Annotated in this window: 72 protein-coding genes, 1 tRNA gene and 1 pseudogene; 44 read left to right on the top strand and 30 right to left on the bottom strand. The window is 63.3% G+C overall.

From position 1 onward, the window contains the following. Positions 1-122: 122 nt before the first annotated feature. The gene (locus AC0L23_RS15405; protein ID WP_018454348.1) at positions 123-1,682 is read right to left on the bottom strand and encodes a glycine betaine ABC transporter substrate-binding protein; all 1,560 of its coding nucleotides are present in this window, start codon (positions 1,680-1,682) and stop codon (positions 123-125) included. After that, entirely contained in the window at positions 1,679-2,461 is a 783-nt protein-coding gene (locus AC0L23_RS15400; RefSeq protein WP_085385125.1) for an ATP-binding cassette domain-containing protein, read from the bottom strand. Before AC0L23_RS15400 ends, AC0L23_RS15405 begins: the two co-directional genes overlap by 4 nt. 134 nt (positions 2,462-2,595) lie before the next feature. Here AC0L23_RS15400 and AC0L23_RS15395 point away from each other — a divergent pair, with 134 nt between their 5' ends. Then, the gene (locus AC0L23_RS15395) at positions 2,596-3,414 is read left to right on the top strand and encodes an ABC transporter ATP-binding protein (RefSeq protein ID WP_085395022.1); all 819 of its coding nucleotides are present in this window, start codon (positions 2,596-2,598) and stop codon (positions 3,412-3,414) included. After that, positions 3,414-4,199, top strand: a complete 786-nt coding sequence (locus AC0L23_RS15390) for an ABC transporter permease (protein ID WP_018454351.1) — start codon at positions 3,414-3,416, stop codon at positions 4,197-4,199. The genes AC0L23_RS15395 and AC0L23_RS15390 overlap by 1 nt, the downstream gene beginning before the upstream one ends. Positions 4,200-4,238: 39 nt before the next feature. Here the strand turns inward: AC0L23_RS15390 and AC0L23_RS15385 are convergent, their stop codons facing one another. After that, a complete protein-coding gene (locus tag AC0L23_RS15385) occupies positions 4,239-4,688 on the bottom strand; it encodes a cupin domain-containing protein (protein ID WP_473357095.1) in 450 nt (149 codons plus the stop codon). Between the two features lie 138 nt (positions 4,689-4,826). Between AC0L23_RS15385 and AC0L23_RS15380 the strand changes: the two genes are divergently transcribed. The 9 genes from AC0L23_RS15380 to AC0L23_RS15340 all read left to right on the top strand — a co-directional run bounded on the left by AC0L23_RS15380 (position 4,827) and on the right by AC0L23_RS15340 (position 15,701). Then, a complete protein-coding gene (locus AC0L23_RS15380) occupies positions 4,827-5,852 on the top strand; it encodes an ABC transporter substrate-binding protein (protein ID WP_018454353.1) in 1,026 nt (341 codons plus the stop codon). Positions 5,853-5,881: 29 nt separating this feature from the next. After that, on the top strand, positions 5,882-6,586 hold the full coding sequence (locus tag AC0L23_RS15375; RefSeq protein ID WP_085385127.1) for a hypothetical protein: 705 nt from the start codon (positions 5,882-5,884) through the stop codon (positions 6,584-6,586). Between the two features lie 94 nt (positions 6,587-6,680). Continuing rightward, positions 6,681-8,003: an ABC transporter substrate-binding protein gene (locus AC0L23_RS15370; RefSeq protein ID WP_085385128.1), complete on the top strand. Its 1,323-nt coding sequence runs from the start codon at positions 6,681-6,683 to the stop codon at positions 8,001-8,003. Between the two features lie 31 nt (positions 8,004-8,034). Continuing rightward, the gene (locus AC0L23_RS15365; RefSeq protein WP_085385129.1) at positions 8,035-8,805 is read left to right on the top strand and encodes an ABC transporter ATP-binding protein; all 771 of its coding nucleotides are present in this window, start codon (positions 8,035-8,037) and stop codon (positions 8,803-8,805) included. After that, entirely contained in the window at positions 8,805-9,509 is a 705-nt protein-coding gene (locus AC0L23_RS15360) for an ABC transporter ATP-binding protein (RefSeq protein ID WP_085385130.1), read from the top strand. Before AC0L23_RS15365 ends, AC0L23_RS15360 begins: the two co-directional genes overlap by 1 nt. A 13-nt stretch (positions 9,510-9,522) precedes the next feature. Beyond that, a complete protein-coding gene (locus AC0L23_RS15355) occupies positions 9,523-10,404 on the top strand; it encodes a branched-chain amino acid ABC transporter permease (protein ID WP_085385131.1) in 882 nt (293 codons plus the stop codon). After that, entirely contained in the window at positions 10,401-11,420 is a 1,020-nt protein-coding gene (locus tag AC0L23_RS15350; RefSeq protein WP_085350250.1) for a branched-chain amino acid ABC transporter permease, read from the top strand. The genes AC0L23_RS15355 and AC0L23_RS15350 overlap by 4 nt, the downstream gene beginning before the upstream one ends. Next, positions 11,380-12,330: a polyphosphate kinase 2 family protein gene (locus tag AC0L23_RS15345; RefSeq protein ID WP_085385132.1), complete on the top strand. Its 951-nt coding sequence runs from the start codon at positions 11,380-11,382 to the stop codon at positions 12,328-12,330. The genes AC0L23_RS15350 and AC0L23_RS15345 overlap by 41 nt, the downstream gene beginning before the upstream one ends. Before the next feature lie 1,049 nt (positions 12,331-13,379). Then, positions 13,380-15,701 carry a mechanosensitive ion channel domain-containing protein gene (locus tag AC0L23_RS15340; RefSeq protein ID WP_085385133.1) on the top strand — a complete coding sequence of 774 codons (2,322 nt, stop codon included), beginning with the start codon at positions 13,380-13,382 and terminating at the stop codon, positions 15,699-15,701. Between the two features lie 334 nt (positions 15,702-16,035). Here AC0L23_RS15340 and AC0L23_RS15335 read toward each other — a convergent pair whose 3' ends face one another. From AC0L23_RS15335 to AC0L23_RS15325, 3 genes are all read right to left on the bottom strand, one after another. Continuing rightward, positions 16,036-16,374 (bottom strand): hypothetical protein, encoded by a 339-nt coding sequence (locus AC0L23_RS15335; RefSeq protein WP_473357094.1) that lies wholly within the window; start codon positions 16,372-16,374, stop codon positions 16,036-16,038. Positions 16,375-16,489: 115 nt separating this feature from the next. Continuing rightward, a complete protein-coding gene (locus AC0L23_RS15330) occupies positions 16,490-16,756 on the bottom strand; it encodes a hypothetical protein (protein WP_473357093.1) in 267 nt (88 codons plus the stop codon). A 106-nt stretch (positions 16,757-16,862) separates the two neighbouring features. Next, positions 16,863-17,837 carry a zinc-dependent alcohol dehydrogenase family protein gene (locus AC0L23_RS15325; RefSeq protein ID WP_158091743.1) on the bottom strand — a complete coding sequence of 325 codons (975 nt, stop codon included), beginning with the start codon at positions 17,835-17,837 and terminating at the stop codon, positions 16,863-16,865. A 126-nt stretch (positions 17,838-17,963) separates the two neighbouring features. Here AC0L23_RS15325 and AC0L23_RS15320 point away from each other — a divergent pair, with 126 nt between their 5' ends. From AC0L23_RS15320 to AC0L23_RS15275, 10 genes are all read left to right on the top strand, one after another. Then, on the top strand, positions 17,964-18,437 hold the full coding sequence (locus AC0L23_RS15320) for a winged helix-turn-helix transcriptional regulator (RefSeq protein WP_018454364.1): 474 nt from the start codon (positions 17,964-17,966) through the stop codon (positions 18,435-18,437). Between the two features lie 385 nt (positions 18,438-18,822). Next, complete coding sequence (locus AC0L23_RS15315) at positions 18,823-19,818, top strand: tripartite tricarboxylate transporter substrate-binding protein (protein ID WP_085350245.1); 996 nt, start codon at positions 18,823-18,825, stop codon at positions 19,816-19,818. A gap of 313 nt (positions 19,819-20,131) precedes the next feature. Continuing rightward, positions 20,132-21,784 (top strand): NAD-dependent malic enzyme, encoded by a 1,653-nt coding sequence (locus AC0L23_RS15310; protein ID WP_085385136.1) that lies wholly within the window; start codon positions 20,132-20,134, stop codon positions 21,782-21,784. 260 nt (positions 21,785-22,044) lie between these two features. Beyond that, positions 22,045-22,437 carry a BlaI/MecI/CopY family transcriptional regulator gene (locus AC0L23_RS15305; protein WP_018457458.1) on the top strand — a complete coding sequence of 131 codons (393 nt, stop codon included), beginning with the start codon at positions 22,045-22,047 and terminating at the stop codon, positions 22,435-22,437. Further along, positions 22,434-24,950 carry a M56 family metallopeptidase gene (locus AC0L23_RS15300; protein WP_085385137.1) on the top strand — a complete coding sequence of 839 codons (2,517 nt, stop codon included), beginning with the start codon at positions 22,434-22,436 and terminating at the stop codon, positions 24,948-24,950. Before AC0L23_RS15305 ends, AC0L23_RS15300 begins: the two co-directional genes overlap by 4 nt. 170 nt (positions 24,951-25,120) lie before the next feature. Further along, positions 25,121-26,572, top strand: a complete 1,452-nt coding sequence (locus AC0L23_RS15295) for a DUF1800 domain-containing protein (RefSeq protein WP_085385138.1) — start codon at positions 25,121-25,123, stop codon at positions 26,570-26,572. A gap of 2 nt (positions 26,573-26,574) precedes the next feature. Beyond that, the gene (locus AC0L23_RS15290) at positions 26,575-27,825 is read left to right on the top strand and encodes a DUF1501 domain-containing protein (RefSeq protein WP_085360697.1); all 1,251 of its coding nucleotides are present in this window, start codon (positions 26,575-26,577) and stop codon (positions 27,823-27,825) included. Between the two features lie 30 nt (positions 27,826-27,855). Beyond that, the gene (locus AC0L23_RS15285; protein ID WP_026233375.1) at positions 27,856-28,077 is read left to right on the top strand and encodes a hypothetical protein; all 222 of its coding nucleotides are present in this window, start codon (positions 27,856-27,858) and stop codon (positions 28,075-28,077) included. Positions 28,078-28,170: 93 nt separating this feature from the next. Further along, complete coding sequence (locus tag AC0L23_RS15280) at positions 28,171-28,686, top strand: septal ring lytic transglycosylase RlpA family protein (RefSeq protein ID WP_085385139.1); 516 nt, start codon at positions 28,171-28,173, stop codon at positions 28,684-28,686. A gap of 112 nt (positions 28,687-28,798) precedes the next feature. Continuing rightward, a complete protein-coding gene (locus AC0L23_RS15275; protein WP_198957668.1) occupies positions 28,799-28,954 on the top strand; it encodes a hypothetical protein in 156 nt (51 codons plus the stop codon). 19 nt (positions 28,955-28,973) lie between these two features. On the opposite strand, the gene AC0L23_RS15270 is transcribed toward AC0L23_RS15275, so the two are convergent. The 3 genes from AC0L23_RS15270 to AC0L23_RS15260 form a co-directional block, all read right to left on the bottom strand. Beyond that, a complete protein-coding gene (locus AC0L23_RS15270) occupies positions 28,974-29,279 on the bottom strand; it encodes a hypothetical protein (RefSeq protein ID WP_018457465.1) in 306 nt (101 codons plus the stop codon). 88 nt (positions 29,280-29,367) lie between these two features. Next, on the bottom strand, positions 29,368-29,640 hold the full coding sequence (locus AC0L23_RS15265) for a hypothetical protein (RefSeq protein ID WP_018457466.1): 273 nt from the start codon (positions 29,638-29,640) through the stop codon (positions 29,368-29,370). 128 nt (positions 29,641-29,768) lie between these two features. Next, entirely contained in the window at positions 29,769-32,459 is a 2,691-nt protein-coding gene (locus AC0L23_RS15260) for a flavin-containing monooxygenase (protein WP_085385140.1), read from the bottom strand. Positions 32,460-32,650: 191 nt separating this feature from the next. On the opposite strand from AC0L23_RS15260, the gene AC0L23_RS15255 reads away from it, so the two are divergent. Together AC0L23_RS15255 and AC0L23_RS15250 are read left to right on the top strand one after the other, a co-directional pair. Continuing rightward, a complete protein-coding gene (locus tag AC0L23_RS15255; protein WP_018457468.1) occupies positions 32,651-32,896 on the top strand; it encodes a hypothetical protein in 246 nt (81 codons plus the stop codon). 81 nt (positions 32,897-32,977) lie between these two features. After that, positions 32,978-34,438: a carboxylesterase/lipase family protein gene (locus AC0L23_RS15250; RefSeq protein ID WP_085385141.1), complete on the top strand. Its 1,461-nt coding sequence runs from the start codon at positions 32,978-32,980 to the stop codon at positions 34,436-34,438. A gap of 15 nt (positions 34,439-34,453) precedes the next feature. Here AC0L23_RS15250 and AC0L23_RS15245 read toward each other — a convergent pair whose 3' ends face one another. Then, positions 34,454-34,633, bottom strand: a complete 180-nt coding sequence (locus AC0L23_RS15245; protein ID WP_007601069.1) for a hypothetical protein — start codon at positions 34,631-34,633, stop codon at positions 34,454-34,456. 158 nt (positions 34,634-34,791) lie between these two features. Between AC0L23_RS15245 and AC0L23_RS15240 the strand changes: the two are divergent. Continuing rightward, a pseudogene (locus AC0L23_RS15240) lies at positions 34,792-35,588 on the top strand (DODA-type extradiol aromatic ring-opening family dioxygenase). A gap of 44 nt (positions 35,589-35,632) precedes the next feature. Here AC0L23_RS15240 and AC0L23_RS15235 read toward each other — a convergent pair. Genes AC0L23_RS15235 through glgC form a run of 3 tightly spaced genes read right to left on the bottom strand, consistent with a single transcriptional unit; the run spans position 35,633 to position 38,644 of the window. Next, entirely contained in the window at positions 35,633-35,893 is a 261-nt protein-coding gene (locus AC0L23_RS15235; protein ID WP_018457471.1) for a SemiSWEET transporter, read from the bottom strand. 37 nt (positions 35,894-35,930) lie between these two features. Then, a complete protein-coding gene (gene glgA, locus AC0L23_RS15230; RefSeq protein ID WP_085385142.1) occupies positions 35,931-37,385 on the bottom strand; it encodes a glycogen synthase GlgA in 1,455 nt (484 codons plus the stop codon). Then, a complete protein-coding gene (gene glgC, locus AC0L23_RS15225) occupies positions 37,382-38,644 on the bottom strand; it encodes a glucose-1-phosphate adenylyltransferase (RefSeq protein ID WP_007613273.1) in 1,263 nt (420 codons plus the stop codon). The genes glgA and glgC overlap by 4 nt, the downstream gene beginning before the upstream one ends. A 334-nt stretch (positions 38,645-38,978) precedes the next feature. On the opposite strand from glgC, the gene AC0L23_RS15220 reads away from it, so the two are divergent. Then, complete coding sequence (locus tag AC0L23_RS15220; RefSeq protein WP_085350233.1) at positions 38,979-39,410, top strand: hypothetical protein; 432 nt, start codon at positions 38,979-38,981, stop codon at positions 39,408-39,410. A 204-nt stretch (positions 39,411-39,614) separates the two neighbouring features. On the opposite strand, the gene AC0L23_RS15215 is transcribed toward AC0L23_RS15220, so the two are convergent. Continuing rightward, positions 39,615-39,794 carry a hypothetical protein gene (locus AC0L23_RS15215; protein ID WP_085385144.1) on the bottom strand — a complete coding sequence of 60 codons (180 nt, stop codon included), beginning with the start codon at positions 39,792-39,794 and terminating at the stop codon, positions 39,615-39,617. Positions 39,795-39,996: 202 nt separating this feature from the next. Between AC0L23_RS15215 and AC0L23_RS15210 the strand changes: the two genes are divergently transcribed. After that, positions 39,997-43,068 (top strand): ATP-binding protein, encoded by a 3,072-nt coding sequence (locus AC0L23_RS15210; RefSeq protein WP_085385145.1) that lies wholly within the window; start codon positions 39,997-39,999, stop codon positions 43,066-43,068. 5 nt (positions 43,069-43,073) lie between these two features. Here AC0L23_RS15210 and AC0L23_RS15205 read toward each other — a convergent pair whose 3' ends face one another. Together AC0L23_RS15205 and AC0L23_RS15200 are read right to left on the bottom strand one after the other, a co-directional pair. Beyond that, entirely contained in the window at positions 43,074-44,168 is a 1,095-nt protein-coding gene (locus tag AC0L23_RS15205) for a catalase family protein (RefSeq protein WP_085385215.1), read from the bottom strand. A gap of 381 nt (positions 44,169-44,549) precedes the next feature. Then, the gene (locus AC0L23_RS15200) at positions 44,550-45,530 is read right to left on the bottom strand and encodes an ABC transporter substrate-binding protein (protein ID WP_085385216.1); all 981 of its coding nucleotides are present in this window, start codon (positions 45,528-45,530) and stop codon (positions 44,550-44,552) included. A gap of 475 nt (positions 45,531-46,005) precedes the next feature. Here AC0L23_RS15200 and AC0L23_RS15195 point away from each other — a divergent pair, with 475 nt between their 5' ends. From AC0L23_RS15195 to AC0L23_RS15160, 8 genes are all read left to right on the top strand, one after another. Then, on the top strand, positions 46,006-47,109 hold the full coding sequence (locus tag AC0L23_RS15195; RefSeq protein WP_085350230.1) for an ABC transporter substrate-binding protein: 1,104 nt from the start codon (positions 46,006-46,008) through the stop codon (positions 47,107-47,109). Further along, positions 47,087-48,109 carry an ABC transporter permease gene (locus AC0L23_RS15190; RefSeq protein ID WP_085385146.1) on the top strand — a complete coding sequence of 341 codons (1,023 nt, stop codon included), beginning with the start codon at positions 47,087-47,089 and terminating at the stop codon, positions 48,107-48,109. Before AC0L23_RS15195 ends, AC0L23_RS15190 begins: the two co-directional genes overlap by 23 nt. Further along, complete coding sequence (locus tag AC0L23_RS15185; protein WP_085385147.1) at positions 48,103-48,903, top strand: ABC transporter ATP-binding protein; 801 nt, start codon at positions 48,103-48,105, stop codon at positions 48,901-48,903. Before AC0L23_RS15190 ends, AC0L23_RS15185 begins: the two co-directional genes overlap by 7 nt. Continuing rightward, entirely contained in the window at positions 48,897-50,069 is a 1,173-nt protein-coding gene (locus tag AC0L23_RS15180; protein ID WP_085395017.1) for an acyl-CoA dehydrogenase family protein, read from the top strand. Before AC0L23_RS15185 ends, AC0L23_RS15180 begins: the two co-directional genes overlap by 7 nt. A 29-nt stretch (positions 50,070-50,098) precedes the next feature. Then, positions 50,099-51,199, top strand: coding sequence for an LLM class flavin-dependent oxidoreductase (locus AC0L23_RS15175; RefSeq protein WP_085360719.1), 1,101 nt, complete (start codon positions 50,099-50,101; stop codon positions 51,197-51,199). A gap of 405 nt (positions 51,200-51,604) precedes the next feature. After that, entirely contained in the window at positions 51,605-52,450 is an 846-nt protein-coding gene (locus AC0L23_RS15170; protein ID WP_473357092.1) for a CmcJ/NvfI family oxidoreductase, read from the top strand. A gap of 102 nt (positions 52,451-52,552) precedes the next feature. Then, entirely contained in the window at positions 52,553-52,864 is a 312-nt protein-coding gene (locus AC0L23_RS15165; RefSeq protein WP_026233379.1) for a septal ring lytic transglycosylase RlpA family protein, read from the top strand. A gap of 42 nt (positions 52,865-52,906) precedes the next feature. Continuing rightward, positions 52,907-54,076, top strand: a complete 1,170-nt coding sequence (locus AC0L23_RS15160) for a Gfo/Idh/MocA family protein (protein ID WP_085395016.1) — start codon at positions 52,907-52,909, stop codon at positions 54,074-54,076. Between the two features lie 270 nt (positions 54,077-54,346). On the opposite strand, the gene AC0L23_RS15155 is transcribed toward AC0L23_RS15160, so the two are convergent. The 10 genes from AC0L23_RS15155 to AC0L23_RS15110 all read right to left on the bottom strand — a co-directional run bounded on the left by AC0L23_RS15155 (position 54,347) and on the right by AC0L23_RS15110 (position 68,374). Further along, complete coding sequence (locus AC0L23_RS15155; protein WP_018457488.1) at positions 54,347-55,657, bottom strand: ABC transporter substrate-binding protein; 1,311 nt, start codon at positions 55,655-55,657, stop codon at positions 54,347-54,349. Between the two features lie 153 nt (positions 55,658-55,810). After that, positions 55,811-58,324 carry an excinuclease ABC subunit UvrA gene (uvrA, locus tag AC0L23_RS15150; protein WP_473357091.1) on the bottom strand — a complete coding sequence of 838 codons (2,514 nt, stop codon included), beginning with the start codon at positions 58,322-58,324 and terminating at the stop codon, positions 55,811-55,813. Positions 58,325-58,499: 175 nt separating this feature from the next. Continuing rightward, positions 58,500-59,741, bottom strand: a complete 1,242-nt coding sequence (locus AC0L23_RS15145; protein ID WP_085350217.1) for an ABC transporter substrate-binding protein — start codon at positions 59,739-59,741, stop codon at positions 58,500-58,502. Between the two features lie 41 nt (positions 59,742-59,782). After that, positions 59,783-61,264, bottom strand: coding sequence for an ATP-binding cassette domain-containing protein (locus tag AC0L23_RS15140; protein WP_026233383.1), 1,482 nt, complete (start codon positions 61,262-61,264; stop codon positions 59,783-59,785). Next, positions 61,264-62,190 (bottom strand): branched-chain amino acid ABC transporter permease, encoded by a 927-nt coding sequence (locus AC0L23_RS15135; RefSeq protein ID WP_085350215.1) that lies wholly within the window; start codon positions 62,188-62,190, stop codon positions 61,264-61,266. Before AC0L23_RS15135 ends, AC0L23_RS15140 begins: the two co-directional genes overlap by 1 nt. 1 nt (position 62,191) lies before the next feature. Continuing rightward, a complete protein-coding gene (locus tag AC0L23_RS15130) occupies positions 62,192-63,067 on the bottom strand; it encodes a branched-chain amino acid ABC transporter permease (RefSeq protein ID WP_018457493.1) in 876 nt (291 codons plus the stop codon). Positions 63,068-63,170: 103 nt separating this feature from the next. Then, positions 63,171-64,412: an ABC transporter substrate-binding protein gene (locus AC0L23_RS15125; protein WP_085350214.1), complete on the bottom strand. Its 1,242-nt coding sequence runs from the start codon at positions 64,410-64,412 to the stop codon at positions 63,171-63,173. A 250-nt stretch (positions 64,413-64,662) separates the two neighbouring features. Beyond that, positions 64,663-65,766, bottom strand: a complete 1,104-nt coding sequence (locus AC0L23_RS15120) for an NAD(P)/FAD-dependent oxidoreductase (protein WP_473357090.1) — start codon at positions 65,764-65,766, stop codon at positions 64,663-64,665. A gap of 10 nt (positions 65,767-65,776) precedes the next feature. Beyond that, positions 65,777-66,955 carry a calcium-binding protein gene (locus AC0L23_RS15115; protein WP_473357089.1) on the bottom strand — a complete coding sequence of 393 codons (1,179 nt, stop codon included), beginning with the start codon at positions 66,953-66,955 and terminating at the stop codon, positions 65,777-65,779. A 198-nt stretch (positions 66,956-67,153) separates the two neighbouring features. Further along, positions 67,154-68,374 carry an SMP-30/gluconolactonase/LRE family protein gene (locus AC0L23_RS15110; RefSeq protein ID WP_085385152.1) on the bottom strand — a complete coding sequence of 407 codons (1,221 nt, stop codon included), beginning with the start codon at positions 68,372-68,374 and terminating at the stop codon, positions 67,154-67,156. A gap of 277 nt (positions 68,375-68,651) precedes the next feature. Between AC0L23_RS15110 and AC0L23_RS15105 the strand changes: the two genes are divergently transcribed. From AC0L23_RS15105 to AC0L23_RS15085, 5 genes are all read left to right on the top strand, one after another. Next, entirely contained in the window at positions 68,652-68,915 is a 264-nt protein-coding gene (locus AC0L23_RS15105; protein ID WP_247820373.1) for a hypothetical protein, read from the top strand. Between the two features lie 429 nt (positions 68,916-69,344). Beyond that, a complete protein-coding gene (locus AC0L23_RS15100) occupies positions 69,345-70,907 on the top strand; it encodes a 2-isopropylmalate synthase (protein ID WP_018457500.1) in 1,563 nt (520 codons plus the stop codon). 170 nt (positions 70,908-71,077) lie between these two features. Then, positions 71,078-72,082: a TRAP transporter substrate-binding protein gene (locus AC0L23_RS15095; RefSeq protein WP_473357088.1), complete on the top strand. Its 1,005-nt coding sequence runs from the start codon at positions 71,078-71,080 to the stop codon at positions 72,080-72,082. Positions 72,083-72,274: 192 nt separating this feature from the next. Then, positions 72,275-72,898 (top strand): Spy/CpxP family protein refolding chaperone, encoded by a 624-nt coding sequence (locus tag AC0L23_RS15090; protein WP_018457502.1) that lies wholly within the window; start codon positions 72,275-72,277, stop codon positions 72,896-72,898. A gap of 189 nt (positions 72,899-73,087) precedes the next feature. Beyond that, positions 73,088-73,163 (top strand) — tRNA-Lys (locus tag AC0L23_RS15085). 61 nt (positions 73,164-73,224) lie between these two features. Here AC0L23_RS15085 and AC0L23_RS15080 read toward each other — a convergent pair. Together AC0L23_RS15080 and AC0L23_RS15075 are read right to left on the bottom strand one after the other, a co-directional pair. After that, the gene (locus AC0L23_RS15080; protein WP_473357087.1) at positions 73,225-73,923 is read right to left on the bottom strand and encodes a tyrosine-type recombinase/integrase; all 699 of its coding nucleotides are present in this window, start codon (positions 73,921-73,923) and stop codon (positions 73,225-73,227) included. Continuing rightward, positions 73,924-74,247: a hypothetical protein gene (locus tag AC0L23_RS15075; RefSeq protein WP_473357086.1), complete on the bottom strand. Its 324-nt coding sequence runs from the start codon at positions 74,245-74,247 to the stop codon at positions 73,924-73,926. A 706-nt stretch (positions 74,248-74,953) separates the two neighbouring features. Between AC0L23_RS15075 and AC0L23_RS15070 the strand changes: the two genes are divergently transcribed. Next, positions 74,954-78,304 carry an adenylate/guanylate cyclase domain-containing protein gene (locus AC0L23_RS15070; RefSeq protein WP_085350202.1) on the top strand — a complete coding sequence of 1,117 codons (3,351 nt, stop codon included), beginning with the start codon at positions 74,954-74,956 and terminating at the stop codon, positions 78,302-78,304. Positions 78,305-78,352: 48 nt separating this feature from the next. On the opposite strand, the gene AC0L23_RS15065 is transcribed toward AC0L23_RS15070, so the two are convergent. Together AC0L23_RS15065 and AC0L23_RS15060 are read right to left on the bottom strand one after the other, a co-directional pair. Next, complete coding sequence (locus tag AC0L23_RS15065; protein ID WP_247475444.1) at positions 78,353-79,762, bottom strand: patatin-like phospholipase family protein; 1,410 nt, start codon at positions 79,760-79,762, stop codon at positions 78,353-78,355. Between the two features lie 664 nt (positions 79,763-80,426). Further along, positions 80,427-80,558, bottom strand: a complete 132-nt coding sequence (locus AC0L23_RS15060; protein ID WP_473357085.1) for a hypothetical protein — start codon at positions 80,556-80,558, stop codon at positions 80,427-80,429. 1,183 nt (positions 80,559-81,741) lie between these two features. Here AC0L23_RS15060 and AC0L23_RS15055 point away from each other — a divergent pair. From AC0L23_RS15055 to AC0L23_RS15040, 4 genes are all read left to right on the top strand, one after another. After that, positions 81,742-82,212, top strand: coding sequence for a Cif family virulence factor (locus AC0L23_RS15055; RefSeq protein ID WP_018460466.1), 471 nt, complete (start codon positions 81,742-81,744; stop codon positions 82,210-82,212). Between the two features lie 383 nt (positions 82,213-82,595). After that, positions 82,596-82,904, top strand: coding sequence for a type 1 periplasmic-binding domain-containing protein (locus tag AC0L23_RS15050; RefSeq protein WP_157643160.1), 309 nt, complete (start codon positions 82,596-82,598; stop codon positions 82,902-82,904). Next, positions 82,901-83,239 (top strand): ABC transporter substrate binding protein, encoded by a 339-nt coding sequence (locus tag AC0L23_RS15045; protein WP_473357084.1) that lies wholly within the window; start codon positions 82,901-82,903, stop codon positions 83,237-83,239. Before AC0L23_RS15050 ends, AC0L23_RS15045 begins: the two co-directional genes overlap by 4 nt. A gap of 378 nt (positions 83,240-83,617) precedes the next feature. After that, positions 83,618-84,775, top strand: coding sequence for an IS110 family RNA-guided transposase (locus tag AC0L23_RS15040; protein ID WP_085357166.1), 1,158 nt, complete (start codon positions 83,618-83,620; stop codon positions 84,773-84,775). Positions 84,776-85,343 lie beyond the last annotated feature (568 nt).

Below are 85,343 nucleotides of genomic sequence, written 5' to 3'. Positions count from 1 at the left end.
CGCCGTCTCGGGGGGGGGTGCGCGCGGGGGGTTGCTGGGGGTGGGTGGGGCGGGGGTGTGCTGGGGGGGGGGGGGGGGGCGCCCCCCCCGCCCCGGCCCCCCCCCCCCCCCCCACATCGCGGCTACCGCCCACCCACCTTCTCCCATAGCCATTTCGCCACTGCATCCGGCGACGAATTCGCGTCATTGCCGGCGGCGCGCAAATTAGCTTCGCGCATGGTCGCGATGTCGATCTTGCCGAGCAGCGGCTTCACCGCGGCCCGCAGCCGTTCGTCGCCGGCGCGCTTTGGGGCCAGCAACAGGATCGCATCGTAGGGCGGGATCGCGTGCCTGGGATCGTCGAGCGCAACGAGATCGTATTTTGCGATCAACCCGTCGCTGGTGTAGCCGGCGATGACATCGACCTCGCCGCTGGCGACGGCCGCATACATGAAGTCCGGCTGCATCTGGCGCTGGGCGCGGAACGAGAGGCCATAGGCCTTTTGCAGCGCCGCCCATTCGGGTCGCGAGAAAAACTCATAGTCGCCGGCGATCGACAGGGTCGAAGCATGCGCGGCGAGATCGGCGATGGTGCGGATGCCAAGCGCCTCGGCGCGCTTCTTCGGGATCACCAGCGCATAGGCGTTCTCGAAACCGAGCTCGCCGAGCAGGGTGATGTTCTCCTTCGCAAGCGTTGTCTGCAGCTCCGCCAACAGCTCCGCGCGCGGCTTGATGTCCGTGCGGTGAAGCTGATTGGCCCAGAGCGTGCCGGAATAATCGACGTAGAGATCGATATCGCCGGCTTTCAACGCCTCGAAGATCACGCTTGAGCCGAGACCGGAGCGTGCGACGGCGGCGAGACCGGCGGCCTGAAGCCGGTCCCGCATCAGCGCCGACAGCACATACTGCTCGGCGAACGTCTTGGCGCCGACGACATAGTTCTGTGACGAGCGCCCCATCGTCGGCACCAATGTTGCGGCGACCAGTGCCGCGATCCCGGCCGCGCCAAGCGCCGCACGCACGCGGCTGCGCCAGCGCAGGCCGCTCTCGACCAGGCCGAGCAGTTGATCGACGGCGAGCGCCAGCAGGGCCGAGGCAAAGCAGCCGAACAGCACGAACACCCAGTTCTGGGTCTGGAGCCCGGCAAAGATGTAATTGCCGAGGCTGGTCTGCCCGATCGGGGTCGACAGCGTCGCGGTGCCGATCACCCACACCGCGGCGGTGCGGATCCCCGCCATCATGACCGGCAGCGCCAGCGGCAGTTCAACCATCACCAGCGACTGCCGCGCGGTCATTCCGACGCCTTTGGCAGCCTCTATCAGCGCGGGATCGATGCCGTTGAGGCCGGTGATGCCATTGCGCAGCACCGGCAGCATCGAATAGAGCGCCAGCGCCAGCATCGCCGGCAGGAAGCCGAAAGCGGAGAAGGAGACGCCGAACCAGGCCAGCGCCACGGAGGCCGCGAGCAGCAGGAGCGGATAGAACAGCGCGAGCAGCGCCAGCCCGGGCACCGTCTGCACGATGCTGGCGAGCGCGAGCAGCACAGCGCGCGGCGTGGGACGGTTGCGCGTCAGAATCGCCAGCGGCAGGCTGACGATCAGGCCGAGCGCAAGCGCGGCGAGACTCACCCGCACGTGGTTGCCGAGATAGTCGGGCAAATGCGCCAGCGCTTCGCCCCAACGCGGATCGGTGAAAAGGCTCATGCCGCCCCGCCCTTTAGCAGCAGCGCGTTCAATCGCTCGACCTGGCGTCGCGGCGTCCGCAGCAGCTCCAGCACGTAGGCGTCGCTGCTTTTCGAGAGCTCCACTGGCGTGCCCTGCGCCAGCAGCTTCCCGCTGCGCATCACCGCGATGCGGTCGGCCAGCAAAATCGCTTCCGTCATGTCGTGGGTGATCATCACGGTGGTCAGGCCGAGCTTGCGGTGCAGCTCGCGAAAATCGTCGCCGAGCGCATCGCGGGTAAGGGGATCGAGCGCGCCGAATGGCTCATCCATCAGCACGATGCGGGGCCTTGCCGCAAGCGCCCGCGCCACGCCGACACGCTGGCGCTGGCCGCCCGAGAGCGCATCCGGCAACCGCCCGCGATGGGCGGCCCGGTCGAGCTGCACGAGCTCGAGCAACTCATCGACCCGTGTTGCGATATCCGCTGCCGAGACGCCGAGCAGCTTCGGCGTGATCCCGATATTGTCGGCGACGCTCAGATGCGGGAACAGTCCGCCGCTCTGGAAAACGTAGCCGATGCGGCGCCGCAGCGCGACCGGATCGACGGATTGCACGTCGTCGCCCTCAACCGTGATCGTGCCCCCATCCGCCTCGATCAGGCGGTTGGCGAGCCGCAGTAGCGTCGTCTTGCCCGAACCCGAGCCGCCGACGACGGCTACAAATTCGCCTTCGGGGATGTCGAGTGACACATCGTCCACGGCCTTGAGCGCGCCGAAGCTCTTGGTGACGTGGGCATAGCCAATCATCGGCCTGGACGGCATCGGGCGGGGCTCACTGCGCTGACCCGCCCCAAAGAGGGATGGGATGACAAGGCCCATGCGTAGCACGCTTGGCGGCTTGATTGAACTTGGTCGCGCGAGCGGCTAAGGCATCGGGCCAAGTTCGGAGGAAGCATATGATAACGCCTACGGCAGTGGCGCTGGAAGATGCCAAGGTCGCGTTCCAGTTGGGCGATGGCCGGGTCTATACGGCGGTGGAGAAGGCGCATCTGACGGTGGCGCAGGGCGAGTTCGTCGCCATCGTCGGCCCGACCGGCTGCGGGAAATCGACGCTGCTCAACGTCGCGGCCGGGCTGCTGAAGCCGGCTGCCGGGAGCGTCAGGATATTCGACCAGCCACTTGCCGGGCTGAACCGGGACGCCGGCTACCTGTTCCAGGCCGATGCGCTGTTCCCCTGGAAGACCGCGCTCGACAACGTCGCGATCGGGCTCGAGGTCAGCGGCACGCCGCGCAGCGAGGCACTGCCGCGGGCGCAGACATGGCTGACCTCGGTCGGTTTGGGCGCCTTCGCCAACCGCTATCCGCACATGCTCTCGGGCGGCCAGCGCAAGCGCGTGGCGCTGGCGCAGGTGCTGATCCGCGATCCAAAGATCCTGCTGATGGACGAGCCGTTCGGGCCGCTGGATGCACAGACCCGGCAGGTGATGGGCAACCTGTTGCTCGACCTCTGGAACGCTGACCGCAAGGCCGTGCTGTTCGTCACCCATGATCTGGAAGAGGCGATCGCGCTCGCCGACCGCGTCGTGATCATGTCGGCGGGGCCGTCCTCCCGCATCATCGGCGACTGGCGCGTGAGCCTGCCGCGCCCGCGCGACATTTTCGAAGTGCGGCTGGACAAGGAATTCCATGCGCTTCATCGCGAGATCTGGAGCGTGCTCAAGGACGAGGTCATGAAGGGCTATGCGCAGTCCACGCAAGCGGCGGAGGCGGTCTGATGTCGCGCGTCACCCTGCTTACGCTGCAAGTGCTGGTCGCGGTGGTCTGCCTCGCGCTGTGGCAATTGCTGTCGACCGTGCCCGTGTTCGGCAAGATCCTGCTGCCGCCGTTCTTCTTCTCCAATCCGGTCGATGTCTTCGCCCAGATCGTCAAATGGTTCTCGTCCGGTGTGATCTGGAAGCATCTCGGCATCACGCTGACGGAATCGATCCTGGCCTTCGTGATCGGATCGGCCGGCGGTGTGCTGATCGGCTTCTGGTTCGCGCGCCAGCCGCTGGTCGCCGCGGTGTTCGATCCCTACGTCAAGATGGTCAACGCTCTGCCGCGTGTGGTGCTGGCGCCGATCTTCGCGCTGTGGCTTGGGCTGGGCATCTGGTCCAAGGTCGCGCTCGGCGTGACGCTGGTGTTCTTCATCGTGTTCTTCAACGTCTATCAGGGCGTCAAGGAGGTCAGCCGCACCGTGCTCGATAACGGCCGCATGCTCGGCATGAGCGAGCGGCAGCTGATGCAGCACGTCTATTGGCCCTCGGCGCTGTCGTGGATGTTCTCCTCGCTGCACACGTCGGTGGGCTTTGCCGTGGTCGGTGCCGTCGTCGGCGAATATCTCGGATCGGCGGCGGGGCTCGGCTATCTCATCCAGCAAGCTGAAGGCATCTTCGATGTCGCCGGCGTGTTCGCCGGCATGTTCGTGCTGTCGGCCTTCGTCATCCTGATCGACTTTGGCGTGACGTTGGTGGAGCGGAGACTGCTGGTGTGGCGCCCGACCGTGGACGGACGCGGCTAGGCCGCAAGGGGCCGGCGCAACGCGCGAGCGCCGGATCGATCAGTCCAGCAGCTTGGTGTCATCGGGCGCCTGCGGCGGCGTCTTGATCGCGATCGCCTTGACCTGTCCGCTGATCGGCTTGGTGCCGCCATGCGGCGTCCCCTTCGGGATGATGACGAGGTCGCCCGGCTTCACCGTGACTTCCTTGTCACCGAACCAGATCGTGCCGGTGCCCTCTAAAATGTACTGGATCTCGTTGGTGTTGGGATGCATGTGCTTGGGCACATTGCCGACCTGGATCGAGATGGTGGCGCCATCGGCGCTTGCGAACGTCTTGGAGCGGTAGCCGACGGCGTTGGCGTTCCCCAGCGCGTCGCCCTCCATCTCGCCGGTGTGGATGAACTGCGGAGTGATGTTCTCCGCGGCCAGCGCCGGCCGCAGCAGGTGGGTTGCGCCGCATCCGGCGGCAAAAGCGGTGGCGATCGACAGTCCGATTGCAAGGCGATTCATGGATGATCCTCCCCATCAAGAATTGTTCTTGTGGGCTTCATGCTATTGCGCCGAAAGGCCGATGGCCAGCGCCTTCGGTCCTGCTTCTCAAGCCAGCCCGGCTGCTTTATGGTGCCGCCAGCCGAACGGAGGAAACCAATGAAGAACACGATAGCCAGGCTCGCGGGCGCGCTGCTCGCGCTGACGCTCACCACCGGTCTTGCCGCGGCGCAAAGCAAGGTCACGATCGCGATCGGCGGCGGCTCCTGTTTGTGCTATTTGCCGACGGTGTTGGCAAAGCAGCTCGGCGAATACGACAAGGCGGGTCTCGACGTTGAGCTCGTGGACCTCAAGGGCGGCTCGGACGCGCTCAAGGCCGTGCTCGGCGGCAGCGCCGACGTGGTCTCCGGCTATTTCGACCATTGCGTCAACCTCGCGGCCAAGAAGCAGGAGCTTCAGGCCTTCGTGGTCTATGACCGTTATCCCGGCCTCGTGCTGGTGGTTTCGCCGTCGCACACCAACGAGATCAAGTCGATCAAGGACCTCGCCGGCAAGAAGGTCGGCGTCAGCGCGCCCGGCTCCTCCACTGACTTCTTCCTGAAGTATATGCTGAAGAAGAATGGCGTCGATCCCGCCAGCACCGCCGTGATCGGCGTTGGCCTCGGCGCCACTGCGGTCGCCGCCATGGAGCAGGGCCAGATCGATGCGGCCGTGATGCTCGATCCCTCCGTGACCGTGCTCCAGGGCAGCCACAAGGATCTGCGCATCCTCTCGGACACCCGCACGCAAAAGGATACGCTTGAGACGTTCGGCGGCGAATATCCGGGCGGCGCGCTGTACTCGACCGCGGCCTGGGTCGCCGGCCACGAGAAGGAGACGCAGGCGCTGACCAACGCGATCCTGGGCACGCTCGCCTGGATCCACTCGCACTCGCCCGAGGAGATCATGGCGAAGATGCCGGAGGAGACGGTTGGCAAGAACAAGGACCTCTATCTCGCGGCACTCAAGAACACGATCCCGATGTTCTCCGAGACCGGCAAGATGGACCCGAAGGGTGCAGACGCCGTGCTCGCGGTGTTCAGCGTTGGATCGCCCGAGGTCGCCAACGCCAAGATCGACGTCAGCAAGACCTTCACCAACAAGTATGTCGAGCAGGCCAAGAAGACCACGGGAAGCGTCAAATAACTGACGCGAAGGCGTGGTCATCAGGCGTCATGACGTCACCAATCATTCATCGGGTCACGACGCTTGAACTTGCCGTGCGGCCGATCGTCTGGGCGTTCGCGGAGGAGCGGCGCGCCGAGATCGCCACGCATTTCGCCGAGAAGCAGCGCGAGCGGCCAAAGATCTGGAACGGTCGCGTCCTGCTCGGGCGTGATGCAACGTTCGCCGACGGGCATCTTTCTGCGACCTATTTCGAGACCGATTTCGCGAGCTTCCTCGCCTGGCGCGATTGGGGTTTTCCCGACAAGGCCGTGTTCAACGGTTTTGGCATGGGCGCGTTGCGCGCCTCCGACGGCGCCTTCGTCATGGGTGAGATGGCGCAGCACACCGCCAATGCGGGCCGGATTTATTTCCCGTCCGGTACGCCCGATCTCGAAGACGTCAGGGGCCACACGCTGGACATTCCTGGCAGCGTGATCCGCGAACTCGAGGAAGAGACCGGCCTGACCGCCGCCGACTATCGGGTCGAGCCGGACTGGCACTGCGTCGTCACCGGCCCGACGATTGCGATGTTGCAAATCGTCAACCTGGACATGCCGGGTGATGTGGCGCGTGCGCGGATCGAAGCCAATCTGGCGGGCGAGGCCGAGCCAGAGCTCTCGGCCATTCATCTCGTGCGCGGGGTGAGCGATCTCACGCCGTCCATGCCGCGATTTGTCACGGCCTTCGTCGAGCAGCAGTTCGCGTTGCGCTGATGCGCGAGGCTTGACATCGCTGCGCTCAGCCCATGTGATGGGCGAAAATATAAACCAAAAAGAATGCAATGCACAATCGTCCAGGGAGGTTTTGATGCGCGTGCGCATGGCTGCCCGTTTGGTACGTGGGCTGTTGGTCGCGATATCAGCGACGGGCTTGGCGGCGTCCGCCCAGGCTCAGGATCAAGGCAAAGAGAAGAAGATCAAGATCGGCGTCGTTTTCGATTTGACCGGGCCTCTCGCCGGCGGCGGCTCTGAGCTCGGCTATATCGGCGCAAAGATCATCCTCGACCATTTCGCCAGGACCGGCGTCGAGGGTTACAAGATCGAAGCGGTCTATGCCGACGCGCAGAGCAAGCCCGACATCGCGATCAACGAATCCGTCCGCCTGCTCGAGCAGGAAAAGGTCGACATGGTGCTCGGCTTCTTCTCCTCGGCGCAATGCGTGCCGGTGGCCGCCCGCGTCGAGCAGCTCAAGAAGTTCATGTGGATGACGACCTGCATCTCGTCGGCCGTGTTCAACGAGAAGGGTTATAAATACGTCTTCCGCCCGCAGGCGAGCGGCGACCAGTTCGGCATGATGACGATGGATTTCATCGCGCAGAACGCCAAGGCGAAGTTCGACAAGGAGCCGAAGGATCTGCGCGTCGCCATCATTCACGAGGACGGCGCCTATGGCGTCGACGTGTCCAGAGGCAACGAGGCCGGCGCGAAGAAGGCGGGCTTCAACGTCGTGATGAAGGAGGGTTATTCAGCCACCGCGCCTGACCTCTCCGCGCTGGTGACCAAGCTGAAGCGCGCCAAGCCCGATGTCATTTTCCACACTGGCTACAACCCTGATATCACGCTGTTGCTGCGTCAGGCGCGCGAGCAGGGGCTGAAGTTCGGCGCGCTGATGGGGCACGGCGCGGGTTACGGCGTCTATGAAAAACTGAAGGAAGGCATGGGAGCCGATGCCACCTACATCTTCAACACAGACCCGATCTCGATCTGGCTTGCCAACCAGAAGACCATGGATCCCAAGCTCCCGCCTGTGATCAAGATGGTTGGCGAGGAATTCGACAAGATCCGGCCCGGCGTCGCGATCCGCTCGGCGCATGTCGGCATCGGTGCGTCCAACACCTATGTGTTCATGAATGACGTGCTGCCGCGCGCGATCAAGAAGTATGGCGGGGTCGATCCGGATGCGCTGCGCAAGGCTGCCCTCGATACTGATATTCCCGAAGGGGGCACCATGCTCGGCTTCGGCGTGAAGTTTTACGGCGAGGGCACGCCGATGGCCGGGCAGAACGAGCGCTCGTTCCCGGTCGTGATCCAGTACATCGACGACAAGTCCTCCGTGGTGTGGCCCAAGAGCCAGGCGCAGCGCGAGGCCGTGCTGCCGCTGCCGAAGGGCACCACCTACAGCAACCAGTAGCGCAAATGCGCGCAGAGAGGAGAGCGGGACGGTGCTGGAAGTCAGCGGGCTGGTGAAGCGGTTTGGTGGCTTCACCGCCGTCAACAATGTGTCGTTCAAAGTCGATCAGGGCGAGATCCTCGGCCTGATCGGCCCCAACGGCTCGGGCAAGAGCACGATCTTCAATATGCTCTCGGGTACGCTGGCGCCGACTTCCGGTTCGATCCTGTTCGACGGCTCCGAGATCGCGGGCTTTCCGCCGCACCGGATCATCAACAGCGGCATCGGTCGCACCTTCCAGATCCCGCGGCCATTCCGCCGCCTGACGATCTTCGAGAACGTCGCGCTCGCGGGATTCTACGGCCAGGGCCGCCACAGCCGCGTCAAGGCGGAGGAGGCGGCCGAGCGATCGTTGGCGATGGTCGGTCTGCCGACAGATCGCCATGCCAGCGTCGACGGCCTCGGCGCAGCCGGCCTGAAAAAGCTCGAACTGGCGAAAGCACTCGCCACCGCGCCAAAACTTCTGCTGGCCGATGAGAGCCTCGGCGGCCTCGACGAGGCCGAGATGGGTCAGGCGGCCGACATGCTGCGCAACATCCGCGACGAGCTCGGCATCACCATCATCTGGGTCGAGCACATCATGGGCGTGCTGATGCGCGTCGTCGATCGCGTCATGGTGCTCGATCACGGCGAGAAGATCTCCGAAGGTTTGCCGAGTGCCGTTGCCGGCGATCCGCGCGTCATCGAGGTCTATCTCGGCACCGATGCCGAGACCACGCAGGCCGCGGCCGCCGCAGTGCGCCGCCGCGCGGGAGGGCAGTGATGCTTGAGCTCCGCGGCGTCAGCGCCGGCTACGGCACGTTCCAGGCACTGTTCGACGTCGATCTCGACGTGAGGGCGGGTGAGGCCGTCGGCGTCATCGGGCCGAACGGGGCCGGCAAGACCACCCTGATGCGCGTCATCTCCGGCCTGATCCGCCCCTCGCGTGGATCGATCAAAATGGAAGCCGTCGACGTCGTGGCCACGCCGCCGCACAAGATCGTCAGCCTCGGGATCGCGCATGTGCCGGAGAACCGGCGGCTGTTTCCGCAGCTCTCGGTCGACGACAATCTCAAGATGGGTGCCTTCATGCAGGAGGCGCGCGGCCACTATGCCGAGCGGCTGGACGTGGTGTTCGAGCTGTTTCCGCGCCTGAAGGAGCGCCGCCACCAGATGGCGGGCACCATGTCCGGCGGCGAGCAGCAGATGTGCGCGATCGGCCGCGCGCTGATGTCGAATCCAAAGCTGCTGCTGCTCGACGAGCCGTCGGCGGGGCTCGCGCCGGTCGTGGTGCAGCAGGTGTTCGAGCTGGTGAAGCGGATCCGCGCCAGCGGGCTGACCGTGCTGATCGTCGAGCAGAATGTGCAGCAGGTGCTGAAAGTGGTCGATCGCGCCTATCTGATCGAGGCGGGTACGATCAGGTCCTCAGGCACCTCGGCCGAGATGCTGGCGAGCGACACGGTCAAGGAAGCGTATCTCGGGGTGTGAGGTTCATGCAGGCATGCAAGCATTTCTGGACATTTTCGACATCTACCTGCTGGAGGCCGTGATCAACGGCATCCTGCTCGGCGGCGTGCTGGCGTTGCTCGCGCTCGGGCTCAATTTGATCTTCGGCGTCATCGACGTGACCTGGATCTGCTACGCAGAGCTGGTGATGATCGGCATGTACGCCATGTACTTCCTGGTGCAGTATTACGGCATCAGCTATTTCGTCGCCGCGCCGCTCACCATCCTGCTGGTCGCGGTGCTCGGCGCGGCGCTACATTACCTCGTGATCGCGCCGCTCCTCACCGCGCCGCCGATCAACCAGTTGCTGGCGACCGGCGGGGTGCTGTTCGTGCTGCAGAGCTTTGCCACCGTCGCCTTCGGCATCGACTTCCGCAACCTCGGCATCCGCCTGCCGGTGCTCGCCTTCGACGACATGAATTTCAGCTACGCACGACTTCTGTCCTTCCTGGCTGCGCTGGTCGGCATGGTCGCGGTCTATCTGTTCATGACACGGACCTTCACCGGCACCGCGATCCGCGCGATCTCGCAGGACCGGCAGATCATGGCGCTGATGGGCGTCGACACGAAGCGGATCTATCTCATTACCTCTGCGATCGGCGGGGGGCTGGCCGGGCTCGCAGCCTGCCTGCTGGTTCTGCAATATGACGTGCATCCCTTCGTCGGCCTGTCATTCGGGCCGATCACCTTCCTGATCTGCGTGCTCGGGGGCCTCGGCAATTTCATCGGCGGCTTCATCGCCGCCTTCGTGTTCGCCGAGATCATCTCGCTCGGCGGCCTGTTCTCCGATCTCGAATGGGGCTATGTGCTCGCCTTCGCGTTCTTCATCGTCATGATGTTCATCCGGCCCGCGGGCCTGCTCGCGAGGCGCCGATGATGGGGCGGAGACGGCTTGCAGCTTGGGGGATCGGATTGGCGGCGCTGGTCGCGCTGCCTTTCGTCTATCGCGATCCCTATCATCTGCACATCCTGGTGCTGATCCTGATCTGGTCGTTCGCCTATACGTCCTGGTCGATGATGGGGCGGTTCGGCCTCGTCTCGCTCGGCCATGGCGGGTTCATGGGGATCGGCGCCTATGTCACCGCACTACTCTGGAATCACCTGGGCTGGTCGCCCTGGATCGGCATCCCCATCGGCATGGTCGCGGCCGGCGCGCTGGCGCTGATCGTCGGCTATCCCTGTTTTCGCTTCCGCATCACCGGGCACTATTTCGTGCTGGTGACGCTCGCGCTCTCAGGCATCGTGCTCCAGGTCATCACGGCGACGCGCGACTACACCGGCGGCTCGCTCGGCTACACGCCGAACCGGGCCGCGGGCAACAAGCTCTGGTCGCTGCAATTCGACGACAAGATCACCTGGTACCTGATCGCGCTCGGGGTCTGGCTTTTCGGCATCGTGGTCTGGCACTGGGTCGACCGCAGCATGGCCCGCTATGCGCTGGAGGCGATCTCGGAGGACGAGGACGCCGCGGCCGCCGCCGGCGTCGACGTCACCGCGGAGAAGCTGAAGATCACGCTGCTAAGCGCGCTGATGACGGCATTGGCCGGCGCGCTCTACTGCCAGTACCAGATGTTCATCACGCCCGATACCGTCAGCGGCATCGCGGTGTCGCTCCAGATGGTGTTCGCGGCGATCGTCGGCGGCCTGTTCGTCTCGCTCGGCCCGACCTTCGGCGCTATCATCACGATTATGCTGGCCGAGACCCTGCGCATCGGCTTCGGCACCAAGGCGGTCGGCTGGGACAATCTCGTCTACGGAGTGCTGCTGGTGCTTTTCATCATATTCCTTCCGAAGGGTATCCTTGGTAGCTTGCTCGACCGATTGAAGCCGCAACGCAAGGTGTCCCGCGCTCATGAGCAAGAAGTCGTCCAAATCGCTCGCCCAGGAGCTTGACCGTTACATTACGCCATTCCGCTACGATGGTTCGGGCAAGTTTCATCTCAAGGATCACAAGACCAACGAGAAGGGCGACCTCGACAAGGAGAAGGCCCAGGAGATTCTCAATGCCAACATGAAGCGGCTGATCGCGTTTCAGGAGAAGCTCTACGCCCAGGACCGCTGGTCGGTACTGATCGTGTTCCAGGCGATGGACGCCGGCGGCAAGGATTCCGCGATCAAGGCGATCTTCGAGGGCATCAATCCGCAGGGCTGCGAAGTCAGTGCCTTCAAGGCGCCGAGCAGCAAGGAGCTCGATCACGATTTCCTCTGGCGCCACGTGGTCGCGCTGCCGGAGCGCGGGCATATCGGCATCTTCAACCGCTCCCATTACGAGGAATGCCTGGTGACGCGCGTGCATCCGGAGGTCCTCGCCAAGGAGAAGCTGCCGTCAATGCTCGTCACCAAGAACATCTGGAAGGAGCGGTTCGAAGACATCTGTGCGTGGGAGCGCTATCTCGCGCGCAACGGCACCGTGGTACTGAAGTTCTTCCTCAACCTGTCCAAAGACGAGCAGCGCGAGCGCTTCCTCGACCGGCTGGAGGATCCGTCCAAGCAGTGGAAGTTCTCCATGGACGACATCAAGGAGCGCGCGCTGTGGCCGCGCTACCAGGCGGTCTATCAGGACATCGTCCGGCACACGGCAACGCCTCATGCGCCGTGGTATGTCGTGCCGGCCGACCACAAATGGTTCGCGCGCGTCGTGATCGGGTCGGCCATCGTCGCGGCGCTCGAAAAGCTCGATCTGCGCTTCCCTCGCGCCGACAAGGCCTCGGCGGGTGAATTCGACGAGGTGCGCAAGGCGCTGGAGAAGGAGGAGAAGGCGGGCAAGAAACAAAAAACGCGAAAACAACCCCATGCACAGTAGCCGGGGATAACGAAATCAATGACTTGAAGGTCAGCGCGAGCGCTTGCGGATTTAACGAAATCGTTTGACTCGTCGGGCAAAACAGGGGCATGATGTCATCATCCCCAAATTCCTCAGTACTCGCGTCCACCGGTAGCAGAAGCGTTCTACATTGGCGGGAAGGGCGGCCTCGCAATTCGCCCACATCTCGCATTTCGCTGCAAGCGAATCCGTCGCAGTCAGATGGAACGCGCCCTCAAATGTGATTTGCGCGCCGTTGATCTTGCTTGACAGTTCTGCGTCACGGGAGGACCATCTCAATGGTCGCAAACAAGCGACGCGCAACGTCCACATCAAGAGCAAGGGGAGGTCTATGACACCACCTCCGCAGATCCAGCCGCGTTAAGTGCGATGGAGCTCGTTCGGACTATCGCATAGCGGCAGAAAACCGCGAACGGCACGCCGGGCCAAGGTTTAGAGGGCTGCATCAGTGTGGCATAGCCCCTACCTGCCCGGCGCTGTATTGTGCATCACATCGATTGCACACCGATCCACGTCGGAGCGCCGTGACGCGGCCGCCGTGCTTTTGACATCGTGCTTCTCTCTTCCTCCTCCTCACGGCCGTCATTCCGGGCCGACTCCCGTAATGACGGAGGGCTGTCGCATATCAGGGCTGTCGCATATGACGTCTGAGCGGCGCCTGAGCGAGCGCCTCGTCCTTCGAGACGCGGCGTTCTGCGGCTCCTCAGGATGAGGCTCAGCTGCATCCACTGCGTTGAAATGTTGCCGCATATTCATCCCTCATCCTGAGGGCTCGCCGCAGGCGGGCGTCTCGAAGAATGGCCGCGGTTGAGCTTCCAGCCGCGTGCCTGCATTCCGATCGCTGCACGTCCTGCCTTGAGACCGCGGTTCCCGTTTCCTGCACCACGGCAAATGCCAAGAGAATGTCGCCTCATTGGCCAACTTCCGACACAGCCCCCGGGCGAATAGCGTCGATCCGACATGATGCATGTGCTTCGGCGGTGACGGGCCCGACGTCGCCGTCGCATTCATTTTCCCAGGGATCCCTCGTGTCGCATAAGCTTGCCTCCGCGCTTCTCGCCGCGCTCTTGATCGCGATCTCATCTCTCTCCTGCGCCCGCGCCGCGCCGCCGACGAGTAGCGCTGCCGCGTTGTCGCCCGATGAGGCCAAGCGCGCGCTGGAAACGCTGCAGGACGACAAGAAGCGCGCGCAGATGATCGACACGCTGCGCGCGATCGCCAATGCGTCCGGTGCACAGCAGCCCGCGCCCGAGCCAAAATCGCCGATCCCGCTCGCGGCCGACGGCCTCGGTGCGCAGCTCATGCTCACCGTGTCCGAGGAAATCGGCGAGATTTCGCGAGACGTCGCCGATATGGCCAGGACGCTCACGCACTTCCCGGCGTTCTATTACTGGATCGTGCGGACCGCGAACGATCCCGCGGCCTACAATCTCCTGATCGAGATCGCCTGGAAGCTTGCGCTGGTGTTCGGCTGCGCCTTCTGCGCCGAATGGGTGATCTTCCGTCTGATCCGCCGCCCCGTCGTGTTCCTGGAAGGGCGCATGCCGCAAACGGCGCGTCTGCCGGTGCAGGTGTTGCCCATTGCCGATCCGCCGTCATCCGTGGCCGATGTCACCCCGGCGCCCGAACTGCACATGCGCCGCCACAGCCTGGCGCGGGCCTGGCAAATCATGCTGCGGCTGCCGCTCGTGCTGGGACGCTTCCTGCTCGAGCTGCTACCCGTGTTGGTCTTTGTCGGCGTCGCCACGGCGCTGCTCGGCACCGAGATCGGGGGGCCCACCACCGTCCGTCTCGTGATCCTCGCCGTCGTCAACGCCTATGCGTTCTCGCGCGGGCTCATCTGTGTGGTCCGTGTGCTGGCGGGACCGTTCGGCTTGTTTCCGGTCAAGGCCGAAACCGCCGCCTATATCGAGATCTGGGCGCGCCGTATCGTCGGTGTCGGCGTCTCCGGCATCGCCTTTGCGAATGTGGCGCTGCTGCTCGGCCTGCATCGCGGCGGCTATGCCGCGCTCCTGCGCATGGTGATGCTGGTCGTGCATCTCTTCATCGTCGTCATCATCCTGCAATGCCGCCGCCAGGTCGCCGAAGCGATCCGCGCGCCGGCCGACCGGCAGGGGATCGCGGCGCGACTGCGCAACCGCATCGCGGGCGGCTGGCACTATCTCGCCATCGCGCTCGACCTTGCGCTGTGGGCCGTGTGGGCGCTGAACATTCGCAACGGCTATTCGTTGCTGCTGCAATATTTCGTCGGCACCATCGCGGTGGCGCTGATCACGCGTGTCGCCATCATGCTGACGCTGGGCCTGATCGACCGCGGCTTCCGCATCAAGCCCGAGATCCTCCAGCGCTTTCCGGGCCTCGAGATCCGCGCCAACCGCTACCTGCCGCTGCTGCGCAAGATCGTATCCGGCGTGATCGCCTTCATCGGCCTGGTGGCCGTGCTCGAAGTCTGGGGCGTCGACGCCATCGTATGGTTTTATGGGGGCCAGATCGGCAGCCGGCTGATCTCGGCGGTGGTGACGATCGGACTTGCCGTGTTCATCGCAGCTGCGATCTGGGAAGCCAGCAACGCGCTGCTGGACCGCCAGATCAATACGCTGTCGCGCGATGGGCACTATGCCCGGGCCGCGCGGCTGCGGACCTTTCAGCCGATGCTGCGCACGGCCTTGCTGTGCGTGATCGCCACTGTCGTCGGGCTCACGGCGCTCAGCGAGATCGGCGTCAACGTCGCGCCGCTGCTGGCGGGCGCCGGCATCGTCGGCATCGCCATCGGCTTCGGCTCGCAGAAGCTGGTGCAGGATCTCATCACCGGCCTGTTCCTGCTGCTGGAGAACACCGTCCAGGTCGGCGACAGCGTCAGCGTGTCCGGGCTATCGGGCGTGGTCGAGAACGTCTCGATCCGCACGATCAGGCTTCGTGCCGGCGACGGTGCCGTGCACATCGTGCCGTTCAGCGCGGTCACGACTATCACCAATGCCAGCCGCGGCGCCGGCAATGCGTCCGTCAGCGTCAACGTCGCCTACAAGGAGGATACCGACCGCGCCGGCCAGATCCTCAAGGACATCGTCGACGAGATGCGCCGCGAGGTGGAATTCCGCAGCCTGATCCGCGGCGATCTCGAGCTCTGGGGCATCGACAAGGTCGACGGCGCCATGGTGTCGATCGTCGGCCAGATCCGTTGCACCGAGGCCGGCCGCTGGCCGGTGCAGCGCGAATTCAACCGCCGCATGAAGCAGCGTTTCCAGCACCACGGCATCGAGGTCGCATCCGCCACCCAGACCATCCTGATGCACATCGCGCCGCCGGCTGATGGCGCCGCTCATCTGACGCCAAGGCGAGCGGTCGGCTAGAAAGTCTGTCCATAAACGTCGGCTTGCCAATCGAAAGCGGAAGTGTCCGACCTTGCGTGTGATCGGCGGCTCGTGATCCAAACCGGAAGTCGGCATGCCAACGATAACTCAGAACAGAGGAGGTGGCGCCTTTTGGCCCCGCCTTGCCCTTAAGTTCGTTTGTGTCCACGCCATGAACGTACTCGCGCGTGTCCTTCAAACGTTTTTCTTGGATGTACGCGCTCCTCAAGTCGATTGTGTCTACCCCAATCGCCGATGACACCCACGGCGCGCGCCATGGGGCAGTCGGGGGGTACCCATTTGCTTGCGTGCTTCCTGCCGTCTGAATGCTTTTTTAAGTCAAAGCAATTGCAGAGATATCGATACCGACGAGGACAGATTCGGTATTTATACTTCCGTCCGGGTTTCTCCTGAACGCGCGCCGTTTGGTTGGCATCATAATCCCTTGAATGTTCTTGTACTCGGACATGTAGTGCGCGGCTGGAGCGCCACCTGCCACGAGTGTGGTATAATCCAAACGAGCGATGAGCCCGTTTTCATCGACGTGGAATATCTGGTCCGGACAGTGAGTTCCAACCTTCTCGGGAAAAGTGATCTTGAGCCGCCGGCGTACCGTGCCTTGGTCGGTCGCCGGGTCTATCTCTTCCGCTTTGGCACTCTCAGTGACAAACATAAATGGAGTATTCAGATAATTCCAAAGTGCATACCCGGTAAAGTAAGCCAGATGCAGCCTATCCCACGTCGTCTGAAGAGTATGTCCTTCAAACGCATTTCTTGGATGTACGCGCTCACTCGATAAGCTTCCCGTTGATTGTCTCTAGCCGAACACGATCCGGTTCGTAGATGCTTTGCACGCCTTCTTCGGTAAAGTGCGTAAAGCAAGTTCGCTGTTCTTTCGTTTGCGCCTTCAATTGAACATTTTCGAAGACACCATCCCATCCCTTTCTAGTCCAGTGCGAACCATGCATCGAGAGGTTCACGTCGATCGCGTTGAATTTTCGCCATCGTTCAAGAGTTCCGTGAGACTCAAGCACCAGATCTAAAAGAGCAGTCATGTGTCCTCCGGTTCGCCCTATTGGAATTAGGGCCATCGCTTTCGATATCGCACTAGCTGCGGTTTCAGGCGCTTAGAATTCAGGGCGCCTGACCGTTGATCATCCATTAGTTGGGTTTCAGAAGGACTTTCCCGCCTTTTTGCGCATGCGCCATGGCCTGAGTTGCCTGCTCGAGCGAATAAACGCCGGCGACCGGAACGTGCAGTTTGCCTTCGGCGATCAGTCGCTCGGCTGTCCGCGTATGAGCCGCAAGCTTTTCGTGTGCATCTCGAAAGCGCGGAAATCCCAGCCAAAACCCTTCCAGGGTCATCTGCTTGAAAATGATGTTCAGAGGACTCATGGCCGCGGGCTTTCCGCTGACGCCGCCATAGACGACCATCTTGGTGTTCGACGCGAGGCAAGACGCTACCGAGTGCGAGGACTCGCCACCCACGCCGTCGATGCCCAGCTTGATTTTAGCCTTGCCGGTCGCCGCTGCGACCTGCTTCACAACGTCGGGTCCATCGACAAGGACGACGTCAGCTCCGGCTGACTTCAGCTCATCCACCAGCTCGGGTCTGCGCACGAGGCTTACCGAGCGCAGTCCGAACTCCTTTGCAAACGCAATGACGCTGCGTCCCACACCGGAATTGCCGGCGTTCTGGATGACCCAGTCGTCCTTGCCGAGTTCGACATACTCGGTTAGGAGCAATGCCGCTGTGAGCGGGTTGATCCGAAGCATTGACATCTGTTGGGGATCGGCTTGCTCAGACAAGACGATGAGATCGGTGGCCGGCACCGTGATGGCCTGTCTCCACACGGGAAGCCCGATCGGAATGGCGACACGATCGCCAGTCCTTACATTTTTAACCGAGGCTCCTACGGCGATAACGCGGCCAATAGCTTCGTTCCCGAGCGGCGCGGGCGGCTGCGGCCTGATCGCATACATGCCACGGATCATCAGAAGTTCAGCAAGTCCGATCGCTGAGTATTCGACCGCGACCGTGGCTTCATTTGCTGCCGGCGGTGGGGGTGGATCGCTTTCGACAACTTCAACCACCTCGGTGGGTTTGCCAAACTTAGACATTTGCAGAAACTTCATTGTCCCCTCCGCGAGAGCTGTATGGCTCATTCCGCCAAGTAATCTTACGGTTCCCTGACCGCTCGACGCCAAACCATGCTAAGTTCATATAACGAACTGTCATTAACGTCAACCTGTGTATGAAAAATGAACTCAGAAAAAGCGCATTCGCCCGAGCTGGATCTTCGCTTGATGTTGGAGCTAAAAAACAACTGCTCCATCAAGCGAACGCTCGAGATTGTTGGTGAAACCTGGACCTTGTTGATCTTGCGCGAGGCCTCATGGGGGGTTCGCCGCTTCCAGGACTTTCAAACGTTTTTGGGCATACCAAGAGCGGTGCTGTCTGAGCGCCTGGAAAAACTTGTTGAGTACGGAATCTTTGAAAAAACTCCTTACAAGGAGCCGGGGGCGCGAAAGCGCTATCAATACGAACCCACCAAAGCCGGCATCAAGCTATTGCCTGTGCTGATGGCATTGAGCCAATGGGGAGATGAGCATCTCGGCAAAGGATCTGCCCGCATGATCGACAAAGCGACTCGGGAAGAAGTGTTTCTGAAGGTCGTCAGCAAAAACGGCGACCATGTCCCAGTGGAGCGGGTGCGACCAGTAGTGCGGAGGTAATCACACGTTTGTGGTCAATAATGTTGATCGGCTTGCTGAAAGTAAGAAAGAAGTTCTTGAGCGATTGAGCAGGCGGGGTCCCATCGTGCGATTTGCCGAGCCTGCGGATCATCGGTCGGACACGCGCCAATGAAGCACTAACGCCAGCTGAGCGGGCCCCACGCGATTTCCACACATGGCCCAACTCGGACCTAGGGTGAGGTGCGCCAACGCGGCCGGTATCGGAGGCAGAGTGGACCTCAGACGAAGTGCAGCGCGAGTTTATGAGTACATGTCCTAAGCTGTCCGACATCATTTTCAGCTTGCCTCGGCCCGCGCCGCAGCGTTCACTCCGGCTCCAGCCTGCTGACAACATGCGGGCGACAAAAAGCGTGGGGGGAGACTGATGCGGGGGCTGTGGGCCGGATTGCATAATCATGCGATCGTCATTGCTGGGCTGATCGCCTATGGGTTGATCGCGCCGCTAAGCGCCCAGCCGTTTCCGTCGCGGCCGATCACCCTCGTGGTGCCGTTCGCGGCGGGCGGTCCGACCGATACGCTGGCGCGCATCCTGTCCGAACGCATCGCCGCTGAATTGCACACGTCGATCGTGGTGGAGAACATCGCCGGCGCCTCCGGCAGCATCGCCGGCGCCCGCGTCGCGCGCGCAACGCCTGATGGCACCACGATCACGATCGGCCATTGGGGCACGCATGTGCTCAACGGCGCGATCTTCAAGCTGCCATACGACGTGATCGCCGATTTCGAGCCGGTCGCGACGATCGCGATGGGCACGCAGCTCATCGTCGGCCGGAAGACGCTCGAAGCCAACACTCTGAAAGAGATGATCGCGTGGCTGAAGGCCAACCCCGGCAAGGTGACTGCCGGCACGGCCGGCGCCGGCACGGGGGCCCACGTCGCCGGTGTCTTCTTCAAGGAGAGGACCGGCACCGACTTCCAGTTCGTGCCGTATCGCGGCGCGGGGCCCGCCATGATCGACCTCGTGGCCGGGCAGATCGACATCATGTTCGATCAGGCCTCGAACTCGCTGCCGCACTACAAGAACGGTGCGATCAAGGCGTTCGCGGTGACGTCGCCGACGCGGCTCGCCTCCGCGCCCGATATCCCGACGGTCGACGAGGCGGGGTTGCCCGGTCTCTACATCTCCTACTGGCACGGCATCTGGGCACCGAAGAACACGCCGAAGGAGATCGTCACAAAGCTCAACGCGGCCATCGTCACCGTGCTTGCCGATCCCACCGTCAAGCAGCGGTTTGGCGAATTGGGGCAGGAGATTCCTCCGCCCGATCAGCAGACGCCCGCAGCGCTCGGAGCCTTCCAGAAGGCCGAGACCGAGAAATGGTGGCCGATCGTGAAGGCCGCCGACATCAAGGCGGAATAATACCACTGCCTCATCCTGAGGAGCCCGCGGAGCGGGTGTCTCGAAGGATGCGCCGCAAGCGAGAGCAGGGCCTGCGTGGTTCGCCCGGCGATGCAAAGCATCGTCCGGAGACGCGCGTTCCGCGCTCCTCACCATGAGGAGAACGACAGCCTCGCGGCGTTAACCTTTTCGTGCGCACGACGACCGGTCCGTCACCAAAACCTCGCTGCGGTGCGGGATCACAATGCTTGCCGCGGTTTTCTGCGTCCTTGATCTCAGGTGAGCGCTGGCCGACAATGCCCGCCCTTCAATAGGAAACTCCCTGGGGGAATTCGTGAATAGACCTGCTCGGGTCAGCGCCCATTCGACATCGTCCGATTCCGTGCACGGCATGGCGCTGCTGCGCGATCCCCTGCTCAACAAGGGCACCGCCTTCACCGCGCAGGAGCGCGACGATCTCGGCCTGCGCGGCCTGCTGCCGCCTTGCGTGCTGACGATGGAGACCCAGGTCGAGCGCGTGCTCGTCAATCTGCGCACGCTGCCGACCGATCTCGAAAAATATGTCGCGCTGAATGCGTTGCATGACCGCAACGAGGCGCTGTTCTTCCGCGTTGTCGTCGACAATATCGACGAGATCCAGCCGATCATCTACACGCCGACGGTCGGGCTCGCCTGCCAGAAATACGGCCTGATCTTTCAGCGCCCACGCGGCATGTTCATCTCCTCGCGCGATCGCGGCCAGATCGCCGAGATCCTGAAGAACTGGCCCTATCCGGCCAAGCTGATCGTCGTCACCGATGGCGAGCGCATCCTCGGCCTCGGCGATCTCGGCGCCAACGGCATGGGCATTCCGGTTGGAAAACTCTCGCTCTATTCGGCCTGCGCCGGCGTGCATCCCGAAACGTGCCTGCCGATCGTGCTCGACGTCGGCACCAACAACGAAGAGCTGCTGAAAGACCCGTATTATCTCGGCTTGCGCGAGCGGCGGCTCACGGGCGAGGCCTATGACAGCTTCGTCGACGAGTTCATGGTCGCCGCGCGGAAGACCTTTCCCGGTGTGCTTATCCAGTTCGAGGATTTCGCCAACCACTCGGCGTTCAAGCTGCTGCACAAATATCGCGATGAGGCCTGCGTCTTCAACGACGACATCCAGGGCACGGCTGCGGTGGCGCTCGCCGGCCTGTTTTCGGCGCTGCGCGTCAACGGCGGCAAGCTGAAGGATCAGCGCATCCTGTTCCTAGGCGCGGGTGAGGCCGCGACCGGCATCGCCGATCTCGTGACGTCCGCCATGATGGCGGAGGGCGCCTCCGAGGCGGAAGCGCTCCGGCGCAACTGGCTGGTGGATTCGCGCGGCCTCGTGGTCGGCGGACGCGAAGGCCTGTCCGGTCACAAGCTCCGTTACGCCCATGCCGACCAGGCGCCGATCGCCGACTTCCTCACCGCGATCAGGACGCTGAAGCCGACGGCGATCATCGGTGTCGCCGCGGTCGGCGGCGCCTTCACGCCCGACGTGCTCAAGGCGATGGCCGAGCTCAACGAGCAGCCGATCGTGTTCGCGCTCTCCAATCCGACTTCGAAGGCCGAATGTTCGGCGGAGGACGCCTACCGCTACACCGGAGGCCGCGCGCTGTTTGCCTGCGGCAGTCCGTATGACCCCGTCAAGCTCAACGGCCGAACCTTCGTGCCGCGCCAGGGCAACAACTCCTACATCTTCCCGGGCGTCGGCCTCGGCGTCATCGCCAGCCGCTCGCGGCTGGTCACGGACGAGATGTTCATGGCGGCCGCCCATACGCTCGCCGATTGCGTCGGCAAGGACGATCTCGCGCAAGGCAGCCTCTACCCGGCGCTGCCACGCATCCGCGAAGTCTCGGTGCGTATCGCCGCCGCCGTCGCCGATGTCGCCTTTCAGCGCGGGCTCGCGGACGGACCCGCGCCGAACGACGTGAAGGGACTGGTTCAGTCCCAGATGTACGAGCCGCAGTACTGAGGCCTCCGCCTCGTCATGGCCGGGCATAGCCGTCCGAAGGACGGCGTCGCTTCCGCTCGCCTATGTCCCGGCCATCCACGCCTCGCCGGATGGTACGAAGAACGTGGATGCCCCGGACAAGCCCGGGCACGACGACCGCTTGAAGCAAGCCACGTTAGGTCAGCACGCGATACCATTTCAGGTAGAAACCCGGTTGCGCGGCGCGGCCGTATATGCGACGCTCTGTAGCGTTACAAGAAATTCAATCAAGGTAAGCCGCCATGGACGATCGTTTGCCCGAACTGGGCGACCTCGAGCACGAGGTCATGCAACTGGTTTGGGCCCATGGTCCTGTGACGGCCGAAATTGTGCGCGAGAAGCTGTCGCGTCGGCTGAAGGAATCGACAGTCCGCACGGTGCTGCGCCGGCTGGAAGAAAAGGGCTATGCTCGGCACACGGTGGACGGACGCACCTATGTCTACCACGCAGCCGAAGAGCGCGCGCGGGTTGCGGCCAAGGCGGTGCAGCGCATCGTCGACTGGTTCTGCAACGGCTCGATGGAGGAGGTCCTCGTCGGCATGGTCGACAATGCGATGCTCGATCAGCAGCAGTTGCGCACACTGGCCGACCAGGTGGCCAAGGCGAAGAAGGCGAGGGGAGTGAAGAAAGAATGATCGCAACTCTGGCGGAGGCGGCGCTGCGCTCCCTTGTGCTGGGAGGCGTCGTCTGGTTCGGCCTCAACCTGTTTCGCGTGCGCAATCCGCACGTCCACATGACGGCGTGGGTCGTCGTGCTGCTGGCGTCGCTGGCGATGCCGTTCGTGATGCATTGGCCGACGGTCACGATCACCCGGCTGCCATCGCCGGTATCGGTACCGGCTGATGTCATGCCGGCTGATATCTCGACGTTCGAGATGCCGCAGCCCATGCAGCCGATGACGCCCGGCGCGGCGATTCCGCCGTCGAAGAACGGCGTCTCAATCAATTGGTGGCTGATCGCCACAATCGTCCATGCCGGCGTTGCCGGCCTGTTGCTGCTGCGGCTGGCCATCGGCCTCTGTCTGACCTGGCGCCTCGCGCGCGCGGCAAGGCCGGTCAACGGTCTGCACCTGGTCGATGCCGATGTGCGCGTCAGCCGCGAGGTCGGCGGTCCCGTCACGTTTGGCTCGACCATTCTGGTGCCGCCGCAATTTGCCGGCTGGGACCCGAAGAAGCGCCTCGCGGTGCTCGCGCATGAGGGCGCGCATGTCGCCAACCGCGATTTCCATATCCTCTTGCTCGCCTCCCTCAATCGCGCGGTGTTCTGGTTCAGCCCGTTCGCCTGGTGGCAGCTCGCGCGTCTTGCCGAACTTGCCGAGATCATCAGCGACGCCGAGGCCATTGAGGTGATCGACGACCGGCTGTCCTATGCGGAAATCCTGCTTGATTTCGCAAGCACGGTAAACCCGCGGCCGGTCGAGCTCGCGATGGCACGGGCCTCGACCGTGCGCGCCCGCGTCGAGCGCATCATCGCGACCGCCGCGATGCCCGTCGCGGTCGGCTGGCGCAAGCGGGCGTGGATCTCGGCCGCGATCGTCCCGGCCGTGATCGTGTCCGCCGGCATGATCGCCTATCGCACCCCGGAGCCTGCGCCGCTCGCCGCGGATAGTGGAGAGGTGCCGGCCCAGCATTACCGCCCCTTCGTCAACTTCTACGCCATGGGCCCGGCTTCGGTGTTTGCCATCTTCCGCGAAGGTGACGAGGTTTACGGCCAGCTCACCGGGCAACGCAAATTGCGCCTGATGGTGGGCGGTGACGGCACCGCGTCCTACCCCGCCTCCTCCGGTGAGATCACGTTCCCGCTCGATGCGGAGCGTCGCTCCGCCGAGCTGGTGCTGCGCATGAATGGACGCGACATCCGCGCACTTCGCGTCGCCGAGATGCCGACCGCGGCGGCTGATTCCGGATCGCTCGATCAGTATGTCGGCTGGTACAGGGTCGCGCCGAACCGCGTGCTCACCGTGCGCCGCGACGGAGATCGGCTCCACGTGCAGGAAACCGTGCAAGGCCGGGCTGCGCTCCTCAGTGAGGGTGCCGACGCCTTCTCGATCCATGGCGACAATCTGCTGGTCTTCCTGCGCGACGAGCAAGCCAAAATCTCGCGCGTCCTGATCCAGAACGCGGTCTTCGGCGCCCGTCTCGCGCCGCGGATCGATGCGGCGGTGGCGCAGGCGATCGAGGCCGACTTCGCGCGTCGTGTCGCGGAAGTCCCGGACCGCTTCCGCGAGCAGGTCCCCGTCGCCGGGGGCAAGGAGATGATCCTGCGCGGGATCGAGGATCTGCGCAGCGGCACGCCAAACTACGACCGCATGAGCGCACTGCTCGCCGCCAAGGTCCACCGCGAGGTTGACGAGTTGCACAGGACGTTCGTCGCCCTCGGCCCGGTGGAGTCGCTGTTCTTCCGCGGCGTCGGACCAGGCGGCTACGACATCTATGGCGCCAAGTTCGAGAACGGCACGGCGGAATTCCGTCTGCTGCTCGAGCCTGACGGCAAGGCCGGTGATGTACTCTTCCGGGCCGACGGAAATGACGAACTCGGCGGCATCGTCCCCTGCGCCGAGGAGGCGAATGTGCGCGGCCGCGCCGGCACCTCGCCGATCCGGATCATGGTCTACAACGAGATGGGCGAGGACATCCGCGTCTTCAATCTCGATGCCGACGGCAATCGCAAGGCCGAGAGCGTCGTCAGGCCCAACATGAGCTGGGCTGCCACCACTACCGTGAACAATCCCTGGGTGATTGCCGACAAGTCGGGGCGGTGCCTGGAGGTCCTGATGCCGGGCCGGCAGACGCGCTTCCACAATGTCGAGGCTTCGAACCTCGGCGCGCGTCCGGGTCGCGCAGCGCGCCGCGCTGTTCCGATCGCCAATGGCGAGGAGATGCTGCGCCGCTATATCGCGGGGGTGGGCAAGGGCGAGCCGGATTACGAGCACATGACCTCCGAAGTCGCCGGCATCACGCGGCAGCAGCTTCCGTTCGACCAGGCCATCCTGGCGAAGCTTGGCGCCTTGCGTGCGGTCTCTTTCCGCGGCGTCACCGCGCTCGACAGCGACATCTACATCGCCCAGTTCGCCAACGGCTCGGCGGAATGGCGCATCGGCATCAGGAACGGCACGATCACCAAGATCGCGCTCGGGCCGAATTTCTAGCAGCGTTGCGGGCGGCCGTCCCTCACGCGGATCGGCGGTTCGCGGTATCGTACGGAACGTCTCAATCTCTGCTTGCAAGCCCGAGCCGCTAATGCTACGTTGCGTAGCATTACAGGCTGTAGCCTCGCGCGAGGTACCGTCGGCAGGCTCGAGGGAATTGGGCGTTCGCGATGAGCAATCCTGCAAAGGCCGAAGTTGTGCTGGCGCTTCATCGCTTCGGGATGGGGCCGCGTCCGGGATCGATCGCGGCTGTCGGGGCCGACCCGCGTGGCGCGCTGATCGCCGAGCTCGGCCGGCCGCTCGTCCTGAACGCTGCCGCCAGCCTTCCCTCCAGCTCAAAGGCCTATCGCACCGTAGCCGATGCCAATGCGCGGCGCGCCGCGCGCGCCAAGCAGGCCCAGCAGCAGGCCAAGAAGCAGCAGGTGGCGGCGACGCCGACTATGTCGGAAGACCAGACGCAAGGGCAGGGAGCGGACAAGGACGCCGCCGAGATGGCGGCGAAGCAGGCGGCCGATGCCATTCCCGATCCCGGACGTCCGATCTATTTGCAGGAGGCCAAGCTGCGCACGGAAGCCGCGCTTACCGCCGAGATCGGCTTCGGCGAGCGGCTGGTGTGGTTCTGGTCCAACCATTTCTGCATCTCGGCCAACAAGATCCAAAGCATGTCCGGGGCCTATGAGCGCGAAGCCGTTCGCGCCAACGCACTCGGGCGCTTCGTCGATCTCCTGTTGGCCGTCGAAGGTCACCCGGCGATGCTGTTCTATCTCGACAATCTCGGCTCGATGGGCGCGAATTCGATCGCCGGCATCAACCGCAGCCGCGGCCTCAACGAGAACATCGCGCGCGAGATCATGGAGCTGCATACGCTCAGTGTGCGCACCGGCTACACCCAGGACGATGTCATCAGCTTCGCCAATGTGCTGACCGGCTGGACGCTGGTGCCGCCCGGCGACAATCCCGAGCACGGTGGCGAATTCACCTTCAATCCGCGGCTGCACGAGCCCGGCGGGCAAACCGTGCTCGGCAAGCGCTACGAGCAGGAGGATGCCGAGCAGGGCCGCGCGGTGCTGCGCGATCTCGCCGCGCATCCGGCGACCGCAACCCATATCGCGACCAAGCTCGCGCGCCATTTCGTCGCCGACGAGCCGCCGCCTGTGCTGATCGAGCAGATGGCGAAGACTTTTCGCGACACCGAGGGCGATCTTAAGCAGGTCGCGATCGCGATGGTGTCCTCGGACGAGGCCTGGCGCGGGCCGCCGTCGAAGCTCAAGCGTCCCAGCGAGTGGGGCGTTGGCATGGTGCGCGCGACCGGCGCCACGACGGTCGATCCAGTCCGCTTCACCGGCGGGCTGGAGCTGCTCGGCGAGGCGCTGTGGCGTCCATCCGCGCCCAAGGGCTATCCGGACGACGAGGCGAGCTGGATCGACGGCGTCGGCCGGCGGCTCGACATCGCCAACAATTTTGCCGAGCGCCTCGCCGGTACGGCTGATCCGCAGGCGATCATCGAGGACGTCTTCGCATCGGAGATATCACCCGAGGTGAAGCAGGCCGTCGGCCGCGCCGAGAGCCGGCAGCAGGCGCTCGCGCTGTTGTTCATGTCGGCGGATTTCCAGAGGAGGTGACCATGGGCTTTGACCATCATCTGCCCACGCGGCGCGAGCTTCTGGTCGGCTCCGGCGCGCTGTTCGCGTGGAGCCAGATGCCGCGGATCGCGCGTGCCGAAGGGCGCGATCCGCGCCTGCTGGTCATTGTGCTGCGCGGCGCGCTCGACGGCCTTGGCGCGGTTGCGCCGGTCGGCGATCCCGACTGGATCTCCTTGCGCGGCGATCGTGCGCTGGTGCTGGACGGCAAGCCGCCCGCGCTGCCGCTCGATGCCTTCTTCGCGCTCAATCCGGCGATGCCGAATCTGCATCGGCTCTACAAGAGCGGCAAGGCCGCAATCGTCCATGCCGCCGCGACGCCCTATCGCGAGCGTTCGCATTTCGACGGCCAGGACGTGCTGGAAAGCGGGCTCGTCAAGCCGGGCATGACCAGCTCGGGATGGCTCAACCGCGCGCTGCTCGCGCTGGAATCCAGCGGGCGTGTCGACCCGCGCGGCAGCCGCGCGCTCGGCATCGGCTCCGTGACGCCGCTGGTGGTGCGCGGTTCGGCGCCCGTCATGACATGGGTGCCGCAGAGATTGTTGCCGGCGAGCGAGGACACGCAGAACCGCCTGCTCGATCTCTACCAGCACACCGATCCGAAGCTTGCGACCGTGCTCCAGGCCCGCATGCGGCTCGCTTCGCTCGGCGGCGCACCAGGCGCGGGCGATCCGATGTCCGACGATCCGACCTTGCCGCCGCCCGGCATCGCGCGCGTGCGCGCCTATTTCGCCGAAGCCGCCGGCACGGCCGCGCGCTATCTCGCCAAGCCTGACGGCCCGCGTGTCGGCGCCATGGGCTTCGTCGGCTGGGATACGCACATCGCCGAGGGCGTGGCCTCGGGCCAGCTCTACAATCTGCTCGGTGCGCTCGACGGCGCCTTTGCCGCGATCGAGAGCAATATGGGCGAAGCGTGGCGCGAAACAGTCGTGGCCGTTGTCACCGAGTTCGGGCGAACCGCGCGCATCAACGGTACGCAGGGTACCGACCACGGCACGGGCACGGTCGCTTTCCTGATCGGCGGCGGGCTCAACGGTGGTCGCGTGATCGCGGACTGGCCCGGTCTGAAGCCGGCGCAACTCTTCGAGGATCGCGATCTCAAGCCGACCACGGATTTGCGCGCGGTGCTGAAAGGCCTGTTGAGGGATCATCTGCGCGTCGAGGAGAAGGTGCTCGCAGAAGCCGTCTTCCCGGGCAGCGCCGACGTCAAACCGATGGGAGGCCTCGTCGGCTGACGACGCGGCTCTCGCAACCGGTTCGGGTTCATGATGTGCACGCTGACACAACGGGAGCTCGACTTTCTCGCCAGCTTGAAGACCGGCTGGCAGCGGCTCTATCGGCGCGAGCTCGCGCGGCTCTCGAGGAGCGGCGCCGAACCTGACGAGGTTCCGCCGGAGACGCGCCCGATCTGGCGCGTCGTATCGGGCTTATCCCACGAGCCTGTCTCGATTCAGGACAAGCCAGTGTGGTGGAATCGCCACAGCTAACCCGAAACGGCTGCGGCCTCAGGCGCGCTTTCGTTCCGACAAGGTTCTGCCCTCATTGCCCACCGAAACTCGGGGCCATTCGGAGGGCGCATCATGTCTTGCTTTGCACGTGCCGAAAATGCCCGGATTTCGCCGGCAAGCCTGTGCCGGATCCTGCTCGCCACCATCGGCGCGGCGTCGCTTGCGGCGTGTGCGCAATCGCCGGTCGGCCGCCAGAAGGCCGATCTCGGCACCCACCGCCAGGCCGCTGTCGAACGACCGCACAGGGTGGCGGCGCTGCATCCGCGTCCGATCAGCCGGGCGCGCATCCCCGACGGTGATGCAAAGCAGAGCGTCTCCCACGGCGTCGCCAGTTTCTATTCGGACACGGAGACGGCGAGCGGCGAGAGGTTCGACAAGAACGAATTGACCGCGGCCCATCCCAGCCTGCCGTTCGGCACCAAGCTGCGCGTCACCGATGTCTCATCCGGCCGCTTCGTCACCGTCAGGATCAACGATCGCGGGCCGTATGTTCGCGGACGCGTGGTCGACGTCTCTCCCTCCGCGGCGGAGGCGCTCGGCATGGTCGACAAGGGTGTCACCAATGTCCGGCTCGACGTGGTGCAATAATTTGCGGCTGCATCGATCCGAAGCGCTGTGCTTAACCGGCTGTTAGCCGCCTCAAGCCCACCATGGATACCCAATCATTCGGGACTAGATCTAAGCTCTTGGGAGGCGGCGTTTGACCACGATCCAGTATCTCGAAGATCAGGCCGCACGCGCCGAGCGGCTGGCCAAACGGATCACGGATACATTGACGATCGAAAAGCTCCTGACCTTCGCGCACGAACGCCGCCGCGAGATCGAGGTCATCGCCGGCAAGTACGGGCGCGCCTGATTCTCATCCCCATGCGCGCTCAGCTGTGGCTTTCGACGAAGTCGCTGAGATAATCCGGCAGCGTCATGCCATCAATGTCACAGCGCGCCCGGATCTCGCCGGCGACATCGGTCGAGATGTCCTTCATCCAGTGCTCCAGCGTGTTGAACGAGATGACCTTGATGGGGTCGTTGAAGCAGCCAGCGACGAGCTCGCCGATCGTAGCGTCGAGATCGCTTCGCTCGACACGAATTTCGGTCGCCTTGTCGAGGCGGTCGATCACCACGAACAGGGTCTGGTCTGCGCCATAGGGCACGACAGGGGCTGGCACGCCGGCTTCAAGCATGTGAGGCACTCACGCCTTCGCTTCCGATCACCATCAACGGGAAAAACCGGCAGAAGGTTCCCGCGCTCAGCCGGTGCTTCTGCGAGGATCAGAGAAATTCGCGCAGCCGCGCCAGCTCCGTGATGTGCTCGGGCGAGAGAATGTCCGTGACCAGCGGCGGTTGCGCGATGGTGCGGATCTCATAGAGATGCCTGGTCGCCGCCGGCTTCGCCATGAACGCCGAGATGCATTCGTCGAGCGTACCCTCGATCACCTGGTAGGACGCTCGGTCCGACCGTCGCTGGTTCGCAAGCGACGGCCATTTATGCAGCACCGCAAGGACACCAAAGTCGACCTTTGAATCCCCAACCACGTCCCCCATCGTCCCGCCTCACGCAAAAAGACCCCGGCACACGATCGTGCGTACCGGGGCCTACACCCATTACTGCATCTCAATGCCTCAGCACCAAACGCGATGACCGGGAAATAGTTCCCGGCAAATGTTTGCTTTCAGCTCGCGGCCGCCGCGATTTTATGGCCCGGGCTGGTGTGCCCGTGGCTGGTCTCATCGCCGCGACCAACTTCGGGCGGAAGCCCGGCAAAGCGCCGCAAGGCCTCGGCCATCTGCACCCGGCCCGGCGCGCCGGTGATGATCACGTCCACCATCGTGAAGGACGAATGGAAATGGCCACGCGCCTTAAGTTGCTCGACCGGGACGCCGGCGGCTGCCATCGCCTCGGCATAGGCGATGCCTTCGTCGCGCAGGGGATCGAATTCGCAGGTGACGACGAAGGCCGGCGGTAGCCTTTCGACCTTGCCGCGGAGCGGCGAGGCGCGTGGATCGGTGCGGTCGGTCGGCGAGCAGTAGAGGTCCCAGAACCAGTACATCAGCGAGCGCGTCAGGAAATAGCCGGTCGCATTGTCGTTGTAGGAGGGGCGGTCGAAGGTGCAGTCGGTGACCGGGCAGATCAGGAGTTGGCCCGCGATCTCAGGGCCGCCGCGATCGCGCGCAAGCTGGCAGGTGACGGCGGCGATGTTGCCGCCGGCGCTCCAGCCCGCGACCAGCACCGGGCCCGGCCTGCCGCCGAGCTCGGCGGCGTGCTCGGCGATCCAGCGCGTCGCCGCATAGCCGTCTTCGGCCGCGGCCGGGAAACGATGCTCGGGCGCATGACGATAGCCGACGCTGACCAGCATCATGCCGGTCCGCCGCACCATGTCGCGGCAGAACGGCTCGTCCGACTGCTCGTCGCCGAGCACCCAGCCGCCGCCGTGGAAATAGACCACCACCGGATGCGGCCCCGGCGTTGCCGGCCGGTATACCCGGTAAGGCAGCGGACCGTCGGCGCCTGTCAGGGTGCCGTCGACGATCTCGCCGATCGGCCGTCCCGCCGGGCGGCCCTTGTTGAACTCGTCGACGAAGGCGCGGGCGCCGAGGGCGCCCATCGACTCGATCGGCGGCAGGTTGAGTGACGCCAGCAGGTTCAGCACCAGCCGCACGTCCGGCTGCAGCCGCACCACCTCGCCGTCATTGCTTTGCGCGGCGACGTCGGGGCCGGTCAGCTTGAAGCCGAGCATGCCGCGGCTGACCACCTCGTCGCAGATGCTGCGATAGGGACCGACGCCGCCGGTATAGGGCATCAGGCCCTGCACCTTGCCGGGCACGTTGGCGCCCGTGTACCAGGTGTTGGCGAGCCGGTGCAGCGTCACCATCGAGCAATCGGCCATGTGCCTGTTCCAGCCGGCCTGCGCCGTCTCGGTCGGCTCGATCGTGGTGAAGCCGCCGTCGCGCAATGCTTTGAGCCGGTCGACGACCCAGTCGACATGCTGCTCGATTGACACCGCCATGTTCGACAGCACCGACGGGCTGCCGGGACCGGTGATCATGAAGAAGTTCGGGAAGCCTGCGACAGTGAGGCCGAGATAGGTCTGCGGCCCCTGCGCCCAGACGTCGGTGAGCGACTTGCCGCCACGTCCGGTGATCGGATGCACGGCGCGGATCGCGCCGGTCATGGCGTCGAAGCCGGTCGCGAACACGATCACGTCCACGTCGACGCTGCGCTTGGCCGTCGTGATCCCACTTGCGGTGATCGCCTTGATCGGCTCCTGACGCAGATTGACCAGCGTGACGTTCGGCCGGTTGTAGGTCGCGTAATAGTTGGTATCGAGGCAGGGGCGTTTGGCGCCGAACGGATGATCGTCCGGCATCAGCGCCGCGGCGGTCTCGGGGTCTTTGACGGCGGCGCGGATCTTCTCGCGGATCAGGTCCTGGACGATCTTGTTGCCGTCGATGTCGACCGCCTGGTCGGCCCAGAGCTGGGTCAGGATGTGGACGAGGTCGCCGGCCGCCCAAGCGCGTTCGAACCGCTCACGACGCTCGGCATCGCTTAATTGCCAGCTCACGACCGTCTGCTGCGGATAGGGCACGCCGGCCATCGACTGGCGCGCCTGCTCGCGATAGGCCGCGCGATCGCCTTGCAGCAGGCTCATGCGATCGGACGGCGCGGGACCGTTGTGCGCCGGAAGCGCGAAATTCGGCGTGCGCTGGAACACGGTCAGGTGCGCAGCCTGCTCGGCGATCAGCGGGATCGACTGAATGGCCGACGATCCCGTGCCGATCACCGCGACGCGCTTGCCGGCGAGATTGACGCCGTCATGCGGCCAGCGTCCGGTGAAATAGACCTCGCCCTTGAAGTCCTTCACGCCGTCGATCTCCGGCGGCTTCGGCGCCGAGAGGCAGCCGGTGGCCATGATGTAATGGCGGCAGGAGACCGCTGCGCCATTGTCGGTGGTGAGCTGCCAGCGCTCGATCGCCTCGTCCCATTTCGCTTCCGTGACCTTGGTCTTGAAGCGGATGTCACGCCTGAGATCGTAGCGGTCGGCGACGAAGCCGAGATAGCGCAGGATCTCGGGCTGGGTCGCGTATTTCTCCGACCAGGTCCAGGCGGTCTCGAGGTCGGGATCGAAGGTGTAGCTGTAATCGATGGTCTGGATGTCGCAGCGCGCGCCGGGATATCGGTTCCAGTACCAGGTGCCGCCGACGTCGCCGGCTTCTTCGAGGCCGACCGCCGTCAGGCCGGCCTTGCGCAGCCGATGCAGAAGATAGAGGCCGGCAAATCCGGCACCGACCACGGCAACATCGACCTGCTGGCTGGTTCCGCGCCCCGTGTCCGAAGTACGTGCAGCAACCATTGCATCAGGCATGGCATTTCCTCCCGTGTGTTTTATTTTGCCCGCAGGCTATCGCTGCAGGTTCGGCTTGTCATCACGGCATGTGCAATCTTCGGTAGCCATTTGCGGCTTCATCATGGCCGCGTGAATGTTGCGGCGGCACACGCATCGCGATGCACAAGGGCCGTGATTTCCCGGGCTAATCAGGGTCGATCCACCTGTGTATGCTCTTGTTTTTGCCACGCGTGCAAACGGGCGTCATGACAGAGTTGAGTGAGCGGACCAAAGCGAACATGGACGTCGTCCTGGAGGAGACGTGCCGCCAACTGCCTCACGGCGGCGATCACGACAGCCGCAGGTTCATCGCCGAGCGGCTGATCGAGGCGGCGCGGTCCGGTCACTCCACGCTCGGCGAGCTCGGCATCATCGCACGGCACGCACTGGCGGAGCTTGCCGCCAAGCGGAGCTAGGCGCAGCCGCGGCGCTTGCTTCGCGGCGGGCCACGGACATAACCTGCCCAAAATCCTTCCGCGCGTCGAGATGCTCCGAAGATGCGGTCTGTGTTCGCGCTTTTTGCGACGTCTCTCGTCCTCTGTTGCGCCGGCTCGGTCGTGGCCCAGCCAGTCGGCCAGTTTCCATTTGCGCTGACGCGCGAAGGACAGATGCTTGGCGCCGTCGAAGGCGAGGTGGCCTCGTTCAAGGGGCTGGCCTATGCGGCCGCGCCGATCGGACCGCTGCGCTGGCGTCCGCCGCAGGCTGCACCCGAGAGCTCGGAGATGCGCACCGCCTATGCCTATGGCGCGCCGTGTCTTCAGCCCTCGCTGCCGGGATCGAGCGAGGATTGCCTCACGCTGAACGTGTTTCGTCCGTTCGGGGTCGACGGCCCGCTACCGGTGATGATGTTCATCCACGACGGCGCTTTCGTCAGCGGCACCGCGAATGATCCGCTGTTCGACGGTGCCAGGCTCGCGCAAGCCGGCCTCATCGTGGTGACCGTGAATTTTCGCCTCGGCGCGTTCGGCTGGCTCAGCGATCCCGCGCTGTCGGAAGGCGGCTCCGGCAATTTCGGCCTGATGGACCAGATCGCGGCGCTGCATTGGGTGCACGACAACATCGCGGCCTTCGGCGGTGATCCCACGAACGTCACCTTGTTCGGCAGTGGCGCAGGCGCAACGTCGATCGCGCTGCTGATGCTGTCGGAGCAATCGCGCGATCTCTTCCAGAAAGCCATTCTGCAATCGATCCCCGGCCGTGCGCGCCTGCGTTCGGCACAAGAGGCCGAAATTGTGGGGCGGCAATTCGTGGCGGTGCTGGGGCGACAGGCCGATTTACGTACAGCCGAACCGCAACGCCTGCTTGCCGTCGAAAAACATTTCCTGGAAAAATCGCCGCGCAGCTTCGCGCCGACGATCGATGGGAGTCTGGTGAGCGAGGAGGTCGCCGCGGGCTTCGCAGCTGGACATGAGAGCCGCATCCCCTTGATCATTGGCTCGAACGACGACGAGACCGGTTTCGACGGCGAGCTGGATATCCGGGAAGAGCTGGCATCGTCAGGCACCACCAGCGATGAGCTGCGCAGGCTCTATCCCGATCTCGCCAGACCTTCGGACCGCGCGGCAAGGTTCTACACCGACAGGGTCTTCTCCGAGCCAGTGAGACTGCTGGCGCGCCTGCATGCCGCCAGCGGTGCGCCGACCTTTCGCTATCGCTTCACCTATGTGCCGGAGGCACGGCGCGCAAACCCCGAGGGCGGTCACGGGCGGGAATTGCAGTTCATCTTCGGCGTCGAAGGCATGCCCGGTGCAGGCATCTTGTCAGGAGCCGATCGCGAGGTCGCAAATCGCATGCGCGCCTACTGGATCAATTTCGCCAGGAGCGGCGATCCCAACGGTGCGGACCTGCCGCATTGGGATTCGGCCGCAGGCAGCGATCGCCTGCTGCTGATCGCGAACGATGGCATCGCGAGCGGAGACGACCCCTGGTCGGAGCGTCTGGACCGGTTCGCGCATTAGAGGGATGAGTTGGACTTAAGCCGCGAGCTCGACGCGCGGCGCCGGGCTTAGCCGGTCTTCCTCCAGATAATCCATCGCGCCGTCTTTCTCGACGGCGTAGAACTGCTGGCCTTCCTTCGACTTGTAGGCGGCGCGAACGACGCCGCGGCGGCCCTTGTCACTGTTGACGACATCCCCCAACGCAAACTTCTTCATTTCACGTCCCTGGCTGCTGGCCGACTCCTTCGGCTACGCCCGGGATTCTGGGCAGCAAATCGTTAACGTCTTGCTAACCATACGGGTTTGCCTATGCTCGCGGCCGATCGCGCGGGCAGCTCGCACGCGCATGTTGCCAACGAAACGAGCCTTCGCCCATGGTGCGATTTCCCACCTTCTTCCTGTCGCATGGCGGCGGTCCGTGGCCGTTCATGGAAGACAGGCGGGTGCAATACCGAAAACCGCCGAGGCGTTCGGCCGGCTGCCACAGCTCTTGCCGGAGAGGCCCAAGGCCGTGCTCGTCATATCAGGACATTGGGAGGCTGACGCCTTCACCGTGTCGACTTCCGCGCATCCGCCGATGGTGTACGATTATCACGGTTTCCCCGAGCACACCTATCACCTCAAATACCCGGCGCCGGGGCGGCCCGAGCTCGCCGCGGAGGTAAAGGCGCTGCTCACGCGCGCGGGTGTTGATTGCCGGGAGGATCCCAACCAGGGGTTCGATCACGGCACCTTCGTGCCGCTCGGGCTGATGTATCCGAACGCCGACATGCCGATCGTGCTGCTGTCGCTGAGATCGAGTTACGATCCGGCCGAGCACATCAGGGTGGGGCAGGCGATTGCCTCGCTACGCGACGAAGGCATTCTGATCGTCGGCAGCGGACTCACCTATCACAACATGCGCGGGTTCGGCCGTGCCGAGTCGAAGCCGGTCTCGTATGATTTCGAGGCTTACCTGAACGAGGCGATCAGCCACAAGGACGCGGCGCGGCGCAACGCGATGCTGGTTGACTGGGAGAACGCGCCGAGTGCGCGCCTGGCCCATCCGCGCGAAGATCATCTGCTGCCGCTGATGGTGGCCGCCGGCGCCGCCGTCAGCGACACGGGCAAGCGCGTCTTCGTCGACGAGGTCGCGAATGTCGCGATGGCGTCGTATGTGTTTGGCGGGTGATCTTCTCCTCTTCCCGCAAGCGAGGAGAGGTGAAGAAGAGTGGCTCACCCGTATTTCAGCTTCATGAACAGGATGCCGCCGGCGAGCACCATGGTGATGGCGTTCGCGGCGACGAGGGGCGCATCGCCCGACAGCAGGCCATAGACGAGCCAGAGCGCCAGCCCAAGCACCATGACCAGGAACATGCCGAGCGAAATATCGCCGGTGGAGCGGGTCTTCCACACTTTGATGGCTTGCGGCGCGTAGGCCACGGTGGTGCAGGTCGCGGCGGCAAAGCCGATCAGCTTGATCAAGAACGGGTCCATGGCGGCTCTATAGCATTGATTCGAGGATGGTCGCGCCTCAGGCGCGCGCGGTCATGAGGCCGCGATAGAGCGCGGCATAGTCACCGGCGCGGTTGCGCCAGGACACGTCGGTCGCAAGGCCGCTCAGTTGCAGCCGGCGCCAGGTCAGCTTGTCGTGAAAGGCGATGTTGGCCTTGCGCAGCGTGCCGGCGAGGGCATCCGCGGTGACGGGTGCGAACTTGAAGCCGGTGGCATCGCGGCCTGATTTATCGGCATCGCCGATATCGACGATGGTATCCTCGAGGCCGCCGACCCGCGAGACGATGGGCACGGCGCCGTAGCGCAGCGCGCAGAGCTGGGTCAGGCCGCATGGCTCGAACCGCGAGGGCACGATGAGCGCGTCCGAGCCGGCCTGGATCAGATGCGCCATGATCTCGTCGTAGCCGATCACGACCCCGATCCGGCCAGGGTTCGCGCGCGCTACGGCCTGATAGCGATCCTGCAGATCGCGGTCGCCGCTGCCGAGCAAAGCGAGCTGCATGCCTTCGCGCAAAATGGTCGGAATAGCCTCGAGCAGGAGATCGAGCCCCTTCTGCCACGACAGGCGGCTGATGACGCCGAGCAATGGCGCTTCGTCCGAGGAATCCAGATTGAACTGTTGCTGAAGCACCGCCTTGTTCGCGGCCCGGAACGTGAGGTCCTCCGCGCCGAAGCGGTAGGCGATGTGCGGATCTTCTTGCGGATTCCAAACGGATACATCGATGCCGTTGAGGATTCCGCTCAGCACGTTCGCGCGGGCGCGAAGCAGGCCGCCGAACCCCATGCCGCCCTCGTCGGTCTGGATCTCCTGCGCATAGGTCGGCGAGACCGTGGTGATGCGATCGGCGAATTGCAGGCCGGCTTTCAAGAAACTGATGCCGCCGAAATATTCGAGGTCGTTGACGCCGTAGGCGCGCCAGGGCAGGCCAATCGAACCAATCAGCTCGGGCACGAACTTGCCCTGGTAGGCCATGTTGTGGATGGTCATCACGGTGGCCGGCCGCGGCCTGTTGTCATAGTGCAGATAGGCCGGCGCGAGCCCGGCCTGCCAGTCATGGGCATGCACCACGTCGGGCACGAAGGCGGGAACGAGGCCGTGGCCGATATCGGCCGCGATGCGCGAGAGCGCGGCGAACCGCACGCCATTGTCCGGCCAGTCGACGCCTTCGGGCGTCACGTAGGGGTTGCCAGGCCGTACGTAGAGATGCGGCACGTCGAGCACGAACAGATCGAGGCCGTCATGCGAGCCGGCGAGCAGACGCCCGGGTCCGCCGAAATAGTCCGGCCAGCGCCGGATTTCGTCGGCTCCCCCCAGCACCCGCATCACGTCGGGATAGCCCGGCATCAAGGTGCGCATCTCGACGCCATGTGCCTTCAGCGCAATCGGCAGCGCGCCCGCGACATCGGCGAGGCCGCCGGTCTTGACGATGGGATAGACTTCAGAGGCGACCGCGAGGACGCGAACAGGCGTCATGTATTGAGCCTGTCGAGCATCGGCTGGGTGATGAGCGAAATGCCCTGCTCGGTGGTGCGGAAGCGTCTTGCGTCCAGCTCGGGATCTTCGCCGACGACGAGCCCTTCCGGGATCTCGACGCCGCGATCGATCACGACGTTCTTCAGGCGCGCGCCGCGGCCGACATTGACATAGGGCATGATCACGGCGTTCTCGACATTGGCGTAGGAGTTGACGCGCACGCCGGTGAACAGCAGTGAGCGCCGCAGCGAGGCGCCGGAAATGATGCAGCCGCCCGAGACCAGCGAGCTCACGGCCTGGCCGCGCCGGCTCTCCTCGTCGTGGACGAATTTTGCCGGTGGTGTGATCTCCGAATAGGACCAGATCGGCCACGCGCTGTCGAACAAGTCGAGCTCGGGCACCACGTCGGTGAGGTCGATATTGGCGGCCCAATAGGCGTCGACCGTGCCGACATCGCGCCAATAGGCGCGGGGGTCGCTGCCGGAGCGGACGCAGGAGGTCGAATACTGGTGCGCCATGGCGCGGCCGTTCTTGACGAGGTAGGGGATGATGTCCTTGCCGAAATCGTGGTTGGAATTCGGATCCTCGGCGTCGCGCTTGAGCTCCTCGAACAGGAATTTTGCGTCGAACACGTAGATGCCCATGCTGGCGAGCGAAACGTCCGGCTTGCCCGGCATCGGCGGCGGATCTTTCGGCTTTTCCAGGAACTCTTTGATCCAGCCGTTCTCGTCGATATGCATGATGCCGAAGCCGGAAGATTCCTGGCGCGGCATCTCCAGGCAGCCGACGGTGACGTCGGCGCCGCTGTCGACGTGCTGGCGCAGCATCACCTCGTAATCCATTTTATAGATATGGTCGCCGGCGAGAACGACGATGAAGCGGCAGGCGTGGGATTCGATGATGTCGATGTTCTGGTAGACTGCATCGGCCGTGCCGACATACCACATGTTTTCGGAGACGCGCTGGCTCGCCGGGAGGATGTCGAAGCTCTCGTTGCGCTCGGGGCGGAAGAAGTTCCAGCCCATCTGAAGGTGCCGGATCAGGCTGTGCGCCTTGTACTGGGTGGCGACGGCGATGCGGCGGATGCCCGAGTTCACCGCGTTCGACAGCGCGAAATCGATGATGCGGGATTTTCCGCCGAAATAGACCGCAGGCTTGGCGCGACGGTCGGTCAGCTCCAGCAGCCGGCTGCCGCGTCCGCCGGCCAGGACAAACGCCAGCGCCTGACGGGCAAGCGGCTCGGGTCTCGCGGCACTCATGTCATCCTCCCACAACTCTTGCGCTCGCGAGAAGCCTCCCGGCCGCGCTCATTTGGAACCGATAGTAACGGCACGAATAGTAAATCGGGAAGGTGGTTGTTGGTTGCGAATGCGCCGGAAGCTTAATGCTTTGCCGCGTGATCGGGCCCCAGGCACCGTCCTGCCGGTGTCACTCGCGGCGAGGTTGTGGAGCCCGTCAGGTACCGGTTGATCAGAATGGAGGCATGCGTCTTGTGCGGTGCACGCAAAACTCGAGGCTTTGACCTCGCGCCAGGATGCCCGATGATGGCGCTGCGATCCATGTCCAAGCCAAACGTCAGAAAGGAGTAAGACGATGAGGGTCTGGAAAACGGCAGTCGCCGGTTCGCTCGCCGCCGCGGTCATGGCGGGGGGGATTCAGCAGGTGGCGGCGGCTCCGCTGCCCACCAATGTCGCAACCATGAAGGCCGCCGTCGGCGACGATGTCACGCAGGTGCACTGGCGCGGCCGAGGTTTTGGATGGGGTCTCGGCGGCCTTGCCGCTGGCGCGATCATCGCAGGTGCCATCGCCAGCAGCGCGCCTTATGGCTATGGCTACTATGGCGGCGGGCCCTATTATGGCGGCTACGGATACCCGGGCTATGGCTACGGCTATGCGCCGGCCTATTACGGCTATGGTCCGGCCTATGCTTATCCGCGCTACTATCGGCCTTACCGCCCGTATTTCGGCCCTCGTTACGGCTACTACCGGCCGTATTACCGGCACTATCACCGCGCGTATTGGTGATCGATCAAACGGGCGGACCCGCTCGCCGCAGGGCGACGACGCTGAAGAGGTTTGAGGGCCGCTGAATGCAAGCGGCCCGATCGGCTTGCGCGCGCTGAACCCGGTGATGCGGCACGACGAGCCGGCCATGCCCGCCCACGACAATCCCGATGCAGATCGCGACGATGATCGCGATCTCGATGCTCCATTCGAGCGGTCCCGAGCTCATGGCAGCGCGATGGCGTTGGCGAGATCGAACTCGGACAGGCCCGGGGCGCCGCACGCAAGGTAGATGGCGACGAGGAAGATGCGGCTGAGGACGGTGAGGCCCAATATGACCCTGATGTCGTAATGGCGAATGGCAAAAGCGAGAGGCGAGATCGCCAGATGTTTTAGAATGCTCATGGCCAACTCCTTGCCAAAATTCAGGCATCGACTGCCTGCCGACTGAAATGACAGCGTGATGAAAAGGCCGTCCGACGCCTTGCCGGCGTCTCTGAAATGGACAGGCCAATGCTAGTGCCGGCGCAGGGCGCAGGTCTTTATCGCGTCCTTACATTTGGCTGAGCTTTCCCTTAAGATGGGCGAGCATCCGGGGGTCTGAGCCGTGCGTAGAGACGCGCTTGCCTTTGGTGAATTCTGCCTCGACCGTGCCAACGCGCTGTTGTGGCGAGGCGGGGAGCGGATCGCGCTGGCGCCGAAGCCGTTCGAGGTTCTTTGCTATCTCGTCGGTCGGCCCGGTGAGCTCGTCACCAAGGAAGAGTTGCTCGACGCGGTCTGGTCCGATCTGCACGTCAGCGAGTCGAGCCTCGCCGTTGCCGTGAACGCGCTACGCTCGGTGCTCGGCGACGACAGGCAGTCCCCCAATTACATCGAGACGGTCACGCGGCGCGGCTATCGTTTCATTGCGCCGGTCGCGACCGCCGACTTGCCTGCGATCGAGCGGGCGCCCGAAGAAGAGACCGCTTCCGTCACGGAGCAGGTCGTCGATCGACGCCGGCACTGGAGAGTCGGGCGCACCGGGGCACTCGACACGCTGGAGAAGGCATTGCAACTCGCTCGCACCGGACAGCGTCAGGTCGTCTTCATCACCGGCGAGGCCGGGATCGGCAAGACCACCCTCTTGCAAATGACGCTCGACAGGATGAACCAGCAGGGACTGGGCGTGCTGCATTGTAGCTGCAACGAGTTGTTCGGCACCCATGAGGCCTTTCTTCCGCTGATCGGAGCGCTGAACGAGTGCTGCCGTCGCACCGATGGAGCATCGCTGCTGACGTCCATCCGCGAGCACGCGCCGACCTGGCTCGCGCAGATGCCCGGTTTCCTCGGCGAAGCAGAGCGGGCCACATTCCAGCATGAGGTCTTTGGCGCAACGCGGGAGCGCATGCTGCGCGAATTTTCCGATCTCATGGAACATCTCGCTGTCACGCGACCATGGGTGATCATCCTGGAAGATCTGCATTGGAGCGACTTTGCCACCGTGGATGTGCTCTCCCGGCTGGCGCGGCGGGATCGGAGGGCTTCTATCCTCGTGCTCGCCACCTACCGGCCGATGGAAGTCGCCGTCGGCGGACATCCTATCCGTGCCGTTCATCAGGACTTGCGGATTCACGGACACGCCACCGAGCTCGCGCTCGATCGACTCACCGGCACCGATGTCGAACGCTATCTGTCCCTGCGCTTCAGCTCGGCCGATTTCGCCAGAGAGCTGGTCGAGCGCATCTTCGCGCGAACCGGGGGGCATCCTCTGTTCGTGTCGTCTCTGCTCGATCATCTCGTGGCGCAGGGTGCACTGGTCGAGCACGAATTGGGCTGGCGGCTGGTCAGCGAAGACGCGGCCTCGCATGACAGCATGCCGCGCGATCTGGAAGGAATGATCAAGCAGCAGATCGATCACCTCACCGTGGACGAGCGCTGCCTGCTCGAGGTCGCCAGTGCGGCGGGAGCGGAGTTTTCCGCGCTCCATATCGCCGGTGCGCTGGACCGTCCCGTGCTGGATGTCGAGCAGATGTGCGAGGACCTGGCACGGACCGATCGCATTATCGTCGGGGCCGGCATGACCGAGTGGCCGAACGGAAGCGTCTCCGGTCGCTATGCGTTCCAGCACGCGCTTTACCAGGAGATCCTCTACCAGCGGCTCGCACCAGCGCGCTGCGCGAAAACCCATGCGCTGCTTGGGGCGGGGCTCGAGCAGGGCTATGGGCCGCAGGCTGCGGAGATCGCCGCCGTTGTCGCGCGCCATTTCGAACTGGGCCGTGATTTCCCGAAAGCGATGCATTATCTGGGCGCGGCGGCCGAGGGCTCGGCGCGAAGGTTTAGCACGCGCGAGGCCGCCAATTACCTGTCCCGCGCCTTGGAGCTGGTGCCGCATCTGCCGCCGGAATTTCGGGTGACGACACGTCTGAAGTTGCTGCTTCAGCGCGCCTGGGCCTGGCGGGCCAGTGGAGATTTCCTGAATTCCCTGCAGGATCTCAGCGCTATCGTGGCGCACGCGGCGGAGAACGGGCACGTGCGCGAAGAGGTGAACGCGCTGGTCGATCTCAGCAGATTCTGTCTTTACGTCGATCGGCGCCAGAGCCTGCCTGTTGCGGAACAGGCCCTTATCAAAAGCAGGGCGATCGACGACGCCGCATTCAGCGCTCTGGTCCAGGGCAACGTTGCCAATCTGAAGCTGATGCTCCGCGGCTGGGATCGTGAGAATGCGGACCTTGCCGAGCGTGCGTCAGCACTGATCACCGGAGAGCAGGATCTGAGCATGCGGCTGCGACGCTGCTCGATGGAAATGGTGCTGGAGTTTCTGCGCGCGAATTATCCGGCCTGCTGCGATGCGACGACCAGGGGAAAGGAGCTCGCCCGCCTGGTCGGTGACGTCTATCTGTTCGTGCTTTATGAATCTGTCGAGGCGTTTGCCCAGATTTATCTCGGCGAATGGGGCCAGGCGCAACGAAACCTCGTCTCCGCGTTGGCTATCTCGGAGCGGAATGCAAATCCGCAGGCCGTCGCGCTGTGTCATCTCGCGATCGGATGGCTGTACTCCGAGGCGGAGGAATATGGCAGCGCGTCACGGCGTGCGGAGGATGCGCTCGGCCCGATGATCGAGGCCAATCCGTTCACCTTCTTCGTTGGCAGGAATCTGCTGGCGCGAGCTTATGTCAGGATGGGCGACCTGGCTCGGGCGCGGCAGCATCTCGATGCGATGGAGCGGCGAATGGAGGTCGACCGGGTGCCGATGGAGTCGCTGGTCATCCCCCATTATCTGCTGACTTGCTGCGACTATTGGATCGCGATCGGCGATCTGGACCGTGCCCAGGGCTCGGCCAGCCAGTTTCACGAGGTGACGAGCGCGGCACCTGACCGGCCGTTTCTCGCGCTGTGCTACGAGGCCATGGCGAGAATTGCGATGCTGAAGCACGATGCGCAACTCGCCGGCGGGCATCTGTCGGCGGCCATGTCGATCCTCCGCCATGCCAGGTTGCCGCATGCCACCTGGCGGGTTTACCGCACGACCGCGGGGCTCTATGAGAGCCTCGGACAAGCGCAAAGGGCTGCCAAGTGGCGGGACCGCTCCTGCCAGGTGATCGCATCGCTGGCAGAGACGCTTGATCCCAATGATCCGCTGCGCTCGGCATCCTTTTTCGACGCAGGCCGGGACACCGGGCCCGATATTGCGGGACGCTGATCGGCTCAATCCGGCAGGTCCGCGATCTCTCGCGGTTCGCCGGGCCGTTGCTTGACCTTGAATTGATTTTGCTGCTGCCGCAGCGTGCGGGAGGCACGGTAGGCATCCCTGCGCAATCGCATGATCGAGCCGAGCGGCCGATGCGCGGCGAGACATCGCCATGGATCGAACGAAAGCACCTCGTCGGAATAGACGCGACGCGCGGGGCTGTCGGCGGTCTGGCGCGGAAGCGTGATCTTGCCGAGTGCTTGCGGCGGCGCGACGTCTTCAGGCCAGTCGATCGAGGCATCTTCGATCGGTGTGCGCTCGAGGTCGGTGCAGAGCTGGGCGAATAATTCGTACTCGGCCGCATTATCCTTGAAGAAGGCAACGACGCTGTTCAGCACGGCATCATCGGCATCGTGGCAGGGTCGGCCGGTGAGTTGGCGAACCGACGCCGACATCGGCATCAGGCGAAGCCTTGCGATATAATCGCCAAACCGCAATGCACCCTCGGTGTGAAAGGTCTCTCCGAGGATGTTGCTGCCGGCATCACCGAGCGCTTTCAAGACGATCGGGATCGGAATGCCTGTTCTGTCCGATGCGGCGACCAGGGCGCGCGCCAAAAAGCCTATGGGTCCGTACGCCAGATCAGGCAGGAACAGGGTGTGCTCGACCTTGTGCTGTGCGCGCATATAGGCCATCGCATCCGCGAAATAGCTGGGGTGATTGACGAGCAGGAGATCCTGGTTCGTCGAATCGTCGTCGCCGAGCGCCTTAGCCCCCGTCACACCCAAAACCTTGATGGCAAACCCTCGCGGCGAACGTACACGATCGCTCCTGTTGAATGCGGTGGAGAGGCGGACGATGATCGGGAAGTGGCCAGCCTGCTTGAACAGGCCTTGGCGCAGATGATCCGGCAAATTGTCGTAGACGATCAGCTCGCCCCGGAGATAGCCGGCGCCCTTGGCGTGCTGCTGCCGGGTCCCATGCTTGTCTTTGCGAAAAGTGCGATCACTCGTTCGCGAAATCGAAGCAACGATCTCCTCGACCGCCGCCGCTTCCTCCGGCAGGATGTGTTCGACGGACGGATCGTAACGAAGATACTGATCGGCTGACATGGCGCTGATCTCCAGCCCGAAGGTCGCCTTCCCATTGCAAGCGTCGACGGCCGCAGGGCGGATCACTGTAAGCCCGTCCAGTCGGGATCGGCAACCCGAGAGCGAGTTGTGATTGCCTGGACAAGCCGCGGGATGAGGCATCCTGTTACCGACGCGATCACACGGTCGATGCTAGGCCAGCGGCGTCTCGTAAGTCCTTATGGGCTCCTTATGTTGTCCTGATTTTTTCCTTAAGGCCGGGCCGGCGAGCGGGGGTCCTGGCTGGCGTCTAAAGCGACAGCCACACGATCAGGCTCATGCAGGCCAAATGCGCGAGTAAGATCGCGGCGAGATGCAGCGGGCCAGCGTTGAGACGGAGCCCGCGCATCCCGCCGCCTCCGCCTAGTTCGATCCCGCGGCCGCAGCGGTGAAGCTGCGGTCGACGGCTTTGCTGACGTCGAGCTTCTTCGGCAGGATGCCGTAGCGCGTCGAGCGGTCGGAGGCTTCCTGCACCTCCTTCACGACGTTCTCATCGATCGGAATCGGGCTGGTGCGCTGCGCGGTATAGGCCGAGAGCAGCACGTCCTCCGGTAGCTTGGTCAACTCGGCCGTGCTCTTGGCATACTCGCCGAGATGATCCAGCGACCACAGCCGCGCCTTGTTCAGCCGCTGGACGAGGTCCTGCACCGCCGCACGCTTGCCAGCGATGGCGCTGTCCGAGGCGACGATAAAGGTGATGGTCGGCGTCAGGCCTTCGCCGTTGGCGATTACCCGGGCCTTGTCCTTGAGCGTCGCGAACGAGACGTAGGGCTCCCACACCGCCCAGGCATCGATCGAGCCCGCGACCAGCGCGATCTTGGCGTCGACCGGGCCGAGCGGCGCGAACGTCGCGTCCTCCAGCCTGATCTGCGCCTTCTCCAGCGTCGCGTCGATCAGGAACTGGCCCCAGCCGCCGCGCGTGCCGGCGAGGCGTTTTCCCTTGAGATCGGCCGCCGATTTGATCGGGGAATCCTGGCGCACGAGGATGGCTTGTGTCTTGGCATCTGACCTTGTGCCGCCGATCGCCTTGATCGGCGCGCCGGCCGCGTAGACGGAAAGGAATGAAAGGTCGCCGGTGTAGCCGACGTCGAGCGCGCCGGCGTTGAGCGCCTCCAGGATTGGAGCTGCCGCGGGGAATTCCGACCACTCGATCTTGTAAGGCAGATCCTTCGCGTAGCCCGAGATCTCGAGCAGCGAACGATTGCCGCCCTTCTGGTCGCCGACCCGCAGCACGACGGCATCGGCTGCGAACGACGCCGCGGCCGTCGACAGGGTGATGGAGGCGGCAAGCAGCGATGCAGCGAGCCGGCGCGCGATGGAATGATCGAGGGAGTTGATGCTCATGTGGCCTGTCTTGTTGCTTTGCCCACGACGCGTGAGCGAACGATGCAGCGAGACGATCAAGTCTATGGCCGCATGATGCGCGGTCAATGAAATGGCTAACCGTATTGCGCGCGCGATCGGCAAGGACGTTTCGGCGAGGCGCCGATTTCGAGAACGTGCGGTATGCGCCACTGATGCTGCGCAAAAATGAAGCAGGAGAGGGAGTAGCCCCGTGCTCCGTCAATCGATCCATCGGCGGAAATCCTTTCGTCGTCCTCGCACGCACCGGTGGAGAGAATGACTTCGCTTCGTGCCACATTCGAAATTCCATTTCATTGACGATACGGCGAACGCGCCGCATGATTTGCGCATCGCATCAAGGCACCGAGCAGGCGCCGGCGAAAAGATTTTCTCTCGACGCAGGTCCGCACGGAACAGGCGCAACGCAAGCTGTTGTGCCGATGGCGGAGCCGTGCCAGCGCAGGAGTGTTGACGGATGAACGACGACGACAAGCGCGACGGATCGAGGCTCGACCGGCGCCATTTGCTTCAGGCGGGATTAGCTGCGGCATTCGCTGCGCCGCTCGGTGCCTTCGGTGCAGCACAGGCCTTTGCGCCGCGGACAATCGCGCCCGGCGTCGATCTCTCGGAGTTTCCGCTGTGCCGGACTGCGTCGGATGTGCCCGCGCTCACCGGCGCGCCGCGCAAGCTCAAGCTATCCTGGAACGCGGGCGCGGTCTGTCTCGCCCCGGTGCCGGTCGCCATCGAGCACGGCTTCTTCCAGAAGCATAATCTCGACATCGAGCTCATCAATTATTCCGGTTCGACCGACCAGCTGCTCGAGGCCATCGCAACCGGCAAGAGCGATGCCGGTCTCGGCATGGCGCTGCGCTGGCTAAAGCCGCTGGAGCAGGGCTTTGATGTGAAGATTGCCGCCGGCACCCACGGTGGCTGCATGCGGGTCCTGACCCGCGCCGATTCCAGCGTGAGCAAGCTTGCCGATCTCAAGGGCAAGATCGTCGCGGTCGGTGATCTCGGCGGCCCAGACAAGAATTTCTTCTCCATTCAGCTCGCCAAGCTCGGTATCGATCCGAACAAGGATGTCGACTGGCGCGCCTATCCCGGCAACCTTCTCAACGTCGCCGTCGAGAAGGGCGAGGTGCAGGCATTCCTGTCGTCCGACCCGCTGGGTTATCTCTGGCTCAAGGACAGCCAGTACAAGGAGGTCGCCTCCAATCTCGATGGCGAGTATCGCGACAAGAGCTGCTGCATCCTCGGCCTGCGCGGCAGCCTGGTGCGCGAGGAGCCGCTGGTCGCGCGCGCCCTGACGCAGGCGCTGCTTGATGCCGCGATGTTCACCGCGCAAAATCCGTCTGTGACGGCGAAATCGTTCCAGCCTTACGCGCCGAAGACGGCGTCGCTCACGGATATCGAGGGCATGGTGCGCTACCACACCCATCATCATCATCCCGTCGGCGAAGTGCTGAAGCGCGAGCTCAAGGCCTATGCCGACGATCTCAAGAGCGTGCAGGTGTTCAAGCAGAGCACCGACACGGCCAGATTCGCGGAGCGCATCTATGTCGACGTATTCGCTGTCTGACGGCCTTGCCTCCGGCGCGCCGAGTCTCTCGCGCGCACCCTGGCTGACGAGCTGGGTCCGGGACTCCGGTGTCGGCATTCTCGCCAGCGCGGCGTGGATTGCCTTCGGCCTGTCCTGCCTGTGGTGGGAGGACGTCGGCGAGTGGTCGCGGACCCATTCGCTCGGCATTGCCGCGTTTGTCATCGCAGCGATCGCGTTGTTCGGGACGGTCGGTGCCGATTACCTCGGTTCGACGGGCCGGGCCTTGCGCCAGCGCGCGCCGTGGCTCGTCGTGCTCGGCGTTGTCCTGACCCTGTGGGAAGTCGCGACGGCAAAATTCGCCTGGCTACCGTTGCCGTTCTTTCCGCCGCCGCAATCGATCATCGAGGTCTACACCGACGATCTGCCAAAACTGCTCGACAGCGTGTTCGCCTCGGTCAAGCTCCAGCTCGGCGGCTATCTGATCGGCGCGACGGTCGGCTTCCTGACCGGCGTCTCGATCGGCTGGTCGCGCGCGGTCGGCTATTGGGTGCATCCGGTGCTGCGCTTCATCGGCCCGTTGCCGGCGACCGCCTGGCTGCCGATCGCCTTCTTCACCTTTCCATCGAGCTGGAGCGCCTCGACCTTTCTGATCGCGCTGGCAACGGGCTTCCCGGTCACCGTGCTGACCTGGTCGGGTGTCGCGAGTGTGAGCAATGCCTATTACGACGTCGCGCGGACGCTCGGGGCAAAGCCGTCCTTCCTGGTGCTGAAGGTGGCGATCCCCGCGGCATTGCCGCACGTTTTCGTCGGCCTGTTCATGGGGCTCGGCTCGTCCTTTGCCGTGCTCGTCGTCGCCGAGATGATAGGCGTCAAGGCAGGGCTCGGCTGGTACCTGCAATGGGCGCAGGGCTGGGCCGCCTATGCCAACATGTATGCGGCGCTGATCGTGATGTCGTTGCTCTGCTCCGGCGCGATCACGCTGCTGTTTGCGATCCGCGATCGCCTGCTGGTTTGGCAAAAGGGGACAGTGAAATGGTAGCCGCAACCGCACTGGCTGACTTCGACGCTCACCCGGCGGCCGGTGCCGCGCTCGACATCGAGCAGGTCAGCCACGCCTTCGACATCGACGGCGCCGAGCTGCCGGTGCTCAGCGACGTCAGCATCTCCGTCGAGCCGGGCGAGTTCGTTGCGCTGCTCGGCCCCTCCGGCTGCGGCAAGTCCACGCTGCTGCGCCTCGTCGCAGGCCTCGACAAGCCCTGGTCCGGAACGCTGCGCGAGGACGAGGCGCGCATCACGCGACCGCACCCGTCGCGCGTCGTCGTGTTCCAGGATCCCACCTTGTTTCCTTGGCGCACGGTCTGGGACAACGTCGCGCTCGGGTTGGAGGCGCAGGGCATCTTGAAGAGCCAGCGTCATCGCGTCGATGCCGCGCTCGATCTCGTCGGGCTATCGTCCTTCCGCAATGCCTATCCGCACCAGCTCTCGGGCGGCATGGCGCAGCGCGTCGCGCTGGCCCGCGCACTGGTCAATGACCCCAAAATCCTCATCCTCGACGAACCGCTCGGTAAGCTCGACTCGCTGACCCGCATCACCATGCAGGCCGAGCTGGTCTCACTGTGGCAGCGCAAGGGTTTTACCACGCTGCTGGTGACGCATGACGCCGAGGAGGCGCTGGTGCTCGCCAACCGCGTCATCGTGTTCAGCGACCGCCCGGCGCGTGTGAAGGCAGACATCCGTGTCGACCGGTCCTATCCGCGCCATCGCGGCGATCCGTATCTGGTGGATTTGCGCCGCCAGATCCTTGGCCTGCTCGGATTGGACGCCACATGGTGACTTCGATCGCCAAGGGCCGCGCGGCGCATCACGAGCCCGACTACATCGCACGTGCCGAGGCGCTGGCCGAGACTTTCGCCGCCCGCGCGGCCGAGCACGATCGCACCGGCAGCTTCCCGTTCGAGAACTTTCGCGAGCTTTCCGAAGCAGGCCTGCTGTCGCTGACGGTGCCTGCCGCCCATGGCGGGGCCGGAGCTGGCGCACGATACGCCGCCCGCGTCCTCGGCATCATCGGCAAGGCCGATCCGTCGACCGCGCTGGTGCTGTCGATGCACTACATCAACCATCTGGTGATGGCACGGAGCCCGACCTGGCCGGCGCGGCTGTCGCGCAAGCTTGCACGCGAGAGCGTCGAAGGCCTTGCGCTCGTCAATGCGCTCCGCGTCGAGCCCGAACTGGGCTCGCCTGCGCGCGGCGGCCTGCCCGCGACCATTGCACGTCGGACCGAGACCGGCTGGCGGCTCTCGGGGCACAAGATCTATTCGACGGGATCGCCGATCCTGAAATGGTATCTGGTCTGGGCGCGGACGGACGAAGCCGAGCCGCGCGTTGGACAGTTCCTGGTGCCGGCGGGCCTGCCAGGCACGCGCATCGTCGAGACATGGGATCATCACGGCCTGCGGGCCAGCGGCAGCCACGACGTCATCTTCGAGGACGTCGTGATACCCCTCGATGCCGAGATCGATGTGCGCGAGCCGGCGGACTGGCGCGCACCTGATGTGGCGCAGGCGACGGTCCACACGATCTTTGTCGCCGCGATCTATGACGGCGTTGCGCGGGCTGCACGCGACTGGCTGGTCGGGTTCCTGAAGCAGCGGGTCCCTGCCAGCTTGGGCGCGCCGCTTGCGACCTTGCCGCGGGCGCAGGAGATCCTTGGCGCGATCGAGGCGCGGCTCATCGTCAATGCACGGCTGATCGCATCCTTTGCCGGTGATTTCGATGACGGTGTCGCGCTTTCCGCGGCCGAGTCCAACGTCATCAAGCTGGCCGTCACCAATAACGCCGTCGCCGCGGTCGAGAATGCCTTGTCGCTGACCGGCAATCACGGCCTGTCCCGCGCCAATCCGCTGGAGCGGCACTATCGCGACGTCCTGTGCGGTCGCGTGCACACGCCGCAGGACGATTCCACGCGCACCGGCCTCGGCCGTGCCGCATTGGGCCTCTAGCCTGCCGCCAAAGATTCAGGGAGAACATCATGTCGGTCGAGTTCATCGGCTTTATCGCCAACAGCAATGCTTCCGAGACCATCGTACGCCAGGGCCCGGTGCTCGATGCCGCCTATATCGAGACGGTCGCGAAGGCGCATGAGCTCGCGGGTTTCGATCGTGCGCTGCTGGCGTTCCATTCGACCACGCCCGATGCGCTCCAGGTCGCACAGCATGTGCTGACCATCACCAAATCGTTGAAAGTGATGATCGCGCAGCGACCGGGCTTTACCGCGCCGACGCTGCTCGCGCGGCAGCTTGCGACGCTTGACCAACTCTATGGAGGCCGCGTCTCGCTCCACGTCATCACCGGCGGCAATGCAGCCGAGCTCAGGCAGGACGGCAATACGCTCGACGACAAGGACGAGCGTTACGCCCGCACCAGCGAGTTTCTCGACGTGGTGAAGCTGGAATGGACCAGCGAGAAGCCGTTCAACTACAGCGGAAAGTACTACAACGTCGAGAACGGTTTTTCGCAGGTGAAGCCGCTGCAGAAGGCCGGCATCTACACCTTCGTCGGTGGTGGCTCTGACGCTGCGATCGACGTCGCGGGCAAGCATGCCGACACCTTTGCGCTGTGGGGTGAATCCTATGCGCAGGTGCGCGACGTCACCTCGCGGGTTCACAATGCGGCCGTCAGGCAGGGCCGTCGGACGCCGCGCTTCAGCCTCTCGGTGCGGCCGATCATCGCTCCGACCGAGAAGCAGGCCTGGGAAAAGGCGGACGAGATTCTTGCGCGCGCCACCGCGCTCCAGGACAAGACCGGCTATCGCAAGCCCGCCGACGGCCATGCCACCGCTGGCGCGCGGCGTCTGCTCTCGCTCGCCGACCAGGGCAGCCGCATCGACAAGCGGCTGTGGACCGAGATCGCAAAGCTCACCGGCGCCAACAGCAACACCACCGCGCTGGTCGGCACGCCCGAGCAGGTCGCCGAGGTCTTCGGCGACTATTACGACCTCGGCGTCAGCCATTTCCTGATCCGCGGCTTCGATCCGCTTCCCGATGCCATCGAGTATGGCCGTGAGCTGATCCCGCTGACGCGCGAGCTGATCGCCAAGCGCCAGGCTGTTCGCGGCGAGGCGGCGGAATGATCCGTCTCATGCTGGCCGACGCGATAATGTTCGGCTGGTCGCGGACGAGCAGAGCGAAATCGACCTCTACCTTCACTGGGGTCTGATCAAGCAGAAGCTCGAGGCGGCCGAGATCGCTACTGCGCAGAGCCGGGACCCATGCCGCACAGATGCTCCCGGTGAGATAGGCCCCGGCTCAGCAGCGTACCACTGCGTGATGCGCTGCGTCCGGGGCACGAGATCTCAAAAGGCTCTCAAGCATCCGTGAAGCGGGCAGAGCGCATTCCAACCCGGCCGGATTTCGCGATGCGTTTGTTCTGCGTTTCATGCCAGCGACAGCACTCGCATTGCTATTTGCACCAACTCCCTTGCAGCACGCCCGGTGTCCTCAAAAATCATCCAGACGACCACATCGGGAGACCGGCCATGGGCCTGCAAGAAACAAAAATCGAATCGCTTCCCTTCGTCACCGCTGAACTCAAATACCTCGCGCCGGTTTCGGGCAAGCCGCGCACTTACGCCTTCGATCCACCGCCTGGCGAGCCCAAAAGCACGTCATTGCCGGAGCCGCATCAGGTACCGATCTTCGATGCCCGGCTGATCGCACAAAACATCTCGCTCGACCGCGAAGGCTTTGCGCTGGTGCGGCATCCACATCAGGTGAAGGACTTCTCTAATGAGGAGGAAATCAAGGCGGTCTACTATCCCGCCGTCGAGGCCTTCCTGCGCGCAACGCTGAAAGCCGACCGCGTCGTCATCTTCGACCATACCGTGCGCAGGCGCGTTGAGGGTGCCGCGGACATCCGCGACGGTGGCCCGCGTCAGCCGGCAACGCGCGTCCACGTCGACCAGACCGTCGTCTCAGGCGCCAACCGCGTGCGTGAACATCTGCCCGACGAGGCCGAAGAGTTGCTGAAGGGCCGCGTCCAGGTGATCAATCTGTGGCGGCCGATCCGCGGTCCCTTGCGAGATTCGCCGCTGGCGATGGCCGACGGCACGACGGTGGCGCCCGACGACCTCGTTGCCTCGGATCTGATCTATCCCAACCGTCGCGGCGAAACCTATTCGGTGAAATACAATCCGAACCATCGCTGGTTCTATTTCCCCGAGATGACACCGGACGAGGCGCTGTCGCTGAAGTGCTACGATTCCGCGACCGACGGCCGCACCCGCTTCGGGCCGCACACCGCGTTCGTCGATCCGACCACGCCGGCCGATGCCGCGCCGCGCGAGAGCATCGAAGTCCGCACACTGGTGTTTCACAAACAGTAACAAACTGTGATGGCACTGCCGGGCGCGGCCCGGCAGTGGCTCAGGAACCCGCGGGAACCGCCAAACGTTTGCGCCGGGGGCAGGCCAACCCGGAGGGGTGCCGTGCGAGCGCAGACCACGTTATTTTCTTGCCTTGCTACGTTTTCGCTTTCTGCAGTTTCCTTTGCCCAGGCCGAAAGCGGGCTTGCCTCCTATTACAGCTACGGAAAAGCCGGGAAAGGTGAGCTGACCTGCGCGCACCGGACGCGTCCGTTCGGAAGCGTGCTGAGGGTGTCCTACGGCAGCCGCTCGATTCAGTGCCGCGTCAACGATCGCGGCCCCTTCATCCGCGGCCGCATCGTCGATCTCTCGGTGCCGGCTGCCAAGGCGCTGGGCATGATGAGCGCCGGCGTGGTGCGGGTCTCGGTGGAATAGACCTGCCAGCGCGCTATAGTGCCGCCCAAAGCGGGGGGCGCTATGGCCAGGATCAGGGTGGGACTCGTCGGCTGCGGCTTCGTGTCGGAGCTGCATATGTATGCGTTCCGGCGCGTCTACGGGGTGGATGTCGAGGTCGCGGCGGTCGCTGCGCGCGGCGACCATGTCGTCGAATTCGCCGGCCGCCACCAGATCCAACGGGTCTATCGCAGCTTCGCCGAGCTGATCGCAGACCGCGAGCTCGATGTCATCGACATCTGCACGCCGCCCAATCTTCATGCGGGGATGATCGTCGCCGCCATGCAGGCCGGCAAGCATGTGATCTGCGAAAAGCCGTTCGCCGGCTATTTCGGCCGCGACGGCGACCGGCAGCCGATCGGCAGGCATGTGCCGAAGGCGCTGATGTATGAGCGCGTGCTGGAAGAGATGGACGCCACGCGTGCCGCGATCGAGCGCACCGGAAAGCTCTTCATGTATGCCGAGGACTGGATCTACGCGCCGGCCGTGACCAAGACCGCGGAGATTCTGAGAGCGACCAAGGACAAAATCCTGTTCATGAAGGGCGAGGAGAGCCATTCCGGATCGCATGCGGCCCATGCCGCGCAATGGGCGATGACCGGGGGCGGCTCGCTGATCCGGATGGGCTGCCATCCGCTCTCGGCGGTGCTGTATCTCAAGCAGGTCGAGGCCAAGGCGCGCGGTGAAACCATCCGCATCGCCAGCGTCAGTGGCGATGTCGGCAATGTCACGGCCATCCTCAAGCCGGAGGAGCGCACCTACATCAAGGCCAATCCTGTCGACGTCGAGGATTGGGGCACGCTGACCGCGACGTTTTCGGACGGCACCAAGGCCACCGTGTTCTCCGGCGACATGATCATGGGCGGCGTGCGCAATCTGATCGAGACCTACACGTCAGGCGGCTCGCTGTTCGCCAACATCACGCCGAATAATCATCTGATGAGCTACCAGACCTCCGAGGAGAAACTCGCCTCCGTCTACATCACTGAGAAGGTCGATCGCAAAACCGGCTGGCAATATGTCTGCCTCGAAGAGGAGTGGACGCGCGGCTATCTCCAGGAGATCCAGGACTTCATGGAATGCGCCGCGACGGGACGGCAGCCGCTGTCGGACCTCGCGCTGGCGTACGAGACAATCAAGGTGAACTACGCGGGATACTGGGCGGCGGAGGAGGGACGAAAGGTGGTGATGTAGGGCGTGATGAACTCACTGAGCTAGCCGCAGGCACGGTGCCAATCCTTCTCCCCTTGCGGGAGAAGGTGGCATAGGCGGCCTTCGGCCGCCGTTCTCAAGAACGCCGAAGCGTAGCTTCGGCTATAGCGCCGGATGAGGGTTCTCTCCGCGGTTTAAAATGAGAGAGGTTTGCTCGCGGAGGCAACCCCTCACCCGTCTCGCCGTTTCGCGGCGAGCCACCCTCTCCCGCAAGCAAGGGGGAAGGGTGCACCGTCGGCGCGGCGCGTAGCCTCACGTCCCGTAGGTCGAGCCCTTCGGCAGCGGAAACACCGGGTCCCGCGTCCGGATGTTCGTCGGCCACACCACCGAGATGTGTTCGCCGGCATTCTGCATCACCACCGGGGTCGAGCGCTCGTTCTGGCCGGACATCGGCGTGCCCGGCGGGAAGAATTTCACGCCATAGCCCTGGATGGTGCCGCCGGCTGGAATGTCGACGTCGAGCGCGGCCTTGCGAATGGCCTCGGGCTCGAAGCTGCCGTACTTCTCCTTGGCGACCGGCAGCACGTTGTTGAGCAAGATCCAGGTCTGGTTGAAACCCATCGAGCAATGCGGCGGCACGTCGGTGGCGCTGGTCTTGGCCTGGTAGCGCGAGACCATGGTCTTGGTCAGGTCGCCGATTCCAGGCGCGAGCTTGGAGGCATCGAGCAGTTGCGCCGGCACCGGATCGATGTTGCAGAAATTGTCGATGTCGGGGCCGAAGGTCGCGCGCAGCTTGTCGAGCTGGCTGTAGCCGGCGCCCGCGCCGAACAGCATCTTGAAGCGCAATCCGCTCTCGCGGGCCTGGCGCAGGAACAGGGTGATGTCGGGGTTGTAGCCGGCGTGCGAGATCACATCGACCTTGGCGCGCTTGAGCTTGGTCACGAGCACCGAGAGATCGGGCGCGGAAGCCGAATAGCCTTCGCGCATCACCACCTGGATGCCCGCCTGCTTGGCATAGGCCTCGTCGGCCGCCGCGACGCCGACGCCGTAAGGGCCGTCCTCGTGGATCAGCGCGACCTTGACGTCCTTCGGGTCCATGCCGAGCTTGCCTTGCGCGTGCTCGGCGACGAAGCCCGCGAAGGCCTGGCCGTACTGATCGGAATGGATCTGCGCGCGAAACACATATTGCAGGTTCTTGTCCTTGAACACGGCGGTCGAGACCGCGGTGGTGATCCAGAGGATCTTCTTCTGCTGCTCGACCTTCGCCGCCATCGGCACCGCATGCGCGCTGGAATAGACGCCGTTGATGATGTCGATCTTTTCCTGGCTGATCAGCCGCTCGGCCTCGTTGATGGCGACGTCGGCCTTGCTCTGAGAGTCCGCCGCGACCGGCACGATCTTGGTCTTGCCGCCGATGCCGCCCTTTTCGTTGACGAGGTCGATGGCGATCTGCGCGCCGACCGAGGAGGCGACCGAGCCGCCGGCGGCAAACGGACCGGTGAGGTCGTAGATCAAGCCGATGCGCAAATTCTCGGCTTGCGCCTGGGCCCGTGTCCAATCGAGGCTGAGTGCGGCGGCGGCAGCCGCCGAGCTCTTCAGCAGCTGCCTGCGTGAAGTGGGCATCCTATCCTCCCTCAAAGATCGTCTTATGATTTAGTCTTGTTATTCTTTTTCGAAGTATGGGGAGCGGGGCGGCGGAAAGTCAACATGGCGAAAGTCGGGGTCCGGTCTCCGCGACGCAGAACGCAATTGCGAAATGGGTGATGAGCGCGCCCGTTACTGTTTCAAGCGACGGGCAAGATAGCCAGCGGTCTTCCCGCCGGCCGCGGCGACCTCTCGCGGCGTCCCCGACGACACGATACGGCCGCCTTCCTCGCCGGCGCCGGGACCGAGGTCGATGATCCAGTCGCTATGAGAGACGACATCCATGTCGTGCTCGACCACGACCACGCTGTTGCCGGCGTCCACGATGCGCTCGAGTTGGGCGATCAGCCGCTCGACATCCCTGGGATGAAGACCGGTGGTCGGCTCGTCCAGGACATAGAGCGTGTGACCGCGTTGCGGCCGCATGAGCTCGGTCGCAAGCTTGATGCGCTGGGCTTCCCCGCCCGACAATTCGGTGGCGGACTGACCGAGACGAATATAGCCGAGCCCGACCTCGCGGACGACCGATAGCGACCGGTTGAGGGTTGGATCTTCGTGGAAGAATTCGAAGGCTTCGTCGACGCGCATCGCCAGCACATCCGCGATGGATTTTCCACGGATCTTCACCTCCAGTGTCTTGTCGTTGTAACGCGCGCCCTTGCAGGTCGGGCAGGGCGCATAGACGCTGGGAAGAAACAGAAGCTCGACGCAGACAAATCCTTCGCCTTCGCAGGTGCTGCATCGGCCCTTCGCGACATTGAAGGAAAAGCGCCCGGCATCGTAGCGGCGGGACTTTGCCTGCGGCGTCACGGCGAACAGCTTCCGGACGTGGTCGAACAGGCCGGTATAGGTTGCAAGGTTGGATCGCGGCGTGCGGCCGATCGGCCTCTGATCCACCACGACGAGACGATCGACCTGGTCGAGGCCGGCGACGATCTCGCCGCCCAATGTCTCGACCGTGGGTGCCAGGCTATCGTCGTCCGCGTCCGCAGCCCGTGCATGGCCGAGATGCTCCGCCATGGCATCGACGAGGAATTGGCTGATCAGGCTCGATTTGCCGGAGCCCGACACGCCGGTCACGCTGGCGAGAACGCCGAGCGGGATATCGACGTCGAGGCCGCGGAGATTATTCCGGGTCACACCCCGGACTTTCAGATGCGCCTTCGGCTGGCGGCGGACCATCGGCAGCGGCTTTCGTGGATGCGCGAGATAATGGGCGGTTCGCGATTGCGCGACCTGCCCGAGTCCTGAGGGCGGTCCGCTATAGAGGATGCTCCCGCCGCCTTCGCCGGCATCAGGCCCGACATCCACCAGCCAGTCGGCATGCTTGATCACCTCGATCTCGTGCTCGACCACGAAGATCGAATTGCCCGCGTGTTTCAGCCGGTCCAGCGCCCGCAACAGCGCCTCGGTGTCGGCGGGATGCAGACCTGCCGACGGTTCGTCGAGCACATAGACGACGCCGAACAGGTTGGAGCGAACCTGGGTCGCAAGTCGTAGCCGCTGCAACTCGCCCGGCGACAGCGTCGGCGTGCTGCGCTCGCAAGCGAGATAGCCGAGGCCGAGATCGAGCAGGACGGCCAGCCGCGCCGACAGATCCTCGCAGATCCGCCTGGCGACGATCGTCTTCTCCGATGCGTTATCCGTCGAAGCTTTTGCGAACGGCTTCATCATCTCCTGTAGCTTCTTGAGCGGCAAATGAGACATCTCGGCGATATCAAGTCCGGCGAATTTGACCTTGAGCGCCTCGGGCTTCAATCGCGTGCCATGGCAAGTCGGGCAGTCCTGGGTGATCATGAATTGCGCGACGCGGCGCTTCATCATCGCACTCTCGGACTTGGCGTAGGTCTGCATCACGTAGCGCTTGGCGCCGGTGAACGTGCCCTGATAGCTCGGCTCCTCCTTGCGGCGCAGGGCCCGCTTGACCTCGGCCGCAGTGTAGCCGGCATAGACCGGAACGGTCGGCTGCTCCTCCGTGAACAGGATCCAATCACGGTCCTTTCTGGGCAGCTCACGCCAGGGCTTGTCCACGTTGTAACCCAGCGTGGTCAGGATGTCCCGGAGGTTCTGTCCCTGCCAGGCACTCGGCCAGGCCGCGATGGCGCGCTCGCGGATGGTTAAGGTGTCGTCGGGCACCATGGACTTCTCGGTGACGTCGAGCATCCTGCCGATACCGTGGCAGGTCGGGCAGGCGCCTTCCGGCGTGTTCGGCGAGAACGATTCCGCATAGAGCATCCTTTGTCCGCGCGGGTAATCGCCGGCACGGGAATAGAGCATCCTGAGCAGGTTCGAGATGGTGGTCACGCTGCCGACGGACGACCTCGTCGTCGGCGCGCCGCGCTGCTGCTGGAGCGCTACGGCGGGCGGCAGGCCTTCGATGTCGTCCACCTCAGGGATCTGCATCTGGTGGAAGAGGCGCCGCGCGTAAGGCGACACCGATTCCAGATATCGCCGTTGCGCCTCGGCGTAGACCGTTCCGAAGGCGAGCGAGGATTTTCCGGAGCCCGACACGCCGGTGAACACGACGAGGGCGTTGCGCGGAATGCGAACGTCGACGTTCCTGAGATTGTGCTCACGCGCGCCCCGCACGCGAACGAAGCCGTCATCCTGCATCAGGCCATCGGGGTGTCTTGATCGGTCGTCCATCTCGCTGCTCCGGCCCACGCATGGGAGATAACGGCAGGATCGCAGGATGGGTCCACAGATGCCAGCGCACCGGTTGCGTTCTGCACAAAGCGAAGGCCCGCCGCGATTGAAGCGACGGGCCATGCAAGGGCGATGGGGCGCTCGGGACGGGGCCCTGGTGCCCCAGCGTGGCGTGTTACTGCGACAGCTTCACGAAGCTCGGAAACTTCAGCTTGCCCTCCGCGATCTTCTCGGGCCAGACCACGACCTGCTTGGAGTCCTGCCACTGGAAGACCAGACCGGATACGGTCGTGGGACCGGACTTGATGCCGTGGGTGAACTCGTCGTCCTTGCCGTAGAACTGGATGCGGCCGATCGTGCCCTCGTAGTCGGTCTTTTCGAGCTCAGCGACCATCTTGTCCGGATCGGTCGAGCCGGCGCGCTTGATCGCCTCCGTGATGAAGTAGACCTCGTCATAGGCGGTGTAGCCGGTGTAGGCCGGCGGCGAGCCGAACTTGGCCTTGAAGGCGGCCGCGAACGGCTTCGTCTTGGAGGTCACGGCGACGTCGGGCGTTGCGACCGCCAGCGACGGCACGCCGTCGGCGGCGCCATTGGTGTCCTTCCAGAAGGTCGGGCTCAGCGCCTGCGCGCTGATGCCGAACATCGGGACCGGCACCTGCTGGTTCTTCCACTGCACCGTCGGCTGCACGCCCACATGCGAGATGCCGGTGACGATCACGTCCGGCTTCTTGGCCTCGATATTGTTGAAGATCGGCGTGAAGTCGGTGGTATCGGGCGAGAACCGCACGTGCTCGACGACCTTGAGGCCTGCTTTCGGAAGACAGGCTTCGTAGCCGACGTCGAGCGGCTTGGTCCAGGCGGCGTCCTCGCTCATGATCGCGGCCGTCTTGAACTTGAGCTTGTCGACCAGCAGATCCTTGGCGGCGTCGCAGACGAGCTGCGCTTGTGCGGCCGAGGTCAGATAGCCGTGGAAGGTGTATTTGTTCTTTTCGTAGTCGTTATGGATCGCCTTTGTGATCTCGTTCGAGGCCGCGCCGGGGGTGATCAGCGGCATCTTCAGCCGCGCTGCCCAGGGCTCGAGCGCCAGCACGACCTCGCTGATATAGCTCGCGATCACGGCGGAGACCTTGTCCTCGCTCACCGCGCGCTGGAACGCGCGCACCGAGTCCGCCGAGGAGCTCTTGTTGTCGTAGGTCACGATCTCGATCTTGCGGCCGAGAATGCCACCCTTGGCGTTGATCTCGTCGGCGGCGATCTGCGCGCCGCCGGGCGTTGCGGCACCAGCGATCGACTGCACCTCGGCGATGACGCCGATCTTGATAGGATCGTTCGACTGCGCATAGGCGGGAGCAGCAAGGCACAGCGCCAGCGCGGAGGCGAGGAGGAAGCTGCCGCTCAAGCTCTTCGATGGTCGCATGGTCGTTTCCTTTTGCTTGTTTTGTTGTTGGTATGGGCGAACTAGAGAAAATCGGCGCCAGCCTCCGCGGCGAAGCGGCCCGGATCGCCCTCCCAGACGATCCTTGCATGCTCGAGCACATAGACGCGGTCGGCATGCGGAAGCGCGAAGGTCACGTTCTGCTCGCCGAGCAACACCGTGATCGATGTCGTCTGCCGCAGCCTGGTTAGGGCCTTGGACAGGAGTTCGAGGATGACGGGGGCGAGGCCCAGCGTCGGCTCGTCCAGGATCAGGATCTGCGGCTGCATCATCAGCGCGCGGCCGATCGCAAGCATCTGCTGCTCGCCGCCGGAGAGCGTTTGCGCCATCTGGCCCTGACGCTCTTTCAGGATCGGGAATAGCTCGAACAGCCAGGCGAGCTGTGCCGCGCGCTTGTCGTCGGCCAGATGTTGCCCGCCGAGATCGAGGTTTTCGCGCACGCTCATCTCGCCGAACAGCTCGCGCGATTCCGGGCACTGCACGAGGCCGCTGCGGGCGATCTTCGCCGGCGTCGTGCCGCGCAGCTTCTCGCCGTTGCGCACGATCTCGCCGCTATAAGGCAGGAAGCCCGAGATGGTGTTGAACAATGTGGTCTTGCCGGCGCCGTTGAGACCGACGATCGAGACGAACTCGCCCTCATGGACGTGGATCGAGACGTTCTCCAGCGCCTGCGCCTTGCCGTAGAACACGCTGACATTCTCGACCTGGAGCAGCGGCACCTTGTCCTTGAAGCTGGTCTCGGGCCGCGCATGGGTCTCGATGGCGCCGCCGAGATAGACCCGCCGCACCGTCTCGTTCTTCATGACGTCCTCGGCCTTGCCGGTGACGATCTCCTCGCCGAGATACATCGCGAGCACGCGGTCGACCAACGCCGCGACGCTCTTGACGTTGTGGTCGACCAGCATCACCGCGCGGCCCTCGTCGCGGAAACTGCGGATCAGGTCGGAAAACATTTCGACCTCGGCCCGCGTCAGCCCGGCAAAGGGCTCGTCCACCAGCACGACCTTGGGATCGCGCGCGATAGCCTTTGCCAGCTCGAGCCGGCGCAAGTCGGCGAAGGGCAGCGTCGGCGGGCGGCGGTTCATCACGTTGCCGAGCCCGACGCGATCGGCGATCCATTTGGCGCGCTCGAGCAGCGCCTTGTCCGGAAACAGCATGAACAGGCTGTCCGGCAGCAGCGCGACCATGATGTTCTCCAGCACAGTCTGCCGGTTCAGCGGTCGCGAATGCTGGAACACCATGCCAAAGCCCTTGCGCGCGATCTTGTGCGCCGGCAAGCCCGCGACGTTCTCGCCCTCGAATACGACTTCGCCTGATGTCGGGCGTTCGATGCCCATGACGCTCTTCATCGCGGTCGATTTGCCCGAGCCGTTCGGCCCGATCAGGCCAAAAATCTCGCCGCTATTGACCTCGAAGCCGAGGTTCTTCACCGCCGTCAGTCCGCCGAAGCGCTTGGTCAGGCCGCGGACTTCGAGCACGGCCCGGTTTGAAGATCGCATATCCATCACGAGCGCGCCTCACGCGAGAGGGCCGCTCCGAGAAAGCCGCCGGGGAAGAACAGCACGACGAGCAGCGCGACAGCTGAGACGATGAAGGTCGCGAGCTCGCCGGTGGGCCTGAGGAATTCGCCGGCGACGATCAGGAAGATCGCGCCGAGTGCCGCGCCAAGCACGGTGCGCCGGCCGCCGAGCACGGCTGAGACGATCACGTTGACGCCGACCGCGACGTCGACGACGGTGCCGACCGAGGCGGTGCCGAAGTAGAACACCAGCAGCGCGCCTGATAACCCCGAGAAGAACGCACTGACGATGAAGGCGGCGAGCTTGTGCTTGACGATGTTGAAGCCGAGCGCGCCGGCCTGGACCGGGTCCTGGCCGCTGGCTTGCAGCACCAGGCCAACAGGCGATTGCGACAGGCCATAGAGAATGGCCGCCGAGATCGTCATGAAGCCGAGCGCGATCCAGTAATTGACGCCGGCGTTGATGGAGATGACGTCGGGAATGGTCAAGCCGATCTCGCCGCCGGTGAGGTCGGCAAACACCACGATGAAATTCTGCAGCATCAGCACCGCGACCAGCGTGGTCAGGCCGAAATACGGTCCGCGCACCCGAAGCGCCGGCAGCGCCAGCACGAGGCCGGCGATGACGGAGGCGAGCGCGCCGAGCACGATGCAGAGATAGACTGACCAGCCGAACTGGGCATTCAGGATGCCGGCGGTGTAGGCGCCGACGCCGATCAGGAAGGTCGGCCCGAAATTGACCTCGCCGGCGAAGCCGAACAGCAGGTCCCACGCCATTGCAAACACGCCGAAATAGAAGGCGACGGTGAGAAGCCCGAGCACGTAGCCGGAGACGTAGAGCGGCAGCGTCGCCGCGATGACGACGAGCGCGAATGAGATGAAGAACAGGCGTGTCGTAAAGAAGCTGGCCATCTCAGCGCCTCCCCAGAAGGCCCTGGGGCCGGATGTACATCACGAACACGAGCAGCAGCAGCGCCGGAATGGTGCGGTAGGCCGGCGAGACCAGATAGGCCGTGAGCGTTTCGAGATAGCCGACCACGAAGGCTGCGATCAGCGAGCCGGAGACGCTGCCGAGGCCGCCGAGCACGACGATCGAGAACGCGCTCGCGGTCAGCGGTCCGACGCTGTAGGAGCTGACGCCGAGAAACATTCCGAGCAGCACGCCGGCGATGCCGGCGAGGATGCCGTAGATCGCCCACACCACGACGTAGATGTTGGTGAGCTCGAGGCCGAGCAGGGTGACGCCGCGTGGGTTCATCGAGGCCGCCAGCACCGCCTTACCGGTGCGGGTGCGGTTCACCAGGAGCCACAACAGAGCGATGACGAAGCAGCACACGATCGCGGTAAAGATCTCGTTCCTGGGCGTGCGGACGCCGAGAATCTCGACCACGCCCTCGACGATCGGCAGCACGGTCTTGGCGTTGTTGGTGAACAAATAAGCGATCACCTCCTGGATCATGATCCCCCATAGCAGCGTGCCGGTGAGGACGAAGATCTCCTTCTCTTCATTCGGGATGCGCCGGGAATCCTGGATCGGCTTCACCACCGCGAAATAGGTCGCAAAGGATGTAAGGAGGGCGACACCGACGCCGATCAGTGCGCCGGCATAGGTGCCGACATTCAGGATGCTGGCGGCAGCCCAGGCCGCCACCGCTGCCGCCACCATGATGGCCCCGTGGGAGAGGTTGAGGACGCCGGAGACGCCGAAGATCAGCGTGAAGCCGGTGGCACCGAGAGCATAGAGAGCGCTGATGGCAAAGCCATCGATCAGAATCTGGAAAGCACGCATCTAGGGTTGGCAATCCGATTTATGAGAGACGATGTTGCTGGAGCAACGTGCTGCGGGGCCGCATGTGGAAGCTCCCGGGAGCTGGTCCCGGGAGCGTGTCCTGCTAGTTCGAGAGCTTGATGAAGCTCGGGAACTTGACGTCGACCTTGGCGACTTCCTTGGGCCAGACCGCGCTCTGCTTGCCGTCCTGCCATTGCAGCATCAGCCCGGTGATCAGGCCCTTGCCGTATTTGATCGAGTGCGTGAACGGATCGTCCTTGCCGTAGAACTGGACACGGCCGATCGTGCCTTCCCAGTCGGTCGTCTCCAGAGCGGCGACCAGCTTGTCGGCGTCGGTCGAGCCCGCGCGCTTCACCGCATCGGCGATGTAGTAGACCTCGTCATAGGCGGTGTAGCCGGCATAGGAGGGATAGTTGCCGAACTTCTTCTTGAAGGCTTCGGCGAACGGCACTGATTTCGGCGTCACCGCGACGCCTGGGCCGGAGACGCCCTGGTAGAGTACGCCCTCGGCCGCCTGATTGGTGTCCTTGCCGAAGGTCTCGTTGGTGGCCTGCGAGGAGATGCCGAACATCGGGATCGGCACCTGCTGGTTCTTCCACTGCACCGTCGGCTGCACGCCGACATGGGAGATCCCGGTGATGATCACGTCGGGCTTGGAGCCTTCGATCTTGTTGAAGATCGGCGTGAAGTCGGTGGTATCGGGCGAGAAGCGGATGTGGTCGAGCACCTTCAGCCCGATCTTGGGCAGGCATTCCTCGTAGCCGATGTCGAGCGGCTTGGTCCAGGCGGCGTCCTCGCTCATGATGACCGCGGTCTTCATGTGCATCTTGTCGACGAGCAGGTCCTTGGCGCCGTCGCAGACGGAAAGCGCCAGCGCGGCGGAGGTCAGATAGCCGTGGAAGGTGTACTTGTTCTTCTCGTAGTCGGCATGGACGCTCTTGCTGATCTCGTTGGAGGCGGCACCGGGCGTGACGAACGGCGTCTTCAGCCGCGAGGCCCAGGGCTCCAGTGCCAGCACGACTTCGCTGATGTAGCTGGCGATGACCGCATTGACCTTGTCCTCGTTCACCGCGCGCTGGAAGGCGCGCACTGAATCTGCCGAGGAGGAATGATTGTCGTAAGAGACGATCTCGATCTTGCGGCCGTCGACGCCGCCATTGGCGTTGATCTCGTCGGCGGCGAGCTGTGCCGCCTGGGGGATGGAGGCGCCGGCAATCGCCTGCGCTTCCGCGATCACGCCGATCCTGATCGGGTCGGCCGCAAGCGCCGCGCCTGAGCTCATCAACACAGCGGCCGCGGCGGTACCGAGTGCTATTCGCAACGCAACAGAGAGCGGTTTCTTCATCTTGTTCTCTCCCTTAACAGGCCTCTTATGAGCCATTGTGCCGCGACTATACCGGCGGAGACATTCTCGGCAAGTGAAACCGCGTTCAGGATTGTGAGGCACGAACTAAAGTCTAGCGCTGGGCAATAGCGGGCAGGAAAGCTGTCGGACCCGTTTCACGCGCAGGCATGCAGATTTCGTCGGTAGGCATGCGCAGCTATCGCGGGCGCACAGCAACCGGAACGCTGAATTGCGATGCCGTCGCGTCGGCTCAGCGCGCTTGCAGCAGCGATGGATCGAGCGGCGCGAGCCGGGCCGGATCGAATGGCGAGATGTCGACGTTGCGCGTCGCACCTTCCGCGATCAATTGCGCCATGGCCTCGCCCGTGGCGGGCGCATTCAGGATGCCCCATACATTGTGCCCGGTCGCAACATACAGACCTTCACTTTGCGGCACCTTGCCGATCAGCGGCAGGCCGTCCTGTGTCACCGGCCGGAAGCAGGCTTGTTGCGCAATGATCCTCTCGGAGCGGAACAGGGGCGACAGCCGCTCGGACATGGTTTGCAGGCGCGCGATCGCGTCGTGGTCCGGCGTCACGGCAGCCGGATCCAGCGGAAGCGGCGCGATGTCGGAGAGAGCGGTGATATGCGTGCTGCCGTCGGCGCGAGGGAAGACCTCGATCGACACGGCACTGCCATTCTCTTCATACTCCAGGAACAGCGCATCGGCCGGCGCATCCGTGCCGGTGTCGTACACGATGCTCGGGCTGCGCTGGCCGTAGACGGCGGGCAGGCTCATCCATTGCGCCGCGAGCAGCGACCATGGTCCCATCGCGATCACGACGGCGTCCGCCTCGACGATGCCGCCGTCGACCTCGACGCCCGTCGCGGTGGTGCCGTTCGCATCGCGCATGATGCCGGTCACCTGGCCGGGACGAAACTCGGCGCCTTCCGCGAGCGCCGCGTTCATCACGGCTACGGTGAATTTTTTGGGGTGAACGATCGCGGCGGTCTCCATCGTGCCGATGCGCTGGGCGATGATGACGCCGTTGCTGAGCCAGCCGAGCGCGGACGGTGCATCCCGGCGCGGGTGGCCATCGGCGGCAACGAAGCCGCTATAAGCGGTCATCGGGCGATAGCCCCAATCGCCTGCGATCTGTTCCGGCAGCTGCGCATGGATCGCAAAGCTCCGTCGCGCCAGCGCATCGAGCGGCGAGCCCTCGCACCAGTCGCGCGCGAGGAAGCCGCCCGCCTTGCCTGATGCTGCGGCCGCGACGTCTGCGCGCTCCACGACGATGACGTCGATGCCGCGGCGGCGGAGAAACCAGGCGGTGCAGGCGCCGATGACGCCGCCGCCGCAGATCACAACGCGCATGAATGCTCCCTTACACAATGAAATCCTTTGCATGGAGATCCGCGGTATGGATCCCCTCCAGCGTAATCGTATCGGTCGCCGTCAGGTGGATCACCGCGCTTCCTGTGCTGTCATCGCTGATCAGGCTTTTCAGCGCCGCCCAGTCTGCGAAGCCGTAATCGTGCAAATTGATCAAATCATGCTCTCGCGCCGTGACAGCCTTGTTGCCCTGGTCGAAATCGTTGATCACGTCCAGGCCTGAACCTTTGTTGAAGACGAATCTGTCGTCGTTCGGTCCGCCCCAGAGCTGGTCATTTCCGCGACCGCTATTCAGCATGTCCTTGCCGCCCGTGATTGAGCCTGCCGTGAACGGAGCGTAGGTCTGTGCATCGCCATACAGCAAATCGTCGCGGCTGCTGCCGAGGAGGATATCATCTCCGCCATGCGCATTACCTAACATGTTCGAGGCGTCTCCGACGAGCACGATGGACGTGGAGTCCGGGTTGCCGTCGACGGCAGCGATCAGGATATCGTTGCCGCCGTGGGTATCGTCGCTCATGTAGCCGGCGTCTCCGACCAGAGACGCGGCGCCGGATTGGGCTCCGGCGCCGACGGTGTAGCTGAGGATGTCGTTGCCGCCGTGCGCATCTCCGCTCATGGAGACGAGGGCATCGCCTGATATCGAAGCGCCGCCGTAACTGCCGACCTGGGTCACGCTGAGAATATCATTGCCGCCACGCGCGTGATCGCTCATGGAACTGCCGGAGTCTCCGCTGAACGTGCCGGACGATCTGTTTCCCATCGATGCAATGACGACGTCATTGCCGCCGCTCGTGTCGGCCGACATCGCGCTTTCGGCATCGCCAAAAATGCCGAGAGACGCGTAGATCGATGTCGATGCATCGACATGAAGTACATCGTTGCCGCCATGGGCGTCGCCGGACATCGCCTGCGCATCGCCGTCCAGGAACACGTAGTCCCCGAAGCCTGTGACGGTCGCGGCGAGATGGTCGCCTCCTCCGTGAGAATGTCCTTGGAGGGTCTGGTCGTCGCCAACGAATATCAGGACCGCGTTGCCACCGTCGACGGTCGCGATCATCCTGTCGCTGCCGCCGCGGCCTCCGTTCGGAAGGCCCGGGTCTCCGAACTCCGTCACGAATTGCTGGTTCCCCACGCTGACGATGATGGTGTCGTTCGGCATACGGCGCATCGCGCAACTCCCGGTTCAAGTCGGGCGCGAGAACGAAGAGCATCATGCCTTTGCACCGCGCTGCGGCCTTGCCGCGCGATTCAATCTTCGTTGGATTAATGGCGGAGATTTGCCCGCGGCGTAATTTGATTGCGATCAGGGAACCGCGGGCGCCGGCGATCCACGCCGACGCCCGTGCTTGCGATCTTGCGCGCGGGCTCAGCCCGGTCCGGCGCCTTGCGTGGCCGTGTACACCGCATAGAGCGATTGGCTCGCCGCCATGAACAGGCGATTGCGCTTGGGGCCGCCGAAGCAGATGTTGCCGCACACTTCGGGCAACCGGATGCGGCCGAGCAGCTTGCCCTCCGGCGACCACGTCGTCACGCCGCTGTAGCCGACGGCGCGGCCGGCATTGCTAGAGGCCCAGACATTGCCGTTGACGTCGCAGCGCACGCCGTCCGGCCCGCACTTCACGCCGTCGATCACGCACTCGCTGAACCGCTTGTGGTTGGTGAGCTTGTTGTCGGCGCCGACGTCGAAAACGAAAATCTCACCCTTGCCGCCGGGGCCGGTGTCGCCGGGGCCTTTGCCGGTTGATACGACGTAGAGCTTCTTGAAGTCCGGCGAGAAGCACAGCCCGTTCGGGTCGGGCACCTGCTCCTCCGTGACGACGAGGTCGACACGGCCGCTAGGATCGATGCGATAGCAATTGGTCGGCAGCTCGCGCTTGCCCGGTGCGAAGCCGGCCGGCTGTCCAATGCGCGGATTGAGCTTGCCGCCGGAATTGCTCGGACCGCCCGCGGCATCGGGCTCACCTTCGTAGAGCTGGCCGCCGTAGGGTGGATCGGTAAACCAGTAGCTGCCGTCAGGATGGGCGACGACATCGTTCGGCGAGTTCAGCTTCTTGCCGTTGTAGTTGTCGCAAAGCACAGTCGCGGTCCCGTCATGTTCATAACGCGTCACCCGCCGGGTCAAATGTTCGCAAGAGAGTTGACGGCCCTGGAAGTCGAACGAGTTGCCGTTGGAGTTGTTGGACGGCGAGCGGAATACGCTGACGCGACCGTCGTCTTCGCTCCAGCGCATCTGCCTGTTGTTGGGAATGTCGCTCCAGAGCAGATAGCGGCCCTGTGCACTCCACGCCGGGCCTTCAGCCCACAGCAAACCCGTATAGAGACGCTTGATCGCCGTGTTGGGCTGCGCGAGATCGTTGAAGGACGGATCGACTGTGACGACATCGGGGTCCCAGAAATAGGTGGTCGGCGCGCCGTTGGGACCGAAATCGCGTGGCGGGGTGGTAATCGTCGTCGGCGGCGCGGCTGGTCCGGTCTGGGCCAGCGCGGAGCCGGCGCCGGCAAAAGTGGCGGCGCCGAGCGCAAACCCCTGAACGAGCGTTCGTCGTGAAAGCGCAGCATCCTGGTCACGCTGCTTTTGGCGTGTCATCGCGTCCTCCCGGTCATGTTCGGCTAGCCGGTTGATCCGGCCGAGCAGGGCAAGGTTAGTCCGGTCCGATGACGGTTGCGAGGGGGAGGTAAGCATCCTCAGCGAGATCGGGGCGGCAAAGCGCTGCAACGTCGAACATGGAAACGACAAATTCATCCGGCGTGACGGGGTTACCGGAACTGCGCTCCGGGCTTTGCCAAGCTGTGGAGCATGTCAAGCCTTGACCTCCTGCGCGATGCTGGCAGAACGTCATTCGGGGCGTAAGTCGGAGTTTACTGTGGTCGCTGTCGTCGTACTGGTTTTGCTGCTCGGGATTGCATTTGCGGCCGGCTATTTCTCGCGCGACTACGTCTCCCGAAAAAGACGAGCCGAGGCGCGCCGCTGGCGTGAGTACAGCGAGCCGGATTGGCTCAGTGCCAACGCACCAGCCAACACCAACGATATCGCGATCGCTGGCACGGCTACGCCGGTTGCCACCAGCGAGCTCGGTCAGATGCTGAACCGCTGGGAGAGCAGGGCTCGCGCTCGCCGCTCGGCATAGCTTGACCGCCTTGCCGGCGTTCGGTCGGCCAAACACTTGGCACCGGTCACGCATCCGGCGCTGCGATCATGTCAGCCCTTCTGTCCATCTTTTGGCGTTGCGGTTGCTGCCATTTCTCGTCTAGAAACGACGCATCGAGCCTCCCGGCAACCAACCGTCAACGGTTTTGACCGAGGATTTGAGGGCTCAAAGGGTCCGGTAATGCTGATTCGCGGCCAAATCGATGGGATTTCGGGGGAGGTGGCTCTTGCCGCCGCCGCGATCCCGGCCGCGCTGCTGCCCACCCTCCTGATTGGCGGGCTTCTTCTTACTTGCCCCTGAGGGCCGGCTGGGCGCCATGCGCCTGGGCGCTCAGGGGTTGGTCGAGATCACCGGACACCTCAAGCGCCCAGAAGACTGACGGCGCAAAAAGCTCAAAAGGAAATTCAAATGGCCCCCGTGAACAAGTCCGATAAGGACCGCGTCATCATTTTCGACACCACCCTGCGCGACGGCGAGCAGTGCCCCGGCGCCACCATGACCTTCGAGGAGAAGCTCGAGGTCGCCGAGATGCTGGACGATATGGGCGTCGACGTCATCGAGGCCGGCTTCCCCATTACCTCGGAAGGCGACTTCCAGGCGGTCAGCGAGATCGCCCGCCGCTCCAAGAACGCCGTCATCGCCGGTCTGTCGCGTGCCCATCCGGCCGACATCGACCGCTGCGCAGAAGCGGTGAAATTCGCCAAGCGTGGCCGCGTCCACACCGTGATCGCGACGTCGCCGCTTCATATGCGGGTGAAGCTGAACAAGACCCCGGAGCAGGTGCTCGAGACCTCGGTGGCCATGGTCGCGCGCGCCCGCAACCAGATCGACGACGTCGAATGGTCGGCCGAAGACGGCACCCGCAGCGAGATGGACTATCTGTGCCGCATCGTCGAAGCCGTCATCAAGGCCGGCGCCACCACGGTGAACATTCCTGATACCGTCGGTTACACCACGCCCGACGAATACACCCACTTCATGAAGACGCTGATCGAGCGCGTGCCGAACTCGGACAAGGCGGTGTTCTCCGTGCACTGCCATAACGACCTCGGCATGGCGGTGGCGAACTCGCTGGCAGGCGTCATTGGCGGCGCGCGCCAGGTCGAGTGCACCATCAACGGCATCGGCGAGCGTGCCGGCAACGCCGCGCTGGAAGAGATCGTGATGGCGATCAACGTGCGCAACGACAAATTCCCTTTCTGGAATAAGATCGACACGACGCAGCTGACCCGCGCCTCGAAGGTGGTGTCGGCGGCGACCTCGTTCCCGGTGCAGTACAACAAGGCCATCGTCGGCCGCAACGCGTTCGCGCATGAGAGCGGCATCCATCAGGATGGCGTGCTGAAGGACGCTTCCACTTACGAGATCATGCGGCCCGAGATGGTCGGCCTCAAGCAGTCCTCGCTGGTGCTGGGCAAGCATTCCGGCCGCCACGCCTTCGTGCACAAGCTGGAGGAGATGGGCTACAAGCTCGGTCCGAACCAGCTGGAAGATGCGTTCACGCGGATGAAGGCGCTGGCCGACCGCAAGAAGGACATCTACGACGAGGACATCGAGGCGCTGGTCGACGAGGAGATGGCGGCTTCGCACGACCGCATCAAGCTGACCTCGCTGACCGTGATCGCCGGTACCCATGGCCCGCAGCGCGCGACGATGAAGCTCGATGTCGACGGCCAGATCAAGATCGAGGAGGCCGAAGGCAACGGGCCGGTCGATGCCGTGTTCAACTGCATCAAGCGCCTGGTGCCGCACGAAGCCAAGCTCGAGCTGTACCAGGTCCACGCCGTGACCCAAGGCACCGACGCGCAGGCCGAAGTCTCGGTGCGGCTGTCGCACGAGGGACGCGCGATGACCGCGCGCGCGGCGGATCCGGATACGCTGGTGGCCTCAGCAAAGGCCTATCTCGGCGCGCTCAACAAGATCGTCATGAAACGCCAGCGCGACACCGTAACGACCGCGGCGGCGAGCTGAGGTTGCTACTACCGCCTCTTCCGGAAGCGGGAGAGGCGGTGCTTGCGGCGTTCACCATGAATGGCTGCCCTGCTAACGACCAATAGCAGCTGGTGATGTCGACCTGTATTGATGCTGACGGCATAGGCCACCCGCGCGCCCGGTGGCCCAAATAACAACAGGGAGAGATTATGCGCACCTTCGCGATCGCTGCGTCCATCGCGGTCCTGGCACTTGGCTTGACCGGGCCGGCATCGGCCCAGTCGCCCATCATCATCAAGTTCAGCCACGTGGTGGCCACCGACACGCCGAAGGGCAAGGCGTCGGAGAAATTCAAGGAACTCGCCGAGAAGTACACCGGCGGCAAGGTCAAGGTCGAGATCTACCCGAACTCGACGCTTTACAAGGACAAGGAAGAACTCGAGGCGCTCCAGCTCGGCAGCGTGCAGATGCTGGCGCCGTCCAATTCCAAGTTCGGCCCGCTCGGCATCCGCGAGTTCGAGGTATTCGATCTCCCCTACATCCTGCCTGATCTGAAGACGCTGCGGAAGGTGACGGAAGGTCCGCTCGGTGCCAGGCTGCTCAAGCTGCTCGAACCGAAGGGCATCACCGGCCTCGCCTATTGGGACAACGGCTTCAAGCAGATGAGCGCCAACAAGAAGCTGGTGACGCCGGCCGACTATCAGGGCGTCAAGTTCCGCATCCAGTCCTCGCGCGTGCTCCAGGCCCAGTTCAAGGCGCTCGGCTCGCTGCCCCAGGTGATGGCGTTCGGCGAAGTCTACCAGGCGCTGCAGACCGGCGTCGTCGACGGGCAGGAGAACACCTGGTCGAACATCTATACCCAGAAGATGCACGAGGTGCAGAAGTACATCACCGAGAGCAACCACGGCTATATCGGCTACGTCGTGATCGTGAACAAGAAGTTCTGGGACGATTTGCCGGCCGACATCCGCGACCAGTTGACGAAGGCGATGAAGGAAGCGACCGACTTCAACAATACGCAGTCGCAGAAAGAGAACGAGGACGCGCTCGCCGAGATCAGGAAGAGCGGCAAGAGCGAGATCATCAAGCTCACGCCGGAGCAGGACGAAGCGATGCGCAAGGCCATGGCGCCGGTCTACAAGGACGCCGCAGGCCGCGTCGGCCAGCCGCTGATCGACGAGTTCCAGAAGGAAGCGAAGAGCACGACGAACTGATTTGAACGGAGGTTGAAAGGGGCTTCCGTCCTGGCGCGGAAGCCCCTTTTGTTGCGAATGATTCCGATTGCGACTGAACTAAAATTCAGGAGCGTTACATCTTGGAAAGGACTCGCTCCCTGTCCAAGTTGTAAGTTGCGCGTAAGCCGCGCTGCGCTCATCCTCACGACATCCTTCCAGAGGAGAGTTCGCATGAGGAAATTCACCATCGCCGCCATCGCCGTGCTCAGCATCGCCGGCTCGGGCGCGGTCTATGCCCAGTATCATCGCCCGTGGATGCACGAGCACATGCGCCACATCCGCATGAACCCGGAAGACCGCGCCGCCATGGTCGACGCGCGGATCGCTGCCGTCCATGCCGGGCTGAAGCTCAACGCCGACCAGGAAAAGCTGTGGCCGCCGGTCGAGGCCGCCGTGCGCGACTTCGCCAAGCTGCGCATCGACCGCGCCAATGCGCGGATGAATGCCGGCGCCGGCGATGCCGGCAAGGACGCTAACAAGGACGCCGTCAGGCCGGAGGATCCGGTCGCCCGCCTGCGTCAGCGCGCCGAGGACATGGGCGCAACGTCGGCGGCCCTGAAGAAGATCGCCGATGCCGCCGATCCGCTCTACAAGACCCTCGACGAGGGCCAGAAGCGGCGCCTCGCCGTGCTGACCCGTCACCGCGGCCCGTTCGGCGGCGGCGAAGACGGCCCGCGCCGCCACTTCATGGAGCGTGGAATGGACCGCATGATGGAGCGCGGCATGGACCACTTCCACCGCGACCGTTTCGACCGCGACGATGGCCCGGACCGGGACCGCGAGGGCCGGCTCTGAGCCTGCAAGCGTTGCCCCGATCAACCCTGGCGAAGCCGCTGGAATCCAGCGGCTTTTCGCTTTTTTGGGGGATGTGGGCAAACCCTTGGCAAAGCCTTGGCATACCCTTGGAAAACTTACGCGCCATCGCTTGCCAGACCCGGATCGCTTTGCTAAACGACCGGCCTCGCAAGGCTCTAACCGCCTTTCGGGCGCATAGCTCAGTTGGTAGAGCAGCTGACTCTTAATCAGCGGGTCCCAGGTTCGAGCCCTGGTGCGCCCACCATATAATTCAAACACTTAGCGGGCTGAGCAAACGGCAAAACCAGCGCCGTTTACACCACCGTTTACAGTTTTGTTCTCGCTTCGAGCTTCACCACCGCAGCTTCAGCGACCTGAATGTCGCGACCGAGGTAGTGCGCATCGAGAATGGCCTCGACGTCTTTCAACGAATGACCTGTGACGGCTGCGATCTGTGGCACGCTGGCGCCTGCGATTGCGAGGCGCACCACTGCCGTGCCGCGCAGGTCGTGAAAGGTCAGTTCACCGATACCGGCGCGCTCACATGCCCTTCCCCAGGACGTGCGAAAGCCGTCCGACGTCCATGGCCGACCGAGCGTGTTGGTCAGGATCAGGGGGCCTCGGCGCTCGGTGATATCGAGAAGGGTTCGCAAAGGCGCGCCGGCTGGCATCGCGACGCGCCGCCCGCCTTTAGACTGGCGCAGGCGAATGTAGGGGTTCTCGTAGGCGGACCAGGGCAGTCGCAGCAAGTCGCCTTGGCGCTGGCCACTCCACAACGCCAGGACTAAGGCGGGCTGGATCTCGCTAGAGGCGATCGCAAGAACCGCTGCGATGTCCTGCTCGGTCCAAATCTTGTCTCTGCGGTCTGCTACGTAGAGGCGGCCCCCGCGCTCGCATGGGTTGGTCGCGATGATGCCGCGGTCTTTTGCGAACGACATGATCCGCGCCAACGTGGTCCAGGCGTAGTCCGCCTTACGTGGTGTCTCGGCGAACAGGTCGCGCCAGGCCTTGAACTCACCACGCACTCAACGATCGGCCAGAGCTGCCACCGGCAGGTCGCCGAATTCATCTTCGATCAGCTTAATGTAGGCGAGGTACGCACGACGGGTCGATGCCGCTAGTCCGGTGAACTCTGGTGCGGCCTTGTACTGCGCAACGATCGTCATGAAGGTGCCGGCGCGGGGCTGCCGAAGGCTCGCATGCGCATCGTGATACTCTCGAACGAAGTCTGGCGCACCGGGCTGCGCATGGATGGCGGGGCCCCCACGCCATGCGTAGCAATGTACTTTCGTCTCGCCATTTGCGAGCCGTCTCTTGACCTTATGAATTCCTTTCAGAACGACGCGCACGGTTCATCCTCCATTCGTCCAAGGCCGCACCCTCTGTCTCGCAGTTTTTGGCGTCGCCTACGCCGCTCAGGGTCTGTCGCTCGGCACGGATATGCTGGGCCCATTTCCTCTGCGAGGAACTGGAGCCTTACTTTGGCTACGACAACACCACTAGGGCGACCGATAGGAAGGTTTTCTTCTTCACCCTAGTCGACATCAACTGTGCGAGGTCGCTGAACGAACGCAAGGTCGATCTGAAGCCGATAGCGTGCAAGCTGCAGCGGGGGCTAGCCGACTGCATCGGCCGCCAGGATCGTCGTCAGCCGTCGATTTGGCCGCTCTATCGCCAAATCTCCCTCCTGGCTCGGTCGGACCCAGTCTACGCATTTAGCTCCAGGTGCCAAGGGATTCGGTGATGAGGGGGAGCTGTTCGGTATGTGGGCTTCTGGTCCCTTAACGAGGCATGCATTGATTGCCCGCTTATGGCCCGTTAGCGAAGTACCGGCACATCTCGACTAGGTCCGCTTAATGAGGCATGGCGGACCAGATTTGCTTAGGTTGAGTTCTTCGCACTTTGACCCCTAACAGACATCGCGCCCGGCGGCGTTCACTTTTCGCCTGGGCCACTGTGTTACATTGGGCAAGACGTCCGGCGCTTCGGTCGACAGATGTGCCTTCGCAAGCCTCTCCAATGTGCTATTCTCATCGTATAAGCCATAGGTATACCATGGCAGGTATTGCAGAGTGGCTAGCATCGATCGGTTTGGGCGAGTACGCCGAGCGATTCCGCGAAAACGCCATCGACCTCTCGGTCGTTCGCGATCTCACGGAGCAGGATTTAAAAGATTTGGGCGTCCTGCTTGGGCATCGCCGCAAGATGCTGCGCGCGATCGTAGAACTTCAGAGAGAGGTCCTGCGAACGCCTCAAGCGGGCGCTAAGCCGGCCTCGACGGATCACGCCGGCCGGCGTCAGCTTACAATAATGTTTTGCGATTTGGTCGGCTCGTCGGCACTTTCGGCCCGCCTTGATCTGGAGGACCTGCGGGCCGTAATGGGCACCTATCACCGCTGCATCGCAGAGGTTGTTGCCAGGAATGAAGGGGTTATCGCGCGGTACATGGGAGATGGCGTGCTCGCCTATTTCGGTTATCCCCAGGCCCACGAGGATGATGCCGAACAAGCGACACGCGCCGGGCTGGCGCTGGTCGATGCCGTAGCTAGCCTCCGGACAGAACCCGCCACCGAGCTGCAGGTTCGCGTTGGCATCGCTACCGGTATGGTGGTCGTGGGCGATTTGACCGGCGAAGGTTCAGCTCAAGAGCAGACGGTCATTGGCGAGACGCCAAACTTGGCTGCGCGCCTGCAGACCTTCGCCAATCCCGGTACCGTGCTGATTTCCGAAAGTACGCACCGGCTCACTGATGGGCATTTCGAGTTCCGCAATCTCGGCCCTGTCGCGCTTAAAGGATGGGCCGAGCCAATGCCAGCCTGGCAGGTACTGGGAACAACCGAAGTGGAAAGCCGCTTCGAGGCACAGCACAAATCTCGATTGGCGCCGCCAATCGGGCGTGACGAGGAAATCGAGATGCTCTTGCGTCGCTGGCAGCACGCCAGGCGTAGCGAAGGTTGCGCGGTGATGCTCACCGGAGAGCCCGGTATCGGCAAGTCGCACATTGCGCTGGCGCTTGAGGAGCGGCTCCAAGGCGAACCGCATATAACGGTGCGCCAGTTCTGCTCGGCGCACCACACCAACAGTGCGCTGTATCCTTTCACCCGCCAGCTCGAACGCGCTGCCCGGTTCGAGCGGGGCGACCCGCCCGCAGAGAAGTTCGCTAAGCTCGAGGCTCTGCTCGTGCGGGCTGATGCCGACCGCGTGTTGCTACCTCTGGCCAACCTTCTGTCCCTTCCACCGAGTAACCGCTACCGTATGCCAGAGCTGAGCCCGCAGAAGCGCAAGGAGCTAACGTTAGCGGCGTTTTTGTCCCAGCTAACTGGCTTGGCCGCAAGACAGCCGGTGTTCGTCATTGTAGAGGATGTCCATTGGGCAGATCCGACGTCGCTGGAGCTGCTCACGATGACCTTGGAACACCTACCCCGGCTTCGGGGGCTGCTGCTCATCACGGCGAGGCCAGAGTTCACGCCGCCGTGGCCAGGTCATGCGCATGTGACGACGATCTCGCTCACGCGGCTGAACCGACGCAACGGGGCGGCGTTAATCGAGCGCGTCACCGCTGGCAAGACGCTCCCGGAAGAGGTAATGGACCAGATCCTCGCCCGCACCGATGGCGTGCCCCTATTCGTGGAGGAACTGACCAAGACGGTGCTCGAAACCGGGCTATTAAATGAACAGGACGATCACTACGTCCTCAACCGTCCTCTCCCCCCGATGGCGATTCCAACGAGTTTGCACGCATCGCTGATGGCAAGGCTCGATCGATTGGCTCCAGTGAGGGAGGTGGCTCAGATCGGCGCTGTGGTGGGTCGCGAGTTCTCCTACGAACTGCTGAGCACCGTAGCCGGGTTGTCAAAAGAGAGACTTGAGGAGGCGCTTGCTCAGTTGGTTCGCTCGGAGTTGATATTCTGCCGGGGCGAGATACCGCAGGCAATCTATACCTTCAAGCACGCGCTTGTGCGGGACGCTGCCTACTCGGGACTCCTGAAGAGCCGACGCGCAGCGCTGCATGCTGCGATCGCGGGTGCCTTCGAGCAACGGTTCCCGGACCTTGTGGAGACTCAACCCGAAACTCTTGCGCATCATCTGACAGAGGCCGGCCTGTTTCAAAAGGCGGAGGCATATTGGCTGCAGGCAGGCAAGAAGGCCGCCATGCGCTCGGCCAACCTTGAAGCCATCGCACACTTGCAGCGGGGTATCGAGGCCTCGGGCCATCTGCCAGAAGGCGCCGGAAAGGATAAGCTGGAACTTGCCTTCCACTTCGCCCTTGGGCCCTGCCTGATCGCTACGCAAGGGCCAGCCTCGAACAAGGCGATGGCAACCTTTGCCCGCGCGCGCGAGCTGTGCGAGCGCCTGGGAGACCCTCCCGAGCAACTCCAGGTGATGTTCTGGTTGACCACTGCGAGCGTAATGCGCGGTGAGTTGCCGGTCGCCGAGGAAACGATCGCGGCCCTGCTCCAGCTCGCCGAAGCGCGCGACGATCTACCGGCGTTGCTCAACGCGATGCGCGGGCAGGCAATGATCCGCCTCTTCATGGGACAGCTTACCGGTGCCCATGAAGCGATTGGACGCGCCTATGAAGCGTTCGAGGCGAGCAGCGAGGACGACAGGCTGGCGGCGCGTTCGGCCGGCCAGGATGCCGGCGTGGCGGACCTGGCGCTGATGTCGTGGGCGCTCTGGCTGCTCGGCCAGCCCGATACGGCAATTGTGCGAATGGACGCTGCCATTCGGCGCGCAGACGCTATAAGTCATCCGCATTCCCAGGCGTATGCCTGTTACTACGCATGCATTCTTCACGCGCTTCGCGGCGAGTTCCTGGTCGCGCAAGGTCATGCCGAACGTTGCATCGCCCTTTCCGAGGAACATGGATTCCGGCAATGGCGCCTGGCGCGCGCCCTTCGGGGCATATGCGTGGCTTCGCTCGATCCTTCACCCAGCGCACTGGGGGAGATCGGTGCCGTCTTGGACGGATATCGCAGCGCCGGTTATCAGCTGGCCATCACCGCGCTCGACGTGTTGTTGTGTCCGCCATTGTTAAATAGTCACGACTACGAGGCCGCGCTGGAGTTGATCGAGCACGGCCTAGCTACAGCTAACCGTAACAGCGAACGAATCCTAGAAGCCGAACTGTATCGTCTAAAGGCACGGGTGCTGGTCGCCCGCGGTGGACCGGCCGTGGAAGCCGAGGCGCAGGCGCTGCTCGACCGGGCATTGAGCACGGGAAGAAGTCAACACGCCAGGACGCTTGAGCTCCGCGCCGCAACGGACCAAGCTGCTCTGTGGATCCATCAGGGCAGACGCGAGGAAGCGCTCAATTTTCTCGCGCCGATTTATGCCAGCTTCACCGAAGGGTTCGAGACGCATGATCTAAAGGTGGCAAAGGTGCTTCTCGATGGGCTACGGTGATCAAGCCGGGACAACGCTTGCGCAGATTTAAATCGCAACGCGATCTGCTTACTTGGGCTTGGCACCACTAGCCGCCCTCTTTAGAGCCGCATAAGTACGATCTCGCAGCTCTAACCAATTCGGGTCGTCCTGTGGATTCTCGTTTATGAAAATGGGCTTGAGCAGCTTGTCGTCTTTACTATTCGCCTTAATCTCGTTTTCCGCTTTGTTAAATGCATCGATTGCTTGTTTAGCGGCGGCGTATCCTAGCGTTATCGAATTTTCGAGATTGCTGTGGTTCCACTTGAAATTGATGTGCCCCGGCACGTGAATCTCGACGACTACGCCTCTCCAAGGCGTTTTCCCGTTCCTCCTGTCCACGGCTGGTTTGTCGAGCATCCCGCACTCGACCGCTTTCTCGAGTATTCCGGCTTCGGCTGCTCTGTCGAGTGTGTGCGCCTCTTTGACGTGATATTTGAAAAGCTTGACGTCATCCTCACCGACCGTTGCCGCAAACAGTTGGCAGAGATTTGCTAGTGCATCGTGAAGATTTTCCGGAACGCGGATTTGCTTCGCATCGACGATCCGGCTCACCCAGATTTCATCCAAATCAGGGTGCTCCTCGAGCAAGCTATCGAAGTTCACAGTATCGACTAACGCCCCTTCGCAATATGTAACTTGGTCGATCTCAACCGTCCCTTCGACGAAGGGAAGAGACGAACACGCACACAGGCTGCGTGAGTCGATAGCTCCCCTGTACTGCTTTTTCTCGTCCTCCTTCATCCGACGATTGGAAAACAACGCCAGCTTCTGTTCGTCGAGATTCCAGGCGTTGTGATAGATGTGTGGCATACCGTCCTTTTTCAGCTCGTCGAACTTTATGCTCTTCATAAACTCGCTATCCGGATAGTTGATCCTGGATAGGCCGTTGACCTTGGACAAGTACATCAGGGAGGTGAGGTATCGGACAAGTGGATTAGGTGCGAGCACCTTATTGAGTATCCAGTTGTTGATGTCTCCTTCGCGCCATTCCTTGAAGGGTTGTTCACCACGAGGCAGACGATTGAACCAAGCGGACATGTTGCCCTGGATCTGTTCCATCATTTTGTACGGTTGCCATCGGAAATCACTGTAACTTTTGGGATCGGTGACGAAGTCCTGGAAGGCCTTGATGTTGGCGTTCCAATCCGTCCCGAATACGGTGTTTATGGGGAAACGCTCATAGCCTTCATCGTCCCGAAACACGCCGTCCCTGAAGAATTCATAGGTCAGCTCGGCTCTGCTTTTGTTTTCTTTTTTGATTTTTTCTTCATCGAATTGATTGTAGACGATGCCAACCCAGGCGCCGATGCAGGACAACGCCCACACATCAGACTTATCGTCGAACGTCTTGCCGTCCTCAGCAAGTGCTTTCAGAACCCCGATGTGTAGCCCTGCTGCCGGTCCGCCGCCGCCGAGCGTAATCGCTCTCTTCACCATTGGTTCCTCCCATCTATTTTATCGTGTGGCTTATTCTCCGATCGAGTTTCCGAATTGCGTGAAGAGGAAGAGATTAATCGTTTTTGGGATCATTGGAAAGCGCGGTTGAGGTGGATATTCGACGCTTTCTTGGACCTTCGCATCGAACTAGCGCACATACGCTAGGAGCGCGAGGACTTGGTATCGTGCGATTACGTTTGACCCTCTCGTACAGGTGTGAACCAGTTCGCGTTAGATATTAATCGCTGACGGTAGTAGGAGTAGCTGTAGTCCATTTCGTGACTTCCGGTAATGTGAAGGGTTTCGGATGCCGGCCCCATGACGGTGTTGCCGCGCACACGGGGGCCGGCGTCCGAAAGCCTCCAAAGGAGGAAACCGCGCTGGGGGGACGTAGGACGATGCCGCGTGATCGAGCTAGTCGCGTCAAACAACCTTCAGACGATCAGGACGATCGCCTATGGGGATTTAATGTTTGGCGGCACCTATACTTTCAATGGCTTGGCTATAGCAAAAATACCACACCACACAATCTAAACGTGAGCTCCTCGATATTTGAAGGCCATAAGGCAAACTGATCTCTGGCGGCTGGAAAGCCCCCGGAGCTATCAGAGCCGAAACTGTTTCGAGCTGCTCGTCAAGAGCATCACCGCATTTGTAAGTCTGCTTACGTCGAGATGCCTCGACGGGGTCCAACTAGCGCGACGTTGAACACAATCGCGATCGAGGATTCGAGTTGGCTCTTGTGCAATGGTTGGTGCTCCGCCACGAACTTCCAGATCAGCACGTCCTCGATCATCGGATCGTCGCCAGCTACGCACCAATTGCCCCGCTCGTCACGATGAGCTGTCGCCTATTGCTTTGCCGTGTCGCCAGCCGCGGCGTTCTACCGCGCGAGCGGTTTAGTCCTTTGGCGCGTCAGCGAACTCGCTGAGCGCTTCGTTGAGGTCCGCTCTGTACGGCAAGGCGGACCAGATTTGCTCCGGTTGAGTTCTTCGCATTTTGACCCGAAGTCGTCCTTGGACGGAGCATGCGCTGACCTCCATGGAGAGCGCACCTACGATCGATAAAATCCACTCTCTAAGAGAGACGTGCCTTTGCGACCAAAAAACAATCCTACACATCGTCGCGGGCGTTTTGATGGCCCGGCAAATGACGCCCGAGTACCGAACGAACGTAGGTTACAGTCGCCGCGCAGTGAGATCGCCCGCGGCTATGTCGAAGATGTTGGCAAACTGTGAGGTAGTTTATATCCCTGCATTCTTGGCCCACCCTAATGTGGCAGAGGCTTCTTACTTTAAAGGAGGCATCCAATGCTCGCCGCAATCAAATGGAACTCCCGATATAGCGCTCGCGAATGGGTGATGATGGCTGGGGTGCTCGTCGTCCAACTCCGCACACTGAATGCAAACCGACAGAAGGGTGAAAGCAAGCCAAAGCGGCCACTCTGGAAATACTTCGACGACACTCATCATTGGGACTCAACCGCGGAGGAATGGGTCCCCGACAAGATCAGTGATAGTGCAACGCATTATGCGTCCCGCAGGCCGAGTTCCGAGACTCCCTCTCACTAGTGGGCCTATCGAGCGGTGCGGTCGCGCACAAGTAGCTGGATCGGGATGTGCGTGCCTCTGGCCGCTTGATAGCGATCCAGCAATTGCTTGGGCCGTTTGCCGGCCGCTTTGGTAAACAATCTGGATAACAAGGCCATCGCGCGCGTCGAGCAAGACACTTTCATCTGTCACATGCGTCAACTTGCCTGTCTTTCCCGACCGCATTCGCCGCATTATCGAGGAATGCCCGCCCCCGTCGTAGATGATCAAGGTAGGCGCGCGCCAAGCCGTGCAAAATGGCATATACTCACAAGCCAGTAGTATTAAAGCCTAACGGCAGAATGCCCTTCGGAACAAATGCAACGCGACGTCCTACGTCAGGAGGACGTCGCGATGCAATTGTGCATCACAACCAGAGGGGAAGTTGCTATGAAGCGACGTTCATTGCTCTTGGCATTGTGTTCTTCCGCCTTCATCTCTGCACCGGCACTGGCCGATGAGGTCAAGCAGGAGGCCGAAAAATTAGCCGTCGCCTACACCGACTGCGTCGCCAAGAAAGACGCGGCCTGTGTCGCTGCGCTCTATACAAAGGACGGGGTCCAGATCAACCCGGGCGGTGTGTTTTCCGATCTCAAGACCGTATACGAAAACAACTTCAAGAACGGCACCGATCATATAGAGATCAGAGTCGGCAACATGTCGGTCATCAACAACGATCTGGTCGTTGCCAACGGCGAGACCGACATCTTCGGTAAGGACCCTAAGAGCGGCGACGCCACCAAGGTTACAGTGTTCTGGGGCGCCATCGACATACGTGAAGGCGGCGCTTTAAAAATCCGCCAGTTGACCGTCGGCATGAAGCCGCCTCCAGCTAAGGAAGCCAGCGCCGAGAAGAAGTAGGACGTCATCATGTCGTAAGTCACCACGCGCCCATCCTCTTTGAGGGTGGGCGTTTGATCTTGCTGCACGCGTCCGAAAGCGAAATACGGTTGCCTCGAAATGCACACCGCTCGCGCGATGTCTGCAAGTGGCCCATCCACGTCTCATTGAGGTCCGTTCCATGGGGCTTAGCGGACTGAATATGCTCGCGTTGAGGTTTTCGCTTTTGAACCCGCACCGCACATCGCGCGGCTGGCAGGCGTACTCGAGATTCTGTGGCAGAAGTCATGGCCGGCCAGTCCCAATGTGTTAGTTTGGGGCGAGTGATAGGTTGTCTCTACCTTTGCCGAGGCATCAGACATGAAGCGGCGCGAGTTCATAACGGCACTCGGCGGCGCTGCGGTGTGGCCGCTGGCGGCTCAAGCGCGCAATCTAAAAAGATTTACCGCATTGGATATCTGACGGCTAATTTGAGCAGCTATCCTTGGGTAAACGGCTTCGTTCGCGAATTAAGTGATCGCGGCTATTCGGAGGGCAACAATCTCACCATCGAATGGCGGGAGGCAAAAGGACATTCGGAACTTCTGCCTGGGATGGCTGCCGATCTGGTCCGGCAGAATGTCGACGTGATCGTGGAACGTTTGAAGTTCGTTCACCGCCGGAATTTGAGGTCGCGTTTGCTTCAATCCTGCGCAAAAGGCAGGATCCGATGATTGATGCGATGACTACCGTCACCGATCCGATGTTCGTCTTTGATCGGAAGAGGATTGTCGACTTCGGAATAGAAAACAAAATTCCGAACGCCCATGAATATCGAGAATGGGTGCAGAGCGGCGGACTGCTTGCCTTTGGTCCTACAATTGATGGAATATGGCGTCGGGGCGCATATTTCGTCGAGAAGATCCTCAACGGGGCAAAGCCAAGTGATTTGCCCGTCGAAGGGCCGAGCGAATTCCATCTTGCGATCAACCTCAAAGCTGCCAAAGATATGGGCCTATCTGTTCCTCGGCATTTGGTCGCGAGGGCTGACGAGTTGATTGTCCGCTAATGACCACCGATTGCAGACCTCCGGGTTGAGGACCGGGAGCATTCCGATGTTCTCGAAGGTCAAGGCGCTCGGCATCGATCTCCCTGCGACGCTGCTCGGCCGAGGTGATTGAATAACGATCTTCTGCGCTGCACGAGTCTGCTGTTGGGCCCATCTCGGACATTCTGACCGGCGCTGATGATGGTCCCCGGAGCTCAAGCGGAAGTAAGCAGCCGGGACGCCGAAGGCCGCTCGTGTGAAGGGTTTCGGATGCCGGCCGCATGATTGACGGCGCGGCACATTCGGGCGGCCGGCGTCCGAAAGCCTCCAAGGGAGATGCTATGGGGCGGCGACGAGGATATTGCATCCATTGTTGCTGATGAACCGATGGAGCGCCCCATGCAGAAGTTGAACGATCTGAGCCGATCCTCGAGCCCCCTCGACCCGAATGGCACGCTGATCGCAGTTATCGAACTGAGTCTGTTGAGCTGGCTCGTCGCCGGCATCGTGCCTGGCGTCGAGCGCCAGCCATTGAAGAAGCTCGCGGTCGACGAGAGCGCATTGCTGAAGTTGCTGCATCGATGGCGAGAGGAAGCAACGAAGGCCGGGCATCGGATCAAACGCATCGCCGTCGTTTTCGAGGCCGGCCGTGACGGCTTCTGGCTGGCGCGCTGGCTCAGGGCACGCGACATTGAGGCTCACGTCATTCACGCATCGAGTGTGGCGGTGTCGCGCGAGCACCGGCGCGCCAAGACCGATCGGCTCGACACCGAGCTGCTCAAACGCTCTTTTCTCGGCTGGCTGCGCGGCGAGCGTGATCACTGCAAGATGGTGGCGATCCCGACAATCCAGGACGAAGATGCCAAGCGGCCCAACCGCGAACACGAGAGCCTCGTCGGAGAACAAAGTCGGATCGTCAACCGAATGAAAGCAGCGTTGATCCGGCTCGGCATCCGCGGCTTCAATCCCAAGCTGAAGAAAGCTGCCGAACGCCTTGACGGCTTGCGCTCCCCCGAGGGCGAGCCGATCCCGCCCAACACCCTGGCTGAGCTGCGTCGCGACATGGCGCGCCGGCGGCTCGTCAGCGATCAGATACGGCAGATCGAGGACGCTCGCCTGGAGCGTCTCAAGCAAGCGCCCAATGATGGACCACATGCAATGGTGCACCTGCTGGCGCGCGTGATCGGGGTTGGTGTTGAGACGGCCGACATGCTGGTGCAGGAGGTAATGTCGCGAAGCATGCGCGACCGACGGGCCGTAGCGCGTTATGCCGGCCTCACGGGCTCGCCCGACGAGAGCGGCAGAAAACGCCGGGAGAAAGGGCTGACCCGTTCCGGCAACGCTCGGGTTCGACGAGGCATGATCCAATTGGCGTGGCGATTTCTCATGTTCCAGAAGGACAGCACCTTGGCGCAGTGGTTTCGAGCCCGCACCGAGAATGCCCGCGGGACGCGCAAGACCATGATCGTGGCCTTGGCGCGCAAGCTCCTGATCGCCCTGTGGCGTCTCGTGCGGGAGGGAGTAGTGCCGGACGGCGTCGTTCTGCGGCCGGCATAATCAACGGAGGTCGACACCCAACAGTTTCGGCCCTGTCTGTCCGCTTGTGACGGTGTCGCCGATGACGGTTCGAGGTGGCGGGGTCCCGACGTGTTTCCTTGGCTTTCAATGCCGAAAGGGAGAATGGGTCCGCCGCTTCGGAGCTTCGCTGCCGATGCGTATGACTGCATCATGGTTCGGGTCCTTGGACCCACCGAATACAAGGTTGTGGCGCGATTGATCGCGCCCGCAAGCGAGCTCCCCCTCCGATCGTTATCCCGATCGCACCAACCGTGCCGTCGTGCTCGAAGCTGTCAAGGTGTGGCCTGGCAACGGCGGAGCCTGTGGTATGATTCGTGCGACGGCCAACCTTGGACAGCTTCTGCGCACGCCAGCGCAGGCGAAGTGCGGGTCGGGACGAAGAAACGGCTTTCAGATCGAACAAAGAAACTGACGAAGGAAAAGATGCGCGACCTGTCGCCTCTTGAAACGCCTCCTTGACAAAAAAAGCCCCATACAAGGAAACCGCGCATGGTGGGCAGGACTGATGCGGCAGGCTCTATGGGGATTTGAGCGCTGCAGGCGAGCT

It is taken from the genome of Bradyrhizobium sp. MI1.4 (assembly GCF_055811315.1).
The sequence above is the reverse complement of the archived record's forward strand: the minus strand, read 5'-3'. Positions and strand labels throughout refer to the sequence as shown.

Excerpts from the sequence above, each read along its gene's own strand:
- AC0L23_RS15060 (WP_473357085.1), bottom strand. The coding sequence starts at position 80,558 with ATGATCGAGGACGTGCTGATCTGGAAGTTCGTGGCGGAGCACCAACCA.
- AC0L23_RS15195 (WP_085350230.1), top strand. The coding sequence starts at position 46,006 with ATGAACGACGACGACAAGCGCGACGGATCGAGGCTCGACCGGCGCCAT.
- AC0L23_RS15325 (WP_158091743.1), bottom strand. The coding sequence starts at position 17,837 with ATGAAGTTTCTGCAAATGTCTAAGTTTGGCAAACCCACCGAGGTGGTT.
- AC0L23_RS15110 (WP_085385152.1), bottom strand. The coding sequence starts at position 68,374 with ATGACACGCCAAAAGCAGCGTGACCAGGATGCTGCGCTTTCACGACGA.
- AC0L23_RS15185 (WP_085385147.1), top strand. The coding sequence starts at position 48,103 with ATGGTAGCCGCAACCGCACTGGCTGACTTCGACGCTCACCCGGCGGCC.
- AC0L23_RS15280 (WP_085385139.1), top strand. The coding sequence starts at position 28,171 with ATGTCTTGCTTTGCACGTGCCGAAAATGCCCGGATTTCGCCGGCAAGC.
- AC0L23_RS15360 (WP_085385130.1), top strand. The coding sequence starts at position 8,805 with ATGCTTGAGCTCCGCGGCGTCAGCGCCGGCTACGGCACGTTCCAGGCA.
- AC0L23_RS15380 (WP_018454353.1), top strand. The coding sequence starts at position 4,827 with ATGAAGAACACGATAGCCAGGCTCGCGGGCGCGCTGCTCGCGCTGACG.
- AC0L23_RS15285 (WP_026233375.1), top strand. The coding sequence starts at position 27,856 with ATGATGTGCACGCTGACACAACGGGAGCTCGACTTTCTCGCCAGCTTG.
- AC0L23_RS15355 (WP_085385131.1), top strand. The coding sequence starts at position 9,523 with ATGCAAGCATTTCTGGACATTTTCGACATCTACCTGCTGGAGGCCGTG.
- AC0L23_RS15235 (WP_018457471.1), bottom strand. The coding sequence starts at position 35,893 with ATGGACCCGTTCTTGATCAAGCTGATCGGCTTTGCCGCCGCGACCTGC.
- AC0L23_RS15115 (WP_473357089.1), bottom strand. The coding sequence starts at position 66,955 with ATGCGCCGTATGCCGAACGACACCATCATCGTCAGCGTGGGGAACCAG.
- AC0L23_RS15335 (WP_473357094.1), bottom strand. The coding sequence starts at position 16,374 with ATGTTTGTCACTGAGAGTGCCAAAGCGGAAGAGATAGACCCGGCGACC.
- AC0L23_RS15120 (WP_473357090.1), bottom strand. The coding sequence starts at position 65,766 with ATGCGCGTTGTGATCTGCGGCGGCGGCGTCATCGGCGCCTGCACCGCC.
- AC0L23_RS15270 (WP_018457465.1), bottom strand. The coding sequence starts at position 29,279 with ATGCTTGAAGCCGGCGTGCCAGCCCCTGTCGTGCCCTATGGCGCAGAC.
- AC0L23_RS15175 (WP_085360719.1), top strand. The coding sequence starts at position 50,099 with ATGTCGGTCGAGTTCATCGGCTTTATCGCCAACAGCAATGCTTCCGAG.
- glgA (WP_085385142.1), bottom strand. The coding sequence starts at position 37,385 with ATGACGCCTGTTCGCGTCCTCGCGGTCGCCTCTGAAGTCTATCCCATC.
- AC0L23_RS15100 (WP_018457500.1), top strand. The coding sequence starts at position 69,345 with ATGGCCCCCGTGAACAAGTCCGATAAGGACCGCGTCATCATTTTCGAC.
- AC0L23_RS15090 (WP_018457502.1), top strand. The coding sequence starts at position 72,275 with ATGAGGAAATTCACCATCGCCGCCATCGCCGTGCTCAGCATCGCCGGC.
- AC0L23_RS15055 (WP_018460466.1), top strand. The coding sequence starts at position 81,742 with ATGAAGCGACGTTCATTGCTCTTGGCATTGTGTTCTTCCGCCTTCATC.
- AC0L23_RS15215 (WP_085385144.1), bottom strand. The coding sequence starts at position 39,794 with ATGAGCATTCTAAAACATCTGGCGATCTCGCCTCTCGCTTTTGCCATT.
- AC0L23_RS15385 (WP_473357095.1), bottom strand. The coding sequence starts at position 4,688 with ATGAATCGCCTTGCAATCGGACTGTCGATCGCCACCGCTTTTGCCGCC.
- AC0L23_RS15260 (WP_085385140.1), bottom strand. The coding sequence starts at position 32,459 with ATGCCTGATGCAATGGTTGCTGCACGTACTTCGGACACGGGGCGCGGA.
- AC0L23_RS15400 (WP_085385125.1), bottom strand. The coding sequence starts at position 2,461 with ATGCCGTCCAGGCCGATGATTGGCTATGCCCACGTCACCAAGAGCTTC.
- AC0L23_RS15305 (WP_018457458.1), top strand. The coding sequence starts at position 22,045 with ATGGACGATCGTTTGCCCGAACTGGGCGACCTCGAGCACGAGGTCATG.
- AC0L23_RS15130 (WP_018457493.1), bottom strand. The coding sequence starts at position 63,067 with ATGCGTGCTTTCCAGATTCTGATCGATGGCTTTGCCATCAGCGCTCTC.
- AC0L23_RS15170 (WP_473357092.1), top strand. The coding sequence starts at position 51,605 with ATGGGCCTGCAAGAAACAAAAATCGAATCGCTTCCCTTCGTCACCGCT.
- AC0L23_RS15300 (WP_085385137.1), top strand. The coding sequence starts at position 22,434 with ATGATCGCAACTCTGGCGGAGGCGGCGCTGCGCTCCCTTGTGCTGGGA.
- AC0L23_RS15390 (WP_018454351.1), top strand. The coding sequence starts at position 3,414 with ATGTCGCGCGTCACCCTGCTTACGCTGCAAGTGCTGGTCGCGGTGGTC.
- AC0L23_RS15295 (WP_085385138.1), top strand. The coding sequence starts at position 25,121 with ATGAGCAATCCTGCAAAGGCCGAAGTTGTGCTGGCGCTTCATCGCTTC.
- AC0L23_RS15350 (WP_085350250.1), top strand. The coding sequence starts at position 10,401 with ATGATGGGGCGGAGACGGCTTGCAGCTTGGGGGATCGGATTGGCGGCG.
- AC0L23_RS15320 (WP_018454364.1), top strand. The coding sequence starts at position 17,964 with ATGAACTCAGAAAAAGCGCATTCGCCCGAGCTGGATCTTCGCTTGATG.
- AC0L23_RS15190 (WP_085385146.1), top strand. The coding sequence starts at position 47,087 with ATGTCGACGTATTCGCTGTCTGACGGCCTTGCCTCCGGCGCGCCGAGT.
- AC0L23_RS15125 (WP_085350214.1), bottom strand. The coding sequence starts at position 64,412 with ATGAAGAAACCGCTCTCTGTTGCGTTGCGAATAGCACTCGGTACCGCC.
- AC0L23_RS15265 (WP_018457466.1), bottom strand. The coding sequence starts at position 29,640 with ATGGGGGACGTGGTTGGGGATTCAAAGGTCGACTTTGGTGTCCTTGCG.
- AC0L23_RS15070 (WP_085350202.1), top strand. The coding sequence starts at position 74,954 with ATGGCAGGTATTGCAGAGTGGCTAGCATCGATCGGTTTGGGCGAGTAC.
- AC0L23_RS15220 (WP_085350233.1), top strand. The coding sequence starts at position 38,979 with ATGAGGGTCTGGAAAACGGCAGTCGCCGGTTCGCTCGCCGCCGCGGTC.
- AC0L23_RS15045 (WP_473357084.1), top strand. The coding sequence starts at position 82,901 with ATGATTGATGCGATGACTACCGTCACCGATCCGATGTTCGTCTTTGAT.
- AC0L23_RS15065 (WP_247475444.1), bottom strand. The coding sequence starts at position 79,762 with ATGGTGAAGAGAGCGATTACGCTCGGCGGCGGCGGACCGGCAGCAGGG.
- AC0L23_RS15370 (WP_085385128.1), top strand. The coding sequence starts at position 6,681 with ATGCGCGTGCGCATGGCTGCCCGTTTGGTACGTGGGCTGTTGGTCGCG.
- AC0L23_RS15180 (WP_085395017.1), top strand. The coding sequence starts at position 48,897 with ATGGTGACTTCGATCGCCAAGGGCCGCGCGGCGCATCACGAGCCCGAC.
- AC0L23_RS15395 (WP_085395022.1), top strand. The coding sequence starts at position 2,596 with ATGATAACGCCTACGGCAGTGGCGCTGGAAGATGCCAAGGTCGCGTTC.
- AC0L23_RS15155 (WP_018457488.1), bottom strand. The coding sequence starts at position 55,657 with ATGCCCACTTCACGCAGGCAGCTGCTGAAGAGCTCGGCGGCTGCCGCC.
- AC0L23_RS15205 (WP_085385215.1), bottom strand. The coding sequence starts at position 44,168 with ATGTCAGCCGATCAGTATCTTCGTTACGATCCGTCCGTCGAACACATC.
- AC0L23_RS15245 (WP_007601069.1), bottom strand. The coding sequence starts at position 34,633 with ATGAAGAAGTTTGCGTTGGGGGATGTCGTCAACAGTGACAAGGGCCGC.
- AC0L23_RS15345 (WP_085385132.1), top strand. The coding sequence starts at position 11,380 with ATGAGCAAGAAGTCGTCCAAATCGCTCGCCCAGGAGCTTGACCGTTAC.
- AC0L23_RS15135 (WP_085350215.1), bottom strand. The coding sequence starts at position 62,190 with ATGGCCAGCTTCTTTACGACACGCCTGTTCTTCATCTCATTCGCGCTC.
- AC0L23_RS15140 (WP_026233383.1), bottom strand. The coding sequence starts at position 61,264 with ATGGATATGCGATCTTCAAACCGGGCCGTGCTCGAAGTCCGCGGCCTG.
- AC0L23_RS15405 (WP_018454348.1), bottom strand. The coding sequence starts at position 1,682 with ATGAGCCTTTTCACCGATCCGCGTTGGGGCGAAGCGCTGGCGCATTTG.
- glgC (WP_007613273.1), bottom strand. The coding sequence starts at position 38,644 with ATGAGTGCCGCGAGACCCGAGCCGCTTGCCCGTCAGGCGCTGGCGTTT.
- AC0L23_RS15160 (WP_085395016.1), top strand. The coding sequence starts at position 52,907 with ATGGCCAGGATCAGGGTGGGACTCGTCGGCTGCGGCTTCGTGTCGGAG.
- AC0L23_RS15200 (WP_085385216.1), bottom strand. The coding sequence starts at position 45,530 with ATGAGCATCAACTCCCTCGATCATTCCATCGCGCGCCGGCTCGCTGCA.
- AC0L23_RS15255 (WP_018457468.1), top strand. The coding sequence starts at position 32,651 with ATGCTCTTGTTTTTGCCACGCGTGCAAACGGGCGTCATGACAGAGTTG.
- AC0L23_RS15040 (WP_085357166.1), top strand. The coding sequence starts at position 83,618 with ATGCAGAAGTTGAACGATCTGAGCCGATCCTCGAGCCCCCTCGACCCG.
- AC0L23_RS15330 (WP_473357093.1), bottom strand. The coding sequence starts at position 16,756 with ATGACTGCTCTTTTAGATCTGGTGCTTGAGTCTCACGGAACTCTTGAA.
- uvrA (WP_473357091.1), bottom strand. The coding sequence starts at position 58,324 with ATGGACGACCGATCAAGACACCCCGATGGCCTGATGCAGGATGACGGC.
- AC0L23_RS15375 (WP_085385127.1), top strand. The coding sequence starts at position 5,882 with ATGACGTCACCAATCATTCATCGGGTCACGACGCTTGAACTTGCCGTG.
- AC0L23_RS15145 (WP_085350217.1), bottom strand. The coding sequence starts at position 59,741 with ATGCGACCATCGAAGAGCTTGAGCGGCAGCTTCCTCCTCGCCTCCGCG.
- AC0L23_RS15290 (WP_085360697.1), top strand. The coding sequence starts at position 26,575 with ATGGGCTTTGACCATCATCTGCCCACGCGGCGCGAGCTTCTGGTCGGC.
- AC0L23_RS15315 (WP_085350245.1), top strand. The coding sequence starts at position 18,823 with ATGCGGGGGCTGTGGGCCGGATTGCATAATCATGCGATCGTCATTGCT.
- AC0L23_RS15095 (WP_473357088.1), top strand. The coding sequence starts at position 71,078 with ATGCGCACCTTCGCGATCGCTGCGTCCATCGCGGTCCTGGCACTTGGC.
- AC0L23_RS15250 (WP_085385141.1), top strand. The coding sequence starts at position 32,978 with ATGCGGTCTGTGTTCGCGCTTTTTGCGACGTCTCTCGTCCTCTGTTGC.